At 65.7% G+C, this 111,923-nt stretch carries 113 protein-coding genes, 1 tRNA gene and 1 pseudogene (1 of these 115 running past the window's edge); 72 read left to right on the top strand and 43 right to left on the bottom strand.

What is annotated here, in order from left to right:
* The 3 genes from ABD050_RS26640 to ABD050_RS26630 form a co-directional block, all read right to left on the bottom strand.
* Positions 1-612: the 5' portion of a hypothetical protein gene (locus tag ABD050_RS26640; protein WP_343892593.1), read on the bottom strand. Its footprint begins 39 nt before the window's first position; only the first 612 of its 651 coding nucleotides appear in the window; it begins with the start codon at positions 610-612; the stop codon falls past the left edge of the window.
* 69 nt (positions 613-681) lie between these two features.
* Positions 682-966 (bottom strand): helix-turn-helix domain-containing protein, encoded by a 285-nt coding sequence (locus ABD050_RS26635; protein ID WP_343892592.1) that lies wholly within the window; start codon positions 964-966, stop codon positions 682-684.
* Positions 967-1,284 carry a type II toxin-antitoxin system RelE/ParE family toxin gene (locus tag ABD050_RS26630; protein ID WP_343892591.1) on the bottom strand — a complete coding sequence of 106 codons (318 nt, stop codon included), beginning with the start codon at positions 1,282-1,284 and terminating at the stop codon, positions 967-969.
* A 175-nt stretch (positions 1,285-1,459) separates the two neighbouring features.
* Between ABD050_RS26630 and ABD050_RS26625 the strand changes: the two genes are divergently transcribed.
* From ABD050_RS26625 to ABD050_RS26605, 5 genes are all read left to right on the top strand, one after another.
* The gene (locus ABD050_RS26625; protein ID WP_343892590.1) at positions 1,460-2,299 is read left to right on the top strand and encodes a chromate resistance protein ChrB domain-containing protein; all 840 of its coding nucleotides are present in this window, start codon (positions 1,460-1,462) and stop codon (positions 2,297-2,299) included.
* Complete coding sequence (gene chrA, locus ABD050_RS26620) at positions 2,296-3,699, top strand: chromate efflux transporter (RefSeq protein ID WP_343892589.1); 1,404 nt, start codon at positions 2,296-2,298, stop codon at positions 3,697-3,699. The genes ABD050_RS26625 and chrA overlap by 4 nt, the downstream gene beginning before the upstream one ends.
* 724 nt (positions 3,700-4,423) lie before the next feature.
* Positions 4,424-5,971, top strand: coding sequence for a hypothetical protein (locus tag ABD050_RS26615; RefSeq protein WP_343892588.1), 1,548 nt, complete (start codon positions 4,424-4,426; stop codon positions 5,969-5,971).
* Positions 5,972-6,248: 277 nt separating this feature from the next.
* Positions 6,249-7,559 (top strand): alginate export family protein, encoded by a 1,311-nt coding sequence (locus ABD050_RS26610; RefSeq protein WP_343892587.1) that lies wholly within the window; start codon positions 6,249-6,251, stop codon positions 7,557-7,559.
* 2 nt (positions 7,560-7,561) lie between these two features.
* A complete protein-coding gene (locus ABD050_RS26605; protein WP_343892586.1) occupies positions 7,562-8,542 on the top strand; it encodes a YncE family protein in 981 nt (326 codons plus the stop codon).
* Here ABD050_RS26605 and ABD050_RS26600 read toward each other — a convergent pair.
* The 5 genes from ABD050_RS26600 to ABD050_RS26580 all read right to left on the bottom strand — a co-directional run bounded on the left by ABD050_RS26600 (position 8,524) and on the right by ABD050_RS26580 (position 12,952).
* Entirely contained in the window at positions 8,524-8,994 is a 471-nt protein-coding gene (locus ABD050_RS26600) for an SRPBCC family protein (RefSeq protein WP_343892585.1), read from the bottom strand. The genes ABD050_RS26605 and ABD050_RS26600 overlap by 19 nt on opposite strands.
* A gap of 14 nt (positions 8,995-9,008) precedes the next feature.
* Entirely contained in the window at positions 9,009-9,395 is a 387-nt protein-coding gene (gene cueR / locus ABD050_RS26595; RefSeq protein WP_343892584.1) for a Cu(I)-responsive transcriptional regulator, read from the bottom strand.
* Positions 9,392-11,578 (bottom strand): copper-transporting P-type ATPase, encoded by a 2,187-nt coding sequence (locus ABD050_RS26590; RefSeq protein WP_343892582.1) that lies wholly within the window; start codon positions 11,576-11,578, stop codon positions 9,392-9,394. Before ABD050_RS26590 ends, cueR begins: the two co-directional genes overlap by 4 nt.
* 90 nt (positions 11,579-11,668) lie before the next feature.
* Entirely contained in the window at positions 11,669-12,079 is a 411-nt protein-coding gene (locus ABD050_RS26585; RefSeq protein ID WP_343892581.1) for a hypothetical protein, read from the bottom strand.
* Positions 12,080-12,088: 9 nt separating this feature from the next.
* Positions 12,089-12,952, bottom strand: coding sequence for an oxygenase MpaB family protein (locus ABD050_RS26580; protein WP_343892580.1), 864 nt, complete (start codon positions 12,950-12,952; stop codon positions 12,089-12,091).
* 58 nt (positions 12,953-13,010) lie between these two features.
* Between ABD050_RS26580 and ABD050_RS26575 the strand changes: the two genes are divergently transcribed.
* Positions 13,011-13,991 (top strand): energy transducer TonB, encoded by a 981-nt coding sequence (locus ABD050_RS26575; protein WP_343892579.1) that lies wholly within the window; start codon positions 13,011-13,013, stop codon positions 13,989-13,991.
* A 280-nt stretch (positions 13,992-14,271) separates the two neighbouring features.
* Here ABD050_RS26575 and ABD050_RS26570 read toward each other — a convergent pair whose 3' ends face one another.
* A complete protein-coding gene (locus ABD050_RS26570; RefSeq protein ID WP_343892578.1) occupies positions 14,272-14,493 on the bottom strand; it encodes a hypothetical protein in 222 nt (73 codons plus the stop codon).
* Positions 14,494-14,711: 218 nt separating this feature from the next.
* Between ABD050_RS26570 and ABD050_RS26565 the strand changes: the two genes are divergently transcribed.
* The 4 genes from ABD050_RS26565 (at position 14,712) to ABD050_RS26550 (ending at position 17,693) form a co-directional block, all read left to right on the top strand.
* Positions 14,712-15,041: a hypothetical protein gene (locus tag ABD050_RS26565; RefSeq protein ID WP_343892577.1), complete on the top strand. Its 330-nt coding sequence runs from the start codon at positions 14,712-14,714 to the stop codon at positions 15,039-15,041.
* Positions 15,042-15,149: 108 nt separating this feature from the next.
* Entirely contained in the window at positions 15,150-15,740 is a 591-nt protein-coding gene (locus ABD050_RS26560; RefSeq protein WP_343892576.1) for a cytochrome b, read from the top strand.
* A gap of 131 nt (positions 15,741-15,871) precedes the next feature.
* Positions 15,872-17,284 carry a family 8 glycosyl hydrolase gene (locus ABD050_RS26555; protein ID WP_343892575.1) on the top strand — a complete coding sequence of 471 codons (1,413 nt, stop codon included), beginning with the start codon at positions 15,872-15,874 and terminating at the stop codon, positions 17,282-17,284.
* 124 nt (positions 17,285-17,408) lie between these two features.
* Positions 17,409-17,693, top strand: coding sequence for a CsbD family protein (locus ABD050_RS26550; protein ID WP_343892574.1), 285 nt, complete (start codon positions 17,409-17,411; stop codon positions 17,691-17,693).
* 40 nt (positions 17,694-17,733) lie between these two features.
* On the opposite strand, the gene ABD050_RS26545 is transcribed toward ABD050_RS26550, so the two are convergent.
* From ABD050_RS26545 to bchE, 3 genes are all read right to left on the bottom strand, one after another.
* Positions 17,734-18,786, bottom strand: coding sequence for a serine hydrolase domain-containing protein (locus ABD050_RS26545; protein ID WP_343892573.1), 1,053 nt, complete (start codon positions 18,784-18,786; stop codon positions 17,734-17,736).
* A gap of 82 nt (positions 18,787-18,868) precedes the next feature.
* Positions 18,869-19,207: a hypothetical protein gene (locus ABD050_RS26540; protein ID WP_343892572.1), complete on the bottom strand. Its 339-nt coding sequence runs from the start codon at positions 19,205-19,207 to the stop codon at positions 18,869-18,871.
* Positions 19,208-19,381: 174 nt separating this feature from the next.
* Entirely contained in the window at positions 19,382-20,917 is a 1,536-nt protein-coding gene (gene bchE / locus ABD050_RS26535) for a magnesium-protoporphyrin IX monomethyl ester anaerobic oxidative cyclase (RefSeq protein ID WP_343892571.1), read from the bottom strand.
* A gap of 209 nt (positions 20,918-21,126) precedes the next feature.
* On the opposite strand from bchE, the gene ABD050_RS26530 reads away from it, so the two are divergent.
* The 8 genes from ABD050_RS26530 to ABD050_RS26495 all read left to right on the top strand — a co-directional run bounded on the left by ABD050_RS26530 (position 21,127) and on the right by ABD050_RS26495 (position 26,885).
* A complete protein-coding gene (locus tag ABD050_RS26530; protein ID WP_343892570.1) occupies positions 21,127-21,318 on the top strand; it encodes a hypothetical protein in 192 nt (63 codons plus the stop codon).
* Between the two features lie 5 nt (positions 21,319-21,323).
* Positions 21,324-22,997 carry a portal protein gene (locus ABD050_RS26525; protein ID WP_343892569.1) on the top strand — a complete coding sequence of 558 codons (1,674 nt, stop codon included), beginning with the start codon at positions 21,324-21,326 and terminating at the stop codon, positions 22,995-22,997.
* A gap of 195 nt (positions 22,998-23,192) precedes the next feature.
* Positions 23,193-23,474, top strand: a complete 282-nt coding sequence (locus tag ABD050_RS26520) for a Bbp19 family protein (protein WP_343892568.1) — start codon at positions 23,193-23,195, stop codon at positions 23,472-23,474.
* Entirely contained in the window at positions 23,467-24,132 is a 666-nt protein-coding gene (locus ABD050_RS26515) for a hypothetical protein (protein ID WP_343892567.1), read from the top strand. The genes ABD050_RS26520 and ABD050_RS26515 overlap by 8 nt, the downstream gene beginning before the upstream one ends.
* 72 nt (positions 24,133-24,204) lie before the next feature.
* Entirely contained in the window at positions 24,205-25,224 is a 1,020-nt protein-coding gene (locus ABD050_RS26510; RefSeq protein WP_343892566.1) for a major capsid protein, read from the top strand.
* A gap of 189 nt (positions 25,225-25,413) precedes the next feature.
* Complete coding sequence (locus tag ABD050_RS26505) at positions 25,414-25,848, top strand: Bbp16 family capsid cement protein (protein ID WP_343892565.1); 435 nt, start codon at positions 25,414-25,416, stop codon at positions 25,846-25,848.
* A gap of 28 nt (positions 25,849-25,876) precedes the next feature.
* A complete protein-coding gene (locus tag ABD050_RS26500) occupies positions 25,877-26,176 on the top strand; it encodes a hypothetical protein (RefSeq protein ID WP_343892564.1) in 300 nt (99 codons plus the stop codon).
* A 67-nt stretch (positions 26,177-26,243) separates the two neighbouring features.
* Positions 26,244-26,885 carry a hypothetical protein gene (locus ABD050_RS26495; RefSeq protein ID WP_343892563.1) on the top strand — a complete coding sequence of 214 codons (642 nt, stop codon included), beginning with the start codon at positions 26,244-26,246 and terminating at the stop codon, positions 26,883-26,885.
* A 6-nt stretch (positions 26,886-26,891) separates the two neighbouring features.
* Here the strand turns inward: ABD050_RS26495 and ABD050_RS26490 are convergent, their stop codons facing one another.
* A complete protein-coding gene (locus ABD050_RS26490) occupies positions 26,892-28,754 on the bottom strand; it encodes a phospholipase D-like domain-containing protein (RefSeq protein WP_343892562.1) in 1,863 nt (620 codons plus the stop codon).
* A 175-nt stretch (positions 28,755-28,929) separates the two neighbouring features.
* Between ABD050_RS26490 and ABD050_RS26485 the strand changes: the two genes are divergently transcribed.
* The 21 genes from ABD050_RS26485 (at position 28,930) to ABD050_RS26385 (ending at position 52,567) form a co-directional block, all read left to right on the top strand.
* The gene (locus ABD050_RS26485) at positions 28,930-29,553 is read left to right on the top strand and encodes a phage connector family protein (protein ID WP_343892561.1); all 624 of its coding nucleotides are present in this window, start codon (positions 28,930-28,932) and stop codon (positions 29,551-29,553) included.
* Entirely contained in the window at positions 29,553-30,752 is a 1,200-nt protein-coding gene (locus ABD050_RS26480; RefSeq protein ID WP_343892560.1) for a hypothetical protein, read from the top strand. The genes ABD050_RS26485 and ABD050_RS26480 overlap by 1 nt, the downstream gene beginning before the upstream one ends.
* Positions 30,749-32,743: a phage tail protein gene (locus tag ABD050_RS26475; RefSeq protein ID WP_343892559.1), complete on the top strand. Its 1,995-nt coding sequence runs from the start codon at positions 30,749-30,751 to the stop codon at positions 32,741-32,743. Before ABD050_RS26480 ends, ABD050_RS26475 begins: the two co-directional genes overlap by 4 nt.
* A gap of 10 nt (positions 32,744-32,753) precedes the next feature.
* Positions 32,754-33,194: a hypothetical protein gene (locus ABD050_RS26470; RefSeq protein WP_343892558.1), complete on the top strand. Its 441-nt coding sequence runs from the start codon at positions 32,754-32,756 to the stop codon at positions 33,192-33,194.
* Positions 33,194-33,721, top strand: a complete 528-nt coding sequence (locus ABD050_RS26465) for a hypothetical protein (protein WP_343892557.1) — start codon at positions 33,194-33,196, stop codon at positions 33,719-33,721. The genes ABD050_RS26470 and ABD050_RS26465 overlap by 1 nt, the downstream gene beginning before the upstream one ends.
* A complete protein-coding gene (locus tag ABD050_RS26460) occupies positions 33,718-35,208 on the top strand; it encodes a hypothetical protein (protein ID WP_343892556.1) in 1,491 nt (496 codons plus the stop codon). The genes ABD050_RS26465 and ABD050_RS26460 overlap by 4 nt, the downstream gene beginning before the upstream one ends.
* Positions 35,209-35,212: 4 nt before the next feature.
* Positions 35,213-35,599, top strand: coding sequence for a hypothetical protein (locus ABD050_RS26455; RefSeq protein WP_343892555.1), 387 nt, complete (start codon positions 35,213-35,215; stop codon positions 35,597-35,599).
* Between the two features lie 56 nt (positions 35,600-35,655).
* Positions 35,656-36,159, top strand: coding sequence for a hypothetical protein (locus ABD050_RS26450; RefSeq protein WP_343892554.1), 504 nt, complete (start codon positions 35,656-35,658; stop codon positions 36,157-36,159).
* Between the two features lie 275 nt (positions 36,160-36,434).
* Positions 36,435-36,905: a hypothetical protein gene (locus ABD050_RS26445; protein WP_343892553.1), complete on the top strand. Its 471-nt coding sequence runs from the start codon at positions 36,435-36,437 to the stop codon at positions 36,903-36,905.
* Positions 36,906-37,132: 227 nt separating this feature from the next.
* Positions 37,133-37,636, top strand: coding sequence for a hypothetical protein (locus ABD050_RS26440; RefSeq protein WP_343892552.1), 504 nt, complete (start codon positions 37,133-37,135; stop codon positions 37,634-37,636).
* Positions 37,637-37,676: 40 nt separating this feature from the next.
* Positions 37,677-38,381 (top strand): hypothetical protein, encoded by a 705-nt coding sequence (locus ABD050_RS26435; protein WP_343892551.1) that lies wholly within the window; start codon positions 37,677-37,679, stop codon positions 38,379-38,381.
* Between the two features lie 132 nt (positions 38,382-38,513).
* A complete protein-coding gene (locus ABD050_RS26430) occupies positions 38,514-41,426 on the top strand; it encodes a peptidoglycan DD-metalloendopeptidase family protein (protein WP_343892550.1) in 2,913 nt (970 codons plus the stop codon).
* A gap of 59 nt (positions 41,427-41,485) precedes the next feature.
* Entirely contained in the window at positions 41,486-42,220 is a 735-nt protein-coding gene (locus ABD050_RS26425) for a hypothetical protein (RefSeq protein ID WP_343892548.1), read from the top strand.
* A 356-nt stretch (positions 42,221-42,576) separates the two neighbouring features.
* Positions 42,577-43,152 (top strand): hypothetical protein, encoded by a 576-nt coding sequence (locus ABD050_RS26420; RefSeq protein WP_343892547.1) that lies wholly within the window; start codon positions 42,577-42,579, stop codon positions 43,150-43,152.
* 210 nt (positions 43,153-43,362) lie between these two features.
* Positions 43,363-45,042: a hypothetical protein gene (locus ABD050_RS26415; protein ID WP_343892545.1), complete on the top strand. Its 1,680-nt coding sequence runs from the start codon at positions 43,363-43,365 to the stop codon at positions 45,040-45,042.
* Complete coding sequence (locus ABD050_RS26410) at positions 44,963-46,174, top strand: hypothetical protein (RefSeq protein ID WP_343892544.1); 1,212 nt, start codon at positions 44,963-44,965, stop codon at positions 46,172-46,174. Before ABD050_RS26415 ends, ABD050_RS26410 begins: the two co-directional genes overlap by 80 nt.
* A 140-nt stretch (positions 46,175-46,314) precedes the next feature.
* Positions 46,315-46,611 carry a hypothetical protein gene (locus ABD050_RS26405; RefSeq protein ID WP_343892543.1) on the top strand — a complete coding sequence of 99 codons (297 nt, stop codon included), beginning with the start codon at positions 46,315-46,317 and terminating at the stop codon, positions 46,609-46,611.
* A 215-nt stretch (positions 46,612-46,826) separates the two neighbouring features.
* Positions 46,827-47,174: a hypothetical protein gene (locus ABD050_RS26400; protein WP_343892542.1), complete on the top strand. Its 348-nt coding sequence runs from the start codon at positions 46,827-46,829 to the stop codon at positions 47,172-47,174.
* A 1,410-nt stretch (positions 47,175-48,584) separates the two neighbouring features.
* Positions 48,585-48,923 (top strand): hypothetical protein, encoded by a 339-nt coding sequence (locus ABD050_RS26395; protein ID WP_343892540.1) that lies wholly within the window; start codon positions 48,585-48,587, stop codon positions 48,921-48,923.
* A gap of 705 nt (positions 48,924-49,628) precedes the next feature.
* Positions 49,629-52,238 carry a hypothetical protein gene (locus ABD050_RS26390; RefSeq protein WP_343892539.1) on the top strand — a complete coding sequence of 870 codons (2,610 nt, stop codon included), beginning with the start codon at positions 49,629-49,631 and terminating at the stop codon, positions 52,236-52,238.
* Complete coding sequence (locus tag ABD050_RS26385) at positions 52,235-52,567, top strand: hypothetical protein (RefSeq protein ID WP_343892538.1); 333 nt, start codon at positions 52,235-52,237, stop codon at positions 52,565-52,567. Before ABD050_RS26390 ends, ABD050_RS26385 begins: the two co-directional genes overlap by 4 nt.
* 311 nt (positions 52,568-52,878) lie before the next feature.
* Here ABD050_RS26385 and ABD050_RS26380 read toward each other — a convergent pair whose 3' ends face one another.
* Positions 52,879-53,562 carry a methyltransferase domain-containing protein gene (locus ABD050_RS26380; protein WP_343892537.1) on the bottom strand — a complete coding sequence of 228 codons (684 nt, stop codon included), beginning with the start codon at positions 53,560-53,562 and terminating at the stop codon, positions 52,879-52,881.
* A 103-nt stretch (positions 53,563-53,665) separates the two neighbouring features.
* On the opposite strand from ABD050_RS26380, the gene ABD050_RS26375 reads away from it, so the two are divergent.
* Genes ABD050_RS26375 through ABD050_RS26355 form a run of 5 tightly spaced genes read left to right on the top strand, consistent with a single transcriptional unit; the run spans position 53,666 to position 55,214 of the window.
* Positions 53,666-53,950 carry a hypothetical protein gene (locus tag ABD050_RS26375; protein WP_343892536.1) on the top strand — a complete coding sequence of 95 codons (285 nt, stop codon included), beginning with the start codon at positions 53,666-53,668 and terminating at the stop codon, positions 53,948-53,950.
* The gene (locus tag ABD050_RS26370) at positions 53,947-54,396 is read left to right on the top strand and encodes a lysozyme (RefSeq protein WP_343892535.1); all 450 of its coding nucleotides are present in this window, start codon (positions 53,947-53,949) and stop codon (positions 54,394-54,396) included. Before ABD050_RS26375 ends, ABD050_RS26370 begins: the two co-directional genes overlap by 4 nt.
* On the top strand, positions 54,393-54,647 hold the full coding sequence (locus ABD050_RS26365) for a hypothetical protein (protein ID WP_343892534.1): 255 nt from the start codon (positions 54,393-54,395) through the stop codon (positions 54,645-54,647). The genes ABD050_RS26370 and ABD050_RS26365 overlap by 4 nt, the downstream gene beginning before the upstream one ends.
* A 41-nt stretch (positions 54,648-54,688) precedes the next feature.
* Complete coding sequence (locus ABD050_RS26360) at positions 54,689-55,012, top strand: hypothetical protein (RefSeq protein WP_343892533.1); 324 nt, start codon at positions 54,689-54,691, stop codon at positions 55,010-55,012.
* Positions 54,942-55,214, top strand: a complete 273-nt coding sequence (locus ABD050_RS26355; RefSeq protein ID WP_343892532.1) for a hypothetical protein — start codon at positions 54,942-54,944, stop codon at positions 55,212-55,214. The genes ABD050_RS26360 and ABD050_RS26355 overlap by 71 nt, the downstream gene beginning before the upstream one ends.
* A 3-nt stretch (positions 55,215-55,217) precedes the next feature.
* Here the strand turns inward: ABD050_RS26355 and ABD050_RS26350 are convergent, their stop codons facing one another.
* Positions 55,218-55,481 (bottom strand): hypothetical protein, encoded by a 264-nt coding sequence (locus tag ABD050_RS26350; RefSeq protein WP_343892531.1) that lies wholly within the window; start codon positions 55,479-55,481, stop codon positions 55,218-55,220.
* A 361-nt stretch (positions 55,482-55,842) separates the two neighbouring features.
* Between ABD050_RS26350 and ABD050_RS26345 the strand changes: the two genes are divergently transcribed.
* The 6 genes from ABD050_RS26345 (at position 55,843) to ABD050_RS26320 (ending at position 60,790) form a co-directional block, all read left to right on the top strand.
* Positions 55,843-56,022 carry a hypothetical protein gene (locus ABD050_RS26345; protein WP_343892530.1) on the top strand — a complete coding sequence of 60 codons (180 nt, stop codon included), beginning with the start codon at positions 55,843-55,845 and terminating at the stop codon, positions 56,020-56,022.
* Positions 56,023-56,196: 174 nt separating this feature from the next.
* The gene (locus ABD050_RS26340; RefSeq protein ID WP_343892529.1) at positions 56,197-56,799 is read left to right on the top strand and encodes a hypothetical protein; all 603 of its coding nucleotides are present in this window, start codon (positions 56,197-56,199) and stop codon (positions 56,797-56,799) included.
* Positions 56,800-56,904: 105 nt separating this feature from the next.
* A tRNA-Pro gene (locus ABD050_RS26335) sits at positions 56,905-56,981 on the top strand.
* Between the two features lie 118 nt (positions 56,982-57,099).
* On the top strand, positions 57,100-57,690 hold the full coding sequence (gene mobA, locus ABD050_RS26330) for a molybdenum cofactor guanylyltransferase (RefSeq protein WP_343892528.1): 591 nt from the start codon (positions 57,100-57,102) through the stop codon (positions 57,688-57,690).
* 146 nt (positions 57,691-57,836) lie between these two features.
* On the top strand, positions 57,837-60,092 hold the full coding sequence (locus ABD050_RS26325; protein ID WP_343892527.1) for a TonB-dependent receptor: 2,256 nt from the start codon (positions 57,837-57,839) through the stop codon (positions 60,090-60,092).
* Complete coding sequence (locus ABD050_RS26320; protein ID WP_343892526.1) at positions 60,092-60,790, top strand: phosphatase PAP2 family protein; 699 nt, start codon at positions 60,092-60,094, stop codon at positions 60,788-60,790. The genes ABD050_RS26325 and ABD050_RS26320 overlap by 1 nt, the downstream gene beginning before the upstream one ends.
* A gap of 106 nt (positions 60,791-60,896) precedes the next feature.
* Here the strand turns inward: ABD050_RS26320 and ABD050_RS26315 are convergent, their stop codons facing one another.
* The 6 genes from ABD050_RS26315 to ABD050_RS26290 all read right to left on the bottom strand — a co-directional run bounded on the left by ABD050_RS26315 (position 60,897) and on the right by ABD050_RS26290 (position 69,406).
* Positions 60,897-63,938 carry an efflux RND transporter permease subunit gene (locus tag ABD050_RS26315; RefSeq protein WP_343892525.1) on the bottom strand — a complete coding sequence of 1,014 codons (3,042 nt, stop codon included), beginning with the start codon at positions 63,936-63,938 and terminating at the stop codon, positions 60,897-60,899.
* The gene (locus tag ABD050_RS26310; RefSeq protein ID WP_343892524.1) at positions 63,935-64,957 is read right to left on the bottom strand and encodes an efflux RND transporter periplasmic adaptor subunit; all 1,023 of its coding nucleotides are present in this window, start codon (positions 64,955-64,957) and stop codon (positions 63,935-63,937) included. The genes ABD050_RS26315 and ABD050_RS26310 overlap by 4 nt, the downstream gene beginning before the upstream one ends.
* The gene (locus ABD050_RS26305; RefSeq protein ID WP_343892523.1) at positions 64,945-66,282 is read right to left on the bottom strand and encodes a TolC family protein; all 1,338 of its coding nucleotides are present in this window, start codon (positions 66,280-66,282) and stop codon (positions 64,945-64,947) included. The genes ABD050_RS26310 and ABD050_RS26305 overlap by 13 nt, the downstream gene beginning before the upstream one ends.
* Positions 66,279-67,631 carry a HAMP domain-containing sensor histidine kinase gene (locus tag ABD050_RS26300; RefSeq protein ID WP_343892522.1) on the bottom strand — a complete coding sequence of 451 codons (1,353 nt, stop codon included), beginning with the start codon at positions 67,629-67,631 and terminating at the stop codon, positions 66,279-66,281. Before ABD050_RS26300 ends, ABD050_RS26305 begins: the two co-directional genes overlap by 4 nt.
* Entirely contained in the window at positions 67,624-68,301 is a 678-nt protein-coding gene (locus tag ABD050_RS26295) for a response regulator transcription factor (protein ID WP_343892521.1), read from the bottom strand. The genes ABD050_RS26300 and ABD050_RS26295 overlap by 8 nt, the downstream gene beginning before the upstream one ends.
* 643 nt (positions 68,302-68,944) lie before the next feature.
* The gene (locus ABD050_RS26290) at positions 68,945-69,406 is read right to left on the bottom strand and encodes a hypothetical protein (protein WP_343892520.1); all 462 of its coding nucleotides are present in this window, start codon (positions 69,404-69,406) and stop codon (positions 68,945-68,947) included.
* 170 nt (positions 69,407-69,576) lie between these two features.
* Between ABD050_RS26290 and ABD050_RS26285 the strand changes: the two genes are divergently transcribed.
* The 4 genes from ABD050_RS26285 (at position 69,577) to ABD050_RS26270 (ending at position 74,406) form a co-directional block, all read left to right on the top strand.
* Positions 69,577-70,590, top strand: a complete 1,014-nt coding sequence (locus ABD050_RS26285; protein WP_343892519.1) for a YncE family protein — start codon at positions 69,577-69,579, stop codon at positions 70,588-70,590.
* Between the two features lie 42 nt (positions 70,591-70,632).
* Positions 70,633-71,943 (top strand): chymotrypsin family serine protease, encoded by a 1,311-nt coding sequence (locus ABD050_RS26280; RefSeq protein WP_343892518.1) that lies wholly within the window; start codon positions 70,633-70,635, stop codon positions 71,941-71,943.
* A 191-nt stretch (positions 71,944-72,134) separates the two neighbouring features.
* A complete protein-coding gene (locus tag ABD050_RS26275) occupies positions 72,135-73,475 on the top strand; it encodes a surface lipoprotein assembly modifier (RefSeq protein WP_343892517.1) in 1,341 nt (446 codons plus the stop codon).
* A 16-nt stretch (positions 73,476-73,491) separates the two neighbouring features.
* Entirely contained in the window at positions 73,492-74,406 is a 915-nt protein-coding gene (locus ABD050_RS26270) for a transferrin-binding protein-like solute binding protein (protein WP_343892516.1), read from the top strand.
* 130 nt (positions 74,407-74,536) lie between these two features.
* Here the strand turns inward: ABD050_RS26270 and ABD050_RS26265 are convergent, their stop codons facing one another.
* On the bottom strand, positions 74,537-76,777 hold the full coding sequence (locus tag ABD050_RS26265; protein WP_343892614.1) for an ATP-binding protein: 2,241 nt from the start codon (positions 76,775-76,777) through the stop codon (positions 74,537-74,539).
* Positions 76,778-76,796: 19 nt separating this feature from the next.
* Between ABD050_RS26265 and ABD050_RS26260 the strand changes: the two genes are divergently transcribed.
* Positions 76,797-76,919, top strand: coding sequence for a hypothetical protein (locus ABD050_RS26260; RefSeq protein WP_343892615.1), 123 nt, complete (start codon positions 76,797-76,799; stop codon positions 76,917-76,919).
* A 21-nt stretch (positions 76,920-76,940) separates the two neighbouring features.
* On the opposite strand, the gene ABD050_RS26255 is transcribed toward ABD050_RS26260, so the two are convergent.
* Both ABD050_RS26255 and ABD050_RS26250 read right to left on the bottom strand, forming a co-directional pair.
* The gene (locus tag ABD050_RS26255) at positions 76,941-77,303 is read right to left on the bottom strand and encodes a response regulator (protein WP_343892515.1); all 363 of its coding nucleotides are present in this window, start codon (positions 77,301-77,303) and stop codon (positions 76,941-76,943) included.
* A gap of 143 nt (positions 77,304-77,446) precedes the next feature.
* Positions 77,447-77,809 carry a response regulator gene (locus ABD050_RS26250; protein ID WP_343892514.1) on the bottom strand — a complete coding sequence of 121 codons (363 nt, stop codon included), beginning with the start codon at positions 77,807-77,809 and terminating at the stop codon, positions 77,447-77,449.
* A 303-nt stretch (positions 77,810-78,112) separates the two neighbouring features.
* Between ABD050_RS26250 and ABD050_RS26245 the strand changes: the two genes are divergently transcribed.
* The gene (locus ABD050_RS26245) at positions 78,113-78,883 is read left to right on the top strand and encodes a hypothetical protein (protein WP_343892513.1); all 771 of its coding nucleotides are present in this window, start codon (positions 78,113-78,115) and stop codon (positions 78,881-78,883) included.
* A gap of 2 nt (positions 78,884-78,885) precedes the next feature.
* Here ABD050_RS26245 and ABD050_RS26240 read toward each other — a convergent pair whose 3' ends face one another.
* Positions 78,886-79,536, bottom strand: coding sequence for a glutathione S-transferase family protein (locus ABD050_RS26240; protein ID WP_343892512.1), 651 nt, complete (start codon positions 79,534-79,536; stop codon positions 78,886-78,888).
* The gene (locus ABD050_RS26235; protein ID WP_343892511.1) at positions 79,533-80,024 is read right to left on the bottom strand and encodes a MarR family winged helix-turn-helix transcriptional regulator; all 492 of its coding nucleotides are present in this window, start codon (positions 80,022-80,024) and stop codon (positions 79,533-79,535) included. Before ABD050_RS26235 ends, ABD050_RS26240 begins: the two co-directional genes overlap by 4 nt.
* A 111-nt stretch (positions 80,025-80,135) precedes the next feature.
* Between ABD050_RS26235 and metG the strand changes: the two genes are divergently transcribed.
* The 6 genes from metG (at position 80,136) to ABD050_RS26205 (ending at position 84,962) form a co-directional block, all read left to right on the top strand.
* Positions 80,136-81,683 (top strand): methionine--tRNA ligase, encoded by a 1,548-nt coding sequence (gene metG / locus ABD050_RS26230; protein WP_343892510.1) that lies wholly within the window; start codon positions 80,136-80,138, stop codon positions 81,681-81,683.
* On the top strand, positions 81,683-82,459 hold the full coding sequence (locus ABD050_RS26225; protein ID WP_343892509.1) for a TatD family hydrolase: 777 nt from the start codon (positions 81,683-81,685) through the stop codon (positions 82,457-82,459). The genes metG and ABD050_RS26225 overlap by 1 nt, the downstream gene beginning before the upstream one ends.
* Complete coding sequence (locus tag ABD050_RS26220) at positions 82,456-83,220, top strand: MBL fold metallo-hydrolase (RefSeq protein WP_343892508.1); 765 nt, start codon at positions 82,456-82,458, stop codon at positions 83,218-83,220. Before ABD050_RS26225 ends, ABD050_RS26220 begins: the two co-directional genes overlap by 4 nt.
* Positions 83,217-83,420: a hypothetical protein gene (locus ABD050_RS26215; RefSeq protein WP_343892507.1), complete on the top strand. Its 204-nt coding sequence runs from the start codon at positions 83,217-83,219 to the stop codon at positions 83,418-83,420. The genes ABD050_RS26220 and ABD050_RS26215 overlap by 4 nt, the downstream gene beginning before the upstream one ends.
* Positions 83,421-83,625: 205 nt before the next feature.
* Positions 83,626-84,393 (top strand): nucleoside triphosphate pyrophosphohydrolase, encoded by a 768-nt coding sequence (gene mazG / locus ABD050_RS26210; protein WP_343892506.1) that lies wholly within the window; start codon positions 83,626-83,628, stop codon positions 84,391-84,393.
* On the top strand, positions 84,393-84,962 hold the full coding sequence (locus ABD050_RS26205) for a hypothetical protein (protein WP_343892505.1): 570 nt from the start codon (positions 84,393-84,395) through the stop codon (positions 84,960-84,962). The genes mazG and ABD050_RS26205 overlap by 1 nt, the downstream gene beginning before the upstream one ends.
* Before the next feature lie 7 nt (positions 84,963-84,969).
* Here the strand turns inward: ABD050_RS26205 and ABD050_RS26200 are convergent, their stop codons facing one another.
* The 9 genes from ABD050_RS26200 to dusB all read right to left on the bottom strand — a co-directional run bounded on the left by ABD050_RS26200 (position 84,970) and on the right by dusB (position 95,161).
* On the bottom strand, positions 84,970-85,377 hold the full coding sequence (locus ABD050_RS26200; RefSeq protein ID WP_343892504.1) for a DUF1398 family protein: 408 nt from the start codon (positions 85,375-85,377) through the stop codon (positions 84,970-84,972).
* Positions 85,378-85,401: 24 nt separating this feature from the next.
* On the bottom strand, positions 85,402-85,863 hold the full coding sequence (locus tag ABD050_RS26195; protein WP_343892503.1) for a MarR family winged helix-turn-helix transcriptional regulator: 462 nt from the start codon (positions 85,861-85,863) through the stop codon (positions 85,402-85,404).
* Positions 85,864-85,951: 88 nt separating this feature from the next.
* A complete protein-coding gene (gene hflX, locus ABD050_RS26190) occupies positions 85,952-87,244 on the bottom strand; it encodes a GTPase HflX (RefSeq protein ID WP_343892502.1) in 1,293 nt (430 codons plus the stop codon).
* Positions 87,241-87,822, bottom strand: coding sequence for an RNA chaperone Hfq (hfq, locus tag ABD050_RS26185; RefSeq protein WP_343892501.1), 582 nt, complete (start codon positions 87,820-87,822; stop codon positions 87,241-87,243). The genes hflX and hfq overlap by 4 nt, the downstream gene beginning before the upstream one ends.
* Positions 87,823-87,991: 169 nt before the next feature.
* Complete coding sequence (gene ntrX, locus ABD050_RS26180; RefSeq protein WP_343892500.1) at positions 87,992-89,365, bottom strand: nitrogen assimilation response regulator NtrX; 1,374 nt, start codon at positions 89,363-89,365, stop codon at positions 87,992-87,994.
* Between the two features lie 2 nt (positions 89,366-89,367).
* Positions 89,368-91,596 (bottom strand): sensor histidine kinase, encoded by a 2,229-nt coding sequence (locus ABD050_RS26175; RefSeq protein ID WP_343892499.1) that lies wholly within the window; start codon positions 91,594-91,596, stop codon positions 89,368-89,370.
* Between the two features lie 52 nt (positions 91,597-91,648).
* On the bottom strand, positions 91,649-93,100 hold the full coding sequence (gene ntrC, locus ABD050_RS26170) for a nitrogen regulation protein NR(I) (RefSeq protein WP_343892498.1): 1,452 nt from the start codon (positions 93,098-93,100) through the stop codon (positions 91,649-91,651).
* A complete protein-coding gene (locus tag ABD050_RS26165) occupies positions 93,097-94,155 on the bottom strand; it encodes a two-component system sensor histidine kinase NtrB (protein WP_343892497.1) in 1,059 nt (352 codons plus the stop codon). Before ABD050_RS26165 ends, ntrC begins: the two co-directional genes overlap by 4 nt.
* 4 nt (positions 94,156-94,159) lie before the next feature.
* Positions 94,160-95,161, bottom strand: a complete 1,002-nt coding sequence (dusB, locus tag ABD050_RS26160) for a tRNA dihydrouridine synthase DusB (RefSeq protein WP_343892496.1) — start codon at positions 95,159-95,161, stop codon at positions 94,160-94,162.
* Positions 95,162-95,301: 140 nt separating this feature from the next.
* Between dusB and ABD050_RS26155 the strand changes: the two genes are divergently transcribed.
* The 3 genes from ABD050_RS26155 to ABD050_RS26145 are packed head-to-tail and all read left to right on the top strand — an operon-like array spanning position 95,302 to position 97,549.
* The gene (locus ABD050_RS26155; protein ID WP_343892495.1) at positions 95,302-96,456 is read left to right on the top strand and encodes a bifunctional 2-C-methyl-D-erythritol 4-phosphate cytidylyltransferase/2-C-methyl-D-erythritol 2,4-cyclodiphosphate synthase; all 1,155 of its coding nucleotides are present in this window, start codon (positions 95,302-95,304) and stop codon (positions 96,454-96,456) included.
* Positions 96,453-97,034, top strand: a complete 582-nt coding sequence (locus tag ABD050_RS26150; RefSeq protein WP_343892494.1) for a hypothetical protein — start codon at positions 96,453-96,455, stop codon at positions 97,032-97,034. The genes ABD050_RS26155 and ABD050_RS26150 overlap by 4 nt, the downstream gene beginning before the upstream one ends.
* A gap of 2 nt (positions 97,035-97,036) precedes the next feature.
* Positions 97,037-97,549, top strand: a complete 513-nt coding sequence (locus ABD050_RS26145; protein WP_343892493.1) for a CinA family protein — start codon at positions 97,037-97,039, stop codon at positions 97,547-97,549.
* On the opposite strand, the gene ABD050_RS26140 is transcribed toward ABD050_RS26145, so the two are convergent.
* Both ABD050_RS26140 and lipA read right to left on the bottom strand, forming a co-directional pair.
* Complete coding sequence (locus tag ABD050_RS26140; RefSeq protein ID WP_343892492.1) at positions 97,498-97,968, bottom strand: type II toxin-antitoxin system RatA family toxin; 471 nt, start codon at positions 97,966-97,968, stop codon at positions 97,498-97,500. The two genes, ABD050_RS26145 and ABD050_RS26140, sit on opposite strands and share 52 nt — an antisense overlap.
* A gap of 79 nt (positions 97,969-98,047) precedes the next feature.
* On the bottom strand, positions 98,048-98,989 hold the full coding sequence (lipA, locus tag ABD050_RS26135; protein WP_343892491.1) for a lipoyl synthase: 942 nt from the start codon (positions 98,987-98,989) through the stop codon (positions 98,048-98,050).
* 64 nt (positions 98,990-99,053) lie between these two features.
* Between lipA and ABD050_RS26130 the strand changes: the two genes are divergently transcribed.
* Positions 99,054-99,683: a carbonic anhydrase gene (locus ABD050_RS26130; RefSeq protein ID WP_343892490.1), complete on the top strand. Its 630-nt coding sequence runs from the start codon at positions 99,054-99,056 to the stop codon at positions 99,681-99,683.
* A gap of 18 nt (positions 99,684-99,701) precedes the next feature.
* Here the strand turns inward: ABD050_RS26130 and ABD050_RS26125 are convergent, their stop codons facing one another.
* On the bottom strand, positions 99,702-100,478 hold the full coding sequence (locus ABD050_RS26125) for a polyphosphate kinase 2 family protein (protein WP_343892489.1): 777 nt from the start codon (positions 100,476-100,478) through the stop codon (positions 99,702-99,704).
* Between the two features lie 69 nt (positions 100,479-100,547).
* Here ABD050_RS26125 and ABD050_RS26120 point away from each other — a divergent pair, with 69 nt between their 5' ends.
* A complete protein-coding gene (locus ABD050_RS26120; RefSeq protein WP_343892488.1) occupies positions 100,548-100,793 on the top strand; it encodes a type II toxin-antitoxin system ParD family antitoxin in 246 nt (81 codons plus the stop codon).
* A 99-nt stretch (positions 100,794-100,892) separates the two neighbouring features.
* A pseudogene (locus ABD050_RS26115) lies at positions 100,893-101,087 on the top strand (type II toxin-antitoxin system RelE/ParE family toxin); the annotation flags it as partial.
* Positions 101,088-101,104: 17 nt separating this feature from the next.
* On the opposite strand, the gene aspS reads toward ABD050_RS26115, so the two are convergent.
* On the bottom strand, positions 101,105-102,925 hold the full coding sequence (gene aspS, locus ABD050_RS26110) for an aspartate--tRNA ligase (RefSeq protein WP_343892486.1): 1,821 nt from the start codon (positions 102,923-102,925) through the stop codon (positions 101,105-101,107).
* Between the two features lie 101 nt (positions 102,926-103,026).
* Here aspS and rnd point away from each other — a divergent pair, with 101 nt between their 5' ends.
* Complete coding sequence (gene rnd / locus ABD050_RS26105; RefSeq protein ID WP_343892485.1) at positions 103,027-104,202, top strand: ribonuclease D; 1,176 nt, start codon at positions 103,027-103,029, stop codon at positions 104,200-104,202.
* 7 nt (positions 104,203-104,209) lie between these two features.
* Here the strand turns inward: rnd and ABD050_RS26100 are convergent, their stop codons facing one another.
* From ABD050_RS26100 to ABD050_RS26085, 4 genes are read right to left on the bottom strand one after another with little or no spacing between them, the layout of a single operon-like run.
* Positions 104,210-105,706 carry a Ppx/GppA phosphatase family protein gene (locus ABD050_RS26100; RefSeq protein ID WP_343892484.1) on the bottom strand — a complete coding sequence of 499 codons (1,497 nt, stop codon included), beginning with the start codon at positions 105,704-105,706 and terminating at the stop codon, positions 104,210-104,212.
* A 6-nt stretch (positions 105,707-105,712) separates the two neighbouring features.
* On the bottom strand, positions 105,713-107,878 hold the full coding sequence (locus ABD050_RS26095; RefSeq protein ID WP_343892483.1) for an RNA degradosome polyphosphate kinase: 2,166 nt from the start codon (positions 107,876-107,878) through the stop codon (positions 105,713-105,715).
* Positions 107,875-108,510, bottom strand: a complete 636-nt coding sequence (locus ABD050_RS26090; RefSeq protein ID WP_343892482.1) for an HdaA/DnaA family protein — start codon at positions 108,508-108,510, stop codon at positions 107,875-107,877. The genes ABD050_RS26095 and ABD050_RS26090 overlap by 4 nt, the downstream gene beginning before the upstream one ends.
* The gene (locus ABD050_RS26085) at positions 108,507-109,775 is read right to left on the bottom strand and encodes a heavy-metal-associated domain-containing protein (RefSeq protein WP_343892481.1); all 1,269 of its coding nucleotides are present in this window, start codon (positions 109,773-109,775) and stop codon (positions 108,507-108,509) included. The genes ABD050_RS26090 and ABD050_RS26085 overlap by 4 nt, the downstream gene beginning before the upstream one ends.
* Positions 109,776-109,837: 62 nt before the next feature.
* On the opposite strand from ABD050_RS26085, the gene purM reads away from it, so the two are divergent.
* From purM to ABD050_RS26070, 3 genes are all read left to right on the top strand, one after another.
* Entirely contained in the window at positions 109,838-110,944 is a 1,107-nt protein-coding gene (purM, locus tag ABD050_RS26080; RefSeq protein ID WP_343892480.1) for a phosphoribosylformylglycinamidine cyclo-ligase, read from the top strand.
* 162 nt (positions 110,945-111,106) lie between these two features.
* On the top strand, positions 111,107-111,628 hold the full coding sequence (gene purN, locus ABD050_RS26075) for a phosphoribosylglycinamide formyltransferase (RefSeq protein ID WP_343892613.1): 522 nt from the start codon (positions 111,107-111,109) through the stop codon (positions 111,626-111,628).
* Positions 111,625-111,879 carry an MmcQ/YjbR family DNA-binding protein gene (locus ABD050_RS26070; RefSeq protein ID WP_343892479.1) on the top strand — a complete coding sequence of 85 codons (255 nt, stop codon included), beginning with the start codon at positions 111,625-111,627 and terminating at the stop codon, positions 111,877-111,879. Before purN ends, ABD050_RS26070 begins: the two co-directional genes overlap by 4 nt.
* The last annotated feature ends 44 nt before the right edge of the window (positions 111,880-111,923 follow it).

Here is a 111,923-nt window from a genome sequence, read left to right as displayed (position 1 = left end):
GCCGACGGCGACGACGGGGAAGGCGAAGATCAGCGGGGGGACGGGTGCGTTGCGGGTCTCGAACAGGGCGGCGACCGCGAAGAACGCGGTAAAGCCGCCCGAGATGATCGCCCATTGCAGCAGCAGCCCTTGCGCCACCTGACCCCTGGAGACCGGTTCGAAAGCGTCGCCGCGCCGTGCCCTCGCCGGCGAATGGGCTGACAGGCTTTGCCAGGTGCCAGCGTCGAGGGTGAGGCTGCCGATCTCGGGATGCCCGAAGCCGAGTCGGGCCATGGGCACGAAGAAGAAGGTTTTCGGTTCGGCGGTGATGTCTTCCCACGGCACCAGGAACGGCCGCTGGAACAGGCCGAACGCGCGCCAGATCCCGATCCGCAGCCCCGAAGGGCAGGCGCCGAGCGTCAGGACGCCGTTCATCCCGACGCGCTTGCCCATCATCCCCGACTGACTGCGCAGGGTGAGCAGCGCTGTCTCGTCCTTGTCCGGGTAGCGGTTCTGCAGGGCGAACCAGCCGGAGAACAGGCCGAGCATCGCCGTCATCGCCAGCCACAGGGCGATGAACAAGAGCGGGAAGATCGCGAGAAGGATGGTGCCGGTCTCGTTGTCCATGCGCATTTCGCCCGCCTTCGCCCGAGACGCCATCACCATCCCTGGCGAACGATCCCGTCCCGCCAGCTACCGAACTCAGGCCGCATCGGCTATCCTGATCTCGAGCGTCAGGCCTGCGGCGGTCGCCACGTTGACGAGCGCATCGAGCGAGAATTTGCCGAGCTTGCCGCGCAACAGATCGTTGAGCCGGGGCCGGGTGATGCCGAGGCGTGCCGCAGCTGCCTCCTGCGACATTTTCCACGACCGGATGCGGGTCTGCAACGCCACCAGCAACTCGGCACGCGCCTTCATGTTGGCCGCTTCGGCAGGCGTATCCGCCAGGGCATCGAACACATTGTCGAAGGTTTGAACGTCCATCATCTAGCCCTCATATTCCCGCAGCCGGCGTGCGGCGAGGTCAATATCCTTCTGCGGCGTTTGCTGCATCTTCTTCCGGAAGGCGTGCAGCACCAACACCCGATCGGGCAGCGTCGCCAGATATAGTATCCGGAACGCGCCCGACGCCTCACGAATCCGGATTTCCCGGACGCCGGCCCCGACGGTTTTCATCGGCTTCCAATCGTCCGGATCATGCCCGAGCTGAACTTTGTTCAGCTGATATCCCGCCTCGGATCGTGCATTGTCGGGAAAGTCCCGCAGCTGCGCGAGGCTGTCGCCAAGGAACGATATCGGCTTCACGGGGCGTGTGTATCAAAATCGATACATCAAGGCAAGGGCGCAGGGGAAAGGATTGTCGGCCACCATCATCTTGACAGCTGCCCCCGAACGCGGCTTTTAAACCTCATGGGGTTTGCGATCTCCCCATGAGGCGACAGGCTGAAGTATCGCGTCCCTTCAAGCCTGAGGACGCCTTATGCCCGCGATCAACGCAATCTCAGCCGACAAGCTCGTCCGCCTGATCGGCACGCCCGGATGCCCCGCGATCATCGACCTGCGCAGCGATGCCGAGCGCGCTGCCGACCCCCGCTCGATACCCGGCGCGCGCCGGCGTTCCTTCGCCGGGATGGCTGAATGGGCGCCCGGATTTGCCGGGCGCAGCGTGGTTCTTGTCTGCCGGGACGGCGATGCGCCAAGCCATGGCGCCGCGGCGTGGTTGCGGCAGGCGGGGGCCGACGCCGAACTGCTCGAGGGCGGCTTCAGGACTTGGGCTGCAGCGGGCCTGCCGCTGATCGACGAAGACGCCGTGCCGCCGCGCGACGCGGACGGGCGGACGCTCTGGGTCACCCGGGCGCGGCCGAAGGTCGACCGGATCGCGTGCCCCTGGCTGATCAGGCGCTTCATCGATCCCGACGCGCTGTTCCTGTTCGTCGCAGCACCCGAGGTTGCCGGGGTCGCCGAGCGAATGGGGGCGACGCCGTTCGATGTGGAGGGCGCGGGGGTGCGCTGGAGCCATCGCGGCGACCTGTGCACCTTTGATGCGATGCTCGAAGACTTCGGGCTTGGCGGCCTGGAGGGGCTGGCGCGGCTCGCGCCGATCGTGCGGGGGGCCGACACCGGCCATCCCGAGCTCGCCCCCGAGGCGGCGGGGCTGCTCGCCGTGTCGCTCGGCCTGTCGCGGATGTTCGCTGACGATCTCGCCCAGCTCGAGGCGGGGATGGCGGTCTATGACGCGCTGTATCGCTGGTGCCGCGACGCGACCGACGAGACGCACAACTGGGTTTCGCACGGCCCGGCAAGGGCGAAGCGCAAATGAGCGTCGCCGGCAGCGCCGCCGCTACGCCCCGCGCCCGGCCGTCCGCGGTGACGCTCGGCGAGGCCTTCTGGGTCTGGCTCAGGATCGCCGGGCTCTCGTTCGGCGGGCCGGCGGGGCAGATCGCGGTGATGCACCGCATCCTGGTCGACGAGAAACGCTGGATCGGCGAGCACCGGTTCCTCCACGCGCTCAATTACTGCATGCTGCTGCCCGGCCCCGAGGCGCAGCAGCTCGCGACCTATATCGGCTGGCTGATGCACCGCACCCGGGGCGGGATCGTGGCGGGCGGGCTGTTCGTGCTGCCCGGCCTGGTCTCGATCATGGCGCTGAGCTGGGTCTACGCGCTGTATGGCAGAGTGGGCATCGTCTCGGCCCTGTTCTTCGGGCTGAAGGCGGCGGTGCTGGCGATCGTGCTTCAGGCGGTGGTGCGGATCGGCGCCCGCGCGCTCAGGAACCGGGCGATGCTCGGCATCGCGGCGGCGGCATTCGTGCTGATCTTCTTCGCCGGCGTGCCCTTTCCGCTGATCGTGCTTGGGGCCGGGCTGATCGGCTGGATCGGCGGGCGAAGCGGGTTGGTGGCGTTCAGGGTCGGCGGCGGGCATTCGGCCGCCAGCGGCGCGATCGTCGAGGATGCGGAGAGCCTGCTCGGCGCTGAATTGCCGGCGCATGCCCGGGTTTCAGTGCGCCAGTCGCTCCGGGTCGCGTCGGTGTGGCTGCTGCTGTGGCTGGCGCCGGTGGCGGTGCTGCTTGCCTGGCTTGGGCCGGCGAGCGTGTTCAGCCAGATCGCGACCTTCTTCTCGACCATGGCGGTGGTGACATTCGGCGGCGCCTATGCCGTGCTCGCCTATGTCGCGCAGGAGGCGGTGCAATCCTATCACTGGCTGAAACCGGGCGAGATGCTCGACGGGCTCGGCATGGCCGAAACGACGCCGGGGCCGCTGATCATGGTGCTTCAGTTCGTCGGCTTCATGGGCGCGTACCGGTCGCCGGGCACGCTGCCGCCGCTGCTGGCGGGGACGCTCGGCGGGCTGCTCGCGACCTGGGTGACCTTCGTGCCGTGCTTTCTGTGGATCTTCCTCGGCGCGCCCTTTGTCGAGCGGCTGCGCGGCAATGCCGCGGTGGCGGGGGCCCTGTCAGCGATCACCGCGGCCGTGGTCGGGGTGATCCTCAACCTCGCCATCTGGTTTGCGATCCACACCCTGTTCAGGCAGGTGACGATGTGGCGGCTCGGGCCGGTCAGGGTCGATGCGCCGGTGTTTGCGAGTATCGACTGGTGGGCGTTGCTGCTATCGGCCGCGGCGGCGGTGGCGGTGCTGCGTTTCAAGGCGGGGACGCTGGCGACGCTCGCGACGACATCCGCGGCCGGGGTGGCATTGTATCTGGCTGGGGTGACGGGGTGAGGACTGGAATCGGGCTGCCGCGCAATCCTCCACCGTCATGCCGGACCCTTCGACCAGGCTCAGGACAGGCTTGTTCCGGCATCCACCCGTCCGCAAGAGCCGCGCCTGCCGGATTCGATGCCGGGTGGACCCCGGCGCGGCTGCCGTCCGCGTTATGCCTCTTCGACAAGTTGGACCTCGATCGAAAACCGAGCTTGAGCGATTGCGCGAAGAAATGGCGAGAGAGGGGCTCCGTCCTCTCGCGCGTCGGTTAGGAATTGATGCGTCCAATTTACGAAGAAAGCTGGCAAGTCGGGCCTAGCCCATTTTGGCGGTCGAGCCCCAGAAGCCCCCGGAGCAAGAGGCATCGATGCCGACGCTTGACTGGTTTGAAAAAAAGGGCGTCGTTCGCCATCGGGAGGCGCCGCGTTGCGATGTCATGCTTTCAGCGGTCAATTCCGATGCGAGGTATTCTGCTGGTCGAGGGAGACAATCTGGACGCGCTTAAAGCGATTCTTCTCCTATGATTGCAAGTGTTTGGCTTCTTGCCATGTGGATTCCCGCTCACCTTCTGGATGGTCGAGTACCTGCCAGCCTCTCATCTTTGCTTCCATCGCTGTTCGTCATGTGCTCATTGCACATAATTACCCGAAATGGTGTTACGGCGGCGATCTTGCCGGTACAATTTGCGATTTCGTCCAAGTTGAAAAAAGGTCCACCGTGAGGCGGACGAAGGGGGCAAATCATGGGAAAGCAGAACACGATAATTTGTGCACTACTGACTGTTCTGGCGGGGTGTAGTTCCAACTCACCCAAGGAAGAGGATGCGCTCTTAGCGGGTACGGGCATTAGACAGGCCGTTGACGATCGATTATTCGTGGGGATGGGCAACCCAGGTTTTCTCGCAATGCCTGGGGATAAGGAAAAGCTATCGGCGCTTATTCAAGCGGGCTTCATTTCCGTCGTTCCAGTTCCTGACGGTGCTCCATGGTGGCGCTTGCAGGTGCAACATGCAAACGGTCCGCAATCTGATTATCTACCGTTCTCGCTTGGCGCTCGAACGATTATAGGAAAGCATGATCAAAAATCCTGGAGCGAGGGGTCGGTTTCATATTTTGCGGAGACTGTGGATTACACACTCACCCTGAATCCTGAACTTAAAACCAGCTCAACAACTCTCGGTCCCTTTAGCATTCGCTTGGTGCTAGTTAATCAACCCGCAGTCGGTAGCTGGCAAATTGATTCTCAAAGTGACCTTAGCTCGCTTCAGCGTGACAAGGCAGCGCTGGAGTCCGCGCTTGAGGTAGGCGGCTCCGCTGCTCTGGACGCCGCGATCTCAGTTGCATCGAAACAGGCGAGCGACATGCTTGGACAGCAGATTCAGCGTGCTGCGGGGCTAGAGGCGATCGATGGCCAAGGGATTGTAAGGAAGCCGGGAGCACGCCTAGCCTTTTATATCCCCGACAACGAACTTTCCAACGGAACGACATTTGGAATGGCCAAATCGACGTGCAATAACGTGAAGGCTGGTGGCTTAAATTGGCATTTGGCCACTGCGACTGAATCACCAGCAGTCCTATCTTTGAACCGAGGTAACCTTATAATAGATTCACCGACTTCATCAATCTGGAAAGGACGTTTGGCCGGGGTTTCAGTTCTGATCGTCGACTCTTTCGGTTTTATTGGGCGGCAGCAAGTCGAAAGCAATCTGCCCGGATCGGAACCAATATCTACACGGTGGAAATACACAATAGCCATATCCCCCGATGGATCCGCAAAGTGGAATTCAGAAGCTCCAAGCAACTACGGACTGGCGCTCGATCAAGTCCCCGTCGCTTGGAACAATAACGCGGGTCAGACCGGCCGAAAGCCTCTGTGCGCAGCGAATTCTTCCGGAACCGTACCTGTCGCAAAAGCGACATCCGCCGCGCAGACCTCCGCTGGCAGCGCTGCTTCTGGCACCAATATGAAGGTCGCGACGGTAAGTACGAAAGCGAGCGGTAGTAGCTCGGTGTCGGGTGGGAAGTGCGAACATCTTGTTAATCCCGGCGAATATGCTATTATCGCTCGCAGGAAATCTGTCAAACCGCAAGCATATGATGTTGCCGTCAGTGCAGACAATAGGATAATGTGGATGGCATCGGCAATTGATATGAATACTCTTCAGCAATACTTAAAACTAGCCACGTCGGTAACGCCGAAGCCTTATTTTGTATTATTTGTAAATAAAAGTAGCTCAGCGTCTGTGGCAGAACGTGTCAGGAGTGCGATCGTGGCGTCAGGCGCTTGTTAGCGCTGGAAGGTGCAAAAAAATTCTGGTTTCGGCTCAGAGGCATAGCATGTCGGTTGTCGTGACGAAGCGTCGAACAACCGTGCGGGATTACCACACCACCGGCATAGCTTCCGCCCAACAATCTACTCAGTAAGCCGCGTTGCCCATGACGACCGTGCCAAGAAAGGCCGGGTGGGCAAAAAGAGTCCTGTGGTCATAAATGCATTTTCTGCCTGCTATCACTATACCCCCCGGAACAAGTCCGGGTGACGTCCGCTTTTGGCGGAGCGCATGGCCGTTGTTCCTGCTCACCGCCACGCCGGCCTGGGCGCAGGCCACCCCCGATGGCCTTCATGTCGCCGGCTCGATGCGGCTGCGCTACGAGACGATCGACGGGCAGGTTCGCCCTGGCTTCAACGCAAGCGATGCGCTGATCGACCTGCGCACGATCCTCGCCGCGACCTGGAAGGCCGGGCCGATCCGGATCGGCGGCGAGCTTCACGACAGCCGGTCCTGGCTCGCCAACAACGGCACGCCGCTCTCGACCAACGAGGTCAACGCGGTCGAGCCGGTCCAGGCCTGGATCGCGGCCGATATCGCGCGGCCCTTCGGCCCCGGCACGACGCTTGCGCTGCAGGGCGGGCGGTTCTCGCTCAATATCGGCTCGCGCCGGCTGGTCGCGAGCGACGATTATCGCAACACGACCAACGGCTATACGGGCCTGCGCGCCGATCTCGGGCTTCACCGGGTGAAGGCGAGCCTGTTCTATGTGCTGCCGCTGACGCGCCTGCCCGACGACCTGCCGTCGCTGCGCGCCAACCGGATCAGGCTCGATCGCGAGAATTTCGATCATGTGCTGTGGGGCGGCGTCGCCTCCTGGCGGCGGAGGCCGGGCGCCACGATGGCCGAGATCGGCTTCATCCATTTCGGCGAGCGCGATGCGCCCGGCCGGCCGACGCGCAACCGATCGCTCAACAGCGTGACCGCGCGGGCGATCAGCGAGCCCTGCGCCGGCGCGGTCGATTACGAGGTGGAGGGCATCTACCAGTCAGGCCGGATCAGCGCCGACCTCAGCCCCGGCGCGGCGCGGCTACCGGTGAGCGCCTGGTTCGGCCGGGCGGAGATCGGCTATACGCTCGGCGGCGGATGGAAGCCGCGCCTGTCGGCCCAGTTCGACATCGCCTCGGGGGATCGGCCGGGCGGAACCTATACGCGCTTCGACACGCTGTACGGGATGCGCCGCGCCGATCTCGGGCCGGTCGGGATCTACAATGTGGTCGCGCGGACCAATGTGGTGACGCCGGGCCTGCGCCTCGAGGCGGCGCCGGGCAAGAGGATCGACCTGATGGTCAATTATCGCCTGCTCTGGCTCGCGGCGGCGCGGGACAGCTTCGCCGGGACGGGCGTGCGCGATGCGTCGGGCGGCTCGGGCAGCTTCGCCGGCCGGCAGCTCGACGCGCGGGTCCGCACCTGGATCGTGCCGCAGCGGCTGCGCTTCGAGGTCGATGGCGAATGGCTCGCCAAGGGGCGGTTCCTGCGCGACGCGCCCAACGCGCCGCGGGACGGGGACACGACCTATCTCTCGTTCAACCTGACGGCGAGTTTCTGAGCGTGAGAGCCGCCTGGCCGATCCTGTTGCTGCTCGCCGGCACCGCCTCCTGCGGCGGCGCGCCCGCGCCGGCCGCGCCGCTGGTGCTGGAACGGACGATCCCGCTTCCCGAGGTTTCGGGCCGGATCGATCATCTCGCGATCGACCTTGCCGGGAACCGGCTGTTCGTCGCCGAGGTGGGCAATGGCAGCGTCGATGCGGTCGACCTGAAGACGGGCGCCGTCGTTCGCCGGATATCGGGGTTGAAGGAGCCGCAAGGCGTCGCCTGGCTGGCCGATCGCGGCGAGCTGGCGGTGGCGAGCGGCGGAGACGGGACGGTGCGCTTCTATCGCGGTGCCGATCTCGCGCCGGCCGGCGTGCTGGCGCTAGGCGACGATGCCGACAATCTGCGCGTCGATCCGCGCAATGGCCGGCTGGTGGTCGGCTATGGATCGGGCGCGCTGGCGGTGATCGACCCGGCGACGCACGCCGTTGTTTCGCGGTTGATGCTGCCCGGCCATCCCGAAGGGTTCAGGCTGATCGGAGACCGGGTGCTGGTCAATGTTCCGGACAAAAGGCGCATCATCGCCGGCACGCTCGCGACCGGCGCGGTGACGGCCGACTGGCGCGCGACGCACCGGCTCAATTTCCCGATGGCGATCGACCCGGCGACGAAGACCGCGGCGATCGCCTATCGCTGGCCGGCGCGGCTGGTGACGCTGAATGTCGAGAGCGGGGCGATCGGCACCGACCTGCCGGCCTGCGGCGATGCCGACGACGTGTTCTTCGATCTACCCCGGCACCGGATCATGCTGAGTTGCGGATCAGGGGCGATCGAGGTGTTCGGGGCGGGGGCGGGCGGCTATCGCTCGCTCGGCGTGACCGGGACGCGCCCCGGCGCCCGCACGGCGCTGTTCGTGCCGGAGCGCGACCGGCTCTACCTCGCGGTACGCGCCGCGGGCGGATCGGGTGCCGAGATCAGGGTCTATCGACCGCTGCCCTGAGCCTGTCCCTCAAGCAACGCGGCCAGTTTGGCCAGCGATTGCCGGGTGCCGGTCTCATTGTCCTCGGGCCGGATGCCCGGGGGCAGGCCGTCGAACGCGATGGTGACGTTCGTGCTCTCGTCCAGATCCTCGAAGCTGGTGGTGATCGTCATGGCGCCGGCATAGCCCGGATCGGCTGAATCGAACGCGACGACTTCGACGATCTTCGTGTCGGGCACGAGCTCGACAAAGCGGCCGGTGAAGCTGTCGCTGTCGCGGGTCGTCTTGCCCTTACCGCCTCTCGGGTCGCGATAGGTGAGCGTCATGCGATAGCCGCCGCCGACGCGCGGATCGAAATGCTGCACCGTGGCGGTCATCCGGTCGGGCACCCGCCAGGCGGCGAGCGAGACCGGATCGAGACACGCGGCATAGACCCTGGCGCGGGGCGCCTTGATGATCCGTGAGACCTGCATGGGGCTATAACGCGTCAGCGCGCCAGACGTTCGATGATCGGGCAATCGGGGCGATCGTCGCCATGGCAGCGGGCGGCGAGATCCTCGAGCGTGGCGCGCATCGCCTCGAGCGCGGCCGCCTTGCGGCCGAGCTCGGCGGCGCGCGCGGTGGCGAGCGCGCGGACCTCGGCGCTCGAGCGGGCCGCATTGCCCCACAGCCCGAGCAGATCGGCGATTTCGCTGACCGGGAAGCCGAGATCGCGCGCATTGGCGATGAAGCGCAGGCGGTGGACGTCAGTCTCGGCATAGTCGCGATAGCCGCCGGCGCGGCGCGGCGGGGCCGGGATCAGCCCGATCTTCTCGTAGTGGCGGATCATCCGCTGCGAGACGCCGCTCGCCGCCGAGGCCTGGCCGATGTTCACAGCTTCACCGCGTTGAGGCGAAGCGCGTTGGTGACGACGGTGAAGCTCGACAGCGCCATCGCGGCACCCGCGATCATCGGCGACAGGGTGATGCCGAGGAACGGGTAAAGCACGCCCGCCGCCACGGGCACGCCGACGCCGTTGAAGACGAAGGAGAAGAAGAGGTTCTGCCGGATGTTGCGCATCGTCGCCCGGGCCAGTTTCCGCGCCCGGACGATCGCCGAGAGATCGCCCTTGGTCAATGTCATGCCCGCGCTTTCCATCGCGACATCAGTGCCGGTGCCCATCGCGATGCCGACATCGGCGGCGGCGAGCGCGGGGGCGTCATTGACGCCGTCGCCGGCCATCGCGACCTTCGCGCCCTGCGCTTTCAGCTCGCCGACGATACGGGCCTTGTCCTCGGGCTTGAGGCCGGCATGGACCGAATCGATGCCGCCGACCGCCGCGGCGACGGCCTGGGCCGTGGTCCGGTTGTCGCCGGTGAGCATGACGATGCGCAGGCCGTCGGCCTTCAGCGCGACGATGGCGTCATGGGCGGTGTCGCGGACCGGGTCGGCGACCGCGAGCAGGCCGGCGAGCCTGCCGTCGACCGCCACCAGCATCACGCCGGCGCCCGCGCGGCGATGCGCCTCGGCGCTGGCGTCGAGCGGGGCCGGATCGGCGCCGAGCGCCTGCATCATCGCTGCGTTGCCGATCGCGACCCTGCGGCCTGAAATACGGGCCGAGACGCCGCTGCCGGTCTCGGAGGCGAAGTCCTCGACCGGGGCGAGGGCAAGGCCGCGATCGGCCGCGCCCTTCACCACTGCCTGGGCGAGGGGATGTTCGGAACGCCCCTCAACCGCCGCCGCCAGGGCGAGCAGGTCATTCTCCCCGAAGCCGGGCAGCGCCTCGACCGCGACGAGGCTTGGGTGGCCGAGGGTCAGCGTGCCGGTCTTGTCGATGACGAGGGTGTCGACGCCCTCGAACGCCTGGAGCGCCTCGGCATTCTTGATCAGCACGCCGGCGCGCGCGCCGCGCCCGGTGCCGACCATGATCGACATCGGCGTGGCGAGGCCGAGCGCGCAGGGGCAGGCGATGATCAGCACCGCGATGGCATTGAGCAGGGCGTGGCCGAAGCGCGGTTGGGGCCCGGCGATGTTCCAGACGATGAAGGTGACGACCGCGATGCCGACCACCAGCGGCACGAACCAGCCCGAGATCCGGTCAGCCACTGCCTGGATCGGCGCGCGGCTGCGCTGCGCATCGGCGACCATGCGGACGATCCGGGCGAGCACGGTGTCGGCACCGACCGCGCGCGCCTCGATCACCAGGCTGCCGGTCGCGTTGACGGTGCCGCCGGTGACCATGTCGCCCGGGGCCTTGAGGACGGGAGCGGGCTCGCCCGTGAGCATTGCCTCGTCGACCGGCGAGCGGCCCTCGACCACGACGCCGTCGACCGGGATCGCCTCGCCGGGGCGCACGCGGAGGCGATCCGAGGCCATCACCTCGGCGAGGGGCACTTCCTGCTCGCTGCCGTCGGCGGCGAGGCGGCGCGCTGTCCTGGGCGCGAGGTTCATCAGGGCGCGGATGGCGCGGCCGGTGGCGGCGCGGGCGCGCAGTTCGAGCAACTGGCCGAGCAGGACGAGCGTGACCACCACGCCGGCGGCTTCATAATAGACCGGGACGACGCCGTGCATCCGGAACGACATCGGGAACAGGCCGGGCGCGACGGTGGCGACCAGGCTGTAGGCGAAGGCAGCGCCGACGCCGATCGAGACCAGGGTGAACATGTTGAGATGGCGCGTGAGGATCGAGGTCCAACCGCGTTGAAAGAAGGGCCATCCCGCCCAGAGAACGATCGGCGCGGTAAGGGCGAGCTGGGCCCAGGGCGAGATGGCGGGGGGCAGGACGTGAAGGCCGAGCATCTCGGCGATCATCGAAATGGCGAGCAAGGGCACGCTGAGCACCGCGGCGACCCGGAAGCGGCGGGTGAAATCGACCAGCTCGGGATTGGGACCGTCATCGAGCGAAGGCGCCTCGGGCTCGAGCGCCATGCCGCAGATCGGGCAGCTGCCGGGGCCGTCGCGGCGGATCTGGGGGTGCATCGGACACGTCCAGACCGCGCCCGGTGCAGCTTCGACGGGCGGGCTCTTGGTGTGGCTATGGCCTGCGTGACAGGCGGAATGGGTGTGCGTTTCAGTCATGCGTGCCTCCAACGCAGAGGCACATGGGGTCTGACATCATGTCAGAGTCAAGGGGTGGCTTGTGGATGCCGCGGCGAATCCGGGGCCGGGCTACAGGCCGAAGAAGCCTACGGAACCCAGCGCGAGCAAAAGCGCCGCGGCTTGTGCGGTGAGCAGTCCGATAACGGGGCGACTCCGTTTCCAGTCCGCCGTCCATAAAAATACCGCCGCTATGGGCAGCTCCAGGCAGATCAACAGCTGAAAGAGATGCGCCGCCGCGCCTTCGTCGGCCAGGTTGCGTTCCCAACCCGTGCCTGCAGAGAACAGCACCAGGCCGAATGCGGCCAACGACATCAGGATCGGGGCAAATCCACTGATCCCGTTGATGGATTCCCGCGTCATCATTGCCTGCTCCACGGATGAATGGACCCGTAGCGATCCTACCGGCCCGCGCCCCTCGGTCACGTGGGGATCATATGCGTTTTTCGTGCAGCGGCGATGCAGGATGCGATGGGTGAGCATGGGCGCCCCTCACCCGGCGAACGCCCATCGCAACGTCCGTGCCAGCCCGAACGTGCCGGCATGGACGATCGGGCGGGTGAGGGTCGAACCCGACAGGCCGTGCATGCGGCGTGCCCAGGGCGGGAGCAGGTCAATCGCCGCCTGGAAGGTGATCGCCTGGATCGGGGCGGCCGAGAGATTCGGTGCGCCTTGCGCGAGGAGCAGGCGGGCGACCTCGCGGGTGCGGTCGTCGACCGCCAGTGCGGGGCGCATCGTGGCGATGAGTGCGGCGGCTTCGGCGCGGCTGCGCGGCACGGGATCGGCGCCGAGTGCCTCGGCGATCTGCGCGACCTCGGCGAAATAGCGATCCTGGTCGGCGCCCGGCATGCCGGGCTCGCCATAACGGATCCAGGCGGCGAGGAAGCTGCTTGCCTCGGTAACATGGACCCAGGCGAGGAGGGCCGGATCATCGGCGCGATAGGGCGTGCCGTCGGGCAGGGTGCCCGTCACCTGGTGGTGGATCGAGCGGACCCGGGCAATGGCGGCTTCGGCCTCGTCGCGGCCGCCATAGCTGGTCGTCGCGATGAAGCGCGCGGTGCGGCGCAGGCGGCCGAGCATGTCCTCGCGGAAATTCGAGTGATCCCAGACGCCGGCGAGCACGGCGGGGTGGAGCATCTGGAGCAGCAACGCGGATACGCCGCCGACCATCATCGTCGTGACGTCGCCGTGCACCCGCCAGGTGACCGAGCGCGGGCCGAACAGGCCGTCGAGCTGGCGCACCACCGGTTTCTCGCCCCGCGCGCGATCGTTGAAGACGGCGCGGACGCGGCCGACGATGGCGCGCTTCGCCTGGGTGGCGAGGGCCTTGGCGGGCGAGGGTGGGGATGGGGACATTGGAGGACCATAGCGCAGAACGGGCGGTTCGCCGAAACCGTTCCGCATTGCATCGGCGGTGAAGTTGACGACCACGGTGTTGCGGTCGTCGCCGATCCGGTGGAGACTGGGCCAGGCATTCGGGGAGCAGGACAGGATGATCAGGGCCGCGATGACGTTGGTGGCGTTGCTGTATCCGGTTGCGGCGCAGGCGCAGAGCGTGCCGCCCCCCGCGCCCCCGGCACCCCCATCGTCCGCGACGCCGCCAATTTCTGCCGTGCCGGTGCAGGCTTACGCACGCGACGCGCCGATCTTTCCGATCGGGCCGATCGGCACCTGGGAGGCCGATCGGGACGTGGCCGGCTCCTGCGCCGTCTCGCGCAATTACGGCAGCGCCGAGCGGCCGGTGACGGTGACGATCCTGTCCGGCGGGGCAGCGCAAACGCTGGGGATCTATGTCGTTTCCGGGGCGACAGGCGCAGAACCGGGCAGCGGCAAGGGCGCGGTGGTCCTCGCGCCGGGGGCGACCACCGTCAGCGATTATTCGAGCTTCGACGTGCCCGTGCGCGACCAGCATTTCACCGTGATGTTTGTCGATCGCGCTGCCTTTGACGGACTGGCGACAGCGCGCGCACTGACGATCCGGGGCGACCGGACCACGACGATCGCCGCTGCCGATATGAAGGCGGCGATCGATATGAACGACCGCTGCCTGGTGGCGCTCTATCAATCCTGGGGGATCGACCCGGCGCGGTTCGGCCGTGGCAAGCCGGCGCCGACACCGGTTGGCGGCAACCCTGGCTATTGGTTCGACGCCGATGACTATCCGCCGGCGGCGCGGAGAGCCGGGATTCAGGGACGGGTGGTGATGGTTTTGGACGTCGCCGAGGACGGGCTGATCAAGGCCTGCCGGGTCGTCGTGAGCGCCGGCGCCGACCTCGACGCAGTCTCCTGCCAGAGCGTCATGAAGCGCGGCAGCTTCACGCCAGCGAAGGATGCACAAGGGAAGCCGGTCGCCTCCTGGGCAATCATTCCAGTGCGCTGGTCGCTGCAGCAATGACACCGCTAGACCTGATTTTCCCAAGGCTGATCGGGTCGGACCCCCTCACTGTGATTGACTCGCGCGGCCAGCGCAAATTTATGGCGCGTCGACGCCGGGCGTGAAGCCGCTGATGATCCGCCTCACCGGCGTCGCAACGCCGTGGTGGATAGTGATCAACCCAGCGCTCGGCTTTGGCGAGACCTATATGGACGGCTGACGATCGAGGACGGCGATATCCGCGATACGGCGCCACCCCGGTCCAAGACCCGGGAAAGAACCATGTTCAGGAAAAAAGGGGTTACTGCCCGACGAATGTCGAAGCTGCCCCCGAAGCTGCCAGGGCCTGCCAGCCGGCGAGGCCGAACAGCATGAGCGAAAGCGCGGCGGAGCAGCCGAGCAGCACATAGCCGCAATATTCGAGCATCGGCGGATTGGCGCGCTGCAGCTTGCGGTTGCGCTCGGCGCCGGAGAGCACGAAGCTGGCCAACAGGCCATAGGTGAAGAAAATCGTCTCGAACATTACATGCCGTCCCGCCCATTTGCACGGGTCCCCCGACCCAATGCCTGCGCGAACAATCATAACCGCGTCGCTCCATCAAGATATTGCTGCAGTGCAGCGCGACGAGGCGCATCGGGTGCGCGATGGATCGAGGCAGGCCGGATGTGCGACGAGCGGCGCATCGCAACGGGTGATTTTTGCGGGTTGAACCATGGGGGGCGGCATGTTTAAGGCCCGCCATGCCCAATGATAACAGTAACCGGATGCTCGCGCTGTGTATCGCGCTCATCCGCCAACGCCTGAACGACGATCTGATGATCGACACGATGCTGGAAGACGGCTCGATGGTGATCAAGGCGAAGAGCAGCGGCATGCTGCGCCGCGACCACAGCAAGGATTTCCGCAGCGACCTGCGCCGCCGCATCCGCGAGGCGCAGGAGTTGCTCGAACGCGCCGGCTTCGCGCTCTCCGACGAGGCGCTGGTCGACGCGCTCGAGCAAAGCGCCGGCCTGGCGAGCGACGTGAAGGCACTATGGGCCGAGATCAGGCTGCGCGGGCTGGCTGACTGAGCGTTTCCGGTCGACCGGGCGTGGCCGCCGGCGCGTGCTCGCGCGGCAAACGCTGCCGGCACTGCGCAACAGCTTGCGACCGCCCGCGCGGCGGGCTAGCCTCGCGCGATGAGCAGGAAAACCGAAGGAGCGGTCGGCACCGCGACTCGCGTTCTCGCCGGCGACGACGGGACAAATTACGACCGTGTGGCGATCGCCTTCCACTGGACGACCGTCCTGCTGGTGCTCGTCCAGTTCCTGCTCGCGCAGCTCTGGGATCTCTTCGGCAAGCCGACGCACCATCTGATGGTGGTCGCGCATATGTCGTTCGGCATCCTGCTCGCGGTGGTGATCGTCGGGCGGCTCGTCTGGCGGCTGATGCCCGGGCATCAGGTGCCGGTGATCGTTTCCGGCTGGGTCGGGCTCGCCTCCAAGGCAGTCCATTACCTTCTCTATGCCCTGCTTGCCGCGCAGGCGGTGCTCGGCTTCGTGCTGCGCTGGGCCGGCGGCGAGGATATGAGCTTTTTCGGATTGCTCATCCCATCCCCCTTCGCGCCGTGGAGCCGGGCAGCGCATCACCAGGTCGGCGAGCTGCACGAGAATGTCGGATGGGCGATCATCATCATCGCAGCCGCGCATGGGGCGGCTGCTTTGTATCACCATTATGTCCTGAAGGACCGGGTGCTGCTGCGCATGCTGCCGGGCCATGGGGGCGGGTGAGGCGCTGGTCGCGGGCGGAGTGATGGTCCGAACCACCGTCCTGGAATTTCCCCGATCAAATTCGACATCCATCACAGGTGACCGCGCCGATTACTGATGGTAGCGCTCCCACAAACAAGGTGGAGAGGGCGATGCGAGCGATTTTTGCGGGGATGGCGGCAGCGGCATTGGCGCTTGGCGGTCCGGCGACGGCCGACACGCCGGGCAACGGCACCGGGGCCTATGCCACCGGAACCTACCGAAACCTGTTCGCTGAACAGCTCGGGGTCAGCGCGGCCGAGGCGCATGCCAGGGTGGAGCGCGGCTTCCAGCAGCTTTTCCACGGCGACGGGCAGGAGCAGCGCGTCTATTTCGAGACCGGCGCCAATGCCAACGGCACGCTCGCCTATGTCACTGACTGGGCGAACAACGACGTCCGCACCGAAGGCATGAGCTACGGCATGATGATCGCGGTGCAGCTCGGCCACCGGCGCGAGTTCGATGCGCTGTGGAACTGGTCAAAGACCTTTATGCAGGTCACTGATCCGAAGGATCCTTCGGTCGGCTATTTCGCCTGGTCGTTCAGCACCGACGGCACGCCGCGCGCCACCGGCGCCGCGCCGGACGGGGAAGAATATTATGCCATGGCGCTGCTGTTCGCGGCGCACCGCTGGGGCAACGGCAAGGGAATCTACAATTACCAGGCCGAAGCCGGGAAGATCCTGCGCGGCATGCGCCATCACCCGCTGCTGACGGGCACGCCGCCCTTCCGCATCCATCCGGGCGACGCGCCCTTCGTCCAGCCCGATACACCCTGGCCGAGCCCCAACAATCGCCGCGAGGCGGCGGAGGCAGCGGCGCTCGGCAAGCCCTGGCCGCCGGTGTTCCGCGGCGATCGAACGCCGCGCCCGGTGACGGTCGGGCCGATGGTGGACGAGGCCTCGACGATGATCCGCTTCGTGCCGGAGACGAGCATTCCCGGCACTGATCCTTCCTATCACCTGCCCGCCTTTTACGAGCTCTGGGCGCGCTGGGGCCCGGTCGAGGACCGCGCTTTCTGGGCGAGGGCGGCGACCGTCAGCCGCGACTTCTTCTCGCGGGTGAGCGACCGGCATACGGGCCTTGCGCCCGATCGCAGCAATTTCGACGGCACGCCCGCGACGGGCTGGGACGGCAAGCCCTCGCAATTCGGCTATGACAGCTGGAGGACGATTTCCAACTGGTCGGTCGATCATCTCTGGTGGGGCAAGGACAAAAGGGAGCGCGGCCTGAGCGACAGGGTTCAGCATTTCCTGGCGGGCCAGGGCATCCAGAGCTTTGTCGACCGCTATACGCTCGACGGCACGCCGCTCTCGACCCGCCATTCAGCGGGGATGGTCGCGGCGGCGGCGGTCGGCGGGCTCGCGGCGACGCCGGGCGAGGATTCGAAGGCTCTGTTGCGGGCGCTGTGGACCATGCCGGTGCCGTCGGGCGAGCAGCGCTATTTCGACGGCATGCTCTACCTGATGAGCATGATGCATTGCGCGGGCGACTTCCGCATCATCGGGCCGAAAAGCGGCGGGTAGCTGCGCTGACGCCGGGGCGTGCTCGATCGTTCGGCCCATCCCATCCGGGTCGGGTGCATCGATTCCGCCGGTGAACCGTTCAGGCAATGCGGCGCAGCTTTGCTGCCGGGCGAGGGACTGATTTATGAGCACGGACAGGATTATCGGCGAAGGTCGCGAGCTGGGCGGCAAGATCGAGGAAGGAATCGGCAAGGCGACGGGCGATACCGCCTTGCAGGGCAGCGGGATTGCCGATCAGATCGGCGGCCAGCTGCAAAAGACGCTCGGCGACGCGAAGGACAGAGCCGGGCCGCTCGTCGAGCAGGCGAAGCAATTCGCGCGGGACCGGCCCTGGGCGACGGCAGCCCTGCTCGGCACGATCGGCCTTGCGCTGATCAACACGCTGCGGGGCAAATCAGCGCGGAAATAAGCCGGCGCGCGGCTGGTTTTCCGGGCACGCTCCGTGAACTTTAGTCGATGACCTCGACCAGGCGGAGCCAGAGCTGCTGGTCGAAATCGGGGTCCTTCGCCGCGGCGCCCATCCGTACGACGATCAGTTTCCGGCTCCGGACGACATAGAGCCGGCGTTCGAGCGCACCGAGGGCGCCAACCAGATCGGCAGGCGCGGCCGGGATCAACGGCCCGGCCAGGCGGGCGCCTGTCGCCCGGATCGTGTAGGCGCTGCCGTTCAGCCACCACAGCCTGCCATAAGCGGGATTGGTGGCCGAAGGGGTGAACATCGCCTCGAGGCCGGCCGCCGACACGATGCGCTGGCCGTTGGCGGCAAGCCCGCCGCTCAGGACGATCATGCCGAACGCGGCCGTGTCGCGCGGCGAGGTGACCAGGCCGATATTGTTGCCGACATCCGGCATGGCGGCAGGCCGTTTGCGCCATTCGGTATCCTTCATGCCGGCCGGACCGGTCAGCCAGTCGCGCGTGATCTGCTCGAGCGGTTGCCCGGCCGCCGCGGCCACGATGCGCTTGGTGATGGCATAGACAGGCGTATTGTAGAGGAAGACGGTGCCGGGGGGCGCCGCATAGCCGAATGTCGGGTTGAGGCCCGAACTCATCGTCAGCACATCGATGACGCGGATCTTCGCTTCCTGCTCGGGCGACGCTTTCGACCAGCCGGCGCCGATATAAGCGGAGACCGGCTTCGCGATATCGAGCATGCCCTTGTCGATCGCGATCGCGGCGAGCATCGAGACGAAGCTTTTCTGCTGGGAGGCGACATCCTCGAGCAGCGCGCCATCCTTGTTACGTTCATAAGCGAGCATGGCGAAAAGCGGATCGTCGGCGGGCGCCGGCCAATTCTCCTCGACCAATGTCTTGCCGTCCCGGATGATCAGGAAGCCGGTGGTGTTCTGCGCCCGGGCATAATCGAGCAGACCGGCCATCGCGGCCGACTGAGCCAAGGGCCGGGGCGCCGGCGCCGATTGTGCCGGCACGGGCGTGGCGGGCGCCGGCGCAGCGACGGAGAGGGCGCTGAGGGCGAGCAGCCATGGAAGTCGCGGACGACCCATTGTTTCTTTCTCCGACTGGTTCGGGCGCCCGAAGGGTGCGAACGCCGCGGACAAATGCACCGTCACCGACATCCCGCCGGCGTCACTGACTGGGCGCGATCGTCCTCAGCTTGAAGGCAGTGATCTTGGTTCCATAGGCGCATCTGAACGACCGGCGATCCTTGCCTTCGCCGACGGTGCCCCAGACCATGATCTTGCTCGAGCTCTGGTGCTCGACATCGATGATGTGCACGGCTCCATAGGGTTGGGCGCGGGCGGTGCAGGCTTCCCTTGCCGCGGACCCATAGCCTTCGTTGTTCACCGGCTTTCCCCGGACGCCATCGACGGCCATCCCGGCGGCACTGGCGGCGAGCATGGGGACGCAGCCGCCAAGCGCGATCGCGCTACCGGCCATCAGCCCTGCGACAAAAATGCGTATCATCGCCTATCTCCCCTCGCGGCACTGGCCCAACGCTGCATCATTGCCGGGAAACCCGCCGCGATCTACCCGAAATCGGCGGCTTCTCCGGGCTCCGGGGGAGTCATCGGGCTCGAGCGAGGACAGGATCGCGCCCGCTATTCAGGCGCCCTCGACACCGGAACCGGTTGCCCTGGTTCATGTCGCGGCCGCGAGAGGCTTCCGCGCTGCCCGTGCGCGGACAGGCACGCTCGACGCCTCCTCTTCATGATCCTGCGGCGCGCCCAGAAAGGCACCGAGCGTCGGCCCGTCGGATTCGAGGCGATCGCGGAACAGGAAGCCGAGGATCTCGTGGATCCAGACGCGGCGGCCCATCCGGTAATACCATCGGATCGCGTGGCGGATCTTCGGATCGGGGTTCCAGGCGAGGCGGCGGAGCGAGCGCGGGCGGAGCTGGGCGGCGGCTTCGATGAACTTCACCCAGAGGAACAGGCGCCAGGGCGGCATGCGCGTCATGGCGAGGACCTGGTGCTTGTAATCCCAGCGGGTCGGGTCGGCCTGGACGATGCGGCGCTCCTTTGCGAGGCGGAAGAAAGGCGTCCAGCGGTGCGGGGTCACGTAGAGCGCCTGGATCTGGTCGGGATCATAGGAGATGAGCTGGCGCAGGCCGCGCAGCAGATCGGCATCGCTCTGGTCGTCGAAGCCGGCGACCCAGGTGGCCATCGACAGGATATTGTGCCGGCGCAGCAGCCTGATCGCCTCGCGATCGGACGTGGTGGTGCCGCCCTTGCGGATCAGCCTGAGCGTCGCCTCGTCGGTATTCTCCATGCCGAGCAGGAAGCGCTCGAAACCGGCCTGTTTGTAGAGGTGGAGGAAGTCGGCATCGCGGACGATATCGTCGGCGCGGGTCGAGCCGACCAGGGTGACCGAGACATTCTCGGCGATCAGTGCCTCGAGGAAGGCGCGCCAGGGCGTGCGGCCGGCGCTCGGATTCTCGTCGGCGAAATTGAACACCTCCACCCCGTGATCGCGGTGGAGGCGGGCGATCTCCTTTGCCAGCAGCACCGGATCGCGATGCCGCCAGCGCGTCCAGAAGCCGCGCTGGCCGCAATAATTGCATAAGTGCGGGCAGCCGCGCGAGAATTGTACGACGACCGCGCGCTTGCCGCCCCAATAGCTGTAGCGGGCATGGTCGATCAGCTCCCAGCCGACCCGGTAGAAATCGAGATTGGTGATCACCGGGGCGGGCGCGGTGGCGACGGGGAGGCCGTTCTCGCGAAAGGCGATGCCGGGGATGCAGCCGGTCGGCAGGCCGAGACTCAGGGCGCGGAGGAGGCGGCGCGCGGTTTCCTCGCCCTCGCCGCGGACCACGAAGTCGACGGCCGGCTCGTCGCGCAGGATTTCGCGCCAATAATAGGTCGGGTGGACGCCGCCGAGGATGATGCGGGCCCGGGGGAGACGCTCGCGCAGGGTGCGGGCAGCGGCGGCGATGATCGGCTGCGCAGAGGACGAGCCGGAATGGCCGAACAGGATAGCCTCGGGCTTGCGACGCACGACCTCGGCGACCAGGGCGGCCAGGGTCATCGGGCCGAATTCGCCATCGACCAGGCTCACGTCATGGCCCTCGTCGATCAGCGGACCGCCGATGCAGAGCAGGCCGTAGGGCGGGAGCTGCTCCCTCGGGATTCGGCTGCCGATGGCGGGGTGGGGCACATTCACCAGAACGATCCGCATGAGCGACTTCCTCCCTGCCTTGGTGCGGGGCCGTCATCGCATGGCGGGGGTCGGATGGCTCTTCAGCGATGAGGGAGGAATCAGTGCAGGGATGGTGCAGGCCGGGGCGCGAGGCCGGGCACGGGCGCTGGCTGGCCAGCCGAGGAACCGGGAAAAAATGGGGCGTAACGTCGATTCAACCTTTGCCGCACCGGGCTTAAGCGAGCTGCATGTGCACACCCTCCACGCCCAAAACCCAGACCATCCCCGAACGCCAGGCGCTCAAGCTGCCTGACAATGGCGCGACGGCTCCCCGAATCGATGACGAGATCCGCCGCCGGCGGGCGATGATGGCGACCGCCTATACGGGCGCCCTCGGCCTCGGCGCGGGCCCTGCCACCACCAGCACCCTGGGTGGATGATGGCCATGACCCTCAAGGAGCGGTGCAACCGCCGGCTTGGTGCGCTCAAGGCGGCACGGCGGCCTTATGAAGACGAGTGGCGGGAGATCGCGCGCTACGCGCTGCCGTCGCACTCGCGCTTCCTGAACGCCGAGCAGAACCGGAACTTCAAGCGCGCCAATGGCGACGTCTATAACAGCCATGCGATCCTGAGCTTCAGGACCCTGACCGGCGGGATGACGAGCGGGCTTTCCTCGCCGTCGCGGCCCTGGTTCAGGCTGGTGCCGTTCGACCAGGATCTGGCCGGGGACGCGAGCGTCAGGGTGTGGCTGGCCGAGGTGGAGCGCCGGCTTTACGCCTTTCTGTCGGGCACCAATTTCTACGGCGCAATGAAATCCGGCTATGCCGAAATGGGCATGTTCGGCACCGAGGCGTGCGTGATGGTCGAGCATTGGCAGGCGGGCGCCGTCTGCCATGCGATGACCGCCGGCGAATATTGGCTTGCACTCTCCGACGCCTCGGTGCCCGACACGCTCTATCGGCGCTGCCCGATGACGGTGCACCAGGTGGTTCAGTCGTTCGGGCTCGACGGCGCCAGCGATTTCGTGCGGAACGCGCATGACAGCGGACGCTACGACCAGCCGGTCAATCTCTGCCATGCGATCGAGCCCAACAAGGACCGGATCGAGGGGCTGAAGACAGCCTCGGGCAAGGCCTGGCGCTCAGTCTATTGGGACGAGAATGACGGGGATGCGGAGCGGGTGCTGCGCGTCAACGGCTATGAGGAGCAGCCCTTCTGGGCGCCGCGCTGGGACACGGTCGGCGGCGATACCTATGGCACCGCGCCTGGCTTCGATGCGCTTCCCGACATGCGCGAGCTCCAGCTGCAGACCCAGCGCAAGACCCGCGCGACCGAGTTCCTGGTGCGGCCCGAAAAGATCGTGCCGGCTTCGGTGAAGCTGACCGGGCAGGCAGGCAATATCGTGACGGCGAGCCAGGTCGATGCGGCGGGCGTGATCGTGCCGTACAAGATCGACCCGGCCGCGATCGGCGCGATCATGGAGGATGTGCAGCGCTGTTCGGAAGCGATCGACCGGCTGACCTATGCCGACCTGTTCATGGCGATCACCAACATGCAGGGCGTGCAGCCGCGCAACATCGAGGAGATTGCGAGCCGCAACGAGGAGAAGCTGACCCAGTTGGGGCCGGTGATCGAGCGGGTGAATTCGGAGAAGCTCGAGGTCGCGATCGACCGTGCCTTCGGGATCATGGCGCGCAAGAAATTGCTGCCGCCGGCGCCCGAGCATCTGCAGGGCCAGGCGATCAAGGTCGATTTCGTGAGCATCCTTGCCCAGATGCAGCGGATGGTCGGGCTCGGCCAGATCGAGCGGACCGTGTCGTTCATCGGCAATCTGGCGGCGCGGTTCCCCGAGGCCGGGGATCGGCTCGACGTGGATGCGACGGTCGATGATTATGCCGATCGCGCCGGGGCACCGCCAAGGATTATCCGCTCGGTCGACGAGGCGCAGGGGCTTCGCCAGCAGCGGGCCCAGGATGCACAGAACGCGAAGCTCGCGGCGATGGCCGGGCCGGCGCAGCAGGGGGCCGATGCGGCCCGGCTGCTCAGCGAGGCGGCCAAGAATGGCGGCGGGCTGGCCGGGTTGATGCCTGGTGGTGCCGGCGGCGGGGCGGGGCAGTGATGTTGCGGACGCGCCGCCTCTTCCTCTCCAGTGGGAGAGGATACGAAAGCTTGGCAGCTTGCTGCCTAGCTGAAGTTGGTGAGGGGCTCCGGAAGCTATCGAGAGCGCGGACCCCCTCACCAACTCCGACTAGCGAGCAAGCTCGCAAGTCTCCGTATCCTCTCCCAAAGGAGAGGAAAGAAAAGGTGCGCCTCGATGATCGATAGGTCGGACAAGCTCACCCTGCTCGAAAACGCCGCTTTCCAGCGCTTCCTCTTCGCGATGATCGAGGCGGGCGGGGTGTTCGAGGCGACCGCCACCATGGCCGATGGCCGCACCCTCTTTCTCGAGGGGCGCCGCAGCCTGGCGCTCGAGATGCTGCGCGATCTCGATGCCGTGCAGCCGCTGCCTTTGCCGGGCGGCGTTCCCATCCAGACGCTGATTCAAACCCTGCGCGAACGGGTGCAGTCAGCGCACAAGGAGACAGGTTTTGATTGACGACATGACGATGACGCCGGGCGCCGGGACGGACTCTGAGCCCCCGGCCGGTGATTTCGACGACGCCCCGTCGGCGCTGAACGGCAATGGCCCGGGACAAGGCGATGCGGCCGAAGAGACGGGTGACGATTTCGAGGGGGAGGGAGGCCATGAGGTCCCCGAATCCTATCAGCTCGAGGCGCCCGAAGGCTTCGCCATCGACCCCGAGGCGCTGGCGATTGCGACGCCGGTGTTCAGGGAACTTGGCCTTTCGAACGACCAGGCGAGCAAGCTGATGCCGGTCGCCGCGCAGTTCGCCCAAGGGCTTTCGGACAAGCTCAATGCGCAGATCCTTTCGCAGGTGCGCGCCGACCGCAAGGCGTGGCTCGACACCGCCATGGCCGATCGGGAGATCGGTGGCGCGCACTGGAAGGAGACGCTGGCGAAGGGCGCGTTCGCGCTCGACAATCTCGGCTTTCCGAAAGGATCGCCATTCCGGGTGCTGCTCGACGAGAGCGGCCTCGGCAACCACCCGGAGATGATCCGCGCCTGGGCCAAGGTGGGCCGGGCGATCGGCGAGGACGGCGATTTCGTCCGCGGCGCCGGCACCCCCCACTCACGACGGGACACGGCGGAGACGCTCTACCCAAACGACGCGCGGCGACCGTCGACAGCCTGACGGCGATCAACGCTCAAATTTTTGAAATGCCAGCATTTTCAAAGAAAATGCTTTGGGGAAGGACAATGAATCATGGCTACTATCGGCAATACGTTTCTCAGCCTCATCGACATGTACAAGGGCGCCGGCGGCAGCTGCGCCCAGATCGGCGAGGTGATCGAGGTCCTGCGCCAGCTCAACCCGCTGATGGAAGATGCGGTGACGGCTGAGGCGAACATGGGCACCTTTCATCGCCACACCATCCGCACCGGCCTGCCGACCGTGACCTGGGGCATGCTTTACCAGGGCATTCCGCAGTCGAAGAGCTCGACCCAGCAGGTCGACGACACGACCGGCTTCGTCGAGGGCCTGTCGACGGTCGACACGCGGCTGCTCGACATTTCGCCCAACCCGGCGGCGGTGCGGCTCTCCGAAGGCCGCGCCTATCTCGAGGCGATGGCGCAGGAAGTGCAGCGCGGCTTCTTCTACCATGACACGGCGACCACGCCCGAGAAGTTCAAGGGCCTCGCCGCGCGCTACAACAAGCTCGGCGGCGGCGGCGCGGGCAACCAGATCATCAATGCCGGCGGCACCGGCTCCGACAATACCTCGATCTGGTTCGTCACCCATGGCGACAGCTACACCACGCTGATCCACCCCAAGGGTACCCAGGCGGGCGTCACCCGCGAGGACAAGGGCGAGCAGCGCGTCACTGACACGACCGGCGTCTATTATGTGAAGGAGGAGCTGTTCCGCCAGCATGTCGGCGTCGCGGTGCGCGACTGGCGCTTCAATGCGCGGATCGCGAATATCGACGTGTCGGACGTGCAGGCCGGCAATGTCGATCTCTACAAGTTCATGCGCAAGGCCTCGTACAAGCTGCAGAACCGGCGGGTCGCCAAGATGAACGGCGATGTCGCGGCGCAGGGCCGGACGGTCATCTACATGAACCGCGACATGATCGAGGCGCTCGACGCGCTGGGCACCAATGCCGGCAACGGCGCGCTGATGCTCAGGCCGATGGAGCTTGAGGGCAAGGAAGTGCTCTCGTATCGCGGCCTGCCGATCCGCGAGACGGATGCACTCATCAACGCCGAAGCGCTCGTCAGCTAGGGCCGGCCGATATTCAGCCCATGCCGGCCTGCAAAGGGCGATTTCCTGCGCTTCGGTGCTCACGTGCCGAAAGCACGCTGCGCTCCGATGCTCGGAAATCACCCTTTTCGGCTCGGCCTGAACTGAATCTCGACCAGCCCTGGGGCGCGATACCCTCTCGAGGTTGAGGGAAGAATTAGGAGAATTGACATGATTATCGATACCACCACGCTCTTTTCGAGCGCCCAGGCGATCACCGCGACGGCGCCTTCGACCAACATCGTCGATCTCGGCGCACCGGGCACGGTCTATGGCGCGGCGACGGCGATCGTCCGCGACATCGGCCGGGGGGCGGACATTCCGCTCAAATGCACCGTGGTCGAGAATTTCAACAACCTGACCTCGCTGACCATTTCGATCGAGACCGACGACAATGCCGGCTTCGCCTCGGCCCAGACGGTGTTCACTTCGCCGACCTACGCGCTCGCCGACCTCGCGATCGGGGCCAGGAACTTGCTGCCCGAGAGCGTGCCGATCGGCACCAACGAGCGCTATATGCGGCTGAAATATACCGTGGCCGGCACTGCGCCGACCACCGGCAAGATCACCGCCGGGGTGACCGCGGGCAACCAGACCAATGGCTGATCCGTCCCATTCCCAGGAGGCGAAAGCCATGAAGAAACCGGCAAAGGCCTATACCGCGCCGCACGAGGTTTATACCGGGGGCGTGCTGTACGACCCCGGCCAGCTGTTCGTCACCGCCGAGCCGAAGGGCAGGGCGTGGCAGCCGGCGAGCGATGCCGAGGTTGCGGCCGCGACCGCACCGAAGCCAGGCGAAGCCGGCGCGCTCGAAACGCTCGATGTGGCGGCGCTCAACGCCCATGCCAGGTCGCTTGGCCTCGATATCAGCCCGGCCAGCGGCAAGGCCGAGATCATCAGGGTGATCCGCGGCTTCGCCGGCTCGCCCCACTGACCTGACCGGGCGGCCGAGCGCCGCCCGGTTCCTCTTTCGATATTCGAGCGCCGCGGAGGGCGCGTCCATGACCTATATTCCCGGTATCCCGACGTCGGAGACCAATTCGCTGCCCGTGCTCGGCACCGGCCTCTACACAAGCGGCGCGATCACTGCGCTGTCGACCGGCCAGATCGGTACGCTCGCCGTCGATGTCAGCCGCAACCTGCGCGCCCTGGTCACCGTCAACAGCGCCACCGGCGCTGACGGCGTCTCCAATGGCGCCATCGGTTTCGGGCAGACGTCGTCGCAGGGGACTGCGACGAACAACCTGTTCGCGATGGCGCAATATCTCTTCAACGGCACGAGCTGGGATCGGCAGAAAAAGCCGAACAGCGGCGCGCGGCTGTTGTCCTCGGCGGCGACGACCAACGCGACCAGCGTGAAGGCGGCGGCGGGCGACCTGTTCAAGGTCTCGGGCAACAACACCGTCGCATCGAAGCGCTATCTCAAGCTCTACAACAAGGCGAGCGCGCCGACCGTCGGCACCGACACGCCGGTGCTGACCTTCGTTCTGCCGGCAAGCGCGCCCTTTGCGATCGATCTCGCCGCCAACGGGCATTATTTCTCGGCCGGCATTGCCTATGCGATCACCGGCGCGGCGGCCGACGCCGATACGACCGCGATCGCGGCGGGCGATATCGAGTGCCTGAACCTCACCTACGCGTAACGGCGATCAGGCGAACATCACCCGATCCCGGCTATGGAGATCATTTGGGTCGAAGAATTTCGCGACCCAGGCGTCAGTCGTGCCGAGGAACCAGCCGGCGGCCTTGGCGGCGTCTCGCTTGACCGCCGGAGCGGCGGGGGGCGGCGTGCCCGCGACGTGCTTTACCTTGGCGGTCGGGCCGTTTGCGGTGTGATCGAGAAAGTTGAAATGATCGATCAGCGCAAGCGCCTCGATGACGAACACGGTTGCTATCCCGGCATCATGGATCTCGAGCAGATTGTCGCCATTGACCTGTTCGCCGAGCAGGGCGAGGTTCGATGAGCCGCACCAGACCACCGGATCAGGCCCGTCGAAGCCGCAGACGACGAACTTGTGGTGGATCTGGTGGCCAAGGCCGATATTCGGCACCTGGTTGAAGGGGGGCGGCAGGCGGGTATTGACCGGCTTGCCGGTGACCAGGACCCCGGTGGCGCTGCCGACCGGGTAATAGGAAATGCCCGACGGATCGTCCGAGATGCCGTAGCTGAACAGCGACGGGTTCTGGTGAAGCGCGGTGAGCGCGCCATAGACCGGGTTCGTCGCCCCGCCGTCGAGCTCCATGACCGCGAAGAAGACACTGCCGTCATGCGCCGGCGCCGCCGCTTCCTGCTGGCAGCGCGCGACGATGCCGCCGAGCACCTGCTTCGCGACTGCCGGCTGATGCGGCGAGAAAGCGATCTTCATGCCCGGCAGGTCAGGCGCGCCGCCGAAGCCGAAGGGCTGCGCAGCGAGCGGGTCGTTCGCGAAGGAGACACCGCTGGCGGGGCCGGCCCATGCCGCATTGAAGACAGCGGCATATTTGGCAGCGACGGTTTCGTCGTCGATCACCAGGACATGGTTGGCATTCACATAGATGCCGGTGACCGAGAAATTGGTCGACCCGGTCAGGACGCGGATCGGCGCGCCGTCGCGATAGACGATGAAGACCTTGTCATGGGAATAGCGGCCGAAATGGCATCGCTTGATCCGCGCCGCTGCGCCGGCGGCCGCAAACAGCGTTTCGAACTGATCCTCGGGCTTGGGCGATTTCGGCGGCGCCGGCGGGGTCCTGTCGTGATGCAGATCGGCATTGTCGAGAATGATCCGCGCACGGCCCTGGCCGGCCAGGGTCAGCAGCCGGCCGACCACGTCGGGCTCGTTCAGATCATAGGCGAACATGTCGAGCGACAAGGCCGGATCGGCAACGACCGCATCGAGAATCCCGAAGACGCGGGTGCGGGCGGTGTAGCCAAGCCAGTCATATTGCTGGGCATAGGTGTAATCATTGCCCTTGCTGTCCTTCCCGGCGACCTGCGAGGTGTCGAAGTTGAGCGGCGCGCCTTGCGGGCGGGTCGGCAGATGCGGGCCGAAATGGCGGGCAAAGGCCTGGGACTGGACGAACCCCCGGGTAAAGCCGAGCGAGAGCTTGCCCGAGCTGTACGGCGCCACCGCCACCGTCACCGTCGCGGCGAGGGTCTGGACGATGGGCAGCATCTTGCCGTCGGCGCTGAAATAGCGCGGCGTGACCGTATAGGCATAATCGCCATAAGGCGGGTTCAGCCCCTGATGATCGAGACCGGGGACGTGGAGCCAGCGGAATTTGTGGATCGGCGCGTTGGCGGTCGAATAAGGCGGCTCGCCGGGCACCTGGGCGTGGCTCGCCGGATTTTCGAAGGCAAGGTCGTTCCAGAGATAATAGCCATTGCCGACGGGCGGCTGGACATGGATGCTGAAGCCGGCCAGCCGCTGCCGCGCCTCAGGCGTCTTGAGATCGAAGGCGAGCAATGTCTTGGCATCGCCGCGCCAGGCCGTGACCGAAAAAGGGCCGGTGTTCGAGGTGATTTTCAGCATCGCCGACGTCCCCTGCCAATGGACAGACAGCGCGCGATCGCTCCCGAAAATCGGCGCCCGTCGTCCTTACCGTTCCGCAACCCGTTTGTCGTGCCCAACTGCCACCGGAACAGAGCGATCACGCGGCCGCCAAACCGCGATTCAACCCGAAGCTGAACATGTCTAGCGGGGTGCCATGGCAATCAGCATCACCATCTGCAATCTCGCGCTCGGCGAGCTCCGTGCCGCCGCGATCGCCGATATCGCCGAAGACACGATCGAGGCGCAGAATTGCGCGCGATATTATCCGCAATGCCTGAAACTGCTGCTCGAGCGGCATGACTGGAGCTTTGCGACCAGGATCGCGCCGCTCGCCGAGCTGAGCGACAATCCGCGCGCCAGCGAGTGGCTCCATGCCTATGCGCTGCCGGCCGATTGCGCGACGCCGAAGCGTCTTGTGCCGCCCGCCGGTGGCACGCCCGGATGCTGGCCGGTCGAATGGGGCCAGGCATTCATCGTCGAGGCCGGGCTCCTCTACAGCCAGCTGCCGGGCGCGATCCTCGAATATTCAGCCGCCGACATTGCCGAGGCAGTGATGCCGGCATTGTTCGCCGATGCGCTTGCCTTTGCGCTCGCCGCGCGGCTGGCGGTGCCGATCCGCGACAGTCGCGAGATGAAGGGGCAATTGCTCCAGCAGGCTGAGCTCACCGCGTCGCGGGCAATCGCCGACGATGCCAATCGCGAGCCGCAGCACGATGTGCCCTTCACTGACGAGGTGAGGGTGGCGCGCAGCATCGGCCATGCCGGGTGGGTGCGCTGATGGCGTTCCGAGCCGGCTCGGCCAACTTCTCAAAGGGCGAGATCAGCGAAGAGCTGATCGGGCGCGTCGATGTGCCTGCCTATCAGACCGCGCTGCGCCGTGCGCGCAATGTCGTGATCCTCAAATATGGCGGCGTGACCAAGCGGCCGGGCACACGCCTGGTGGCCGAAGTCTATGCCGGCAGCAGCCTGGCGCAGGTGACGGCGAGCATCGCGGCAGGGGTGATGACGGTCAGCGCGGTCGCCAGCGGGGCGCTGGCCGCGGGGCAATCGCTTTCCGGAGCGGGGGTCGCCGATGGCACGATCATCGACGCCCAGCTGACCGGCACGACGGGAGGCACCGGCACCTACAGCGTCTCGCCCTCGCAGACAGTTGCCGGCACGGCGATGTCGGCGAACGGCAAGCAGCCAGTCCGGCTGATGCCCTTTCAGTTCAGCCTCGAGCAGACCTACGCGCTCGAGCTCGGCCAGGGCTATATGCGGCCGGCGGCACAGGGCGGCATGGTGATCGAGGACAAGATCGCGATCACCGCGATCACGCTCGGCGCAACGACCATCGTTGCGGCTGCCTATCATGACTATCATGTCGGCGATCAGGTCTATTTCAGCGGCATCGCCGGCACGATCGAGCTGAACGGCAAGATCGGCCGCGTGCTGAGCGTGATCGATACGAACCATTTCGTGGTCGATGTGGATTCGAGCGGTTTCAGCGCGTTCACCGCCGACACCGGCGGCGCCGCGCGGACCGGTCCACCGCCGCCACCGCCGCCGCCGCCGCCGGTACCGCCACCTCCACCGCCACCCCCTCCGCCCGATACCGGCGGCGGTGGCTATGGCGGCGGCGGCTGGTGCGTCGCCGACGACACGCCGATCCTGCTCGCCGATGGCAGCGAGATCGAGGCGCGATTGCTCAAGGTCGGCATGCTCGTCCGGACCCAGCATGAGGACAGCCTCGAATGGGGCGATTATCCAGTCGAGGCGATCGAGCTTGCCTGGCAGCCGGTGTTCAGCGCCGAAGGGTTTCCGCGCGCGACCGGGGAGCATCTGTTCCGGATCGGCGGCGCCTGGGTGCGCATGGACTCGATCGGCGTTCCCGACGGATCGGCATGGGTCGCCAAGATCGCCGTCGCCGATGCGCGAAGCTATGTCTCGGCCGGCATATTGTCGCACAACAAGCGCGCTGACGGGCCCGAGCTGTGAGCGTCGCCCGCCTGTATCGCGTCGGCTCGCCGTACAACGCGGCCGAGCTCGCCGAGCTCGATTTCGAGCAATCGGCCGACACCATGTATCTCGCGCATCTCAACCACGCGCCGGCCAAGCTGGTGCGCGGCGGGCATACCGACTGGACCTTTTCGAGCATCGACTTCACCCCGAAGCTCCTGCCGCCCGGCAGCGTGGCGGCGACCGCTTCCTCCCCCAACACCGACGCGGCGAACAGCGGCGATGCCTATTTCCCGCAGCCGGCAAGCTATGTCGTGACCGCGGTCGACGATGTGTCGGGAATGGAAAGCCGGGCTTCGGCCACCGCCGGCGCGACCAACGACCTGACGCTCAAGCGCAACAAGAACACGATCAGCTGGAGCAGCTCGACCGGCGCGACGCGCTACCGGGTGTACAAGGCCGACAACACCCAGGAGTTCGGCTATATCGGCACCACGACCGGTGTGAGCTTCGTCGACGACAATATCGGGCCCGATTATTCGGACGGTCCGCCGGTCGGCGACAATCCCTTCGCAGACACCCTTGCCGCGGGGACCGCGAGCATTGCCGGCGTGGTGATGACCGTGACGGCCGTCTCCAGCGGCGGGCTCGTCGCCGGGCAGACGCTGACCGGGAGCGGTGTAGCCGACGGCACGACCATCGTATCCCAACTGACCGGCGCCACGGGCGGGATCGGCACCTATGATGTCACACCGTCCCAGACTGCCCCGAGCACCGCGATTACGGCCCGCCAGGGGGGCAACCATCCCTCGACCGTGACCTTCTTCGAGCAGCGGCTGTTATGGGGGCGGACCGCGAACCACCCCAATGCGATCTATGGCTCCCGCTCGGGCAGCTTCGAGAACATGGACATATCCAGGCCGCTCAAGGCCTCGGACGCGCTTTCCTTCGCGCTGGTCGCGGGGCGGGTGAATGCGGTCAACCAGCTCGTCTCGATGAACGATCTGCTCGCGCTCACCTCCGACTCGATCTTCAAGATCGAAGGCGGGCAGGCGGGCTATATCAGCGCGACCGATTTCGTCAGCCGCCGTCAGAACGGGCGGGGATCCTCCCGCCTGTCGCCGCTCGTGATCGACAGCGTGTGCTTCTACCAGACCAGCGTCGGCAACGGCGTGCGGACGCTCGGCTATGAGTTCCAGACGGATTCGATCAACTCGAACGACGTCACGATCTTCTCGCCGCATCTGTTCCGCGGCTTCAACATCGTCTCCTGGGCCTATGCGCAGGAACCGCGATCGCTGATCTGGGCGGCGCGCTCTGACGGCAAGCTTCTCTGTTTCACCTGGGAGCAGGAGCAACAGGTGTGGGGCTGGACGCTCTGTGAGACTGACGGGCTGGTCGAGAGCGTCTGCGTCATTTCCGAAAATGGCGAGGACCGGCTGTATCTGACGGTGCGCCGGGGCGAGAAATTGCTGATCGAACGCATGGCGGCGGCGCGCTGGGACGGAGTGGAGAATAGCTGCTTCCTCGACAGCGCGGTCTCCTATGCCTTCGACACGCCGGCGACGACCTTGCGCAACCTCGATCATCTCGAGGGGCGGACGATCGCGGCGCTGGCCGACGGCAATGTCGTGTCGGGGCTGGTGGTCACGAGCGGCGTGGTCGAGCTGCCGTCGCCCGCCTCGATCGTCACGGCGGGATTGCCCTATGACGCGACGATCGAGACCCTGCCGCTGGCCTATCAGGGCCAGGCGGGCTGGACGATCGCCAAGCCGCAGACCCAGGCCAAGGCAGTCATCCGCGTGATCGACACGCGCGGGCTGAAGGTCGGGCCGAGCGACACGCGGCTCGAAGCGTTGCGGGCGCGGACCACCGAGATTCCCGGCCAGCCGAATGCGCTCAAGACCGGGCTGATAGAGACATGGCTCAGGCCGGACATCAATGGCGGTGCGCGGGTGGTACTGAAGTCAAGCGATCCGCTGCCGATGACGATCACGGGTATCTATCTTGACCCTGCAGCTTCCGAATAACATCCGTATCGTGCCAGCCTCACCGGCGCATGTCGGACGGATCGCCAGCCGGATGCGCGCCGACGACGTGATCGAGTGCGCGGCAATGGGGCATCGGCCGAAGCAGGCGCTGCGCGACGGGCTGACCGCGTCGAGCCTGTGCTTCACCGCCCTGGTCGACGGGCGGCCCGAGGCGATGTTCGGGCTGGTCGTGACCAATGCGCTGGCGGGCGAGGGCACGCCCTGGATGCTCGGCACCGAGGCGATCTATCGCCATCCCCGCGCCATGCTGCGCTGGGGGCCGCGCTTCGTGGCGGCGATGCTCGATTCAACGCCGGTGCTCAGCAATCTAGTCTCGGTCGACAATGTCCGGGCCATTCGCTTCCTGCGCCGGCTCGGCTTCAGCATAGGGAAGGACAGGATCATGTTCGCCAGCACTGAATTCGTCACTTTTTCGCGAGGGGATCGCTGATGTGCGCACCCGCACTCGCCGTTCCGCTGATGATCGCCTCGACCGTGGTTTCCACCGGCGGCGCGATCCTCTCCGGCATCGGGCAGAAGCAGCAGGCCGATTATCAGGCCCAGGTTGCCGACCAGAATGCCCGGATCGCTGAAAACCAGGCGCAGGATTCGATCCTGAACACGAATCTGGAGGCACAACGCCGCTACCGCGAACTCGCCCAGACCAAGGGCCAGCAGGTTGCGGCGATGGCGGCGAATGGTGTCGACCTGAACTTCGGCAGCGCGGTCGATGTGCAGCACGACACCGCCGCGATCGGCGCCGAGGATCTGGCCCAACTCTACAAGGGCGGGAACGAGCGGACCAAGGGCTTCGAGATCAACGCCTTCAATTCCCGCGCCGAGGCGGCGGGCGATCGGGCCAAGGGGCAGGGCGCGCTGATCAGCGGAATCTTCAGCGGCGTCTCGACCGCGCTTGGCGGTGCGGCCGATGTATCGAAATTCAAGATTGATCATCCCAGCATGGGGAAGGCGTCATGATGACGGGGCTCGAGGTCGGCGCGGCGGACGGCGCGGCAGTCGAACCAAACTTGGACGCCGGTGCCGGCGATGGCCAATCCGTCGCGCCGACGGGCGGTGGCGAGGATAGCGGGGACGAGAGCGGCGCCGCGCCGCTCGCCGATGATGCGCCGGCACACGAGGTCGATCAGCCGTTCGCATCGCCGGAATCCCTTCGTACGCCTGCCATAGCGGCGTCGGCGCCGCCGCGCGTCAACGATGCGATGCGGGTGCTCAGCCGGATGCAGATCGATCTCGATGTGCTGACCGAAGGCAAGCGCGCCGCGACCTATGATGAGGTTGACGATGCCTTCGACAATGCGATCAGGGCGCTGGGCATTCGCTTGCCGTCGATCCCTGCCGCCGGTGACGATTACGATGCGACGAAGCCAGGTGCCGGGCGCGCAAGCCTGACGGCCGGCGGGCTACCCGAACAGATCGAGCGCGAGGACGAGACGGCAACTGCGTCGGATCCGGCTAACAGCATGGATCGCCTGGTCGGTATGGACAGTGGCGGTATCACCGTTTCGGAGTCCGATTTCAATGAAGTATTGGATCAGCCAGGCGAAGCTGATGCAAGCGAAGCTCTGGGGGCCGGTGGCGACGAAAGATCGGAGGGGGTCGACAATAACGAATCCAATGGCGCGACCGATCCAGCAGCCATGCTGCGGAAAACTGCATTTCAAGCAGAGGCGACAGGTCAGCGCATGAATGCGCAGCAAAAACGTGAACATGACACCAAGCACGGCCTGCTCTGGCATCTGGGCAACATATACTCAGGGCGGAACTGGGATGGCTCGAGAAACGAGGCGGCTGAGGCGCGCGCCCAGGCAGAACGAGCTACGAGCGATAGCTTCATTCGTGCGATCCGCAGGGTGGACAAGGCCGCGACCGACACGAAGGTTTCGCCCAAGTTCTTTTACGTCCAAAATCCGCCGATGTCGTTCTTCGATTTTCCGATAGAGCCGCCCCGGATCGGTGTAGCCCAGGTGAACGTAAAGGGTGCTGCGCTGGCGACTCTCGATTTGGCAACGGTTCTTCCATGGGGGAAGGCGCTGGGCATTTTGAGAGCTGACCTTACCGCTGCGGAGGATGGGACCGTCAACCTCGTTCCGCGCTTAGGACCGAACGGTGTTGACCCGGCTCGCCATAACGCAAACCTACTTGTCAGCGACTCCTCGGGAAAAATCGTCACCCATCAGCGTCTTGTCAGCGGAAACATGACAACGCAGGAAAAGGCGCTCGGCTTCCCCAAGAACATGTTGGCTGCACATACTGAAGCCCGTGCGGTTCGCGGGATCGATCTGCGGCCCGGCGATACCGTTACGATCACAGGCCAATTGCCGCCTTGCACACCATGCCGGGGGTCGATGAATCAAGCCGCAACCCGAAGTGGCGCAACGATCAAGTATCAATGGCGGCAGGGTGGAAAGACGCTAACATGGGTAGCGACACCAAAGCGGAAGTGAGCGCATGAAGACGAGATTCTTGGCCACGGTTGCGAGCTTCAGCGATGACGGATACGCAACATTGTTGGCGTTTGCGGACGACCCACTCGAGCCCGTGAACTATGTCATGCTCGACTTGGCGAACGAGCCCGACGAGCAGGAGAGGCGGCTCGGGCTATATGGTGTGCATGTCGATACAGGGGCGCTGAATGTCGAGGGGTATGACTTGGTCCACGACATCCGCAAAACCGATGCGGGTGTCGTCGTGACCCTCACCGCAGATGCCGCTCGGAAGGCGGGGATCGACCAGGACATCGAGATCGAACTGGAGAGCAAGATCATTAATGGGATGTCCATCGATGAAGCGGTTCGGAGATTCAAGGATCGGTTGTCGTCACCTGAGCAGGCGTAAGCTCCGACGGTGATCGGAATCTTTCGCGAAATTGGGCGTGGAGGAGTACCGGGAAGATGGCAAAGATATCGGCCGTAAAACTCACCGTCTTTCTGCTGGTCTCGCTTCTCCTGCCCGCTTCCTTGCGTTGCGAAGAGCCGGCGCGGCATGATTACATATTGGCGGTGGCGCGACTCTATTCCCCTAAATATGTGACCTCCCCAAGTGAGGAGTCAGGTGGACCTTATGAAGGGGAGATATATTTAGGTGGCGTATATAGTATTCGCGTAAAATTCATCAGGGTCGTTTCCGGCAGTTTCGATGTAACCCCTAAGCGAATGAGGTTGATCGCGAATGGCGCTCATTACTTTGCCTGGTCTTCGCCAAAGCTTCTTCTAATAAAGAAATCCGACAGATTCGGTTACAGGATAGTTAACTGGGCAAAAATAAGCCCCAAAGACAGTCGAAATGTCTGTTTGCCGGAGGATGACGTCAAATCTCTCATGTCGGACGCGATGTTCACCGCATCGGATGGTCATGGCATGCGCTGCGAGCACAGGCCCGATGCGCGCCCGCGCTGAGGCTTTTTGCTTCCGGATGCGCCCGAACTGCCAGACGGGTGCCACCCGAAATTGAGGCCGGAGGCCGCTGGCCGCTCGGCTTCCCCGTTCTCACCCGTCGATTCAACAAGAGCGCTCGGCGATCTAATGGTTGTCGGCAATGTCCGGGCCATTCGCTTCCCCCTCGGCTCGGCTTCAGCATCAAGGAGGGCAGAGCCCATGTTCGCCAGCACCGAATTCGTCACTTTTTCGCAAGGGGATCGCTGATGTGCGCACCCGCACTCGCCGTTCCGCTGATGATCGCCTCGACCGTGGTTTCCACCGGCGGCGCGATCGTCTCCGGCATCGGGCAGAAGCAGCAGGCCGATTATCAGGCCCAGGTCGCCGACAAGAATGCCCGGATCGCTGAAAACCAGGCGCAGGATTCGATCTTGAACACGAATCTGGAGGCACAACGCCGCTACCGCGACCTCGCCCAGACCAAGGGCCAGCAGGTTGCGGCGATGGCGGCGAACGGTGTCGATCTGAACTTCGGCAGCGCGGTCGATGTGCAGCGGGACACGGCCGCGACGGGCGCCGAGGATCTGGCCCCAGCTCTACAAGAGCGGCAACGAGCGGACCAAGGGCTTCGAGATCAATGCCTTCAACTATCGCAGCGAGGCGGCCGGGGACCGGGCCAAGGGGCAGGGCGCGCTGATCGGCGGAATCTTCAGCGGCGTCTCAACCGCGCTTGGCGGCGCGACCGATGTATCGAAATTCAAGATTGATCATCCCAGCATTGGGAAGGCGCAATGATGACGGTGCTGGACGAGGTCGGCGCGGCGGATGGCGCGGCAGTCGAACCGGGCCGAATTCAGGAGACAATAGCGCTGTTCGCTCGGGAAATATTTCCAGTTTTGTAATCGGAAACGGTGGCGATACAGTGTGGGAGATAGGGCGCGTCAAGGGGCGTGAGGTTTTTCGCGAAATTGGGCGCGGAGGGGCACCGGGGAAGATGGCAAAGATATCGGCCTTGAAGCTCGGCATTCCCCTGTTGCTCTCGGCCCTGGCGCCGGCTTCGGTGTCGTGCGAAGAACAGCCGCCTCACAAATATATATTGGCGATCGCCCAGCTCACTTCGCCGAAATATTTGACCTCGCCAAGCGAAGAGGTAGGCGGCCCTTACGAAGGGAAAATATTTCTTGGGGGTGTATATGGCGTTAAGGTAAAAATACTTCGAGTCATATCTGGCAGTTTTGATGTCACCCCGAAGCGCTTGCGGTTGATCGCCAATAGTCAAAAATACTTTACCAAATCGGCACCGAAGCTTGTATTCATAAGAAAATACGAGAAATTTGGCTACAGAATAACAAACTGGAACGACATAACCGATCAGCAAAGTCGGAATGTTTGCTTGCCGGAGTCGGAGGTCAAAGTCCTGGAGTCGGGCGCGATGTTTACGGCGCCGGACGGCCATGGCAGCCTTTGCGAACACCGCCCTCATCAGAGCCAGGGCTGACGGCATGCGCCTTGTGGCCATGTTTTTGCTTGGGGTGGCGATGGCTGTGGGGCCCAGCGTGGCCGTCGAGCGCGCGGACGCGCCTCTCCCCGAACAGAAGACGTCTATATCGGATCAGACGGTGGCCGCGTTGCAGCGGCTTGTCGGAATTCGCTATCGGGCAGCGCGCAAATCCTTTCTTTTCAACGATGATTTCGCTGGGACCAGCGACGACCAGAACCCGTTCTCGGTGGCGGTGCGTGGCTGGCGGCGACAGCTGTCACGGTGCAATGACAACCAGTGCCGCTACACCCAACTCTCGGCGCAACTGGCGAGGCTGAATTTTTCGCTGGGCATGGCGCCCGCGCCCGTTCCGGGGATGCCGCTGCGCACGGGAACGCTCGATATGTCCGAGCGCGGCATATCAGGCGGCATCTCCATTTTGCCGGTCGGTGACGGGTCGGTCGTGGTCGCGATCACGACGTCCTATGGGGGCAGGGGGAAGATGGGCACCGGGGCCTGGGATTGCGCCGGGCTGGTCGCCATCGGAAAACTGCTGCCATCGGGGCCGGCGCGGATGGCCTTGTATGACGAGGACAAGCCGGTTGCGTTCGATTTGCGGATCGTGAGCCCGACCAGCGTCAGGCTGTCGGAGAATGCGGAAAACGCGAGGGCCGCCGCCGCTGATGAAGATTGGCCGGCGGTCTGTTCGGTCGGCACGATCTTCGGCACCTATCATGGCGCGCCGATCCGCCGCCATCGGTAGCGGCCCTTCCGACCTCAGAAAATCGCGGCGGTCGATTCAAGTTAATCGCGCGCCGGCTTACGCCATGCCTCCAGAACCAGGAGGTGCCCATGGCCGCGATCATCGAGTCAATCACCCAGGCGGTGCGCTGAGATGCCCGTCGTCCCGATCGAAGAGAACAAGGTCGGCATTGCGAGCCTGACCGACGCAAAGCTCAGGCCGGCCGATTTTTCGGGCTCGGGCCTCGATGCGATCGGCAGTGGATTGCGCGCCGTCGGCAGTGCTGGAATGGATCTCGGCAAGGCGATCGGCAGCAAGCCGCCCGCGCCGCGGACGGATCGTGGCGCAGCGTCGGCCAAGCCGGCGGGGAAGGGCGCGGCTGCGCAGGATCCGGCAAAGGCCGGAGCGTCCGACAACAAGCGGCCCGAAGCCGAACCGCGCCCCGCGATCAAGGCCGCCGCCGCGCAGCAGGCAGCGCCGCCCATCACCCTGACCCCGACACAGGCAGCCAATGACGCGGCGGTGAAGCGCGGCTATTGCGATTATGTCGAGGCAACCCGGCCGGTGCTCGATCCTGAGAAGGGCGCGCCGGCCGACCGGCAGGGGGTCGATCCCGCAGCCGCGGCGCGCGCGCGGTCCGATCAGCTCGTCGAGGCCTATAAGGGCATCGCGGCCGGCTTGAGCCCCGAACAGCATGAAGCGCTGCACGGGGTGATGCCGCAGCGGCTCGCGCAGGACCAGGCGCTGATCCGGAGCCAGGAGGCCGCAGCGGCGCAGGAGGCGCAGCGGCAGCAATCGCAGCGGGTGGTGGACACCAGCGCAGACGATGCCGTGCTTCACTATGGCACCCCAAGCTTTGGCCAGTCGATGGCGACCGGCCTCAGGCAGATCGAGGAGCAGGCAGCGCTCGGCGGCTGGCCGCCCGAGGCACGGCAGGCGGCCGAGACGAGGTTCATCTCGGGCGTTCACCGCAAGATCTCGGAATCCTATGCGGGCGGCGATGTCATCCTGGGCGCCGAGCATCTGCGCCTGTTCGGCGCGCACATGACGTCTGAGGATCGCGATGCCGCGTGGCACGCGCTTCACGGCCCGCTCGTCCAGACCCAGGCGGTGGCCGATGCCGACACGCCGTGGATCGCCAACGCCCCCACCGCGCCGCTGACGCCGCAGGGCGACCCGGCGCTGCTGGTGCAGCGGATGCTCGCCATCACCCCGGCCGGGCCCGCCGGCAACGAGGCGAGCGGGGCAGGCGACACGACTGATCTGCCGGCGCTGGTGGCGCAGTATGGCGGCGATGCGGCCAAGGCCTGGGCAGCCTCGGCGATCGGCGCCGACGCGCTCGATGCTTTGGTGGCGCGGCATGGCGCGCGCTGGTTCGGCGCGATGCCGAAGGACGCGCGCAACCAGGTTGCCGCGAACATGGCGATGCTGGGCGCCGCCACCGCGCCGCGCCGCGCGCCGACACCGGCCGAGCGGGCCAGGCTGGCAGGCGATATCGAGGACCAGCCCTGGTCGGACGAGCGCAAGCGAAACGCCTATGCCGAGCTCAACACCCGGATCGGCCTCGAGGCGAAGCGGGTGAAACAGGCGCAGGACGATGCCTGGGAGAAGGGCAATGCGGCGGCCGATCAGCTCGGCGCCGGGTTCATCTCGATCAACCAGCTGCCGCCGGCGGTCCGCATCGGCCTCGCCCCCGAAGCGCTCGCCGCGCTGATGCTGCGCGCCGATCGCAATGTGCACCCGGTGACGGTGCCGGCGCACGGCGATGTGGCGATGGGGCTCAACCGGATGGCGGCGAACGATCCCGAAGCGTTCGCGAAACAGGATCTGCGCCTCTATCGCGACCAGATGCCGCCGGCCGAATATGATGCGCTCGACCGGGTGCAGAAGGCGTGGGGCGGGTATCCGCCGGGGGCGCATGGGATTACGCAGCAGCGCGCTGTCGAGAAGATCGCGGCAAATGGTCTGAACCTCGATCCGCCGGTAGATCCTGGCGATGCCGGGGACGATACGCCAGCGGACGTGCGACTGGTGGCGCCGGACGCGGCTGATGGCCGTGACGATGAGCGCAGCCGCTGGGATCAGGCCGTTTCGGCCCTCGAGAAATCCGGCGCACCCCAGGTCGAAGCCGGCGAAGATGCCGACGGTCCCAGGGTCGTTGCCGCATCGGCGAACGACGGCGCCGCGTCAGGCGGCGCCGGCCAGGCGGCGCTCAACGCGGCCGACCGGGCGAAGCGGCACGAGCAGATTTCGAGGAAGCTGGCAAATGATCTCGGCATTCCGTTCGAGGAAAATCCACCGGCCGGGCCGGTGCCGGTGCAAAAGCCGCCAGCGTCGCGCGCCGCGGCTGCCAAACCCTCTGCTAGCGGAACAGCATCGAAAGGGACGTCGGCATCCCCTGCGGGCTCGGTTGTGGCTCCAAGCGCGCGTAGTGGAGCGGCCATAAAAAGGGCGTGGCCCGTTCCCTATCCTTCTCCCGCTGTGCATTTGCCGGCCGGCAGAAGCGATTATCTTCCACGCAGGAACGACGTCGGCCCTAACCAGGGGCACCTCTATGCCGACGGAAGATATTCGCCCGAGGGCAAATACAGGCATGGGCGTCCGCATCATGGCGATGATCTGCCGGGCGTAATCGGCGATCCAGTCGGATCAGCCGCGGATGGCGTCGTTTTCAAGACCGGCACCCAGCATGAGAAGGTCTGGGCGAGGGATCCGAAGACCCGTCAACGCCTGCTCAAAAAAGACAAGAACGGCAAGTTGGTGCCTTACAAAGTGCCCGGACCGAAGATGGCCGGGTGGGGAAACTGGATCCAGGTGCGGCACGCTGACGGTTATATTACGCGTTACGCACATCTGAAAACCAAGCCCAACCTGATTGACGGCACAGCGGTCCGGCTCGGTCAGCAGATCGGCGTCCTCGGGACGACAGGAAATGCATGGAACCAAGGCAGTCATGTCCACTTCGAGGTGCAGGACGTAAACGGGAAACATTATGATCCGGGGGAATGGATAGCGGGGCGGCTTCCGCCCGCGCCGGCGCGTAGAAAGATCGCAAGGACGCATTGACACGTTCGGAACAAAAGAAGACCATAACTCTCCAATAAATGGGGCGTGAGGACTGTAGAATGGCGCGCGAACTGACCGGCATAGTTGTCGCGGCCTCGCTGGCGCTTTCGGGTTGTCGTTGGAGCGATAGGGCAAGTGCGCCCGATCCGGCTGATCGTCCGGCAACCAGAAACGCGACTGGCATGCTCACTCAACGAAAGGCGAGCGAGGCCGCTCCTCACGTTACAAAGATCGCGGCCAAAAGCGCAGGTCCAAGTTCGGCTTCGGTAGCGACAGCGGAGAGTTCACAGACCTTGCGCTTTCCCTATTCGACAGAAGATAAAAAGAAATGGGTTATCTATTCTGAATCGGAAGAAGGAGATGGCAAGCACAAGGAATATAAGTTCGCTGGAGACTCCTATTCAAAATATTATACTGTAGTTACCGATATGAGCGACGGAGATCAGAGTTCGTGGATTGAGAATGACCGGCATAATGCGGCAGGTGACTCTGGGCGGTACGCGGATTACGTGGGTATCAGGAAATCGCGAGATAAGGCGTTTGTATTCTTTTATTATTTGCCCGATGACGAATCTCTAGGAAGTTATGATATTGTTCGCATTGAAGGTGGTCGGGCCCTGATACGGAGTTGCACGATCAAGCAGGTTACTCTGGAAATTGCTGCCGGAAAGCATTTCAAGACAAAGAAGCAATTAATAGCCGCTCGGTTTGGCATCGCACCGTTGGCGTTGGATTTGCTGACATCGGCGGAGCCCGACTTGAAGCGGGATGATTGCCTGGACGAACATGATTGAACGCAGGTGAGGTGAGCGCGACCACTAAATACATGGCGCGCTGACGGCGGGAGGAAACTCCATATTTTTGAACGGGGCCGCCCTCCACCCATGATGCGCAATGCCTTCGTTGCGGGCTTGAGAAGTCCCGATCGACAGCTTGGCTTTCGCGCGGCTTTGCGGAAATCATTGACACAAGAAGAACAAATGAAGATCATTTGCGGCGAAAGTCGAAGCCATGGGGGGATAGGATGGGGCGGGGAAGGATCCGGTTTGGCATTGCAGTCTTTCTGCTCCTTTGCTCCGCCTGCGGACAACGTCAGGGCGACGTCTCGGCTAAGCACGAGACGCTCCTAAATTTGAACAGCGCCTCGGAGATGCCAACCACAGTCGTGAAGCAAACTCCGCCCACGGCGAGAGGCGCGCCGCATCCGCTCGAGCAGGTCTTGCGCTTTCCGAACCCCGGCGAGGCGGGCTGGAAGCAGTGGATTACCTACTCCAAGTCAGAGAAGGGTGACGAAAAAGAAGAACTTTACCGTATTCCAGGCGACTCTTTTTCAAAATATTATGAGGTGCATTTGTACTCAGGGCAAGGAGACGAATCGTCCGATATTCTCGACGACACGAATAATATTGTAGGTGACTTGGGATGGTACGCCGATCTAGTTGGCATCAGGAAGACCCCGCAAGCCATTACCGTATTTGCATATTATTTTTCGAATGGCGATCCGGAGAACGATGAGGGTCTCGGCGGCTACCAAATTGGCAGAATCGAACATGGTCGCGTCAAACATTTTCGATGTGTCATTACGAAAGAGACCCTCGAACTCGCTGTTGGCCGACATTTCGGGACGAGGAGGCAGTTGGTGGCAGCGAGCGAGGAAAATGCGACCGCGGTGGTGGATTTACTGACATCGTCCGAGCCTCAAATGAAGCGCGATCATTGCTCGTAAGCCCCCTGATGGGCGGGTGGACATAGGTTGATAGTGCTTCAAGCAGCAGGATCGTTGCAGACGACTGAAAAAGCTTCGGTCGGACGGCGCGCTCACGACGCCCGGGGCACTGATTCACGGCCAGGGACACCTCGCTTACGCCATGCCTCCAGAACCAGGAGGTGCCCATGGCCGCGACCATTGAGTCAATCACCCAGGCGGTGCGCTGAGATGCCCGTCGTCCCGATCGAAGAGAACAAGGTCGGCATTGCGAGCCTGACCGACGCGAAGCTCAGGCCGGCCGATCTTTCCGGCTCGGGCCTCGATGCGATCGGCAGTGGATTGCGCGCCGTCGGCAGTGCTGGAATGGATCTCGGCAAGGCGGTCGGCAGCAAGCCGCCCGCGGCAAGGACGGATCGTGGCGCAGCCTCGGCCAAGCCGGCGGAGAAGGGCGCGGCTGCGCAGGACCCGGCAAAGGCCGGAGCGTCCGACAACAAGCCGCCCGAAGCCGAACCGCGCCCCGCGATCAGGGCCGCCGCCGCGCAGCAGGCAGCGCCGCCCCTCACTCTGACCCCGACACAGGCCGCCAATGACGCGGCGGTGAAGCGCGGCTATTGCGATTATGTCGAGGCAACCCGGCCGGTGCTCGATCCCGAGAAGGGCGCCCCGGCCGACCGGCAGGGAGTCGATCCCGCAGCGGCAACGCGGGCGCGGTCCGATCAGCTCATTGAGGCCTATCAGGGCATCGCGGCTGGCTTGAGCCCCGAACAGCACGAAGCGCTGCACGGGGTGATGCCGCAGCGGCTCGCGCAGGACCAGGCGCTGATCCGGCGCCAGGAGGCCGCAGCGGCGCAGGAGGCGCAGCGCCAGCAATCGCAGCGGGTGGTGGACACCAGCGCAGACGATGCCGTGCTTCACTATGGCACCCCCGCCTTTGGTCAGTCGATGGCGACCGGCCTCAGGCAGATCGAGGAGCAGGCGGCCGAGACGAGGTTCATCTCGGGCGTGCACCGCAAGATCTCGGAATCCTATGCGGGCGGTGACGTCATCCTGGGCGCCGAGCATCTGCGCCTGTTCGGCGCGCACATGACGTCTGAGGATCGCGATGCCGCGTGGCAGGCGCTGAGCGGCCCGCTGATCCAGACCCAGGCAGTGGCCGATGCCGACACGCCGGGGATCGCCAACGCCCCCACCGCGCCGCTGACACCGCAGGGCGACCCGGCGATGCTGGTGCAGCGGATGCTCGCCATCACCCCGGCCAAGCCTGCCGGTAACGATGCGAGCGGTGCAGGCGACACGACCGATCTGCCGGCGCTGGTGGCGCAATATGGCGGCGACGCGGCCAAGGCCTGGGCGGCATCGGCGATCGGCACCGACGCGCTCGATGCTTTGGTGGCGCAGCATGGCGCGCGCTGGTTCGGCGCCCTGCCGAAGGACGCGCGCAACCAGGTTGCCGCGAACATGGCGATGCTGGGCGCCGCCACCTCGCCACGCCGCGCGCCGACGCCGGCCGAGCGGGGCCAGGCTGGCCGGCGATATCGAGGACCAGCCCTGGTCCGACGAGCGCAAGCGGAACGCCTATGCCGAGCTCGACACCCGGACCTTGCTCGAGGCGAAGCGGGTGAAACAAGCGCAGGACGATGCGTGGGAGAAGGGCCTTGGGGTCGCCGGGAAGCTCGGCGCTGGGTTCATCTCGATCAACCAGCTGCCGCCGGCGGTCCGCACCGGCCTCGGCCCGGAAGCGCTCGCCGCGTTGACGTTGCGCGCCGATCGCAATGTCCACCCGGTGACAGTGCCGGCGCATGGCGATGTGGCGATGGGGTTGAACCGGATGGCGGCGAGCGACCCGGAAGGGTTCGCGAAGCAGGATCTGCGCCTCTATCGCGACCAGATGCCACCGGCCGAATATGATGCGCTCGACCGGGCGCAGAAGGCGTGGGGCGCCTATCCGCCTGGGGCGCACGGGGTCACCCAGCAACGAGCGCTCGAGAAGGTTCGGGCGAGCGGACTGGATGCCGGGGCGGGCGGGGCCATCGCGAGCCAATATGAAGACGCCACTGGTTCTTCGCGATCGACCCAGCCACCACCAACGGACGAGGAGGTCGATCGTCTCGCCAATATCGGCACGATACCGGCAGCATTGAGAGGCGCTGATGCGACCAAGGCCACCGTGCGGGCTATGCTGCTTCGCGGCTGGACTTCGGATCAGATTCAGAACCAGCTCTATGATTCCTATGTCACCAGCCACCTCCGCCATGGATTGGAATCGCCGGGCGAATCCATCGGCCCCGAGGCTGACACGGGCGAGCCGGACCATGCTGCCTCGGGGGAGCAGGTCGAGACAATCGGGAATTCGCCGGGGATGTCTACGGCTGCGCATCTGATGCCGGTCAATTATGGCACGGGAAAGCGCCGCGCGACGAAACCGAAGCCATCGGCCCTGTCGGACGAAATCCCCGAATGGCTACAGAAACAAAGGAGGAGTATCCTACGGAGCCCGATATATGTCAGCTCATCCGATCAAGATGTTTACTATGCCGTGCGCAGGATGGGCAATCCCGATGGCTGGACAATTATATATACACACGGCGCAGTGAACCGGGACGGAAAGGTTTATGATCAAAGTCGGGGTATTCCGCATAAGGAAATGCCCGCGATCAAGATATTCGAGCAGCTTAGAAACCTTCCTGGCTATGATCCGAGAGCAAAGATATTGCTGACGGCCTGCTATGCCGCGAATGACACGACGGCACGAGATCTTTCTGCGATAACGCATGGCGTCGTTTATGCAGCAAAAGGCTATGTCTCCGAACCTTCGGTACGGAAAAATATATACCGCCTGACCGTGAATAACCAATATGGCCAGATCACCGGATACGCCAAGTTCGTAAATGGAGTAGAGGTTCCATCAGAACTCTTGTCAGTCAACTATGATACTAAGACCCATTCATGGAACTCAGTGATACTCAAAAAACCCGCGCCTGTCGGCGACCGCAGTCCTTCGCCAGGCAAAGAACCCTGGTTGTGGCGGATGTTTCACTGACGGCGGTTCAAATCGGAAACTGGCATTGACTTGGGGCGAACAAAAGGTGATCATCGCAGCGTAGCCAAGGGAGTCGGCTGTCGGGGAGCGCAGTTGCCCTGACCTGGCGGGACGATCGCCATACCCGGGAGAAGCGCGGAATGAGGTTCGCTCAAACAGGATGGGTCGCACTCGCGTTTCTGCTGAGCGCCGGCGCAACCATATGTTATTTGGTGGTTTGGCCCCGGGCGACATTCCTGGAATGCTGGAATGGTTATGCCGAGATCCCGCTCGAGGAGCAGGGACCTCAGTGGGGCGACCTCAAGGGCTGCCGGGAAACATCTGTGGCCGAAGCAAAAAAGGGCAATGTCAAAGGCGCCGAACTTGCCGCGTTTCTCTATTCTGGCACTGACGACACAAAAAATGTTGCTTTTTTTACCGTAGAGCGGTCGAACTAGGAAGCGAAAGGTCGAAGTCGGATCTTGCTTCCGTTCTCAGCGTGGATGGTTTGAAGAATTGCCCCGAAATACTCGACTTGATTCGGTCTTATCGGCCGTCGGGGAAATACCCTGAGGGGGAGCGGATGGACGGTTATTCTCTGGCCGCCATGAAGAAGGAATGCGAAGAGCATCTGACCGCGAGAGCGAAATGATTGCCGTTGTTGATAGGGACAATGTGCATGCCGGTTAGTGATCCGCGCCGACAGATTCCCGCGATCCTGATAGGCCTCGCGGTGCCGCCTTTTATCGGCGGATTTCTGGCGAGGCCCTATGTCGAATTCGTTCACGCATCCGGCTCGATGGTGCGCCCCCATATGGTGCACGTCGTGTTCGTGCTCGAAGGCATCGCCATTGCGCTGCTGCTGATCGCATGCGCGCTGAAGCTGAGCGGCAAGGCGCCGCGCTGGAACTGGCAAGCCATGCTGTTCCTGTTCGTGGCGCTGGCATTGGTGATCGCAGCAGGATTCCGGATTGACTATGCGCGCAAGCTTGTCTGGCCTACCACCTATTTAACCGAATAGTATATCCGAGTTTATCTATATTCTATAATGTAGAACAATGCAATTTATTACGAACGTGTCTGGCGTGAAAGGCAGTTGTATATTTATCGGGGTTTATTGAAGGTAGGAGAGAGGTCCCGTGCCATCACATAACTGTAACTTGATACGTGGATCGACACCGCGGGGGCTCGGTGTACTCGGCGAACGCGTGTATTCAAGGCGATTATAACGTGTTGTGCCGGCGCGCTGCTCGTGTTGCCGTGTTCGTCATTACTGGCACGAGGTTCATCTTTAGTTGAGAAAATTGTCTATCATTATTGTCCTCCGCTCGGTGCCAATGACACCATATAAGAAGAATTGAAATATTATCACGGCGTCAAGATCGCCACGGGCGCAAGGCGCATTTACAGAAAGCCCGCCAATGTTCCTGGCATCAGGAACTATATTATAGACGTTGGCGGAGAGGGTTATGGAAATAGAGAAATATCAGATTTTTCTATTATTAGTCCGCGCAATAAGCGCTTATTTTTTACGCATATACATAATGAGTGGTCGATGAGGAGCAGTGTTTCTACCGACACTTACTATATACTCACTGAACCTATACCATTGGAATCCATTATAAATGGCCGCGGGCCGGGTTGGGCAACGACGCGAGACGATGCTCCCGCTGATGGTTGGACCTTCCCGTATACGCTAGTCGAAATTTCTGGTGGCCTGGTGCGGCAATTTCGATGCGTCTTCGACAAGCGCATATTCACCTCACCGGAGCAAAAAAAGGTGTTGGCGACATGGGGTGGCGCGATCAGGCCCGATACTGCAATGCGTATGGTTGCTGTCTGGCTGTCTGAACATGGCGCACGGATGAAGGCCGATCGCTGCTGGCGACGTAGGTAACTGACCCTCGATTATTGACTTGGCCCCAAAAAACCCGCGCGACTGGATCGATCAGCGAAAAATAGACGCCTGGCCGCGTCTTTTGAGCGACAATGGGATGTCATTCGAAACGCTGATTGCTCAGCCTATCCCGTGCCGCGCTGCGCGGAGCGGCTCGACGATGCGTTGCGCCAAATGTTTGCTGAGATAAAGAAGTGATCTCGCCACCCCGAGGGCAGCACAAAAGGCCGCTGCAGCGCCGCAGGCAACGCCGCCCACCACCCTGACCCCGACACAGGCCGCCAATGACGCGGCGGTGAAGCGCGGCTATTGCGATTATGTCGAGGCGACCCGGCCGGTGGACCCAGGCCTGAGGTGCCTGACCTGACAGGGTGGTGATCATCAAGCGCTTATGGAAAAAGCGGCGACTGATTTGAGTTGTGAACCGCCAGTGTTTTCGTCTTTGGTAACGCATTCGACATGCGGCAAATGTGACTTTTCACGACGGTCCGTTGCGTTCATCCTGCGTCCTGGAAAAGTGAGAGGCTCAGGCCAGTGTTCAGGAAATTCGCGCCATTTTTCATCGCCGCGCTTCCAAGCGGCCTGGGCATAGCCCTGCTGATACTGCCGCTTTCGCCATCGATCTATTGGCTGACATTGTACGGACATCGATGTTTCGAGGGCGCCGGGCCAGTATCGCCCGATTCCGCGCCCCTCTGCTTGGTCAAATCCGCTCTGGAGGCGCCCTTTGTCTTTCTACTGGGCCCCTTGGCACATGATGATGAGCAGCCGCCCGATGTTTGGCCCGGTGTCTTCCTTACTGCGTTGATCATTGGCGTCTCGTTCGCGATGATCAGGGCGTATCGCTCCTTCTCGCGATCGGTCGGCAAATAGCAGATCTGATAATTTTCGATATCCAGAGCGGCGTACGTGAGACCTGGTCCAGCAATCAGGAAAGGATCGGTTCGATTCACTCCTGGGGGCGAGTGTGGAAAGAACCCGAGCGGTTGGAATGCCGTCCCGGTTCCGCCTGCTCTTTGACATGACCGTTTTATTCGATCGGCGGGCTACCCCACAGGCCTGCTGTTCCTCCTTTGCTCCCGCTGTTCCGCCGCTGTTCCGCCGCTGTTCCGCCGCTGTTATCGTCGCTGTTCCTCTCGCTGTTATCCCGCTGTTCCTGAATAACAGCGGGATGTTCGGTAAAATTTTGATAATGAACAAGAAAATTGAGCGGACACTCCAACATAACAGCGGCGAAAATAAAAAATCGCGGGGAACAGCGGGAAACAGCGGGAATCGGGGTCGCGGCTGGGCTCGCGGCCGGGTCCACTCAGGGCCAGGCAGGAGCAAGCTGAGCCCGATCCCCTCAACCTGGTGATCCGGATTTCCCGCGCCGCGCTCAACCTTCAACGTCATGGTTGGACCTGGCATCTGCGCCTGCACACGTAAGACTGTAGTTATCGATCCGATTTTCCAATCTGCCCGCGCGCGGTCGGTACCTCCGCCCGAATGACCTTCAGGTCCGGGCAAATCCATCATTCCGTCGATTCAACTCGTGCGCGACTCGCCCTATCCGGCCTCAATCATCAGGAGGTGCGTGTGGCCGCTATCAGCCCCAATGTTTCAAGCGGACCCTATGCCGCGGACGGATCACAGACGGTTTTTCCCTTCAGCTTTTCAATTGCCGCGGCTGGCGAAGTGGCAGTCGAGGTGAACGGCGCCCTGGCCTCGCCGGCGTCCTATACGGTAGCGTTCGGCGATACCGCCGGCTCAGTGACGTTCATGGCCGCGCCGGCTGCGGGCGCGCAGATCATGTTGCGCTCGAACCCCGATTATCTCCAGGCAAGCGATTTCGAGAATGAGGGCGCCTATAATCTGGCGACGGTCAACCAGATCAACCGGCGGGCGGCGATCCGTGATCTGGTGCTGAAGTCCGGGATGGATCGCTCCATCAGGGTGCCTCTTGGAGAGACGGGCAGCACCCTTCCGGCTGCGGCCGATCGCACGGGCCGCGTGCTCGGCTTTGGTACGGACGGCACGCTCATCGCCGTCGCCAATGACAGCGCTGCGGTAGCGGACGATGTCGCGCGCGCGGAAGCTGCAGCCGCGGCGGCTGAAGATGCATCGTCGGGCGTGGCGGGCGTGGCGGCAGCGGCACTGGCTGATGCGGACCGCGCTGAGCTTGCGGCAGCCGCGGCGGCGCTCAGCGCCGGCATCTTCGCCAACGAGGCGGCCGGCCGCGCGGCCGTGGCCGATGGCGTGCGCTTCACCACGGTTGGATCGACCAGCGACAAGGCGGTCGATATCTGGCAGCGGGTCAACAGCAGTTCGTCGACGCTGCTGCGGTCCTATCCTTCGCTCGATGCTCTCAATGCAGCCATAGCGGCGCTGACTGCGGCTTACGCGGCCGGTCGGCTGTCTGATGACGGCTTTGTTGGCGCTCGGGAGGCCTCTGTCTTTCCGGCTGCCCAAGCCGCCACGGTCAGTGGCAACAGCTTCACGCTGCCCACGAGCGTGGTCGGTATTCCGGTTACTCTAACAGGGGACCAGATCGGCGATACCACGACCGTCTTTACGGCAACCTTGCAGATCGTCTCGGGCAGCGCCGGCACGGCTTTCACCCTCGCGCTCGCTCGCTGGTACAATGCCTCGGGCGTCCAGATCGGCAGCGACGTGGCGTTGACCAAGACGACGACGGCGATCACGCTGACGGGTACGCAACCAGCGGGCGCACGTTCGCTATATTTTTATGTTGTCGCGCCCGCAACGACAGTCTGCCGCTTCCTGACCTATCAGGCCGGCGCCCCGGCGCGCCCGACAACCGACGCATGGTATCTGTCGCTGCTCGGCGCTGGCGTGGCCAGGAACGACCCGATGCCGCTCGCCTTCACGGTCGCCGACAGCGCATGGAGCCCACTCACCGGGCGGGTCACCGTTCCGGCCACTGGGGGAGGCCTCTTCGCGGTCACCGTTCCCAGTGGTGTGAATGACGGCGATGTAGTGTGGGCGTTCTTCGACAGCCCTCTCGAGCCGACCGTGTGGATCCAGACCGTCAACGCCAGGTTCGGCGCGTCCGGCGGCGGCAGCGGCAATCATTATTCGTCGCAAATCCTGCACGTCGGCGGCAACCGCTTCGCGGTCGCGCTGTTTGTCCAGTCGGCAGCAGACGGCGCGTTCCAGGGCGTGCGGTGGACCTGGAACAATACGGGCGCCGCGACCTATTTCGAGAACATCAAGCTCTATGTCGGGCCCAAACCACCTTTTGTGGAGAGCGTGTCGAACATCGTCCTGAAAGGCGTCCGCGACGAAATAGACAGCGCGCGGATCAAGCCCCTGATCACGCTCGCCGATGACAGCTGCGCCATCGCCTCCGATCAGCTCCAGCCACAGCCCCACAAGGAGCTGCGAAAATTCTTCGGCGTCGGCACCAAATTCCAGATGATGGCGACGCCGGGCAACACGCTCGCCCAGTCCGCCTCGACGGTCGGGCTGCTGCCGATCCATGTCAGCGTTTCCGGCGACGTCATCCCGGCATCGACAAGCCCGGTTCAGATCACGACGTGGGACTATGATCCGATCACGAGCAATTCTCCGCTCAATCCGGATTACGATCCCTATGCCTATCTGTGCGGTGTGCTCGGCCGGCTTAGCGCGGGCAGCTTTACCGGCAACAGCCCCGCTACCCTGTATTTCACCCCGGTTACCGCGCCGGCATGGCCGATCGACGTTCCGGCCGGATCGAAGCTGATCCTCAGGAAATCGCGGAAGCGCAAGGGCGGTCTCACGCTGTTTCCGATATCCTCGGTCAATGGCACCGGGGGCGGCTTCGCATCGGTCACGGCGTTTGTCGACGCGGTCTTCGCCGCCAATGATCCGGCGACGATCGCGGGCTTCCTGGGCCTGACGCCAAGTCCCTACGGCACAGGAGCCTCGGCGCTAACCCCCTTCGTCGGCAAGTCCTATTACAGCCGGCTCTTCAATCCGAACATCATGTCGGCAGCGACGGTCGCCGAAGCGCAATCGCTGTTTGGATGGAACTGGACCGGGACTGAATACGCCGACTGGCTCGCCGGCAATATCGGCATCCCGGGATCGATGCGCTTTTCCGGCGACGGCTTCCACCCCTTCAACGATGTCGCGGCCTATGTGGTGGCGAAGAACCTGTTCATCAGCGCGCCGGTGACTTCCTATTTGGAGAATTGGGCATGACCCCGCTTAGCCAGCTATATGCAGAGCTTCGCGACGGCCAGGGCGCCGATCGTTCGCTCGATCAAGAGATGAACGCCTATACGCGAGCGGTAGAGGGTGTGGACGGTTATATCCGGGCGGTCACCGCGCTCGATTATGACGCCGTATGGACACTCGACGGCATCCCTATCCAGTGGACGCTTCCGGTTCCGGAGCGGCGGATTGAAGTGAATGGCTTCGCGGTAACGGGTTGGATTGACGAAGACTCCCCCATCACCGAGTGGCATGCGGAGAAGCCCCGCGCGATCTGTATGCTGGCTATCAAGCTCCGCATGTTGCTTGAAGCATGAGCGCCCCCGCTACCCTATTGCCCCTGCGCGGCACGCCTCGCTATCTCGGCCTCCATCAGGTTCGCCATGTCGGGATCGGCCACTTCCTCGATGTCGTGCAGGCCAGCATCCGGACATGCGCGCTGGTCGGCGAACTTCGCCGCTCAGCGCCCGCTCGCGGACACCGGCGGCCGCAGCACGTTTGCGCCGCGCTCTGCGCCAAGGCGACCGCCTTCACCAGAACCTACTCGGCAATAAGTGCCACGGATTTCAAGTGCCACGGATTTCGAGCTAAAAACCAGGTCACCACCACGCAGGTGGATCTTCTGACGCTACGCGGCCTCAACATATTGGGACAGCCGCGGATCGTGCGCGAACCGATCGGCGTGGCTGTCGAGGAAGCCGAGCCGCGCGGAAGGGTCGCGGTACGTCGACCATTTGCTGTTCGAGAAGCCTGCCAATTCGAGCGCATTGGCCAGCTCGGCACGCGAGTAGATGTAGCGGTGGTCGTGCCCATAAAAGGTGTCGTTCACCAGATCGCACGGCGCTTCGGTCGCCAGCCAGTCCAGGTCCGGAGTGGCGATGCGTATCGTCCCGCCCGGCTTCAGCACGCGCCGGCACTCGCGCAGCAGGGCCAGGCCGATCGGCTTTTCGACATGCTCGAGCACTTCCTCGAAGAAGATCAGGTCGATCGAATTCGCGGCAAACGGCAGCGGCTTCGTCAGGTCGACATAGCTGTCGGCCCGCGGATCGATATCCACCGTCAGGGCGCCGTCGATCAAATTCCCCCCGCCGCCGAGATTGAGGAGGCGCGGGCCGGTGCCGGATTCCCATCTGCGGCGATAGCCGGCGGAAACGATCGGTCCCACCATTGGCCATATGGCGGGCACCTTCGTCGCGACGAATCGCGCCGCCGCATGCAGCGCGCCATATCGGCCGGCATAGAGTTTCCACCGGCTCAGAAGCCCCTGTGGTGCAGGCCTCTGGTGCGAGAACAGGGCGGCAAGCTCGGTCATCCCGGCCAGCGTAAAGTATCTTTCCCCGTCAACGCAAATGCGGGGCTCCACTGTCAGCCATCCCCCCCAAAATTCCCCCAAATCAACCGGAGCACGCCATCCCATGCCCCGCACCACTGACTCGGCCACTGAAGGCATCGACACCGGTATCGCGCTTCTGCTCGGCGAGATTCGCGGCCAGATGCGCGAGCTCATCCACTCGACCAACAATGCGGGCATGAAGATCGATGCGCTCGCCGCGCGCGTCTCGGCGCTCGAGGCGGAGCATAATCGGCGCCAGGGGGCGAACAATGTCGTCCAGGCGCTGCTGAAGAGCCCGGCATTCGGCTGGCTGGTCGGCATCGCCGTCTCGGCCTGGGCGATCCTGTCGGGGAAGGTGCACCCATGATCCACAGCCAGGCCGCGCGCGACCTGATCGCGCGCTTCGAGGGCCGCCGCCGGCAGGCCTATCCCGATCCGGCGACGGGTGGCGACCCGTGGACGATCGGCGTCGGCCATACCGGGCCGGAGGTTCGCAAGGGGCTGATATGGGACGATGCCCGGATCGACGCAGCGCTCGATGCTGATCTGAAGCGCTTCGATCAGGGCGTGACGGCGCTGCTCGACGGCGCGCCCACCACGCAGAACGAGTTCGATGCGCTCGTCTCCTTCGCATTCAACCTCGGCCTCGCCAGCCTTGCCCGATCGAGCCTGATCCGCCGCCACAAGGCCGGCGACTTCGAAGGCGCCGCCACCGTCTTCGCGAAATGGAACAAGGCGCGCGGCGAGACGATGGCCGGCCTCACCAGGCGACGCGCCGCCGAGGCCGATCTCTACGGGAGGCACCAGCGATGAGCTTCAATTTCCTGCGCGGGCCGAGCAACCAGCATCTCGAGCTGTCGCGGCTGCTCTGGGCGGTCTCGGTCGTCGCCGGGATCGGCTTCGCCGGCGCGCATCTCTGGCTCGATCACGCCTTCAGCATCATCGAGTTCGGCACCGGCATGGCGCTGCTGATGGCGGGCGGCGGCGGCGCGACGGCGATCAAGGACACTGCCTCGGCCCGGGTCGCGGCTGGGGCGTCGTCGGGCATGGGGGCAGGGCAGTGATCCCCGATCGCCGCCTTCTCGCCGCCGGCCTCGCCGCCGCCATGCTCCTCCTGCTGCTCGCGCTGGTCGGCTGGCATGAATGGCAGGTCGCGCGCACCGCCAGGGCCGAGACGCGGCTGGCGGCGGGGCAGGCGGCAGCCGCGCTCGCCAGCGGCCGGGATGCGGGCAACGCCATCGGCAACCGGATGGACGCCGATGCCGAAACCGACACCATCACCAGGGAAAACGACCATGCGATACGCACTGCCCCGGGCGCGGACGCGCCTGTCGATCCTGCTCTCCGCGACGCTGGGCTTGCCGGCCTGTGCCGGCGCGCCGCCTATCGTCGCGACCCCAAATGCCTGCAGCACGCTGATCCCCGATAGCTGGCGCGCGCCGGTCCCGGGCGCCGACCTGCCGGGCGGAAAGACGGTCGCCGACTGGATCGCGTTCGGCGACGCCCAGACCGGGCAGCTCGACAAGGCGAACGGCCGGACGACCGACGCGCTCGCCATCATCGGCCGCTGCGAGAGGCGCGATGCCGCCGCGGTGAAGAAGGCGCGCCCGAAATTCCTCGGGCTGTTCTGACCGTCAGCGTGTCGCCGCCCGTCTGGCCAGCTCGGCTTCGATCAGGTTGGCCATGTCGGGATCGGCGGTTTCGTCCATCGCGCGCAGCCGCGCATCGGGATAGAGCTGCCGGTCGCCGAAGCGGGCAGTCCATTGCGCGCGCTCGCCGGCCGAAAGGGGCGGGTGAAGCAGCACCGCCGCCGAGAACAGGCCGATGAACGCAACAAAGGCCCCAGCCCGAACCGGCCGGAAATGCCTGCGCGCCAGGGTCGCCAATCCCGCCTTCACGCCTCGCCCGCGCCTCCCTGACCTGGTCCGGCCGCGGGGATGCCACCGCTCCGCTCCGGCCGAATCGTTCCTTGTTTGTTCTTATAGGCACCTGTGGAACGAGGGCAAGCCCGGTCGGGATCGGCCTCGATGAGATAAGCGCTTACGGTGTTTTCCGAGCTACCCGACATCCGTGCCATCGGCTTAAACTGATGGCGCCGGTGATGTTCCCGGTGGTGCCCCGACAGGCATTTGTGCCGGTCTGCATCCATTTGCGGGACGATTTTCGAGAAGATTGAGCCATTTTGGAAGCACTAAGTCAGCGCTCGTGCGTAGATGCGGTAGCAACGGGCATGAACGACCCCATATGAAGGAAATGATGGTGATCAGGAATTCGAAGAGCGAGCTTGCCGATCTCGTCGGGAAGGCGCTCGCCATGGCTGACGAACTCGGATTTGCCGAGGTGGGTCTGCGCCTCGACCAGGCGCTGATCGCGCTCACCGGTGCGGGGGTGGCGCCGCCGGCTGACTATCTCGAAGTGCGGGTGACTGAATTGTCGTGACCGGCTTTCGCCGGTGTGGCGCGCGCGCCTGATCGGGCAGCCGTGCCTCCTGAATTGCGCCTCAATGCTAAGTTTTTGTCGCTCTTGAGTTTTCCCGGCTGCTGCGCGATCATCGCCTGATCGAGTCGCGCACCGTCAGGGCGGATCGCCGCTCGGCTCAAGGGGGGGAATGCCATGAAACTGATGTATCGCGCCGCTTCGGCGGCACTTGTTCTCGCGTGCGCCGGCCAGGCCGCCGCCGCCGGACAGACCACCGCGCCTGCCGTCACCACCGCCGCCGCGCCAGTGCCGGTTGGCGCGCCCGTTGTCGGCGTCGCCCGGCCCGAGGCAACGCCAGGCGCGGTGCTGCCCAGCAACACCGAGCTGCTGCTTCGCCTCAACAGCGAGGTCAATTCGAAGAAGATCAAGGTCGGCCAGCGTTTCGACCTGACGGTCGCCAACGACGTCATGCTCGGCACCGTGATCGTCATTCCGCGCGGTACGCCGGCGGTCGGCGAAGTCACCTATCGCACCGGCAAGGGCGCGTTCGGCAAGTCGGCCAAGATCGAGGTCGACATGCGGTCGATCCAGCTCGGCGGCCAGATCATCCCGATCACCGGCCATTACCGTGAAGAGGGCAATGGCAACACCGGCGCCGCGGTCGGCGCGGTCGTTGCGGTGGGCGTGTTCGGCGCCTTCGTCACCGGCCACAGCGCCATCCTGCAGCAGGGCCGCGAGTTCAAGGCATTCACCACCGCGGTCATTCCGGTCGTGATGCCGGCAACCCCGACCAGCTGACGACCGGGCAGGGGCGCCGCGATCCGGCGCTCCTGCAGCGGTTCAGGCGCGAACGGCCGCAAACCCGTTGCGCCTGCACGCGCTACCCCCTAGGGGGACCGCAGTCGGGGAGTGGCGCAGTCCGGTAGCGCGCCTGCTTTGGGAGCAGGATGTCGCAGGTTCGAATCCTGTCTCCCCGACCATCTTCCCCTACCGAAGCAGCGCCGGCCGCCCGGGCATCGATCGCCTCGGAAGATCGGCACGCCGGGTTGTTGGTATCTGCCGCCATCCCGATTATCGTCATTCTTTTGGGGAGCCGCGATGGCTGCGACGACCATCCCCGGCGATCGACAGGCGCAGCGCCGGATCCTGGGCGCGGTTCTCGCCGGCGGCCGATCGCGGCGTTTCGGCAGCGACAAGGCCCTGGCCGAGCTCGATGGCCGCGCCCTGATCGATCGGGCGATCGCTGATCTTTCCGCCAGCGTCGAGGCTGTCGCCGTGTGCGGGCGCGAGGTCGCGGGCCGGCTCTCGCTGCCCGATCGGCCACGCGCGGATCTCGGGCCGCTCGGCGGGCTGAACGCGGCGCTCCATCATGCCGCCGGGCACGGCTATGCCGGGGTGCTCAGCACCGGCTGCGACATGCCGGTTTTCCCCGCGCGCCTCGCCGCCATGCTCGTCGGGGAGGGGGCTGCGATCGTCGAAGGCCAGCATCTCGTCGGCTATTGGCCGGTCGCGCTCGCCGCCGCGCTCGACGCGCATCTCGCTGCGAGCGACGACAGGTCGATCAGGGCGTGGCTTGCGCTGGCGCGGCCTCGCATCATTGCCTTCGGCGCGCCGCTGCCCAACATCAACACGCCGGCCGACCTTGCCGCGCTGGAACAGGAATGGCCCGATACTGACGGGACGGGGTGACGCCGGACGGGGGGCGGCGCGGCGCGGTTTGCCGGCAATATTACTTTTCCCCAATCATCGATCTGTCTCGGTTACGCAACGAAACTGTCACGAACCCCTCCTAGCGCGACGATGCGCCGTCGTGGCGGAAGGGGAATTTTAGGAAAATGACGATTTCGACCGGGGCGCGGATGCGCCTTTTCGGTGTGAGCGCGGCTGCGCTCGTCACGTCCATGGCTCCAGCCGGTGCGCTCGCCGAAACGGCGCCCGCGACGCCGGCAGCCGCGACGCCGGCCAGCACCGGCCCCGCCGCCGCGGCCGATGATAGCCAGAAGATCGCCGAGGGCTCCGACGTCGTCGTCACCGCCACCAAGGCGAACGAGATCGCCCCGGTCACGGCCTCGCTACAGACCACCCAGCCGCAGGCGATCGTTTCTCGCACGTTCATCGAGGATTCGCTGCCCGCCACCGCCGATTTCAACCAGCTCGCGCTGATCACGCCGAGCTTTTCGAACACCGGCAGCAATGGCGGCGTCGGCATCAGCGAATCCAAGGGCCAGCTGCGCGGCTTCCAGGACGGCGAATACAACATCACCTATGATGGCGTGCCGTTCGGCGACACCAACGATCCGACGCACCATTCGAACACCTTTTTCCCGTCCGACACGGTGGAGACGGTGGTGGTCGATCGCGGCCCGGGCAACGCCGGCAATCTCGGCCAGGCGACCTTTGGCGGCAGCGTCAATCTCTTCTCGCGGGCGACCCGCGAGGATGCGAGTGCTGCGTTCCGCGGCACTTATGGCAGCTTCAACACCTTCCTTGGCCGTGCGATGCTGCAATCCGGGTCGATCGCCAAGCTCGGCGGAACCCAGATCCTGCTCGGCGGCCAATATGTCCGTACTGACGGGCGGCTGACCTACTCGCCATATCATCAGACGAATTTGTTCGGGAAGGTGGTGGTTCCGATCGGGCCCGACGTGAAGCTCACGATTCTGTCGACCTACAACAAGAATCACTTCAACCAGCCGGACAATGACGGCGCGACGCTCGCGCAGATCGCGATGTACGGCAAGAACTTCAGCCTTAACAATGATCCGAAGACGGCACAATATTACGGCTATAATTATACAGACAAGACCACCGATTTCGAGATCGTCAAGTTCGAGGCCGATATCGCACCGGGCACGCGGCTGGAAAACCGGGCCTATACCTATTACTACAACAACTCGACCTATTCTGATGCTGACGTCACCCTCACGGCGGCTGACGCGGCAAAGCTCAAGACGACAAATGCTAACGGTACCAAGAATGTCGGCGACCTGGCTGGCTATTCGAAGCTCAACAGCTATCGTACCTATGGTGATATCCTGAAGACAACGATCAATTTCGGCCCGGCGTCACTGCTGGTCGGCGGCTGGATCGAGTGGAACGTCACCCATCGCAAACGCTATCAATATGACATCACGAAGGGAAATGGCACGTTCACGGTCTATGACTATAAATATCTCTCGGTCGCGGGCAATCCCGGCTATATTAACTATGATCAGGATTCGCACGGTAACCAGGAGCAATTGTTCGCTGAGCTGGAAATCCGCCCGATCGAGGGGCTGAAGATCACACCCGGCTTCAAATATGTCAGCTTTACCCGCCAGATCAACGCGATCGCCAACCAGACGACGCATACGCCAGCCACTTTCACCGCGACCTATGATGCGTCCTTGCCCTTCGCGACGATCAACTATCAGCCGACCGAGCGGCTCGCGGTCTACGCTCAATATGCCAAGGGTTTCCTCGCGCCGCCGCTGAGCGTTCTCTATGTGGTCGATCCATCGGCGAGCTCAGTCAAGCCGCAGACCTCGACCAACTATCAGTTCGGCGCCGTATATCACGGTGCGCGCGTGTCGATCGACGCCGATATCTATGCGATCGACTTCAACAACAAGTTCGCGCACAAGACCGTTGGCGGAAACGTCGTTTACTACAATCAGGGCGGCGTTCTCTACAAGGGCATCGAAGGTCAGGCGACTTATGCCTTCGGCAACGGCCTCGCGATCTTCGCCAATGCCTCGCGCAATTATGCCAAGACCAAGGATGAACGAAAGCAGGTCGCCAACGCACCGTTCATGACGGCGGCCGGCGGCATCCTCTACAAGCGTGGTCCGATCAAGCTGTCGCTGATCGACAAATATACCGGCACGCAATATGCCGACAATGGCGAGCCGAAACAGTATCGCATTCCAGGCTATAATACGGCGATCGCGGCAGCGAGCTACGATTTCGGTATCGTTACCGCCGGTATCAACGTTTCCGACCTGTTCGACTCGACCAAGGTGACGAACATCTCGGTTAATGGTGCACCCTACGACCAGTATTATTTTCAGCCCGGGCGCGAAATAACCGGTAGCCTTTCCGTCAAATTCTGATGCTGAGGGCGGGCCTCGTCGTCGTGGCGGCGCTTGCCGCTGCGGCGCCCGCGCTCGGGAAGCCCACGCCGTTGCTCACGGCACGGGATCTCGACCCCGCCCTCGTGCTGCCGGCGCCGCCCGCGCCCGGCAGCGCGCAGGCCAGGGCCGAGCTGGCCGAATTGCACGCGGCCGAGGCCGCGCGTTCCGCCGCCGACGAGGCCGATGCGCGCCGCGACGGCGACACAAAGAACGCGACGATCTTCGCCGAAGTGCTTGGGTCGCGCTTCGACCTGTCGAAACTTCCCGCCACGCGCGCGCTGCTGGCCGAAGTCCGGGAAAGCGAGAAGGCGGCGGCCGATCGCGGCAAGGACGCGTTCCGCCGCCTGCGCCCTTATGCCGTCGACCCCACGCTCAGGAGCTGCAAGCGCAACGAGGATCTGCTGTCGAGTTATCCGAGCGGGCATACCTCCATGGCCTTCTCGATGGGCGAAACGCTGGCGCGGCTGGTTCCGGAAAAGGCAGCGCCGATCCTCGCCCGCGCCGCGCGCTACGGCCAGAGCCGCATCGTCTGCGGCCAGCATTTCCGCAGCGACGTCAGCGCCGGCCAGATGCTCGGCGTGCTGATCGCCGAGCGGCTGATGGCGAAGCCCGAGTTCCAGGCGGCGTTCGCGGCGGCGCGGGCTGAGCTGGTCGGGGCGGGGGTTGCCGCCTCCTGAAATCCGTCACCCCCGACTTGTTCCGGGGCCCACGGCTCCGCATTGCTATGGCTGCGACTCCTGCGGCACGGTGGATGCCGGAACAAGTCCGGCATGACGGAATTGCTTAAATCGCTCGCTTGGTCCGCATCGACCCCAGCCCCAAAATCATCGCCGGCAGGAACAGCAGCACCAGCGGTACCGCCGCGACCAGGCCGAAGATGATCGCCGTCGCCAGCGGTTGCTGCAGCCCCGCGCCCCGGCTCAGCCCGAGCGCGAGCGGGCTCAAGGTCAGGATCGCGATCAGCGCCGACATCAGGATCGGCCGCAGCCGTTTCGAGCCGGCCTCGCGCAACGCAGCCACATCGACCGGGCCGGGATCGATCTCGGCGAGGAAGAAGATGACGAGCTCGGTCACCATGCCGACCACCATGGTCAGCCCCATCAGCGCCGAGATGTCGAGCTCGATCCCCGTGATCCACAAGCCGCACAGCACCGCGGCGGCCGAGAGCAGCACCGTCGCGATCGCCGCCAGCGTCCAGGCGATCCGCTCGAACAGCAAGGTCAGCAGCAAGGCAGTCAGCAGCAGGGCGGCGGCGAACACCATCGTCAGGTCGGAGAAGCTCTGCTGCTGCTGCGCGTAGAGCCCGCCATAATCGACCCGCACCGACGCCGGCAGGCCGAGCCCGGCAACCGCCGCGCGCACATCCTTCATCGCCGAGCCGAGATCGCGCCCCTCGAGCCGCGCCGTCACCGCGACGAAGGGTGCGAGATCCTCGCGGGTCAACTGCTTCTGCCCGGCGACGACCGAGACATGGGCGATCTGGCTGATCCGCACCGCGTGGCCGTCGGGCGCGGTCAGCACGAGGTTGGCGATGTCGGCCGCGCGCGCGCGCAGATCGGCCGGCGCGCGCACCCTGACCGTGACGAGCTGCTCGCCGACCCTGACCTGGGTCGCCGCCGTCCCGCCGACCATCGCCTCGAGCTGGTTGGCGACAGTGTCCGGGTCGAGCCCCTGCTGGGTCGCTGCGCCGCGATCGACCGCCACCGCGATCGCATCGCCGGCGACGCGCAGGCCGTCGACCACTTCGACCACGCCGTTGATCTTGCCGATTGTCTCCCCGACGCGCTTCGCCGATGCCTCAAGCTGGACGGCATCGTCGCTGAATAATTTGACCTCGATCGGCTGCGGCACTGCGGTCAGGTCGCCGATCAGATCCTCCATCAGCTGCGCCGTCTCGATGTCGATGCCCGGCACCTTCGCCTGAATCTGGCTGCGGATGTCAGTCATCACCTCTTCGATGTCGCGGCGCGACCCGCCCTTCAGGCGGATGAAATAGTCGCCCTCGTCGGCCTCGGTCAGGCCGCCGCCGAGCTGGACGCCGGTCCGCCGCGAATAGCTCGCCACCTCGGGGGTCGCGGTGATGATCTGCTCGACCTGGCGGAGCAGCCGGTCGGTGTCGGTCAGCGCGGCGCCGGGCTGCGCCTTGTAGTCAAGGATGAAGCCGCCCTCGTCCATCTGCGGCATGAAGCCCGAGGGGACATGCGACCAGGCGGCATAGCCGAGCACGGCAAGCCCGACGCCGAGCACCGCGGCGAACAGGGCAGGGCGGGCCATTACCCGGTCGGCGGCGCGGTCATGGACGCTGATCAGCCGGCCCATGAAGCCGTCGGCACGCTCGGCCGCCGCGGCATCGCTCTCGCGCAGCCAGTGGGCAGCCACGAGCGGGATCACGAAGCGGGCATAGAGCAGCGACAAAGTGAGCGCGGCGACCATGGTCAGCGCAAGCGCCTTGAAGAAGCCGCCGGTCACGCCGCTGATGAAGGCGAGCGGCAGGAAGACGATGATCGTCGCCGCGGTCGATCCGAACAGCGGCGCGCCCATCTCGGCGGCCGCGGCCAGGATGCCCGACACGCCCCTGGCCGCGCCCTCCTGCAGGCGGCGCATGATATATTCGAGCATCACCACCGCGTCGTCGACGATCAGCCCGACCGCGGCTGCCATGCCGCCGAGCGTCATCATGTTGAAGCTCATGCCGAGCGCCGAGAGGATCAGGCAGGTGCCCGCCAGCACCGCCGGCAGCATCAGCCCGGTGATCAGCATCGTCCGCGCCGAGCGCAGGAAGGCGAACAGCACCAGCCCGGCGAGCAAGGCCCCGAGCAGAATCGCATCGCGCACCGCGTTCGCCGCGCCGGTGACGAGCTCGGACTGATCGTAAAAGGGCGTGACCGTGACGGTGACGGGCAGCGCGAGCTGCTTCAGCCGGGCGGAAACCTCATGCACGATGCGAACGCTGTCGCCGGCCGGTGTCTGGCGGATGTTGACCAGGACAGCATCGCGGCCATTCGAGGTGACTCGGGTGTAGTTCGGTTCAGCAGAGGGGTGGATGGTCGCGATCTGGTCGAGCGTGACCAGCCCGGCGCCCGCGCTCGTCCCGGCCTTGACCGGGGTGGTGCCGAGATCGGCGATCGAGACGGTCGGGCTCTGCGCCAGCACGAGATAGAGCCGGTGCCGGTCCTCGATCCGCCCGGCGCCCCGCACGTCATTGGCCTTGCCCAGCGCCGCCGCGACATCGGGCAGGCTGATACCGAGCGCCTGCGCCCGCGCCGGATCGACATCGACCGCGAATTCGCGCGGGCTTCCGCCGAGCACATCGACCGCGGCGACGCCGTCGACCGCGGTCAGCGCCGGGCGAACCCTGAGCTCGGCGATCTGGCGCAGCGCCTGCTGGTCGAGCGAGGTCGAGGTGAGCGCGATGCCGAGCACCGGGAACAGGGTGGGATCGGATTGCCTGACCTCGAACTTGGTGCCCGGCGGCAGATCGGGCGCCTCGCCGGCGAGTGCCGCCTGGGTCGCGAGCGTCGCCGCGACCATGTCGTGCCCCCAGGCGAAGTTGAGCGCGACCTCGGCCGATCCTCGGCTGGTCGTCGAGCGGATCCGGGTGACGCCGGGCACCGAGCGCAGCGCGACCTCGATCGGGCGGGTGATCCCCGCCGCCATCTGCGCCGCATCGCGGTCGCCGGCATCGATCGCGACCACGACGCGGGGGTAGCTGATGAAGGGAAACAGGCTGACCGGCAGCCTGGTCGCCGCGACCAGCCCGCCGAGCGTCAGCAGCAGCGCCGCCAGCCACAGGGCGCGGGCGTGATCGGCCAGCGCACGCGTCACTTGGTGCGCACCTTCATGCCGTCCTCGAGCGCGGTGCCGCCTTGCGTCACGACCCGGTCGCCCGCGCTCAGCCCTTTGGTGATCGCCACCCGGTCTCCCGCGACCGGCCCGATCGCGACATCGCGGCGGTGCGCGACCCCGCCGGCGGTGGTGAAGACATAGGGCTGGCCGCCATCGTCGAGCAGCGCTGCATAGGGGATGGTCAGCCCTTCACCCTGTCCGTTGACCGAGACCTCGCCCTTCAGCGTCTCGCCGACGCCGAAGCCCGCGCCGGCGGGAAGGGCGGCGAAGAGCGATGCGAGCCGGGTCTGGGGGTCGACCACGGTCGACACCGACAGCACGGGCACCTCCACCGCACCGCCATCGGGCCGCATGATCCTGAGCGCATCGCCGGGATGGAGCGCGGCGGCGAGCCCGGGATCGACGCCGAAACGGGCGCGCGCATCGCCCGGCTCGGCGATCGTCGCCACCGTCGCGCCCGCCTGCACCGTGTCGCCCGGGTTGGCGACGACGCTGTCGACAAAGCCGCCGACGGGCGCGCGCAGGACAAGCCCGGCGGCGCGCCCGGAAAGGCTGGCGCGGGTCGCATCGGCGCTGCGGGCGGCGGCGCGGGCGGTCTCGACCTCGGCATTGCTGACCAGCCCGTCGGCGCGGAGCCGCTCGGCGCGGCCGAGCGCGGCGTCGGCGGCGCGGGCATCGGCCGAGGCCTTGGCCAGCTCGAGCGCGGTATCGGCGGCGGGCGCGAGGATCGCAACGATCGCCCCGCGCCCGACCCTTGTGCCGGCCGGCGCCACGACCCGCGCGACGATCGCCGCGGCGGGCGCGGTCAGCACGCGCTTGCTCGCGCCGCCGCCCTCGACCAGGCCGTACAGCGTCACGCGGCGGCTGACCGTGCCCTGCTCGACCCGGGCAAGCGACACCAGCGCAGTCGGCGCCGGAGCCTTGTCCTCGTCCGAGCTGCCCGAACAGGCCGCGAGCAGCAATGCCGCGAGCGGCGCGAAGGTCTTCATGACGGCCATGTCTCTTTCAGTGCCCCGGTCAGCAGTTCGAGCGCGATGGTCTGCTCGACGATGTCCTGTTCGCTCGCGGCCAGCAGCACCTGCTTGTCGCGTGCCGCCTGTTCGGCCGTCTCGGCGGTGGCGAGCGCGAGGTCGCCGCGATCGGCGGCCCGCCTGCTCGCCGCGGCGAAGCGGGTGGCGGCGGGCAGGTCGCGCAGCAGCGCATCGCGCTGGCGCCGCGCGACCATGATGCCGCCGACCGCAGCCGCGATGTCGGCCCGGGTCTGGAACAGCCGCGCGTCATATTCGGCCTTGAGCGCGGCGCGGGTGGCGCGCTCGATCGCGATGCCGCCGCGATTGCGGTTCCAGAGCGGCAGGGTGAAGCTCACCGCCGGGCCGATCAGCGTGTTGCCGGCCGAATCGCGGTTGCCGTTGATCGCCAGCCCGAGCGCGGGGAACTGATCGAGCACCGCCTTGTGCACCGTCGCCTCCTCGGCGGCATAGCCGGCCTCCAGCGCGCGCAGATCGGTTCGGCGCGTCCGGGCCAGGGCGAACAGCGCCTCGGCATCGGGCGGCGGCGCGGGAAGGGGGGTGGGGGCGAGCCTGAGCTGGGACCGGGGCTGCAGGCCGAGCAGCCTGGCGAGCTCGAGCCGCGCCGCCGCCAGGTCGCGCTCGAGCGTGCGTTCGCGGTCCTGGGTGTCGAAGGCGGTGGCGCGCGCCGTGTTCACCTGATCGGGCGCCAGATCGCCGCGCCCGGCGGCGCGCAAGGTCCGTTCGAGCATCGACGCGGCGGCCGCACGATTGATCGCGGCAAGCGCTGCGCTGCGCTCGAGCCCAAGGATGCGCACTGCCTGGAGCCGTGCCTGCCCCGCCGTCTGCCACTCGGCCCAGGCAAGATCGAGCCGCACCTGCTCGGCCGAACTACGCGCCGCGGCGATCGTCACGCCGCGCGTCCTGAGCGCATTGAGGTCGAGCCCCAGCGAACTGGCGATGTCGACAAAGGGATCGGGGCCCGACAGCACCGGGCTCGCGCCGATGCTGAAGGTGGGATCAGGCATCAGCCGCGCGGCAAAGGCCTGCGCGTCGGCAACGCCGGCCCGCGCGCGCTTCGCCTTGAGATCGGGATTGGCGATCACTGCGATGACTGCAATCGCATTGGGATCAAGCGGTTGCGCGAGGTCGATCGCAACCGGTGTGAGATAGGGCCGGTCGATCGCACCTGCCGCGCGCGACAGCGCAGCGCTGTCGGCGGGCTTGAGCACCGCGTCGCCGTCGCCGAGCGGCAGCGGGGTGTAGGTCGCGCAGCCTGCCAGCAGCAAGGGGAGCAGGGTGGCGGCGACTTTCATGAAACTGCCCGCGGCAAGACCATCGTGACGCGCAACCCGGGCCGATTGTCGTCGATCAGCACGTCGCCGCCATGCACCGCCGCGATCGCGGCGACGAGGTTGAGACCGAGCCCGTGCCCCGGCGTGGTCCGGCTCGAATCGAGCCGCGTGAAGCGGCGGACGATGCGCGGCCGGTCCTCGGCCGCGACCCCGGGGCCATTGTCGGCGACCGAAAGCCTGATCCACTCCGGGCCGGCATCGGCGGCGACGGTGATCTCGGTTCCGGGCGGGGTATGGCGCTGCGCATTGTCGAGCAGGTTGATCACCGCCTGCGCGATCAGCTCGCGGTCGCCGTGCAGGCGAATGCCGGGGTCGACCTCGCATTTCAGGCTGCGCCCGCTGTCGCTCACTGCCGGCGCATAGCTGTCGCACAGGTCCCCGATCAGCTCGCTCAGCTCGATCCGCGCAAAGGTGCGGGCGAGCGCGCCGCCTTCGACCTCCGAGATCCTGAGGATCGCGGCGAACAGCGAGAGCAGCTCGTCGCTCTGCCCGATCGCGCGCTCGAGCGCGGCCCGCACCGCCGCCGCATCGCCCTTGCCGTCAAGCGCCTCGGCAAGCTGGTTGCGCAGCCGGGCGAGCGGCGTGCGCAGGTCGTGGGCGACGTCGCCCGAGACCTGGCGTAGATTTTCGAGCAGGTGAGCGATCCGGTCGAGCATTGCGTTCAGCACCAGGGCAAGCTCGTCGAACTCGTCGCCCCGCGCCCCGACCGGCACGCGCCGTTCGAGATCGCCGGAGACGATCGCCTGGGCAGTGCCGCTGATCCGGGCGAGCCGGCGGCGCAGATAGCTGCCGAGGAGCAGCGCCCCGGCGAGGCCGAGCAACAGGACCAGCACGAAGGCACCCGAGAACAGCCACAGGATGGTGGCATCCATCCGCTCCACCGGCGCGCTGTCGGTCGCGACGACGAGGCGCAGGCCGCCCGGCAGATCATGCGCATAAGCGCGGGCCGGGTCAGGGCCCTCGACCGGATCGATGAAGACGATGTCGTGCCACCCGGCGGGCGGGCGCGGCGTGTCGAGCGCTCCGGCGACGCGCCGCCCCCGTGCGTCGAACAGGGCATAGCCGAAGGCGTTGGTCGCACTGCCCGCCTCGCGCGCGGCGATCTCGGTGCGGAGCTCGCCAAGTCCCTCATCGGTGAAGTCGCGGACCAGCCCGGCGCTTTCGTCGGCAATCGCCGAATCCTGCTGGCTGCGGAAGCTCGCGTCAGCCGCGACATAGACGGCGCAGCCAAGCGCGACGATCGCGAGCGCAAGGGCCAGGGAGTAAGTGAAGGCGATCCGATAGGCGGCGCTCGCCGCCAGCTTACGCATCGACGCGCATTCGATAGCCGATGCCGCGCAATGTCTCGATCGGGTCGATCGCAAAGCCGTCATTGAGCTTCGAGCGCAGCCGGCTGAGATGGCTTTCGACGATGTTGGTCTGGGGATCGAAATGGAAACCCCATACCGATTCGAGGAACATGGTGCGCGTCACGACCTTGCCGGCGTGCCGGACGAGCTGTTCGAGCAGCGCGAACTCGCGCGGCTGGAGGTGGATCTCGCGCCCGTCGCGGCGGACCTCGCGGCGCAGCAGATCGAGGCTGATCGAGCCGGCATCGAGCCGGGTCGGCGTATCGCTGATCGGCGGGCGGCGGAGCAACGCCGCCAGCCGCGCGGCGAGCTCGGCAAAGGCGAAGGGCTTGACGAGATAATCGTCAGCGCCCGCCTCGAGCCCGGCAACCCGGTCGGCGATGCCGCCCAGAGCCGTGAGCATCAGCACCGGCGTCTTCACGCCGGCCGCGCGCCAGCGTCGCAGGATCTCGATCCCGTCGATCCGGGGCAGCATGCGATCGAGCACGATCGCGTCGAAACCCTCGACCGCGCCGAGGCGCAGCGCTTCCTCGCCGTCGGCCGCGCGCGTCACGACATGGCCAAGCTCGCCAAGCCCGCGCTCGACGAACCCGCCGGTCTCGGCATCATCCTCGCAGATCAGGACGCGCATCGGATTTCGATCCCTGAATCAAAGCTTGTCATGCGGCCCCCTTTACGGGCGCCGCGCCGGGCCCCGGCGCTTCTACAATGGCATAGCGTGGTTCGTCGCTTCTTTCATCCCAATGTAGATGAACGAACGGGGCGGATCGCTGTGCGAGGCTGGGAAAACGTCCAACAGGAAGGCCGGAAAGCTGGCTGTTCCTGGCTGTTCCGGCCAAACATTTTTTTCCTGGCTGTTATGTTGGATGCCGGGGCGCTGATTTACGGCCTGCTTTCAACAAGTTGCGGACGAGCTGGCTGTTATCGAATAACAGCCAGCTATCAGCCAGCTAACAGCCAGCGTATCAGCCAGGATGCTGGCTGTTCCGCGGATTAACAGCCAGCGCCGATTGTCCAACAGATTCAACGGTGAGAAAGAGCAAGACGGGGCGCCTGGGGAGCGTTCCGTCTGACCTCACTCTGGCATTGTTCGGTCATGGCGTTGAATCGCGGCATCCAGCACCTGGCCATTTCCGACTTCCCCGGCGCAGATCCAGACGGAGAATGGCGGGAAACGGACAACGCTGATCATCACCCGCGTTTCCCAACCGGGCCCCGGCCTTCGCCGGGGAAGATCGGGGGGTGACCACAAAAAAGGGAAGAAAAGCGCGCCGCTAAACCACCAGCAGCAGCAACGGCAGCACCGTTCCCGCGATAACCAGCAGGATCGACATCCGCCGTGTCGCGCGATTGGTCAGCGCGATGGTCAGGCCGAGCGCGGTGGATAGGGTCAGCCCGAGTGCCAGCAGCACGACGAAGATCTTGAGCGGCAGCGGGGAGGGGCCGCGGGGCGCCCGGCGACGATCATCGGCACGGTCGCCATCGCCGCGCGGCGCTTTGGCGGCCTCGGGCCTGGCAGCGGGCTTTTCGGCCCTGGCGCGGGGGAGGGCCTGGTCCTTGTGGACGCTCGTCATCCAGACAAGGGCGGCCGGCGGTGTGCCGCCCCAGCCTTTTTCTTCCCCCAATCGAAAGGTTTGCACCGCGCCGCTGAGAGCGAAGAAGAGGATGGCGGGCGCGAAGAACACGCCGACATAATGGTGGAGCTTGCGGAGCTGGCGCTGGGTCTGGGCTTTCATGCAGCGGTGATGCCGCAGCGCAGCAGCCGAAGCAATCGCCGGGGACGCGCAGAAGCGCCGAATTCTATATAAATTCCCAACCTTGCCGCCGGGGCCAGGGCTTGCGCCTCGCCTCGAGGCGGCAAGGCTGGCATGAGACGGGCGTCCCCATGTCCTTCACGAGGTCGTCCATGTCCACGCTGATGACGCGTTTCCTGCTGCTCGCCGCCGCCGCCGCGATCATCGCCGCAGCGCCGCCCCCCGCGCCGGCGCCGGCCTACAAGGTCACCGGCTCGATCGCCGTGCCCGATGGCGGCTGGGACTATGCGAAGGTCGATCCCGTCGCAGGCCGCCTCTATGTCGCCCGCACCGACAGCGTCACCGTCATCGACCTGAAGAGCCGGGCAGTCTCGTCGATCGGCAAGATCGTGCGCGGCCATGCGGTGGTGCCGATCGCCGGCACCGGCCTGCTGCTCGTCAGCAGCGGCCGCGACGACAGCGTGCGGATCCTCGATACCGCGACCGGTGCCGAGAAAGCGAAGGTCGCGGTCGGCAGCGATCCCGACGGGGCGTTTTACGACGGCAAGAGCAAGCGCGCCTTCGTGATGAACGCCAAGGCGGGAAGCGTTTCGATCGTCGATCCGGCGGCAGGGACGGTCGTCGGGACGATCACGCTCAAGCCGGGCCTGGAATTCGCGGTCGGTGCCGGCTCGACGCTCTACGTCAACAATGAGGATTCGAACGAGATCGAGACCGCCGACATGGTCACCGGCAAGCCGGGCCCGGCCATTGCGCTGACCGGCTGCACCGGCCCGACCGGCCTCGGCTATGACAAGCAGCGCAACCGGCTGATCAGTGCCTGCGCCAACGGCAAGGCAGCGGTGGTCGATCTCGCGACCAGGCAGGTCAGCCTGCTCGCCATCGGCTACGGCCCCGACGCAGTGATCATCGATCGCCCGCGCGGCGTCGCGCTGATCCCGTGCGGCAAGGACGGCACGCTCTCGGTGATCGATATCGCGGGCCCGGGCGCCGCCAGCGTGATCGCGACCGTTCCCACCGAGGCGGGCGCGCGCACCGGCGCGGTCGATCGGCGTGACGGCACGCTGTATCTGCCGACCGCCCGCTTCGCGCCCCCGGCGACGCAGGGCGGGAAGCCGACCATGATTCCCGGATCGGCGCATATTCTGGTCGTCAGCCGGGGATAGTCCGGATTGCCAGCAGGGCGCGATCGGGCGCATGCTGGCGCCATGGGTAAAGCGATCGGCAAGCATATCTGGGCGGCAATCGCCGCTGTACTGGCGATGAGCGCGGGGGGTGCCAGCGCGCAATCGCCCGGCGCCGCCGTGGCGCCGCCGCCCCTCGTCACCGCGCATGTCCAGACCGGAGACGAGGCGCTGGCGCAGGACGCGGGGGAATATGCCCGGCTCTATGCCGTCCCGATCGACGAAGCGATGCGCCGGCTCCGCGCGCAGGAGGAGACCGTCGCGACGACCGACCGCCTCCAGGACCTGTATGGCGACCGGCTGGCCGGCCTCTATATCGAGCATCGCCCGGCCTATCGGATCGTCGTGCTGCTGACCGGTTCCGATCCGGTCCCCGACCAGACCGTCTTCGCCGGCGGCATGACCGTGCCGATCGTCTTCCGGACGGGCGCGCCGGCATCGCGCACCCGGATTCTCGGCGCGATCACCCAGCACCAGGCCGAGATCCGCGCGGCGGTGCCGCATCCGCCGAGCATGGGGGTCGATCCAAGGACCGGGCAGCTCGTCCTGATGGTCGACGGCGCCGATATCGACCGGATCGGGCAGGACGCCCTCAAGGCCAGGATCGAGGCAATCGCCAAGGTGCCGGTGCGGATCCGGGTGCAGGACCGCCCCGAGGTCAATCTCGAGGATGTGAACCTGGTCGGCGGGGGCGGGCGGGTCGAGGGGATGAACCCGGCGGACGGCAAGCGCTATGCCTGCACCAGCGGTTTCGTCGTGACCGACGGCGCCCGCGACGGCGTGGTGACGGCGGCGCACTGCCCCGATACGCTCGCCTATTACGGCCCCGATCGCAGCCAGTTGCCGCTCCAGTTCCTCGGCCAATGGGGCTGGGGCTATCAGGACGTGCAGCTCCATGTCAGCGAGCAGGCGCTTCAGCCGCTCTTCTACGCCGATACCCGCAAGACCATGGCGCGCACCGTGACGGGCGCACGCAACCGCACCAGCACCAGGGTGGGCGATGTGGTGTGCCATCGCGGCGAGCGGACCGGCTATAGCTGCGCCGAGGTCGAGCTGGTCGATTTCGCGCCCTCGGGCGATCTGTGCGGCGGCGCGTGCCTCGCCACCTGGGTGGCGGTGGCCGGCCCGAACTGCAAGGGCGGCGACAGCGGCGCGCCGGTGTTCAACGGCACCACCGCCTTCGGCCTCGTCAAGGGCGCGAGCTATCGCGGCGACGGGAGCTGCATCTTCTATTTCTACATGTCGACCGATTACCTGCCGGCGGGGTGGTCGCTGCTCGAGAGCCAGGTGTCGTCCCCGGTCGCACCCGTCCTGGGAGAGCCCGTGGCCCGGTGATATGCGGGCTGGACCCGATTCCGTGCGAGATGAAGCCGGAGGCCGAAACCCTGCTGTCGAGCCGGTGCAGTTGATTCCGACCGCCAATTAAGAACCGAACCGGATGCTCTGGTGGCGATTTTTGCGTCCATTTCTATAGACTTATCCGAGCGCTATCGCTAGGTGGTGTGCGCGCATCGGAAGGGGGGACGTTGCTTCAGCAAGCCATCATGGGGCTGGGTAGCGTCATGCTCCCGGCGGGCGGGGCCATGATCGCCCAGGAGCCTGCTCCGCGCGTCGGCGCGGATCGCGGCGTTACGCTCAGCCCGCCCGAGCTGTTCGCCTATGCCGATTCGGCGCGCGATTCGGGTGATTTCCAGACCGCGGAAGCCGCCTATCGCGCGCTGGCGGAAAATCGCGATCCACGGCTTCGCGCCGAGGCCCGGTTCCGCTTGGGCATGATGCTGGCCGATCAGCGGCACGACTATCGCGCCGCCGCGATCGAGTTCCGCCGCATCCTCGACGAACAACCGAAATCTCCGCGTGTCCGCCTCGAACTGGCCCGCGTCCTGGCATTGATGGGCAATGTCGGCGCGGCCGAGCGCGAGTTTCGGGCGGCCGATGCCGCCGGCCTTCCGCCACAGGTCCAGCAGATGGTGCGGTTCTACGCGAACGCATTGGCGACCCGCAAGCCGCTGGGCGGCAGTGTCGAGGTGGCGATCGTGCCGGACAGCAATGTGAATCGCGCGACCCGGTCGGATACGCTCGGCACCGTGCTCGGTAATTTCACGCTCGGACAAGACGCCCGGGAGCGTTCCGGTGTCGGCCTCGCGCTACGTGGGCAGGGCTATGTTCGCCATGCGCTCGCGCCCGGCGCCAATCTGCTGGTGCGCGCTTCGGGCAGCGCCGATCTCTATCGTCGTTCCCAGTTCGACGACGTCATCCTTGCCGTGCAGGTCGGCCCCGAGTTGCTCAGCGGCGCGGACCGGATCACCCTGTCGGCAGGCCCCGCCTGGCGCTGGTACGGTACCGAACCGTACAGCCTGACCCTTGGTGGCGCGGCAAACTGGCAGCATCCGCTGGGCAAGCGCATGTCGCTGCGTGTCGATGGCGGCGCCGGGCACGTAAAAAACCGTCGCAACGCGTTGCAGGACGGCACCAGCTTTGCGCTGTCGGCTGCGGTCGACCGGGCGTTTACGGCGCGTTCGGGGGGCGGCCTGCAGCTCTCCGCCAGCCGGCAGGACGCGCGCGACCCCGGCTATGGCGACGTGGCCGCCGGGATCAGTGGCTATGCCTTTCGCGAGATGGGGCGGACGACCGCGGTTTTGGGGCTCGCGTACCAGCGGCTCGAGGCCGATGCGCGGCTGGCGCTCTATCCGAAACGGCGTGTCGACGACCAATTCTCGCTGACCGCCAGCGCCACCTGGCGTGCCCTGCAGGTCAAGGGCTTTGCACCGTTCACCCGCCTTCGCCTGGAGCGCAACCGCTCCACCGTGGGCCTGTACGATTACAAAAGGGTCGCAGCCGAATTTGGCATCACTTCAGCATTTTGATCAAACAGGAGATGGTATGAGAGCTTTGAAGTCATCGTCCGCATGGGCCACCGCACTGCCCTTGTTCACGCTGCTGGCGGCCTGCAGCGGCGGTAGCGGCGGAGCCGGAATCGGCAGTGCGCCGCCCCCTCCGGCAAGCTATACCAAGATTGCCGACATGACGGGTGACCGCAGTTTTCAGACGGCGGGAATCCAATATGATACGTCCCCTGCAGGGTTTTCCAACGCATCGTCCTACGCCTTAGGCAGCGGGGTTACCGTCGCTTACACCGCCGCTAACGACACCTACAGGCTGACCGCACCGGATGGCACCAGTGCGACGTTCGATCCCTCCAGCGCCCAGCAGCCGACACCCGGCAGCAATTCGCAGATCTGGATCAAGACTGTTGGTACGACCCGCGATCAGTTCACCCTGACCGTGCCGACCGTGTCGGGCGTGCCGCTCAGCTATACCGTGCTCGGCATTTGGGGACATATCGACACAGCGACGAACCACGCGGTTTTCCGGCTTGCGGTCGGCGGGGCGCCGACGCTGGCGAGCGACATGCCGAAGAGCGGAACCGCTACCTATAGCGTCGGGGTCCGTGGCGGTGCTGTCCCAACCGGCGGAGGCTCGGCCTATACGCTCAACGCCAACAGCACGGCGACATTCTCGGCGAATTTCGGCACCGGCGCAATTTCCACCTCGCTCGCACTTGCCGGAACACCGGCGTCCGGGGGAAGCGCCGTTACCAGCTTCGGCACGTTCAACGGCACCGGCACGATTGCGTCGAACAGCCCGGGCTTCACCGGCACGCTGAGCGGCACCGGGGCAACCGGTTTGTTTTCGGGCGCCTTTTTCGGTCCGCAGGCATCGGAAATGGGCTATGACTGGTCGCTGACCGCCCCCAGCTTTACGGCGGTCGGCACGGTAACCGGCGTGAAGCAGTAGCACGGAATGAAGAGCTGCCGCCGGCGGGGCGGCAGCTCTTCAACCCCATCGGAATCAGGACGTCCTGGCGAATAGCGAAGGCGTGGTCGAGTAGATACGCGCGCTGCCGAACATCGCCCGCGCCTGAATTCTATGCCGCCGGCACCTGCTCGAGATAGCAGGACAATTCCCCGACTAGCCGGCGCGTGGCGGCGGGATCCCGATTCTCCGATGCCTGTTCGAGGCCGGCGCCGAAATCGGTGATCGCCTCGAAGCCGAAGCCGCTGCCCGACCCCCGCATATTGTGCCCGAGGATCGTCACCGCCTCGAAATCGCCGCGATCGAGCGCGGCGTGCATCGCGATGACATTGTCCCGGCAGTTCTGCAGATAGGCCGGGGCCTGCTCGGCCAGCCGCCGGGCCGAGCGCACTGCCCTTGTCTCGGCCGCGTCCTCCGCGGGCGACGGCGCCGCGCGGGAAAAGTCGCGGATCGCACGGCGCAGCACCGCTTCCTTGATCGGCTTGGTCAGATAGGCGGTGCAGCCGGCCGCGAGGCAGGTTTCGCGATCGCCCTTCAGCGCCGAGGCAGTGAGGGCGATGATCGGGATCGGCGCGCGGTCATTGGCCTTTTCCCAGGCGCGCAGGGCGCGGGTGGCGGTCAGGCCGTCCATCACCGGCATCTGCCGGTCCATCAGCACCAGGTCGTAATCGCCCGACTTGAACATCTCGCAGGCGATGAGCCCGGTTTCCGCCACGTCGATCCGGTAGGGCGTGTCCTCGAGATAGGCGAGGGCGATGGTGACATTGTCGGGCGAATCCTCGGCCATCAGGATGCGCAGCGGCCTGAGCGGCAGCTCGTCCTCGGCGCCGACCGGCGCGCTCTCCGACGAATGGGCGGCCGACCAGATCTCGAACGGCACGGCGAAGCCGAATACGCTGCCCTTGTCGATTTCGCTGGTCACCCAGATCCGTCCGCCCATCAGCTCGACCAGCCGCTTCGAGATGGTCAGCCCGAGGCCCGAGCCGCCGAAGCGCCGCGTGGTGGACGAATCGGCCTGGATGAAGCGCTCGAAGATGCGCGGCAGCTTCTTGTGGGGAATGCCGATGCCGGTATCCGTCACGGTGAAGCGCAAGGCAGTCGGCACCGCGCAATTCCGATCGGGCTCGACCTTCAGCGCCACGCTGCCGCTCTCGGTGAACTTGATGGCATTGCCGAGCAGGTTGAGCAGCACCTGTCGCAGCCGTGTCGGATCGCCGACCAGTTCCCCGCTCGCCGCCGGATCGATCTCGCAGGTAAGCGCGAGGCCCTTTTCCTGGGCGCGCGGCGCGACCATCTCGATCACCTTTTCGAGATGATCGCCGAGCAGGAATCCGGTCTGCTCGAGCTCGAGCTGCGCCGCCTCGACCTTGGAGAGATCGAGAATGTCGTTAATGAGATTGAGCAGATTGTCGCCCGAGCGGCGGAAGATCTGGACATATTTGTCCTGCTCGGGATCGAGGCTGGTCTTGGCGAGGAGATCGGCGATGCCCATGATCGCGTTCATCGGCGTGCGGATCTCGTGGCTCATGCTGGCGAGGAAATCGGATTTGGTCCGGTTGGCGCTCTCGGCCGCTGCCTTGGCATGCTGCAATTCGCGCTCGAACCGCTTGCGCTCGGTGACGTCGCGCGCAGCGGCGAAGACGCCCTGCAACGTGCGGTTGCGATCATAGAAGGTGGTGGCGTTATAGGAGACGACCGTCTGCTTGCCGTCGCGCGCACGGGCGGTCAGCTCGTAATCAGTGACTGATTTCTCGCTCAGCACCCGCTTGATGCCGGCCTCGGCAAGGGCTGGATCAGTGAAGCAATCCTTGAAGGGCGCGCCGATCAGCTCGTCGCGCGTGCTTCCGGTCAATGCCTCCATCTGCTTGTTGACGTCAGTGATGATCCCGGCCGGATCAGTCGTCATCAGCGCGTCGATGTTCGATTCGATCAGCGAGCGGGTGTAGAATTGCTGATCGCGCAGCCGCTGGTCGAGTTTCTTCTGCTCCGCCTCGACCAGCTTGCGCGCCGTGTTGTCGGTGCCGATCAGCAGATAGCCGATGATCACGTCCTGCACGTCGCGCAGCGCCGTGACTGAGACCATCGCCGGAAGCCTGGTGCCGTCCTTGCGGATATAGGTGAGCTCGTAGATATCCTCGATGCCGCGCGAGGCCTTGAACACGAGCGCCTCGAAACCGGGCGTGATGTCAGTGGCGAGCTCTCCGCTCAGCGCTTCGGCGCGCGCGATCAGCTCCTGCGGATCGGAGATGTCCGCCGGGGTCACCCGGTTCACCACCTCGGCCGCGGTATAGCCGAGCATCCGCTCGGCGCCGACGTTGAAGATCTGGATCACGCCCCTGGCGTCAGTCGCGATGCTTGAGAAATTGGCGCTGTTGAAGATCGCGCTCTGCAGCGCGCCCGCCTTGAGGATCGATTCCTCGGTCTGCCCGTGCGCGGCGCTGGAGGCCAGGGCCGATGAACCGTCGATGGGAGAGGTGGCGATGGCGTTATCCTGAGCGGGAGGAAGGCTCGGTCGATCAGTGAAGCAGCGCGCCGACCGACGTCTCGAGCTGGTCGGCGGAATAAGGCTTTTGCAGGAACTGTCCGCCGCCGACGAAGAGATCCGACATCTCGTCCGTGAGCGTGCTGCCCGAGGTGTAGAGCACGCGAAGGCCGGGCCGCATCCTGACGGCTTGATCAGCGACGTCATAGCCGCCCTGCGTCAGCCTATCGAGCCTGATGTCGACGAAAAGAGCGTCGATTTCACCCGGCGCCGAGAGATGCGCGAGCGCCCCGGCAAGATTGCAGGCGGGCAAGGTGCCATGGCCCAAATCCTCGATCATCCACTGGGCGTTTTCGCGGATGAAGATATCGTCTTCCACGACGAGAATAACGGCCATCAGGACTCCATCGATGTTGAATTTTTCATAGCGGTGACGGCCCTGGGCGCCTCAGGCTGCGTTCGACACCATTTTCGCTCTACCATATGTACTTCAAGAGTTCCAACCAAGTTAATGCCGGGCCCTTTTGCACGCGCCGGCGCTCAGTGGAGCAGCGCCGCGACCGAGCTTTCGAGCCGATCGAAGCTATAGGGCTTTTCGAGAAACCGGCCGCCGCGCACGAAATGGCCGGCCGTCTCCGGCGTAAGCGGCCTTCCCGACGTGTAGAGCACGCGCAGGCCCGGCCTGATGCCGACCGCCCGTTCGGCAATCTCGCAGCCGCCATAAGCTCTCGAACCGAGACGGATGTCGACGAGCAGCGCATCGATGTGCTGCGGCGCCGAAAGCTGCTCGAGGGCGCTGTCGCAGCCACTCGCCGCAAGGGTGACATGGCCCATGTCGCGGATCAGCCATTCGACGCTTTCGCGGACGAATCGATCGTCATCGACGACAAGGATGACCGCCATCGGAAATCAATCGCCGCGCCGGGCGAGGGTCTGATGCGGTGCTCCTTGCCCTGGCATGGCGTTGGCGGCTCCAGCGTCGACACATTCGACATGGCAGCAACCCGCGTTCGGCGCGATTGTTCCGCTTTCGACATGAATATCTGCTCCGAAACGGATGCAGCGTCGCGGATCGGCTCCCGGGGCGTCGGCGCAGCGAAGATGAAATGACTGTCATGATGGCGGCCAGTCATCTGGCGTTCACATTCGAAAACCAATTGGCGGGGCGGTTGCGGCGCGGGGCCGTCACGTCTAGGCGATCCGCCAATGAGTTCGACGACCTATCTCTCTTCGTCGGACCGGGGGCGGCCGACGCTAAAACGCCGCGCATCGGGCTTCCTGCTGGCGCTGGCCGCCGAAATCCTGATCATCCTTGCGTTGCTCTGGCTGTCGCCGACCATCACCTCACAGCGGAAAAAGGCGGAAAAGCCGCTCAGCTTCAGCCTCAGCCCGGGGCCGAAGCCGGCGGGCAAGCAGGTCCAGCGCCCCAAGGCAGTGGCCAAGGCCAACAGCGCCCGCCAGCAGGCAGCACCGATCACGCCGACGACGACGCCGGTGACGACGCCCGAGGCGAAGCCGAGCTGGATGGTCGCCAAGGAGGATTTCGACGCCTCCAACATCGCCAATATGAAATCAGGCGACGGCAATGATTCAGGCAAGGACAGCGGCTCGGCTTACGGCCCGGGCGAAGGGCCGGGCGGCGAGCGGCTTTTCAACGCCGAATGGTATCGCAGGCCGACCGATGCCGAGCTGCGCACCTATATGCCGCACACCGGCGCGCCGCCCGGCGCATGGGCCGACATCGCCTGCAAGACGGTGCCCGCCTTTCATGTCGAGAATTGCCGGCCGCTGGGCGAATCGCCGGTCGGCTCGGGCCTGGCGCGGGCATTGCGCCTCGCCTCGTGGCAATTCCTGGTGCGGCCGCCCCGGGTCGGCGGGCGGACGATGGTCGGCTCCTGGGTGCGCATCCATTTCGATTTCATCGAACGCCGCTCGAAGCAGGACCCGGCCGCGCCGGACGATGACGGGAGCCAATAAGGTCAGGCCGGGGCGTTTTCCCGGAAAGGCGTGAGCTGGGCCTCCATTGCCCGGCCGAAGGCAGGACGCTCCTCGCACCGCTCGCGATAGGCGTCGAGGGTCGGAAACTCGGCAAGCATGCCGTTGTCGACCAGTTCGCGCAGCACCGTCGTCATCATCAGGTCGCCCGCGGTGAAGCGTTCCTCGAGATAATCGCGCCCGTCGAGCCACGCCGCGAGTGACGTCAGCCTGCTTCTCAGCATTGCCTCGGCCTGGGGGCGGCGCTCCTCAGTCCAGGCTTCGCCCGCGTGGAAGACATCGAGATGGACGAGGTTCTGGACATGCGGCTCGACCGAGTTGAGCGCAGCGAAGATCCAGGTCGCGACCCGCGCGCGGCCAGCCTCGTCGCTCGGCGACAACGCCTCGGATTTGCCGGCGAGGTGAAGCACGATCGCGCCCGATTCGAACATCTCGACGCCGCCGTCCCGATAGGCGGGAACCTGGCCGAAGGGCTGCCATTCGCGATAATCGGGCGACGCCTGGATCTGCGGGTCGATCAGCGTCGCCTCATAGGGCAGGCCTGCCTCTTCGAGCGCCCAGCGCACCCGGAGATCGCGGACAAAACCCTGGGCGAAGGGCGGCACCCAGCGAAAGGCCGAAAGCTGGATCGTCATGCGTCATTCTCCTGATCGTCGCAGAGGGGGATTGCGGCGGCGCCTGGGTTGAGCGCCGAAAGCGATTTGAGATCGCGCCTGAGCCGGGCCGGATCGGCATCGCCGAGCTCGGCCTCGATCGCTGCGTGAGCCTCGGTCCAGAAGGGCAGGGCGGCGGTGAGGCGGGCATGGCCCTCCGGCGTAAGCGCCGCGCGGCGGACGCGGCCGTCCTCGGGATCGGGATGGACGCTTGCGAGATTCTGGCGGACCAGCGGCTTCAGCGCGGCGGTGAGCGTGGTGCGGTCAGCGCCGAGCAGGGCGGCAAGCTCCCCGATCTGCGGCGGCTGCGGCCGGTTGAGCGCCATCAGCAGCGAGAATTGCTCATTGGTGAGGCCGGCGGGCCGCAGCGCCGCGTCGAACCGCCGCGCGAGGACGCGGGCTGCGCGCTGGGTGTGCAGGCACAGACAGGCGTCGCGGACATGGAGCGTGGTCTCGTAGGGAAGCGGCATGAGCAGAATTATGTTGATATCAACCTAATGAGTCAAGGCCCTTCACAAATGTCGACCATGACCCGCAAGCCGGTGGTTCCAGTCGCCCGAGAACCGCGCTAGGACGCCGCCATGGGCGACCCTTATTACATCACCACCGCGATCAGCTATCCGAACGGACGCCCGCATATCGGCCACGCCTATGAGGCGATCGCGACCGACGCGATCGCACGCTTCCACCGCCAGGCGGGGCGCGATGTGCGGTTCCAGACCGGCACTGACGAGCATGGCCTGAAGATGATGCAGACGGCGCGCGACCGCGGCATCGAAACGCGCGCGCTCGCCGATGAAATGTCGTCCTATTTCAGGGAAATGGATGACAGGCTTAATATTTCGTACGATCGCTTCATCCGCACGGTGGAGCCGGCGCATCATGAGGCCAGCGTCGCGATCTGGAAGGCGATGGAGGCATCGGGCGATCTCTATCTCGATCGCTACGAGGGCTGGTATTCAGTCCGCGACGAAGCCTTTTACGACGAGAAGGAGCTGGTAGCCGACGAGAATGGGGGGGAAGGGGGCAAGCTTTCCCCCCAGGGCACGCCCGTAGAATGGACCGCCGAGGAGACCTGGTTCTTCCGCCTCTCACGCTATCAGCAGCCCTTGCTCGATCTTTATGCGGCGCAGCCCGATTTCATCCGGCCAGAGGCGCGGCGCAACGAAGTGATGCGCTTCGTCGAGGGCGGGCTTTCCGACCTGTCGGTGTCGCGCACCAGCTTCGACTGGGGGGTGAAGGTGCCCGGCAGCCCGGGGCATGTGATGTATGTCTGGGTCGATGCGCTGACCAATTACCTGACCGGTGCGGGCTATCCCGACAAGCCCGACGACGTGGCGCGCTGGTGGCCGGCCGACCTCCATGTGATCGGCAAGGATATCGTGCGATTCCATGCGGTTTACTGGCCTGCCTTCCTGATGTCGGCGAAGCTCGCGCTGCCGAAACAGGTGTTCGGCCACGGCTTCCTGCTCAACCGCGGCGAGAAGATGTCGAAATCGGTCGGCAACGTCACTGATCCGATCGCGCTGATCGAGCGCTTCGGGGTCGATGCGCTGCGCTATTTCCTGCTGCGCGAAGTGAGCTTCGGCCAGGACGGCAGCTATTCCGAGGATGCGATCGTCACGCGCTGCAATGCCGATCTCGCCAACAATCTCGGCAATCTGGCGCAGCGCTGCCTGTCGATCGTCGCCAAGAATTGCGGTGGCGTCGTGCCGCCGGCCTTGCCGCCGACCGAGCCCGAGGAAGCGCTGATCGCCAGCGTCACCGCCGCCGAGGCCGGCATGCGCGCGGCGATGGACGATCTGGCGATCCATGTCGCGCTCGAGGCGATCTGGAGCGCTGCGCGTGACGCCAACCAGTATTTCGCTGATGCCGCGCCCTGGAGCGTGCGCAAGACCGATCCCGAGCGCGCCGACACCATCCTTCACTTCACCCTCGAGGCAGTCCGCCGGATCGCGATCATGGCGCGCTGGGCGATCCCCAATGGCGCCGACCGGCTGCTCGATCTGCTCGGCCAGGACGAGGATGCCCGCAATTTCGACGCGCTCGCCCGGCCGATCGTGACCGGCACCGCCTTGCCCGCGCCGAGCGGCGTTTTCCCGCGGCTGGAGCCGGTGGAGGCCGATTGATGTTCGCCGACAGCCATTGCCACCTCAACTATAAGGGCCTGGTCGAACAGCAGGGCGAGATCCTCGAGCGAGCCCGGGCGCGCGGCGTGTCGGCGATGCTCAACATTGCGACGCGCGAGAGCGAATGGGACGCAGTGATCGCCACCGCCGAGCGCGAAAGCGATGTCTGGGCGACGGTCGGCATCCATCCGCACGAGGCCGACCAGCATCCGGACGTGGGCACAGCGCGGCTGATCGAACGTGCGCGGCACCCGCGCGTGGTCGGCATCGGCGAGAGCGGGCTCGACTATTTCTACGATCACAGCGACCGCGACCGCCAGCGGGCGAGCTTCCGCGCGCATATCGCCGCCGCGCGCGAGACAGGGCTGCCGGTCGTCGTCCATACCCGCGATGCCGAGGAGGATACGGCGGCGATCCTCGCCGAGGAAATGGGGAAGGGGGCCTATCCCGGCGTCATCCACTGCTTCACCGCGAGCGGGGCGTTCGCCGATATCGCGCTCGATCTCGGCTTCTATATCTCGATTTCGGGCATCGTGACCTTCAAGAACGCGAAGGATCTGCAGGAAACCGCGGCGCGGCTGCCGCTCGACCGGCTGCTGATCGAGACTGACGCCCCCTTCCTCGCGCCCGTGCCGCATCGCGGCCGCACCGGCGAACCGGCCTTCGTGGCCGATACCGCCGAATTTCTCGCAACGCTGCGCGGCGAGGAGATCGGCGCGCTGGCCGCGGCGACGGCCGCCAATTTCCACAGCCTGTTCGCCAAGACGCGCCAGTGAAGATCCGCATTCTCGGCTCGGGCACCTCGTCGGGCGTGCCGCGGATCGGCAATGACTGGGGCAGCTGCGACCCGCAAGAGCCGCGCAACCGGCGCTCGCGCGTCTCGGTGCTGGTCGAGACGGAGCGAACCCGCATCCTGGTCGACACCACACCGGACATGCGCGAGCAGCTGCTGGCGGGCGGCGTGGGCACGGTCGATGCGGTGATCTGGACTCACGACCATGCCGATCATTGCCACGGCATCGACGACCTCAGGCAGATCTATCATGCGATCGGCGGCCCTGTACGCGGCCTGGCGCGTCCCGACACGCGCGCGGGGATCGTCGAGCGCTTCGGCTATGTCTTTCACGGGCGAGACGGCTATCCGCCGACCGTCGCCATCGAGGATCTGCCCCGAACGATCGCCATCGGGGATATCGTGGTCCATTCGGTCAGCCAGCCGCACGGCACCATCGAATCCACCGGGCTACGCTTCGAACACGATGGTAGGTCAATCGCCTATGCAACTGATTTCAATATATTAACTGATGAGATGGCGTCACTGTATCAGGGCCTCGATATCTGGGTGGTCGATGCGCTGCGCTACCGGCCGCATCCGACGCATCCCGATGTGCCGACCGTGCTCGGCTGGATCGCCGATCTGAAGCCGCGGCGGGCCGCGCTGATTCACATGGACCAGTCGATGGATTATGCGACGCTGGTACGCGACCTGCCGGCCGGCGTGGAACCCGGCTATGACGGCCTGGAGATGACGCCATGAACGATCGTGCCCATGTGCTCTATTATCTGCTGTGGCTGGTATTCCCGATATCGGCGCTCGCGGCGCGGCGGATTCCGATGAAGGACAGCTTCAAGATGGCGCTTGCCTGGCTGGCGATCTTCGGCGTGTTGTTCATCCTCGTGTCGCTCTGGCAGGAGGCGACGGGCGCCGGCGGGGCGCTGGGTGGGCTGTTCCAATGAACCGGGCGGCCTCGAACCAATCAAAATTTAACATAATGTGTATTATCGAACTGACTGATATAACGCGGGCGGGGCGATCCCCTCTTCCGTCATGCCGGACTTGTTCCGGCATCCATCGAACCGCACACACCACATGCGTTGCATTCCGGGCACGATGGACCCCGGAACAAGTCCGGGGTGACGTCAGCCTTTGGGCTAAGGCCGCATGATCGACCGCCTCGTCACCATCATGGCCCGTCTGCGCGATCCCGAAACCGGCTGCGACTGGGATGTCGCCCAGGATTTCGCCTCGATCGCGCCGTACACGATCGAGGAAGCCTATGAGGTAGCCGACGCGATCGCCCGCAACGACATGGCCGATCTCAAGGACGAGCTCGGCGACCTGCTCCTCCAGGTCGTCTTCCACAGCCGCATGGCCGAGGAAGCCGGCCTGTTCGCGCTGCCTGACGTCGTGGCGGCAATCAGCGACAAGATGGAGCGCCGCCACCCGCATGTCTTCGGCGACAGCGCCGGCGGCCATGCCCAGCATTGGGAGCGGCTGAAGGCGGACGAGCGCGCCGCCAAGGGCGATGCCGGGGCGCTGGACGGCGTCGCGATCGGCCTGCCCGCCTTGCTCCGCGCCGAAAAGCTCCAGAAACGCGCGGCGCGCACCGGCTTCGACTGGTCCGATGCAGACGGGCCCCGGGCCAAAGTGATCGAGGAAATCGCCGAAATCGATGCCGCCTCGCCCGCCGAACGGGAGGAAGAAATTGGCGACCTGCTGTTCGCGGTGGTCAACTGGGCGCGGCATCTGGGCGTAGATGCCGAGGCGGCGTTGCGCAAGGCGAATGCGAAGTTCGAGCGGCGTTTCAAGGCAATGGAGACTGAAGCCGGCGATACGTTCGCAGCGCTCGACCTCGATGAAAAGGAAGCGCTTTGGGTGACGGCAAAGCGCCACGAGCGCGAAAAGGCGCCGGATTCCAACGGCCCCTGATGGTTGGCGTCGCCGCACTTCTCGCCCTGTCTTTGGGCACCAGCAGCCCGGCTTGCGCCTATGACCGGCCGACCATGCTTCGAATGAGCGTCGATGCGTTCGATCAGACCGATAATGGCTGGCGCCGGATCGGTGAGAGAAAAGGGTGCGAAAAGGCCGGGGCGGCGCTCATCGCCGCCTATGTCACCCGGCATCGATCCGGTCTGAGCAGCGCCCAACGCGATCAGCTCGCCTGGCACCATGGCCAGTTGCTGGCGCTGGCCGGTGAGACGCATCAGGCGATCAGCGTCTTTCGCGGCATTCGCGACAGCGAACCCGCGCAATATTGGTATCGCGAGGCGACGATTGCGTTTCTGCGCCGGGACAAGCCGGCCCTGTTGCGGGCCCGTGCAGGGCTGGTGTCGCTTCCGAAGCCCGCCGACTTTGACGCCATGGCCACCCTGTTCCGCAAACGCTTCGGCCAGGAGCTGACCTGGCCGACCAATCTCGATACCGTGAATGACCTGGTTCGCTGCTTCGACGCCGGCTATCGCTTCGCCTATTCGGGAACCTGTCCCAGAAGCCATTGAATTCTGGTCATTGTCGCGGCGTTGAAGGGAAATATTCGACACAACTCTCCGCCGTCCGCCCGAGATACAGCGCGCGGCGTCCCGCCATCGAGACGAAATAGCCCGTGCAGCCCGCTGCGGCGACCCGTTCGCAAAATGCCGTATAGTCGATCTCCTGCGCCTGGCTCGCCCGCACCGCGGCGGCGATTCCCGCGGCATCGAACGCCGTAGCGAATAGCGTGGCGACCGGCGCGCACTTGGAAATATGAGTGACGCCATCCGGCAGATAATAGGTCTTTTCCGCCCGAAGCAGATCGGCATGATATTGCTCGACCCCCGCCTCCATCAGCTTCGCGACGATCTCGGGAAATCTGAGGCTCGCGTCATCGGCGGCGCACGTGCACTGCTCGAGCGTCTCGATCACATGCTGGTTCATCGATTTTCTCCTGTTTCGAGACCGTTAGTCGACCGGCAGCTCCGCAAGGCCGCGCCGCTTCACGATGTCGCGGAGCATGGTTTCGAGCGTCTCACGCTCGGCAGCACTCAAATGCCCGAAATATTCAGCGTCGTGGGCGTCAGCCAGCGCCGCCAGTTCGGGCACCAGCGCCCGGCCCGCCGGCGTCAGCCACACATCCTGATGCCGGCGATCCGACGCCATTTGCGCCTTGGCGGCCAGCCCCTTTCCCACCAGCCGGTCGACCAGCTTCGAAATCGCGCCCTTGGTCATGCCGAGATCCCGCGCCAGCCGGTTCGGCGCGCCGACGTCATGGGCATAGATCATGCGCAGCAGCACCCACTCGGCCATCGTCACGTCCCGCGCCGCGAGCTTCAGGGTGAAGCCGTGCGAGACATGGTTGGAGACGAAGCGCAGCCAATAGCCGAGATGGGCGTCGAGCGGGCTTGGATCCGGGTCTGCAGCCACGAGTCATCCTTTAGTTGACTAGGAAACTAATTGATAATAGTTTCCTAGTCAACCAACAAGATCACGGCCTCCCCGTTGGGGCGGCCGTTCAGTCGTTTCGCTGGTTGAACCGCTCATAATCGCGCGGCGCCATCCGTACGTCGTACACCGCGCTGTCGCCCTCGACATCCTGCGCGATCACCTCGCCATGCGCATGCAGCCACGCCGCCCCGGCGCCGTCGGACGCATCGAGCGTGATCGTGTAGCGGCGATGCCCCTGGGTCAGGAGCGCGGCGACCGTTTCGATCAGGGTATCGACCCCCTCCCCGGTTATCGCCGAAATCGCGACCACGTCCTGGCGGCGCCCCGCCTCAGCGATCATCTCCTCGCGCGCGTCGCCTTCGAGCAGATCGAGCTTGTTCCACGCCTCGATGCGCGGCGTCGTGGCGGCAACGCCGATCTCGGTCAGCACTGCCTCGACATCGGCACGCTGGGCTGTGCTGTCGGGGTGCGCAATGTCGCGGACATGGATCAGCAGGTCGGCCGAGATCACTTCCTCGAGCGTCGCCTTGAAGGCGGCGACGAGCTGGGTCGGCAGTTCGGACACGAAGCCGACCGTGTCCGACAGGATCGCCTTGTCGATCCCCGGCAGCGAAATCTGCCGCAAGGTCGGGTCGAGGGTCGCGAACAACAGGTCTTCCGCCATGACGTCAGCGCCGGTCAACCGGTTGAAAAGCGTCGATTTTCCGGCATTGGTATAGCCGACCAGGGCAATCACCGGCCAGGGCGCGCGCTGGCGGCGGTCGCGGTGAAGGCCGCGGGTGCGCGTCACCTGGTCGAGCTCCTTGCGGAGCCGCGCCATGCGATCGCGGATCAGGCGGCGGTCAGCCTCGATCTGGGTTTCGCCCGGGCCGCCGAGAAAGCCGAAGCCGCCGCGCTGGCGCTCGAGGTGAGTCCAGCTCCGCACCAGCCGGCCGGCCTGATAGTCGAGATGGGCGAGCTCGACCTGCAACCGCCCCTCGGCGGTCGCCGCGCGCTCGCCGAAAATCTCGAGGATCAGCCCGGTGCGATCGATCACCTTGGCCTCGAGCGCTGTCTCGAGATTGCGCTGCTGGACGGGCGACAGGGCAGCGTCGAACACGACCAGCCCCGCCTCCTCCATCCGCACCGTGGCGGCAAGCGCCTCGACCTGCCCGCTGCCGATCAAGGTCGCCGGCTTGGCCTGGCGCACCCGGATCGCGACCTTGTCCGCCACCACCACGCCGATCGCCTCGGCGAGGCCCGCCGTTTCGTTCAGCCGCGCCTCGGCGTCTCGCGAGGAGACGCCGTGCTCAGGATACACGATAATGGCGCGCGTGCCACGTGCGAACTCATCGCGATCCCGTTCGAAGCCAGTGGTCAATCTTCGTCCGAACCTGCTGTTTCATCAGCCAAATTGAGGGGATGCGCCGGCTGGATCGTCGACACCGCGTGCTTGTAGACGAGCTGCGACATGCCGTCGCGCTGGAGCAGCATGCAGAACAGGTCGAACGCAGCGATCTGGCCCTGGAGCATCACGCCGTTGACGAGGAACATCGTCACATTGTCGTCCGACTTGCGGACTGCGTTGAGGAAGATCTCCTGGAGCAGAGGCTGCTTCTTCTGCGCCTCGCCGACGGCGTTGACGATCGCCGCCACATCGACTGCCGCCGAAGGCATGATCGTCGAGATCGCATGCTTGTAGATGAGCTGGGACTGGCCGTCGCGGCGCAGCAGCACCGAGAAATTGTCGAACCAGGTGACGATTCCCTGGAGCTTGACGCCCTTGACGAGGAACATCGTCACCGGCGTCTTGGAACGGCGCAGCGCGTTGAGGAAGAGATCCTGGAGAGAGGTTTGCTTGTCGGCCATCGGTCGATCCTTGTTATTGGCAGGCTGTTCGCCTGCTGTGCACCGGTTCCCGGCGTCGGAAACGCGCTCCCGAGAGCGCGACGCCGCCAATCTAGGGGCGACGGGGGCGTACGTCCACTGTTCGTCGTGGAAAAGACTCTCCCCTCCCGCTTGGCGGGAGGGGTCGGGGGAGGGCCTGTCCTGCTACTCGCGCCCTGTAACAGGCCCTCCCCTAACCCCTCCCGCAAGCGGGAGGAGAATGAAGAAAGGCAACGCCGCTCTACTCGTCCCTAGTCTCGGTGATCCCCAGCAGCTTCAGCTTCCGGTGCAAGGCTGAGCGCTCCATCCCGATGAAGCTCGCCGTCCGCGAGATATTCCCGGAAAAGCGCCTGATCTGGATGCGCAGATATTCGCGCTCGAAGGTCTCGCGCGCCTCACGCAAGGGCGATCCCATGATCGCATTGGTGCTGCCGCCCATGTCGCCCGGGTCGCCGAGCACCTCGGCGGGCAGCAGGTCGAGATCGATCCGGCCGATCCGGTCGCCCGGCGCCATGATGATCGTCCGCTCGACGACGTTGCGCAGCTGGCGGACATTGCCCGGCCATTCGTAACTCTGCAGCGCGACCATGGCGTCAGGCGCGATCTCGGGGGTCGGCACGCGGCGCTCGGCGGCATAATGCGCCATGAAATGCGCGACCAAAGCCGGGATGTCCTCGCGGCGCTCGGCAAGGCCCGGAATCACGACCGGCACCACGTTCAGCCGGTAATAGAGATCCTCGCGGAAGCGGCCCTCGGCGATCTCGTGCGTCAGGTCGCGCGCGGTCGCCGAGACGACGCGGACATCGACCTTGACCACCCGCTGCCCGCCGACCCGGGTGAAGCTCTGGTCAGTCAGCACCCTCAGGATCCGCGCCTGGGTGGCGATCGGCATGTCGGCGATCTCGTCGAGGAACAGGGTGCCGCCATGCGCCTGCTCGAGCAGGCCGGACCGGACGAGCTGCCCGCCCTCCTCCACACCGAACAATTCTTCCTCGACCCGCTCCGGCGTCATCCGCGCTGCGTTGACCACCACGAAGGGCGCATCGGCGCGCTGGCTCCAGCCATGGAGCAGCCGCGCGGCGATTTCCTTGCCGACGCCCGCCGCGCCCATCACCAGCACGCGGCTGCCGGTCGAGGCGACGCGCTTGAGGGTGGCGCGCACGCTGTTGATCGCGGTCGAGCTGCCGGTCAGGTCGTTGTTGGTGCCGACCGAGGCACGCAGCGACGCCACTTCGCGCCGCAACCGCTCGGTCTCGGTCGCGCGGGCGACCATCAGCAGCAGCCGCTCTGCCTCGAACGGCTTTTCGATGAAGTCGGCGGCGCCCCGCCTGATCGCGGCGACCGCGGTATCGAGATTGCCATGCCCCGAGATCACCAGCACGGGAATCGAGGAATCGCGCCGCTTCAGCTCGTCGAGCAGCTCGAGCCCGTCGAGCCGCGAGCCCTGCAGCCAGACATCGAGCAGCACCAGCGACGGGCGCCGCGCCGAGATCGCCTCGAGCGCCGCATCGCTGTCGGCGGCGCCGCGCGTCTGATAGCCTTCGTCTTCGAGAACGCCGGCCACCAGTTCGCGGATGTCGCGCTCGTCGTCGACGATGAGGATGTCGAGTGCCATGGTCAGGTCCGATTCCGTGTGAGTTCAGGGGTGCGGCGATCATCCCCTTCAGCAAGATCCTGGTTGCCGCAGTCGATCGCCCCCAGCGCGTCGGTGTCGAAGCTCATCGTCACCCTGGTGCCGCCACCCTCGCCGTCGGCGAAGCTGATCGTCCCGCAGTGCTCCTCGACGATCTTCTTGACGATCGCGAGCCCCAGCCCGGTGCCCCGCGCGCGGGTGGTGACATAAGGCTCGACCAGCCGGTCGCGCTGGGCCGGCAGGCCGACGCCATTGTCGGTGACACTGACGATCACCCGGTTGCCCTGCTCGGCAAGCGTCATCGTCACCGCGCCTTCGGCGCCTTCGCCCCTGGCGTCGATCGCCTCGACCGCATTCTTGACGATATTGGTCAGCGCCTGGCCGATCTGCCGGCGGTCGCACACCAGGCTCGGCCCGGGATCGTCATGAACCAGGCCGAAGCGGATCGCCGGGTGCGCGACTTCGTGGAGGAACACTGCCTGGCGCGCGATATCGACCAGGGATTCCTCGCGGAACACCGGCTTGGGCATGCGCGCGAAGGACGAGAATTCATCGACCATCCGCCTGAGATCGCCGACCTGGCGGACGATCGTCTCGGTCAGCCGGGTGAAGGTGCCGTCGTCATTGACAATCTGCTTGGCATAGCGGCGCTGGAGCCGCTCGGCGGCGAGCTGGATCGGGGTCAGCGGGTTCTTGATCTCGTGCGCGATCCGCCGCGCGACGTCCGCCCAGGCGGCCCGGCGCTGGTCGAGCAGCTGGCCGGTGATATCGTCGAAGGTGAGGATCGGGCCGCCATCGGCATTGGCATCGGCGCGCGCAATCTTGACCGCGAGCGTCCGCGCATCGCCGTCGACCTCGACCTCGACGATCGCTTCGCGCGTCTCGCCGCCGATCAGCGCGCCGAGCTCGGGCGAAATCTCGGCCAGCGGCCGCCCGACCAGATTCTCGTCGCGGGTGTGGAGCAGCATCGCGGCCGAGCGGTTGATCAGCCTGATCGTGCCGTCGGCGGCGATCGAAATCACCCCGGCGCTGACCCCCGACATCACTGCCTCGATCAGCGCCCGCCGGCTTTCCAGCGCCCCGGTCTGTTCCTGCAGGCGCCGGGTCATCTGGTTGAAGGCAGTGCCGAGCGTGCCGACCTCGTCATCGGTCTTCGGCTCGGGCACGCGCGCGGTGAGATCGCCGGTCGCGACGCGGTGCGCGGCGGCGACCAGCTCGCCCACCGGCCGCACCAGCCGATCGGCAACGGCAAGCGCGATCCACACGGCGATCGCCACGATCAGCAGCGAAATGCCCAGCAAGGCCGCGTTGAACTTGAGCTGGAGCGAGCGCGAGCGGGTCTGCAGCGTCCGATAGTCGCTCAGGATCGTCTCGCCGCGCTTCATCTGGTTGGCGAGCTGCGGGTCGAAGACCCGCGCCGAATAAAGATAGGTATGCTCGCCATAAGCGAGCTTCACGACCGCCGCTGCACGATCCTTGCTCTGCAGGATGACGCTGGGCACGCCGCGATCGATCTCGTCGATCATCTGTGCATTGACGACCCGGCCAAGCGGGCGGTCATAGGGGTTTACCAGCGCAAGCGACTGGATCTGTCCTTTCGCCCCGACCTGCACGATCACTGCCTCGGAGAGATTGCGGCGATAGACCTGATAGCCGAAATATTGCTGGAAGCGCGGGCTCTCCATCGTGTCGACCTTGAGATCGTCTGCGATGTCGCCGGCCATGGTGCTCGTTTCGTTGGCGACGCGGCCAAGCTCTGCGTTGTAATTCTCCTGGGCGAGCGCGGTCGCGTTTTCGAGCATGCCGCGCGCCTTGTCGGAGAACCAGAACGCGACGCTCGACTGGAACAGCAGCGAGGCGAAGATCACGACGAGCAGGGTCGGCACCGCAGCGATCACCGAGAACAGCGCGACCAGCCGGACGTGAAGCCGCCCCCTGCCGCCGATCGGCGAGCGCGCCGCGCGGCGCATCGCGATCCGTCGGCCGAGCAGCACGAGCAGCGCGACCCCCGGCAGGAGATTGGCGACCAGCAGCAGCGCGACGAGCGGCGGGCTCAGCAATGTCGGCGAGTTCTGGCCGCTCGAAATGACGAAATAGCTCGCCACCGCGATCGCGATCGCCCCGGCCAGCACCAGCACCTCGATAAAGGGCGTCACTGCGAAGCGCGAGGTGGGCAACGAAGGGCTCGACATGGGTGCCACTTGGGCTGTCATCGTGTCTTCAATACAACGCGATTGTGGCAAGGAAAACACACAATGTGACAGCCTAGCCCGAATCGGCCCCACCCGGGCGCCCCGCATCGGGATCGATGCCGAGCGTATCGAGCCGTTTCCGCAGCGTGTTGCGGTTGATTCCAAGCGCCCGGGCAGCGCGCAGCTGGTTCTGGCCGTGGCGGGCGAGCAGCGCCTCGATCAGCGGCCGCTCGACCTCGCCGATGATCCGATCGTAGAGAGTCCCGTCGTCGAGCGCCGCCGGTTCCTCGCGCGCGAGCCGCTCGAGTCGTGCCCGCACCGCTGCCTCGATGCCCGGATCGCCGGGCAGGATATCGGCGGCCGTGGCGGCGCCGAGCATCGCCCGCACTTCGTCCGCACCGATCCGCTCGTCGCGGCTCAGCACCGCCATGCGGCGCATGATATTCTCGAGCTCGCGGACATTGCCCGGCCAGTCGTAATTTTCGAGCGCAACGATCGCGGCTGAGTCGAGCTGCTTGCGCGGCAGCCCGCCCTCGGCGGCGCGATCGAGGAAATGGCGCGCGAGCAGGGCGATGTCCTGGCGCCGCGCGCGCAGCGCCGGCAGGCTGACCGGCACCACGTTCAGCCGGTAGAAGAGATCCTCGCGAAACTGCCCGGTCGCGACCAGCTGGGCCAGGTCGCGATTGGTCGCCGCGACGATGCGGACATTAGCGCGGATCGTCCGCGCGCCGCCCACGGTGGTGAATTCGCCCGACTGGAGCACGCGGAGCAGCCTGGTCTGCGCCTCCATCGGCATGTCGCCGATCTCGTCGAGAAACAGGGTGCCGCCCTCCGCCTGTTCGAAGCGCCCGGCCGATCGCGCCTGCGCGCCGGTAAAGGCGCCGCGCTCATGGCCGAACAATTCGGCCTCGATGAGCTCGCGCGGGATCGCCGCCATGTTGAGCGCGACGAAGGGCGAGCGCCGCCTTGGCCCGAGATCATGGATGGCGCGCGCGACCAGCTCCTTGCCGGTGCCCGATTCGCCCGAGATCAGCACGGTCAGGTCGTTCGAGACGACCCGGGCGATAATCCGGTAGACATCCTGCATCGCCGGCGAGCGGCCGATCAGCGGCAGGGTGGAGTCAATCTCGTCGGCCGCTTCCTCGGGCAGGCCCTGGTTGCGGGCAAGCGCGCCCTGCACGGCCCGGGTCAGCACATCGAGATCGAAGGGCTTGGGCAGATAGTCGAAGGCGCCGACCTCGGTCGCGCGGACCGCGGTGGTCAGCGTGTTGCGCGCCGAAAAGACGATCACCGGCAGCCGCGGATGCTCGGCGACGAGCCGCTCGACCCGGTCCAGGCCATTGCCGTCGGGCAGGACGACGTCAGTGATCAGCACGTCCGGCATGCTGGCGGCGAGCTGCACGTCGAGCTCGGCGAGCGTCGACGCCGTCGTCACGCGGTGGCCCTCGCGGCGCAGCGCCTGGGCGACGACGGTGCGGATCGCCGAATCGTCATCGACGACGAGGATCGAGCCCTGATTCTTCATGTGGAGCCTCTGGGCAACAGGATACGGAACACCGACTGGGGCGGCGAGCCCTCGCGGGCATATTGCACGATACCGCCCATGTCGCGCACCAGCTTGTCGACCAGCGCGAGGCCGAGCCCCTGCCCCTCCGGCTTGCCCGACACGAACGGATCGAACAGATGGTCGGCGATGTCGCCGGGCGCGCCGGGGCCGTTGTCGATCACGCAGATCTCGATCGGCAGTGGCTGGCGCGGCCGGCCCGGCGCGGGGCTCACCGCCATGCCGTGGCGATAGGCAGTGGCGAGCGTGATGCGGGCATCGGCCTGGTCGCGCATCGCCTCGGTCGCGTTCTTGATCAGGTTGAGCACCACCTGGAGGATCGCGTCGCGATCCGTCAGAACCGGCGGCAGCGAGGGATCGAAGCGCTCCTCGATCGTCACGTGCCGCGCGAAGCCGGCGAGCGCGACGCGGCGGGCATGACCGAGCAGCGGATAGATATTCTCCGGCGTCAGGCTCAGGGGCCTTGTATCGGTGAAATCCTGCATCCGGTCGATCAGTGCGGCAATCCGGTCGACCTCGGTGGTGATCAGCGTGGTCAGCTCCTCATTGCCGTCGCCGGCGAGCAGCTGGGCAGCGCCGCGAATGCCCGACAGCGGGTTCTTGATCTCATGCGCCAGCATCGCCGCCGCGCCGATCGCCGCGCGCGCCGCAGAGGCGCGATCGACTGAATGCCCCATCCGCCGCGAAGTGGCGCCGGTATGGAGCGTGATCGAGCGCCATCCGTCATGATCGGGCACCCGCGCCTCGATATAATCGACCATCACCCGGCCGCCCCGCACGATCTCGATCTCGGCATCGAAGGCTGAGAAGCCCTGATTGTCGCGCCGGCTCGGCTCGCTGGGCGGGGTGATCACGCTTGCCAGCGGCTGGCCGCGCATCGCCCGTTCGGAAAGGTTGAGCAATGTCTCGCATTCGGCATTGGCGAAGACGATGCGGTCGCGCGGATCGATCACCATCACCGCGACGGGGAGCGACGCAAACAGGGTGGCGAAGCTCGGCCCCGCCCGTTCCGCCATGACGTCAGGCCGCCGCGCGGCTGCGCCAGGGCGCGTAGAATTCAGCGAGCATCGCCTGCACCGTCTTCGCGTCCGGGATCTGGTTCACCCGGTTGCGGAATTCGGCCGAGCCGTGCAGCCCCTTGGTGTACCAGCCGATATGCTTGCGCGCCATGTTGACGCCGACTTCATTGCCATAATGGCTGAGCATCGCATCATAATGCTCTGCGATCAGGCAATATTGTTCGTCAAGGCTCGGATCCTCGACCCGCCGGCCGGTGGCGAACCACTCCATCACCTGGCCGAGCAGCCAGGGCCGCCCATAAGCGCCGCGCCCGATCATCACGCCGTCGGCGCCGGATTGAGCGAGCGCTGCCTCGGCATCCTCGATCGAGCAGATATCGCCGTTCGCGATCACCGGGATCGACACCGCGTCCTTGACCCGGCGGATGAACGCCCAGTCGGCGGTGTCGCGGTACATCTGGTTGCGGGTGCGGCCGTGCACCGCGACCATCTTCACGCCGAGATCCTGCGCGATCCTGGCCAGATCGGGTGCGTTGAGGCTCGAATGATCCCAGCCCATCCGCATCTTGAGCGTCACCGGCACGCTGACCGCGGCGACGATCGCCTTGATGATCGCGCCCGCCATGTCGAGATCGCGCATCAGCGCCGAGCCCGCATCGCCGCTCGTCACCTTGCGGACCGGGCAGCCCATGTTGATGTCAATGATTGCAGCCCCGCGATCCTCGCTGAGCTTGGCCGCCTCGCCCATTTCATAAGGCGTGCAGCCGACGAGCTGCATCGAGACCGGCTCCTCGACCGGATGCCAGGCTGCCTTTTGCAGCGACTGGCGCGTCTCGCGGATCGCCGCCTGGCTCGCGACCATCTCGGTGACGTTGAGCCCCGATCCGTAGCGCCGCACGATCGTCCTGAACGGCATGTCGGTGACGCCCGTCATCGGCGCGAGAATCACGGGGCGCTCGATCCGGACGGGTCCGATCTGGATGGGGGCGAGTGTCTGGGTCATGTGCCTGAAAAACGGGCAGCCTATAGGCGAGGATGAGTGGAGCGGCAAGACTTCACCCTTCCTCTTCCAAAGGAGAGGAGACTGAAGAGCCCCCATTCGCCGCACTGGCGGTCCTCCCATCCTTCCGCTAGGCGGGCGCGATGACGCAAGGGGCCACCGCAGCTTTGATCGTCGCCGCCGGCCAGGGCGTGCGCACCGGCGGGACTCTGCCCAAGCAATTCGCGCCGCTCGCCGGCAAGCCGATGATCGCGCACAGCTTCGCCGCCCTCGAGCGCCACCCGGCGATCGGGCGCGTGATCGTCGCGATCGGCGACGGCCAGGACGACGCGCTGACCGCGGCACTGGGCGACGTCGAACGGGTAAGAGGCGGCGCCACGCGGCGCCTCTCGGTGCGCGCCGGGCTCGAGGCACTGGCCGGCACCAGCCCCGCGCGGGTGCTGATCCATGACGCGGCCCGCCCCTTTCTGGGCAGCGCCGTGATCGACCGGCTGCTGAGCGCGCTCGACACCCATGACGGCGCCGTCCCCGCCCTCCCCGTCGCCGACACGCTGGCGCGCGGCGACGGGACGCTCGGCGACGTGGTGCCGCGCGACGGGCTTCACCGCATCCAGACGCCCCAGGCGTTTCGCTTTGACGTCATATTTGACGCGCATCGTGGCTGGCAGGGCGACGAACCGACCGACGACGCGCAGATGGCGCGCAAGGCGGGGGGCAGCGTGCAGCTGGTCGAGGGGGACATGATGCTCGAGAAAATCACCTGGCCGGCCGATTTCGCCGCGGCCGAGGCGCGCCACGCGGCCGGCATGCGGGTGCGCAGCGCGACCGGCTTCGACGTCCACCGGCTGGTCGAAGGCGAGGAGCTCTGGCTCGGCGGCGTGCTGATCCCGCACGACAAGGGGCTTTCCGGGCACAGCGACGCCGACGTCGCGCTCCATGCCATCACTGACGCCCTGCTCGGCACGATCGCCGAGGGCGATATCGGCACCCATTTCCCGCCGAGCGATCCGCAATGGCGCGGCGCCGATTCAGCGCAGTTCCTCCAGCACGCTGCCGCGCTGATCGCGGCGCGCGGCGGGATCATCGATTTCATCGACCTGACCCTGATCTGCGAGGCGCCCAAGGTCGGCCCCTATCGTGCCGCGATGCGCGACCGGATCGCCGGCCTGTTGCGGCTCGCGCCCGGCCAGATTAGCGTGAAGGCGACGACGACCGAGCGATTGGGCTTTGCCGGTCGCGGCGAAGGAATCGCCGCCCAGGCCATCGCAACCATCAGGATAGCGGGGGACATCACATGAAGAAACGAATCGGACTGCATGGCGCGATCGCCCTTTGGATGGGCATCGCCGCCACGAGCGCACAGGCGGCCGAGGTCGCCGCGGCGCCCTGCGTGACTCATGCCGAAGCATCGAGCCTGGTGATCGTCGCCGCGCCCGAACTGATCAAGGCGGCCGGCACCGCCTGCGCGCAGGTCCTTCCGCAGACGGCGCTGATTCGACAGACGACGGGCCCCTATATCGGCGGATTTCAGGCAGAAGCGGAGCGCGCCTGGCCAATGGCGAAAGCGGGCATCAACAAGATCATCGCCGCCACCGACAAAGGCGGCGCCGCGCCCGAAACGCACAAGCTGGTGGCGGCCATGCTCGACTCCGACCAGATACGGCCGATGCTGTTCGCGATGATCGCCCCGGCGGTCGCCAAGTCGATCAAGCCGGGCGACTGCGCGGCGATCGATCACATGATGACTCAGCTGGCGCCCCTGCCGCCCGCCAACCTTGCCGAGATCATCGTGACGATCCTCGAACTGGACAGCGCCAGCAAGACGGCCAAGGGCAAGCCCGACAATTTGCCGATCTGCCCGATGGTCAAGCCTTGACCATGGACACGATTCTCCCGCCCGAGCTGGTCGCCGCCGCGCGGCGCGTGATCGAGGAGAATCTTGCAGTGGGACGGCGCATCAGCGTCGCCGAAAGCTGCACCGGGGGTCTCGTCGCCGCGGCGCTCACTGAAATTCCGGGATCGTCCGAGATTTTCGAATCCGGCTTCGTCACCTATTCCAACGACGCCAAGCTCGACATGCTGCGAGTCAGTCCCGACGTGCTCGAAACCTTCGGCGCCGTGTCGATCGCGACCGCCTGGGCCATGGCGCAGGGCGCGCTCGAGCTGAGCGGCGCCGATGTCGCGGTGGCGATCACCGGGGTTGCCGGCCCGGCCGGAGGGACCGAGAAAAAGCCGGTCGGAACGGTCGTGTTCGCCCGCGCCGAAAAGGGCGGCGACCCGGGCAACGTCGTCGCTGACCGCAAGGATTTCGGCGATCTCGGCCGCGGCGGCATCCGCCTTCAGGCCGCGCTTTGCGCGCTCGAACTGCTGTTGCCGCCGGGCGTCACGTAAAGCACCGCGGCGCGCTCCTCGAAGGCGCCGATCATCCGGCGCAGCGCGGCCCCGAACACCTGCCCGGCGAGCATCTCGAACACCCGGTTCTTGAACGCGAAATCGACACTGAAATCGACCAGGCAGCCGGTGCCGTCAGGCCGGAAGGTCCAGTCGTTGCGCAGATATTTGAGCGGGCCGTCGAGATAATCGACATGGATATGCTCGGGCCGCGCCTTCTCCACCTTCGAGGTGAAGGTCTCGCGCAATCCCTTGAAGCCGACGATCATGTCGGCGACCATCTCGGTCTCGCTGTTCGAGCGGACCCGGATCGCGGTGACCCAGGGCAGAAATTCGGCATAGCGTGCCACGTCGGCGACGAGATCGAACATCTGCTCGCTCGTATAGGGCAGCCGGCGCGTTTCGGAGTGGCGGGGCATGTCTAGCCCCTGCGCTCCCGCGAAGGCGGGAGCCTAGTCTGGCACCCCGTCTTCGCGGGGGTACGATTCAGCTTGGCGATCAGCGTGCGGCTCCCGCCAGCTTCGCTTCGCGCGCCGCGCGCATCTTCTCGAAATCATCGCCGGCGTGATAGCTGGAGCGCGTCAGGGGCGAGGCGGCGACGAGCAGGAAGCCCTTGGCCCGCGCGATCGCCGCATAGGCGTCGAATGCCTGGGGCGTGACGAAGTCGAGCACCTTGGCATGGCGCGGCGTCGGCTGGAGATATTGGCCCATGGTCAGGAAATCGATATCGGCCGAGCGCATGTCGTCCATCACCTGATGGACTTCGAGCCGCTCCTCGCCGAGCCCGACCATCACGCCCGACTTGGTGAAGATCGACGGATCGTGCCGCTTGACCGATTCGAGCAGCCGCAGCGAGGCATAATAGCGCGCGCCGGGGCGGATCGTCGGATAGAGCCGCGGCACCGTCTCCAGATTATGGTTGTAGACGTCGGGCCGGGCCTCGACGATCGACTCGACCGCCGCCTGCGCCTTGTTCCTGAAATCGGGCGTGAGAATCTCGATCGTCGTCTTCGGCGTGGTACGGCGAAGCGCCTGGATTACCTTGACGAATTGCGAGGCGCCGCCATCGGGCAGGTCGTCGCGATCGACCGAGGTGATGACGATATGCTCGAGGCCGAGCTCGGCGGCGGCATCGGCGGTGTGCTGCGGCTCGAGCGGATCGACCGCGCGCGGCATGCCGGTCTTCACATTGCAGAAGGCGCAGGCGCGGGTGCAGGTGTCGCCCAGGATCATCACCGTCGCATGCTTCTTGGTCCAGCACTCGCCGATATTCGGGCAGGCGGCCTCTTCGCACACCGTGTTGAGGTTGAGGCGGCGCATCATCGCCCTGGTTTCGGCGAATCCGGCGCTGGTCGGCGCCTTCACCCTGATCCAGTCCGGCTTGCGCTGGCGCGCCTCGGGAGCGTTGGCAGGGCGGGCGATCGGTGCGGTCTCGTTCATGGGCGCCAGATAGCGACTGTCGCACGGCCTTGCCACCCCCAGCCGGTGGCGGCAAAGAAGCGCCATGACAGGCTTTACAGATCTCCTCGGCGGCTATCAGCGCTTTCGTGCAACCGACTGGACCCGCCAGCGCGGGCGATGGGCCGAGCTTCGCCAGGGACAGAATCCGAGCGTGATGGTGATCGCCTGCTCGGACAGCCGGGTCGATCCGGCGCAGATCTTCGATACCTCGCCCGGCGAGATCTTCGTCGTGCGCAATATCGCCAACCTGGTGCCGCCGTTCGAGCTGGGCGGCGGCCGGCACGGCGTCTCGGCCGCGCTCGAATTCGCGGTGACCCAGATCGAGGTGGCCGAAATCGTGGTGATGGGCCACGGCTCCTGCGGCGGCGTCGAGGCAGCGCTGTCGCAACGCTTCGCTGGCCGCGCGCCGGGCGCCGGCGGGTTCATCGATCACTGGGTCGACATGCTCGACGAAGCCCGCGACCGGATCGTCGCCCAATATGGCACCGGTGCACAGGCGGTGCGCGAGCTCGAGCTCGAAACCGTGCGGGTCAGCCTCCGCAACCTGCGGACCTTTCCGTGCATTCCTGAACGCGAAGCGGCGGGAACGCTGCGACTGCGCGGCGCCTATTTCGCGATCGCCGACGGCGTGCTGCATGTGATGGATGACAACGGAGCCTTCGCGCCCGCCTGAACCCGACGACGACAGCGCTCAGCTGATCCCCAGCGCCTTGCGCGCGATCTTCTCGAGCGCCGGGTCGATCGGCGGCGCGTCCATCGGCACGCTTGCCTCGAGCCGCTCGGCGATCACGGTGAGCGCCGCGATCCGCGCCGCCTTCTTGTTATTGCCGTCGATCGGGTGCCAGGGCGCCCAGCGCATATTGGTGCGCCTGAACATCTCGGCCATTGCGTCGAGATATTCCTTGCGCTTCGCGCGGTTGCGATAATCCTCGGCGCCCGTCTTCCAGCGCTTCCAGGCATGTTCGAGCCGGCCCTTCAGCCGCTCGTCCTGCTCCGCCTGGGTGACATGGACGAACAGCTTGACGATCGTCGTGCCCGAATCGTTCTGCTGCGCCTCGAATTCGTTGATCTCGTCATAGCCGCGGCGCCATTCGGCCTCGGTCGCGAAGCCTTCGACCCGTTCGACCAGCACACGGCCGTACCAGCTGCGATCGAACACGGCGATATTGCCGTCGCCCGGCAGCTTCTGCCAGAAACGCCACAGGAAATGATGGCCGAGCTCGACCGCCGACGGCGCCCTGATCGGCCAGACCTGGAAGTTGCGCGGGTCCCATTCCGAGGTGAGTCGCTGGATGATGCCCCCCTTCCCCGCCGCATCCCAGCCTTCGAACAGGATCAGCGCGCGGCGCTTGTGGACGATATGCGCGACCTGGACATGCGCCAGCCGCTTCTGGAGCTTCGCCAGGTCCTTCTCGTAATCGCCGTCATATTTGGTGCCGGCTTCGTAGTCGGAGAGGTTGATGGTCATACGCACTCTCGCCATTGTTTGACAAACTTTGCCAAAACCTGCGAGAAGGCATAGCAAGGAGCGCATGCCATGGCGACGATGAATATCTCCCTGCCGGATCCGATGAAGCGGTGGATCGAGGAGCGGGCTCAGAGCGGACGGTACAGCAACGTCAGCGACTATGTGCGCGATCTGGTCCGGCGCGAGCAGGAGCGCAGCGACAAGATCGCGAATATGCAGCGCCTTGTCGAGGAAGGGCTGGCAAGCGGCATCAGCGACGAAACGATGGAGGACATTCGGACCCGCGCGTTGCGGCAAGCGGAGCTGAACCGATAAGGTGGCCCCTTATCGGCTGACCCGTGCTGCGGCGGATGACGTCGTTACCGTCTATCTCCAGAGCCTTGATATGTTCGGCCCTGCACAAGCCGAAAATATCATGACGGGCTCGAGTCGGCCTTCCGCTTCCTTGCCGATTATCCGCGTTCGGCGCGCCTGAGGACTGAACTCGCGATCCCGGTTCGCGCTTACCCCTACAAGTCGCATCTGATTGTCTACAGAACCGATCCGGACGGGGTCCTTATCATAAGGGTCAGGCATGCCCGCGAAGATTGGATGGCGGAGTTCGACTGATCCGAAACGTGCGGGGCCTATTCCGGCCGCACGGCCTCGATCGCCGGCTTCACCACCGCCTGCTCCACCGTCCTGATGTTCAGCTCGCGCAGCTGCTTGGCCGAGACGAAGCTCGGCGCCCCCATCATCAGGTCCTCGGCCTTCTGCGTCATCGGGAAGACGATCACCTCGCGGATGTTCGGCTGGTCGGCGAGCAGCATGACGATCCGGTCGATGCCCGGCGCCGAGCCGCCATGCGGCGGGGCGCCGCATTTGAAGGCATTGATCATGCCGGCGAAGTTGGTGTCGACATCGGCCTGGGTATAGCCCGCGATCTCGAACGCCTTGTACATGATCTCGGGCTTGTGGTTCCGGATCGCGCCCGACGACAGCTCGACGCCGTTGCAGACGATGTCGTACTGATAAGCGAGGATATCGAGCGGATCCCTGGTCTCCAGCGCCTCCATCTCGCCCTGCGGCATCGAGAAGGGGTTGTGGCTGAAATCGACCTTCTTGGCGTCCTCGTCATATTCGAACATCGGGAAGTCGACGATCCAGCAGAATTCGAAGCGCTTCTGGTCGATCAGATCGAGCTGCTCGGCGACGCGGGTGCGGGCGAGGCCGGCGAGCTTGGCTGCCTGCGCCTCCTTGCCCGCGGCGAAGAAGACGCCGTCATCAGGGCCGAGGCCGAGTGCTTCGGCGATCTTCGCCATGCCCTCCTCGCCATGATTGTTGGCGATCGGTCCGCCGAACACGCCACCTTTACGCGTCGCATAGCCGAGACCGGCAAAACCCTCGCCCTGCGCCCAGCTGTTCATGTCGTCGAAGAATTTGCGGCTCTTCTCGGCGGTGCCCGGCGCCGGAATCGCGCGGACGACGTCGCCGCCCTCGACGATGGAGGCGAAGCGGCCGAAACCGGAGCCCCGGAAGTGATCCGACACATCCGAGATCAGGATCGGGTTGCGCAGGTCGGGCTTGTCGCTGCCATATTTGAGCATCGATTCGCGGTACGGGATCCGCTTGAACGGCAGCGCCGAGACGGTACGGCCCTTGCCCTGCCAATCGGCGAATTCCTCGAACACGCCGTGCAGGACGGGCTCGATCGCAGCAAAAACATCGTCTTGCGTCACGAAGCTCATCTCGAAATCGAGCTGGTAGAACTCACCGGGCGAGCGGTCGGCGCGGGCATCCTCGTCGCGGAAGCAGGGCGCGATCTGGAAATAGCGGTCGAAACCGGCGACCATCAGCAGCTGCTTGAACATCTGCGGCGCCTGGGGAAGCGCGTAGAATTTCCCCGGATGCACCCGGCTCGGCACGAGATAGTCGCGCGCGCCTTCGGGGCTCGACGCCGTCAGGATCGGGGTCTGAAACTCAGTGAAGCCCTGCCCGTTCATCCGCTGGCGCAGCGAGGTGATGACCTTGGAGCGCAGCATGATATTGGCATGGAGCCGCTCGCGCCGCAGATCGAGGAAGCGGTAGCGCAGGCGGATATCCTCGGGATATTCGGCATCGCCCGCCACCGGCATCGGCAGCTCCTGGGCATGGCTCTGGATCACTGCCTCGGTAGCGCGGATCTCGATCCCGCCGGTCGGCAGGTTCGGGTTCACTGCCTCGGGCGCCCGCGCCGTCACCGTGCCGGTGATCGTCACCACCGACTCGTTCTTCAGGCTCTCGATCACCTTGAAGACCGGACCGCTGACATCGGTCACGATCTGGGTGATGCCATAATGGTCGCGCAGATCGACGAAGACGAGATCGCCATGATCGCGCTTCTTGTGGACCCAGCCCGACACGCGGACTTCCTGCCCGACATGCTCTGGGCGAAGCTCGGCGCAATGATGGGTGCGATAGGCGTGCATGATCGTCTCTTCGTTCAAATGGTCAGCAGTTATGCGAAGCGCCGCGCTTCCCCGCCATACGCGCCTTTGTCAAGGCGCACTCCCGCCGCTATGGCGTCGTTATGCATATCCATCCCCTTATCTCCGACAGCGCCACCCTCGCCAATCTCTGCACCCGATTGAGCTCGGCCGATTTCGTCTGCGTCGATACCGAGTTCATGCGCGAGAACACTTTCTGGCCCGAACTGTGCCTCATCCAGATCGCCGATGTGAACGAGGCGGCCGCGATCGACCCGATGGCGCCCGGCCTCGACATGACGCCCCTGCTCGAGCTGATGGTCAACAATGAGGACGTGCTGAAGGTCTTCCACGCCGGCGGCCAGGACCTCGAGATCGTCTACAACCTCACCGGCAAGACGCCGCACCCGCTGTTCGACACCCAGGTCGCAGCGATGGCGCTCGGCCAGGGCGAGCAGATCGGCTATTCGAACCTGGTCGACGCCTATCTCGGCATCACCGTCGACAAGGGCGCGCGCTTCACTGACTGGAGCCGCCGCCCGCTCGACGCGCGCCAGATCGAATATGCGATCGGTGACGTCACCCATCTCGCGAAGATCTTCCCCAAGATGCTCGAACGCCTCCGCAAGACCGGGCGCGGCGCCTGGCTCGACCAGGAGATGGAGCGGCTCGGCGATCCGAAAAACTACGCCAATGATCCCGAGGAAGCCTGGAAGCGCGTCCGCATCGCCGGCCGCAAGCCCGAGGTGCTCGGTCGTTTGAAGGCGCTGGCGCGGTGGCGCGAGCTCGAGGCGCAGAACAAGGACCTGCCGCGCGGCCGGATCGTCAAGGACGAGACGCTCGCCGACCTTGCCGGCCACGCGCCGCGCAAACAGGCCGATCTCGCCAAGGTACGCGGCCTGTCAGCCACCTGGGCGGGCAACGACATCGGCGCGCGGCTGATGGCGGCGCTTGAGGCCGCCACGCCGATGAGCGCAGAGGAGATGCCGGCGCGCGACGATCGCAAGCCGGGCCTCGGCAAGGACGGCGCGCTGGTCGCCGACCTGCTCAAGCTGCTGCTCAAGATCCGCTCCAAGGAAATCGACGTGGCGTCACGCCTGCTCGCGCGGAGCGAGGATCTCGAAGCGCTGGCTGCCGGGCAGCGCGAGGGCCTGTCGATCCTCACCGGCTGGCGCTTCGAGCAATTCGGCCGCGATGCGCTCGATCTGGTCGAGGGCCGGCTCGCCTTTGCGGTCGTGAACGGCAAGCTCAAGATGACGCGGACCGAGGATGTAGCCTGACGGTCGGCTACGCCGTAACGATCGGCTCGCGCCCCAGCGCAGCCGCCAGCGCGGCATGACGTCGCTCAACCGCATCGCCATAGAGTGCGAGATCGTCGGGCGTGACGTTGAGCGTCACCACCTCGCCGTCATCGCTCAGATGCGAGCGTTGCAATGGCCCCGCCAGCCCGCCGCCCAGCCTTTGCCCAAGCCGCATTGCCAGCCCCCAGCTCACCGCCCGCTTCAGATCCGCAGCTGACGCCAGCGTATCGAGCGGCGCGGGGATCATCGTCCCTCCGCCAAGGCTGGTGAACAGCGCCTGCGCCACCACCGCCCGGCCCCGCGCGTCGATCGCCACCCAATTGCCGTGAAGCGCAATCTCGACGCCGCGTTCGGCGCGGAATTCGGGGTTCGCGCGCCAGCCGACATCGGCGAGCAGGCACGCCATCAGCCTCAGCCGCGCCTGGCCGGGCGAATCCTGGGTGAAGAGCGGCGCGATCCAGCGATCGAGCAGGTCGCCATGCTCAGCGAAGCGGCCGTGCCGCTGCCCCTCGTCGCGCGCGGCGACGATCAGCGGGTCCTCGGCACGCAGCGTCTCGTCGAGCAGGCCGTAAAGCAGGCCTTCGCGCAAGCCGAAGGCAGAGACGATCGTCGCTTCGGCCTGCAGATGCTTGAGCAAGGTGGCCAGCAACGCGGCGGCATCGCCCAGGGTCGATACACGTCCGGTCGAGAGCCCGGGGATCGCCCGCAACCAGCTCTTCGGCACATGGCTGATCGTGCGGCCCATGCGGGCGATCGCGGCCGGCGCCATCGAATATTGGTGGATGACCGGCAGCGGATAGCTGTTGAGATACATGTCGAGCCGCGCCAGCGCGCGCCACGAGCCCCCGACCAGGTACAGCGGCAGGCCATTGCCCTTGCCGACCCAGCCCGCTTCCTTCAGCGCCTTGAAGACCTGGCGTTCGAGCACGCCCTGCCCCTTCGCCCTGATCGCGCCGATCCGGAGCACGCCGAACGGGAACGACACCCGCTCGCGCACCTTGCCGCCCGAGACGCGGACCAGCTCGAGGCTGCCCCCGCCGAGATCGCCGACAATCCCGTCGGCATCGGGGATGGCAGAGAGCACGCCTTGTCCGGCCGCGGTCGCCTCCTGCTCGCCCGACAGCAATTCGACGTGGAGCCCGAGCCCCCGCGCCGTCTCGAGCAGGACATGCCCGTTCGATGCTTCGCGCACCGCGGCGGTGGCGACGGTGCGCAGCCGGGTCACCTCCATCTCGCTCGCGACCGCGGCGAAGCGGGCCAGCGCCTCCGACGCCACCTCGAGCGCGCTCTCGGCGATCATCCCGGTTTCGGCGAGGCCACGGCCGAGCCCGGCCATCACCTTCTCGTTGAACAGCACCGCCGGCAGCCGCTCGGGCCCCTGATAGACGACGAGGCGGATCGAGTTGGAGCCGATATCGATGATCGCCGTGCGCGGCTCAGCCACCACATCGGGTTTCGGTTTGCGGAAGAGCAATGTCGCCACGGCGCTCTAGCGCCTGCGCCTGAGCGAGAGCTTCGGCACTGATTCAGTCGTCGCCAGCGCAGCCCCGCGTCCGGAAAGCGACGGGTTGGTCATGAAATAGCGGTGCAGGTTGAACGGCGTATCGCCGGGCTTGGTTCGGATATAGCTGCCGTCCGACTGCAATTCCCAGCTCTGCTCGTTGTCGATCAGGTTCGCGACCATCACCTGGTCGAGGATCTGGTCATGCACCGTCGGATTCTCGATCGGCAGCATATATTCGACCCGGCGATCGAAATTGCGCGGCATCCAGTCGGCCGAGGAGATAAACAGCTGGGCGCCGTCATTGGGCAAGGCCTTGCCGTTGCCGAACGCCCAGATCCGGCTGTGCTCGAGGAAGCGGCCGATCACCGATTTCACCCGGATATTCGCCGACATGCCGACAATGCCGGGCTTCAGGCAGCAGATGCCGCGGATGACGAGATCGATCTTCACCCCGGCATTGCTCGCCTCGTACAGCTTCTCGATCACGGCCGGGTCGACCACTGAGTTCATCTTCGCCCAGATCGCTGCCGGCTTGCCGGCTCTCGCAAAGGCGATCTCGGCATCGATCAGCCGCATCAGCCTTGGCCTGAGGTCGCGCGGCGACAGGCTGACCAGCGTCATCTCGGTCGGCTCGACATAGCCGGTGACGTAGTTGAACATCTGCGCGGCATCGCGCCCGATGCGAGGATCGGCTGTGAAGAAGCTGAGATCAGTATATATTTTGGCGGTCACGGGATGGTAATTGCCGGTCCCGAAATGGCAATAGGTGCGGAACTGCCCGGCCTCGCGGCGGACCACCATCGATACCTTGGCGTGGGTCTTCCACTCCATGAAGCCATAGACGACCTGGACGCCGGCCCGTTCCAGCGCCGAGGCCCAGAGCAGATTCTGTTCCTCGTCGAACCGCGCCTTCAGCTCGACCACCGCCGTCACCGACTTGCCCGCCTCGGCCGCGGCGATCAGCGCGTTGATGACGGCCGGCTGCTTGCCGGCGCGGTAGAGCGTCTGCTTGATCGCGACGACATCGGGATCTTCGGCCGCCTGGCGCAGAAAGGCGAGCACCACGTCGAAGGTCTCGTAGGGGTGGTGGACGACGATGTCCTTGGCGCGGATCGCCGCGAAGCAATCGCCGCCGAATTCGCGGATCCGCTCGGGAAAGCGCGGGCTGAAGGGCGGGAATTTGAGATCCGGCCGGTCCTCGTCGACCAGCGATTCGAGGTCGCCAATGCCCAGGAACCCGGCGCTCTCGGTGATGATGGCGTCAGTGCCGGCCAGCTCTTCCTTGAGCTGCGCCTCCAGCTCGTCGCTCATCCCGGTCTCGATCTCGAGCCTGATCACGCGCCCGCGCCGCCGGCGCTTGATCGCGTTGGCGAAATAGCGGACCAGATCCTCGGCCTCTTCCTCGATCTCGATGTCGCTGTCGCGCAGCACCCGGAAATTGGCGGCGCCGTTCACCGTATAGCCCGGGAACAGCAAGGGCGCGAAGCGCTTGAGGATGGTCTGGATCGTCACATAGCGCGCAATGTCGCCGGGCAGCCGGACGAAGCGCGGCATTGATGCCGGCAACATGACCAGCTCGCGGATCCGCTCCCGATCCGACATCCGGACGAGGTCGAAGATCACGCTCAGCCCCTTGTTGGGAATGAACGGGAAAGGATGCGCCGGGTCGAGCGCCTGCGGGGTCAGGATCGGGAAAATCTGCTCGCGGAAATGCGTTTCCAGCCACTCGGCCGCTTCGCCCTCGATCGAATTGCTGTGGAGCATGGCGATACCCGCATCGGCGAGCTCGGCGCGCAGCTCGCGCCACACTTCCTGCTGGCTCGCCATCAGCGCGTCGGCTTCCGCGATCGTTGCGGCGAGCTGCTGGCCTGGCGTCATGCCGTCAGCCGAGAGGCGATCGACGTCCTGGAGCTGCTGCCCCTTCAGCCCGGCGACGCGGACCATGAAGAATTCGTCGAGGTTCGAGCCCGAGATGGACAGGAACCGGACCCGCTCGAGCAGCGGATGCGCGCTGTTGCAGGCCTCTTCGAGCACGCGCCGGTTGAAGGCCAGCCAGGAAAGCTCGCGGTTGAAATAGCGATCGCTCCCCTCGCCCGAGAAGATGGGGTCGTCATCGTCATCGAGGCGCACGATATGGGCTGGACGGGTCATGGGGCCTCTATCGGCAGTTCGGGGGCGCGGCCGGCAATCACCCCGGCTTCCTGCAATGTGGCCCGTGCGAGCGGAATCGACAAGCGTTTGTGGCGGGCGAGCACTGCCTGGTCGAGGATATCGACGGTGCGGAGGATCGCGATATGGCTGCGCTCGACCCTCAGCAGCAGCCATTCGATCAGGTCGGGCCGGGCATCGAGCCCGCGGCGCAGGAACTGGCGCTCGAACAGCGCGCGCATCAGCGTCTCGTCGGGCGGGCCGAGCCGCGCGACCGGGCTGGCGGTGAGCCGCGAGCGGAGATCGGGCAGCTTGACCGACCATTCGGGCGGCGCCGCGTCGGCCACGATCACCAGCGGCCGGTGCTCGGCCTGGGCGCGGTTCCAGGCGTGGAAGATCGCCGTCTCGTTCTGCCGCTCGGCATCGTCGATGATCTCCCCGCCGCTCTTCGCCGCAAAGATCCGCGCAAGCAGGCTGCGGCCCGATTTGCGCGGGCCGGTGAGCACCACCGCCATCACCGGCCAGGTGCTCCAGCGTTCGAGCTGCTGCACGGCGCGGGCATTCGACTCGCTGACGAGGAATTCATCGTCGCGCGGATCGGGCGGCCAATCAAATGGCAGCGCGATCTGGCTCATCCGCTGGTCGCGTTGTCCGCGGGCGGCGCTGCTGCACCGCCCTGTGTTGGTGCCCCCGCACGGCGGATACGCAAGGTCGTGCCGCTGCCGATCACCGTCCAGCCGCGCGATTCGAGCAGCGGGCGCAGCGCCGCGGGATCGCCGTCGAACGATACCCGCACCACCGACACGCCGCCGAGCGCGAGGCTGGTGGTGATCGCCGAGCGCACGCCGGGCACGCCGCGCAGCGCCGCTTCAGTCGCCGCGACCGAGGCAGCGCCCGGAGTATCGACCTGGAGGTTGATCGCGGTGCCGCCCGCCGCCGCCGCGGTATCGCCGGTATCGGCCGGGGTTTCCTCCTCGACGACCGGCGCCGTCACCGCCGCCGATGGCGGCCGCCAGGAGAGGCTCGGGTCGGCTTTCAGCGCACCGTTGCGCAGCGACGCCTGATAGGCGTCGTCGATCCGCTTGACGCCGGCATCGAGCAGCACGCCCAGGCCGTCGCTGTTGCCGACCCTCAGGGTGAAGCGCGTGATGATCCGGTTGTCGGGCCCATGCCGCGCCTCGAACGCGCCGATGATCGGCCCGCCGGGCCATTGCCGGTAGAGATGCACGACCGGCACGAGGATGTCGCTCGCCCCATATTGATCGAGGATCGTCCGCCACCAGCCGCGCATCGGCCGCCCGGTCTGCCCGGCATTGAGCAGCAACGAATCGGGCCCGGTGCCCGAGGGGCGGACATAATCGATGGCGCTGTTGCCGGTGCGGAAACGCCCCCAGGCCTGATCCCAGTCAGTCTGCTGTTCGAACACCTGGCCGGTGCCGCCCGAATATTGCAGCGGAATGGTCAGCATCGGGCCCGAGCGCTGCGTCTCGCTGGCGACACCGAGCATCGCCCCGGCCTTGGCGCGGCTGAACAGCACGCCGAGCCGGGCGATATAACGATTCGGGCCGATCTGCTCGTCCTCGACGACGATTCCCGAGACCATCGAATCGAGCGCGCTGTCCGAAAGCGTGCCGCCGCTGCCGGTCAAGCGCTGCGACAGCATCGACCAGCCCTTGCGCTGCGCGATCCGCCAGCCGCCTTCGCGCGCCAGCTCGGCTGTCTTGGCGGTCACGTCCACCTGGATGCCGCCGACCTCGTAGCTGCCCGAGCCGTCGGCCGAGGTGAGGCCCTGATTGGTGATCTGGTCGTCCTGCGCGAGCACGACGCCGCCGGTCACGACCAGCGCCAGGGCGAGCGTTAGGCGGATGGCGTGACGGGAGATTGGGCGGCGGATGGGCATGTCGGCGCCCTTTTGGCGAAGCAGGCGTGGAAATCCAAGCGGGATATCGATAGGGGGCCCAGATGACCGATACCGAACGGGACACAGCGCCCTACACCTATGCCCAGGCAGGCGTCTCGATCGCCGCCGGAAACGCGCTGGTCCGCGCGATCGCGCCGCTGGCGAAAGCGACGCGGCGCCCGGGCGCCGATGCCGATCTCGGCGGATTCGGCGGCTTCTTCGATCTGAAGGCGGCCGGCTTCAGCGATCCCTTGCTGGTCGCGGCGAATGACGGCGTCGGCACCAAGCTCAAGCTTGCGATCGATCATGACCGGCATGACGGGGTCGGCATCGACCTCGTCGCGATGTGCGTCAACGATCTGATCGTCCAGGGCGCCGAACCCCTGTTCTTCCTCGATTATTATGCGAGCGCAAAGCTCGATCCCCCCGTGGCCGAGCGGGTCGTCGCCTCGATTGCCCAGGGCTGTCTCCAGGCGGGCTGTGCGCTGATCGGCGGCGAGACGGCCGAGATGCCCGGCATGTACGCCGAGGGCGACTATGATCTTGCCGGCTTTTGCGTCGGCGCGGTCGAGCGCGACCGGGTGCTCACGGGTGCGACCATTGCACCGGGCGACGTCATGATCGGGCTGGCGTCTTCAGGGGTCCATTCCAACGGCTTCTCGCTGGTTCGCCGGCTCGCCGCCGACAAGGGCTGGAAGCTCGACCGGCCCGCCCTGTTCGATCAGGACGTTCTGCTGATCGACGCGCTGATGGCGCCGACGCGGATTTACGTGAAGAGCCTGCTGCCCCTGCTGGCGGAGAAGCGACTCAAGGGACTGGCGCATATCACCGGCGGCGGGCTGCTCGAGAATGTGCCGCGCGTGCTGCCCGAGGGGGTTCATGCGCGCATCGATGCCGATGCCTGGCCGCAATCGCGGCTGATGGCGTTCCTGCAGGCGCAGGGGCAGATCGAGCCGGGCGAGATGGCGCGGACCTTCAATTGCGGGATTGGCATGGTGGCCGTGGTCGCCGCGGGCGAGGTTGATGGGGTGACGGCTGCGCTCGAGGCGGCGGGTGAGACGGTGTTCCGGGTTGGGGTTATCGAGGCCGGGGTGCGGGGGTGTACCGTGTTCGGGAGCGATGAGGCCTGGAGTGCGCGGGCGGCGTGGAGCGCCAGCTTTGAGGCGTGACGCGACCAAATCCCCCTCCCGCCTGCGGGAGGGGTTAGGGGAGGGCCTGTCATTGCACCAGCCTTCCCTTATCGGACACGCCCTCCCCCAGCCCCTCCCGCAAGCGGGAGGGGAGCAGTGAGGCGCAAGGTCGGTATTCTCATTTCCGGCCGTGGGTCGAATATGATGGCGCTGGCGGGAGCCGCCCGCGATCCAGGCTGCCCCTTCGAAGTCGTCCTCGTCGCCTCCGACAAGCCCGAAGCCCCAGGCCTCGCATGGGCCCGCGACCACAACCTCGAAACCTTCGCCCTCTCCCCCAAGGGCCTCGCCAAGCCCGAATATGAAGCCGCGATCGACGGAGCCCTCCGCGCCGCCGGCACCGAATATATCGCCCTTGCCGGCTATATGCGGCTCCTCTCCGACGATTTCGTCGCCCGCTGGCGGGGCAGGATCATCAACATCCACCCCTCGCTCCTCCCGAAATACAAGGGTCTCGACACGCACGCCCGCGCGATCGACGCCGGCGACACCATCGCCGGCTGCTCGGTCCATATCGTCACCGAGGAGCTCGACGGCGGCGAAGTGCTCGGCCAGGCCGAAGTCCCGATCCTCCCCGGCGACACCCCCGACACCCTCGCCGAACGCGTGCTTGCCGAAGAGCATCGCCTTTACGCACGCGCTCTGGCAGACTTCGTCTCGCGATGAGCCCCGATCCCGACTCAGTCCTCGCCAAGGTCCGCGCGCTGTGCATGGCGTTGCCCGAGGCGGCCGAGAAAATCTCGCACGGCGCGCCGACCTTCTTCATCGAGAAAGGCAAGGTCTTCGCCTATTTCTCGCATAACCACCATGGCGACGGCCGCACCGCGGTCCAGGTCAAGACCAGCGGGCGCGAGGAGCAGGCAATGCTCGTCGAGATGGACCCGGACCTTTATTATACCAAGTCCCTGAGGGGATGACTCGCGAAGGGTTGCCAAGGGCGCTGGGTATTGATTCAAGATGG

Source organism: Sphingomonas oligophenolica, assembly GCF_039522915.1.
GTDB classification, from domain to species: Bacteria; Pseudomonadota; Alphaproteobacteria; order Sphingomonadales; family Sphingomonadaceae; genus Sphingomonas; species Sphingomonas oligophenolica.
The sequence above is the reverse complement of the archived record's forward strand: the minus strand, read 5'-3'. Positions and strand labels throughout refer to the sequence as shown.

Excerpts from the sequence above, each read along its gene's own strand:
- ABD050_RS26635 (WP_343892592.1), bottom strand. The coding sequence starts at position 966 with ATGATGGACGTTCAAACCTTCGACAATGTGTTCGATGCCCTGGCGGAT.
- ABD050_RS26625 (WP_343892590.1), top strand. The coding sequence starts at position 1,460 with ATGCCCGCGATCAACGCAATCTCAGCCGACAAGCTCGTCCGCCTGATC.
- chrA (WP_343892589.1), top strand. The coding sequence starts at position 2,296 with ATGAGCGTCGCCGGCAGCGCCGCCGCTACGCCCCGCGCCCGGCCGTCC.
- ABD050_RS26615 (WP_343892588.1), top strand. The coding sequence starts at position 4,424 with ATGGGAAAGCAGAACACGATAATTTGTGCACTACTGACTGTTCTGGCG.
- ABD050_RS26600 (WP_343892585.1), bottom strand. The coding sequence starts at position 8,994 with ATGCAGGTCTCACGGATCATCAAGGCGCCCCGCGCCAGGGTCTATGCC.
- ABD050_RS26590 (WP_343892582.1), bottom strand. The coding sequence starts at position 11,578 with ATGACTGAAACGCACACCCATTCCGCCTGTCACGCAGGCCATAGCCAC.
- ABD050_RS26585 (WP_343892581.1), bottom strand. The coding sequence starts at position 12,079 with ATGCTCACCCATCGCATCCTGCATCGCCGCTGCACGAAAAACGCATAT.
- ABD050_RS26580 (WP_343892580.1), bottom strand. The coding sequence starts at position 12,952 with ATGTCCCCATCCCCACCCTCGCCCGCCAAGGCCCTCGCCACCCAGGCG.
- ABD050_RS26570 (WP_343892578.1), bottom strand. The coding sequence starts at position 14,493 with ATGTTCGAGACGATTTTCTTCACCTATGGCCTGTTGGCCAGCTTCGTG.
- ABD050_RS26565 (WP_343892577.1), top strand. The coding sequence starts at position 14,712 with ATGCCCAATGATAACAGTAACCGGATGCTCGCGCTGTGTATCGCGCTC.
- ABD050_RS26560 (WP_343892576.1), top strand. The coding sequence starts at position 15,150 with ATGAGCAGGAAAACCGAAGGAGCGGTCGGCACCGCGACTCGCGTTCTC.
- ABD050_RS26555 (WP_343892575.1), top strand. The coding sequence starts at position 15,872 with ATGCGAGCGATTTTTGCGGGGATGGCGGCAGCGGCATTGGCGCTTGGC.
- ABD050_RS26550 (WP_343892574.1), top strand. The coding sequence starts at position 17,409 with ATGAGCACGGACAGGATTATCGGCGAAGGTCGCGAGCTGGGCGGCAAG.
- ABD050_RS26545 (WP_343892573.1), bottom strand. The coding sequence starts at position 18,786 with ATGGGTCGTCCGCGACTTCCATGGCTGCTCGCCCTCAGCGCCCTCTCC.
- ABD050_RS26540 (WP_343892572.1), bottom strand. The coding sequence starts at position 19,207 with ATGATACGCATTTTTGTCGCAGGGCTGATGGCCGGTAGCGCGATCGCG.
- bchE (WP_343892571.1), bottom strand. The coding sequence starts at position 20,917 with ATGCGGATCGTTCTGGTGAATGTGCCCCACCCCGCCATCGGCAGCCGA.
- ABD050_RS26530 (WP_343892570.1), top strand. The coding sequence starts at position 21,127 with ATGTGCACACCCTCCACGCCCAAAACCCAGACCATCCCCGAACGCCAG.
- ABD050_RS26525 (WP_343892569.1), top strand. The coding sequence starts at position 21,324 with ATGACCCTCAAGGAGCGGTGCAACCGCCGGCTTGGTGCGCTCAAGGCG.
- ABD050_RS26520 (WP_343892568.1), top strand. The coding sequence starts at position 23,193 with ATGATCGATAGGTCGGACAAGCTCACCCTGCTCGAAAACGCCGCTTTC.
- ABD050_RS26510 (WP_343892566.1), top strand. The coding sequence starts at position 24,205 with ATGGCTACTATCGGCAATACGTTTCTCAGCCTCATCGACATGTACAAG.
- ABD050_RS26505 (WP_343892565.1), top strand. The coding sequence starts at position 25,414 with ATGATTATCGATACCACCACGCTCTTTTCGAGCGCCCAGGCGATCACC.
- ABD050_RS26500 (WP_343892564.1), top strand. The coding sequence starts at position 25,877 with ATGAAGAAACCGGCAAAGGCCTATACCGCGCCGCACGAGGTTTATACC.
- ABD050_RS26495 (WP_343892563.1), top strand. The coding sequence starts at position 26,244 with ATGACCTATATTCCCGGTATCCCGACGTCGGAGACCAATTCGCTGCCC.
- ABD050_RS26490 (WP_343892562.1), bottom strand. The coding sequence starts at position 28,754 with ATGCTGAAAATCACCTCGAACACCGGCCCTTTTTCGGTCACGGCCTGG.
- ABD050_RS26485 (WP_343892561.1), top strand. The coding sequence starts at position 28,930 with ATGGCAATCAGCATCACCATCTGCAATCTCGCGCTCGGCGAGCTCCGT.
- ABD050_RS26480 (WP_343892560.1), top strand. The coding sequence starts at position 29,553 with ATGGCGTTCCGAGCCGGCTCGGCCAACTTCTCAAAGGGCGAGATCAGC.
- ABD050_RS26465 (WP_343892557.1), top strand. The coding sequence starts at position 33,194 with ATGTGCGCACCCGCACTCGCCGTTCCGCTGATGATCGCCTCGACCGTG.
- ABD050_RS26460 (WP_343892556.1), top strand. The coding sequence starts at position 33,718 with ATGATGACGGGGCTCGAGGTCGGCGCGGCGGACGGCGCGGCAGTCGAA.
- ABD050_RS26455 (WP_343892555.1), top strand. The coding sequence starts at position 35,213 with ATGAAGACGAGATTCTTGGCCACGGTTGCGAGCTTCAGCGATGACGGA.
- ABD050_RS26450 (WP_343892554.1), top strand. The coding sequence starts at position 35,656 with ATGGCAAAGATATCGGCCGTAAAACTCACCGTCTTTCTGCTGGTCTCG.
- ABD050_RS26445 (WP_343892553.1), top strand. The coding sequence starts at position 36,435 with ATGATCGCCTCGACCGTGGTTTCCACCGGCGGCGCGATCGTCTCCGGC.
- ABD050_RS26440 (WP_343892552.1), top strand. The coding sequence starts at position 37,133 with ATGGCAAAGATATCGGCCTTGAAGCTCGGCATTCCCCTGTTGCTCTCG.
- ABD050_RS26435 (WP_343892551.1), top strand. The coding sequence starts at position 37,677 with ATGGCTGTGGGGCCCAGCGTGGCCGTCGAGCGCGCGGACGCGCCTCTC.
- ABD050_RS26430 (WP_343892550.1), top strand. The coding sequence starts at position 38,514 with ATGCCCGTCGTCCCGATCGAAGAGAACAAGGTCGGCATTGCGAGCCTG.
- ABD050_RS26425 (WP_343892548.1), top strand. The coding sequence starts at position 41,486 with ATGGCGCGCGAACTGACCGGCATAGTTGTCGCGGCCTCGCTGGCGCTT.
- ABD050_RS26420 (WP_343892547.1), top strand. The coding sequence starts at position 42,577 with ATGCCAACCACAGTCGTGAAGCAAACTCCGCCCACGGCGAGAGGCGCG.
- ABD050_RS26415 (WP_343892545.1), top strand. The coding sequence starts at position 43,363 with ATGCCCGTCGTCCCGATCGAAGAGAACAAGGTCGGCATTGCGAGCCTG.
- ABD050_RS26410 (WP_343892544.1), top strand. The coding sequence starts at position 44,963 with ATGGCGGCGAGCGACCCGGAAGGGTTCGCGAAGCAGGATCTGCGCCTC.
- ABD050_RS26405 (WP_343892543.1), top strand. The coding sequence starts at position 46,315 with ATGAGGTTCGCTCAAACAGGATGGGTCGCACTCGCGTTTCTGCTGAGC.
- ABD050_RS26400 (WP_343892542.1), top strand. The coding sequence starts at position 46,827 with ATGTGCATGCCGGTTAGTGATCCGCGCCGACAGATTCCCGCGATCCTG.
- ABD050_RS26385 (WP_343892538.1), top strand. The coding sequence starts at position 52,235 with ATGACCCCGCTTAGCCAGCTATATGCAGAGCTTCGCGACGGCCAGGGC.
- ABD050_RS26380 (WP_343892537.1), bottom strand. The coding sequence starts at position 53,562 with ATGACCGAGCTTGCCGCCCTGTTCTCGCACCAGAGGCCTGCACCACAG.
- ABD050_RS26375 (WP_343892536.1), top strand. The coding sequence starts at position 53,666 with ATGCCCCGCACCACTGACTCGGCCACTGAAGGCATCGACACCGGTATC.
- ABD050_RS26370 (WP_343892535.1), top strand. The coding sequence starts at position 53,947 with ATGATCCACAGCCAGGCCGCGCGCGACCTGATCGCGCGCTTCGAGGGC.
- ABD050_RS26365 (WP_343892534.1), top strand. The coding sequence starts at position 54,393 with ATGAGCTTCAATTTCCTGCGCGGGCCGAGCAACCAGCATCTCGAGCTG.
- ABD050_RS26360 (WP_343892533.1), top strand. The coding sequence starts at position 54,689 with ATGCTCCTCCTGCTGCTCGCGCTGGTCGGCTGGCATGAATGGCAGGTC.
- ABD050_RS26340 (WP_343892529.1), top strand. The coding sequence starts at position 56,197 with ATGAAACTGATGTATCGCGCCGCTTCGGCGGCACTTGTTCTCGCGTGC.
- mobA (WP_343892528.1), top strand. The coding sequence starts at position 57,100 with ATGGCTGCGACGACCATCCCCGGCGATCGACAGGCGCAGCGCCGGATC.
- ABD050_RS26325 (WP_343892527.1), top strand. The coding sequence starts at position 57,837 with ATGACGATTTCGACCGGGGCGCGGATGCGCCTTTTCGGTGTGAGCGCG.
- ABD050_RS26320 (WP_343892526.1), top strand. The coding sequence starts at position 60,092 with ATGCTGAGGGCGGGCCTCGTCGTCGTGGCGGCGCTTGCCGCTGCGGCG.
- ABD050_RS26310 (WP_343892524.1), bottom strand. The coding sequence starts at position 64,957 with ATGGCCGTCATGAAGACCTTCGCGCCGCTCGCGGCATTGCTGCTCGCG.
- ABD050_RS26305 (WP_343892523.1), bottom strand. The coding sequence starts at position 66,282 with ATGAAAGTCGCCGCCACCCTGCTCCCCTTGCTGCTGGCAGGCTGCGCG.
- ABD050_RS26300 (WP_343892522.1), bottom strand. The coding sequence starts at position 67,631 with ATGCGTAAGCTGGCGGCGAGCGCCGCCTATCGGATCGCCTTCACTTAC.
- ABD050_RS26295 (WP_343892521.1), bottom strand. The coding sequence starts at position 68,301 with ATGCGCGTCCTGATCTGCGAGGATGATGCCGAGACCGGCGGGTTCGTC.
- ABD050_RS26290 (WP_343892520.1), bottom strand. The coding sequence starts at position 69,406 with ATGAAAGCCCAGACCCAGCGCCAGCTCCGCAAGCTCCACCATTATGTC.
- ABD050_RS26285 (WP_343892519.1), top strand. The coding sequence starts at position 69,577 with ATGTCCACGCTGATGACGCGTTTCCTGCTGCTCGCCGCCGCCGCCGCG.
- ABD050_RS26280 (WP_343892518.1), top strand. The coding sequence starts at position 70,633 with ATGGGTAAAGCGATCGGCAAGCATATCTGGGCGGCAATCGCCGCTGTA.
- ABD050_RS26270 (WP_343892516.1), top strand. The coding sequence starts at position 73,492 with ATGAGAGCTTTGAAGTCATCGTCCGCATGGGCCACCGCACTGCCCTTG.
- ABD050_RS26255 (WP_343892515.1), bottom strand. The coding sequence starts at position 77,303 with ATGGCCGTTATTCTCGTCGTGGAAGACGATATCTTCATCCGCGAAAAC.
- ABD050_RS26250 (WP_343892514.1), bottom strand. The coding sequence starts at position 77,809 with ATGGCGGTCATCCTTGTCGTCGATGACGATCGATTCGTCCGCGAAAGC.
- ABD050_RS26245 (WP_343892513.1), top strand. The coding sequence starts at position 78,113 with ATGAGTTCGACGACCTATCTCTCTTCGTCGGACCGGGGGCGGCCGACG.
- ABD050_RS26240 (WP_343892512.1), bottom strand. The coding sequence starts at position 79,536 with ATGACGATCCAGCTTTCGGCCTTTCGCTGGGTGCCGCCCTTCGCCCAG.
- ABD050_RS26235 (WP_343892511.1), bottom strand. The coding sequence starts at position 80,024 with ATGCCGCTTCCCTACGAGACCACGCTCCATGTCCGCGACGCCTGTCTG.
- metG (WP_343892510.1), top strand. The coding sequence starts at position 80,136 with ATGGGCGACCCTTATTACATCACCACCGCGATCAGCTATCCGAACGGA.
- ABD050_RS26225 (WP_343892509.1), top strand. The coding sequence starts at position 81,683 with ATGTTCGCCGACAGCCATTGCCACCTCAACTATAAGGGCCTGGTCGAA.
- ABD050_RS26215 (WP_343892507.1), top strand. The coding sequence starts at position 83,217 with ATGAACGATCGTGCCCATGTGCTCTATTATCTGCTGTGGCTGGTATTC.
- mazG (WP_343892506.1), top strand. The coding sequence starts at position 83,626 with ATGATCGACCGCCTCGTCACCATCATGGCCCGTCTGCGCGATCCCGAA.
- ABD050_RS26205 (WP_343892505.1), top strand. The coding sequence starts at position 84,393 with ATGGTTGGCGTCGCCGCACTTCTCGCCCTGTCTTTGGGCACCAGCAGC.
- ABD050_RS26200 (WP_343892504.1), bottom strand. The coding sequence starts at position 85,377 with ATGAACCAGCATGTGATCGAGACGCTCGAGCAGTGCACGTGCGCCGCC.
- ntrX (WP_343892500.1), bottom strand. The coding sequence starts at position 89,365 with ATGGCACTCGACATCCTCATCGTCGACGACGAGCGCGACATCCGCGAA.
- ABD050_RS26175 (WP_343892499.1), bottom strand. The coding sequence starts at position 91,596 with ATGACAGCCCAAGTGGCACCCATGTCGAGCCCTTCGTTGCCCACCTCG.
- ntrC (WP_343892498.1), bottom strand. The coding sequence starts at position 93,100 with ATGAAGAATCAGGGCTCGATCCTCGTCGTCGATGACGATTCGGCGATC.
- ABD050_RS26165 (WP_343892497.1), bottom strand. The coding sequence starts at position 94,155 with ATGGCGGAACGGGCGGGGCCGAGCTTCGCCACCCTGTTTGCGTCGCTC.
- dusB (WP_343892496.1), bottom strand. The coding sequence starts at position 95,161 with ATGACCCAGACACTCGCCCCCATCCAGATCGGACCCGTCCGGATCGAG.
- ABD050_RS26155 (WP_343892495.1), top strand. The coding sequence starts at position 95,302 with ATGACGCAAGGGGCCACCGCAGCTTTGATCGTCGCCGCCGGCCAGGGC.
- ABD050_RS26150 (WP_343892494.1), top strand. The coding sequence starts at position 96,453 with ATGAAGAAACGAATCGGACTGCATGGCGCGATCGCCCTTTGGATGGGC.
- ABD050_RS26145 (WP_343892493.1), top strand. The coding sequence starts at position 97,037 with ATGGACACGATTCTCCCGCCCGAGCTGGTCGCCGCCGCGCGGCGCGTG.
- ABD050_RS26140 (WP_343892492.1), bottom strand. The coding sequence starts at position 97,968 with ATGCCCCGCCACTCCGAAACGCGCCGGCTGCCCTATACGAGCGAGCAG.
- lipA (WP_343892491.1), bottom strand. The coding sequence starts at position 98,989 with ATGAACGAGACCGCACCGATCGCCCGCCCTGCCAACGCTCCCGAGGCG.
- ABD050_RS26130 (WP_343892490.1), top strand. The coding sequence starts at position 99,054 with ATGACAGGCTTTACAGATCTCCTCGGCGGCTATCAGCGCTTTCGTGCA.
- ABD050_RS26125 (WP_343892489.1), bottom strand. The coding sequence starts at position 100,478 with ATGACCATCAACCTCTCCGACTACGAAGCCGGCACCAAATATGACGGC.
- ABD050_RS26120 (WP_343892488.1), top strand. The coding sequence starts at position 100,548 with ATGGCGACGATGAATATCTCCCTGCCGGATCCGATGAAGCGGTGGATC.
- aspS (WP_343892486.1), bottom strand. The coding sequence starts at position 102,925 with ATGCACGCCTATCGCACCCATCATTGCGCCGAGCTTCGCCCAGAGCAT.
- rnd (WP_343892485.1), top strand. The coding sequence starts at position 103,027 with ATGCATATCCATCCCCTTATCTCCGACAGCGCCACCCTCGCCAATCTC.
- ABD050_RS26095 (WP_343892483.1), bottom strand. The coding sequence starts at position 107,878 with ATGACCCGTCCAGCCCATATCGTGCGCCTCGATGACGATGACGACCCC.
- ABD050_RS26090 (WP_343892482.1), bottom strand. The coding sequence starts at position 108,510 with ATGAGCCAGATCGCGCTGCCATTTGATTGGCCGCCCGATCCGCGCGAC.
- ABD050_RS26085 (WP_343892481.1), bottom strand. The coding sequence starts at position 109,775 with ATGCCCATCCGCCGCCCAATCTCCCGTCACGCCATCCGCCTAACGCTC.
- purM (WP_343892480.1), top strand. The coding sequence starts at position 109,838 with ATGACCGATACCGAACGGGACACAGCGCCCTACACCTATGCCCAGGCA.
- purN (WP_343892613.1), top strand. The coding sequence starts at position 111,107 with ATGATGGCGCTGGCGGGAGCCGCCCGCGATCCAGGCTGCCCCTTCGAA.
- ABD050_RS26070 (WP_343892479.1), top strand. The coding sequence starts at position 111,625 with ATGAGCCCCGATCCCGACTCAGTCCTCGCCAAGGTCCGCGCGCTGTGC.